The sequence below is a fragment of the Streptomyces sp. NPDC002776 genome (assembly GCF_053592195.1).
Genome location: NZ_JBSFVG010000002.1, coordinates 225,006 through 336,844, shown reverse-complemented (window position 1 = coordinate 336,844; position 111,839 = coordinate 225,006). Strand labels below are relative to the sequence as shown.

Below are 111,839 nucleotides of genomic sequence, written 5' to 3'. Positions count from 1 at the left end.
TCGCCGCGGCGGAGTCCGGCGAGCTCGCGGTGCGCCCCGGTGAGGACCCCTGGACCCCCGAGGAGGTCGAGGAGGCGCGCACCGAGCTGCTGTCCGAGGGGGAGCGGCTCAGGAACGAGCTCACCGCCTCCGAGCAGGCGCTCGCCGGGCTGATGCGGGACTCGGGGGACGGCGCCGGCGACGACCAGGCCGACACCGGCACGAAGAACATCACGCGGGAGCAGCAGCTGGCGCTCGCCGCCAACGCGCGGGAGATGCTCACCCAGACCGAGCGCGCCCTGGAGCGGCTGGACTCGGGCACCTACGGTCTGTGCGAGAACTGCGGCAAGGCGATCGGCAAGGCCCGTATGCAGGCCTTCCCGCGCGCGACGCTGTGCGTGGAGTGCAAGCAGAAGCAGGAACGCCGGTACTGAGGGCCCGGTCGGGCGTGCCGTACCCTCGTCCTCAGTCAGGTACCTAAGGTTGAGGGACTCACGTGGCAGAGGCGGAGCGCATCATCGGTACGCCGGAATCCCCGGACGGGGCTGAGGCCGAGCCGGAGCAGTCATCCGGTGCTCAGGGGCAGGACGGCGGCGCAGCGCGGTCCCGGGGCAAGCGGCGGATCGCCGTGCTGTTCGCGGTGGCCTCGTTCGCGTACGCCCTCGACCTGATCAGCAAGATGATCGTGGTGGCGAAGCTGGAGCACCACGAGCCCGTCGAGATCATCGGGGACTGGCTGAGGTTCGAGGCGATCCGCAACGCCGGCGCGGCGTTCGGCTTCGGCGAGGCCTTCACCGTGATCTTCACGGTGATCGCGGCGGCCGTGATCGTGGTGATCGCCCGGCTCGCCCGCAAGCTCTACAGCCTGCCCTGGGCCATCGCGCTGGGCCTGCTGCTGGGCGGGGCGCTGGGCAATCTCACCGACCGGATCTTCCGTTCGCCGGGTGTCTTCGAGGGCGCGGTCGTGGACTTCATCGCGCCCAAGCACTTCGCCGTGTTCAACCTCGCGGACTCGGCGATCGTGTGCGGCGGGGTCCTGATCGTGCTGCTGTCCTTCAAGGGCCTCGACCCGGACGGCACCGTCCACAAGGACTGAGCGCGCGGTCGGGACTGTCTCACCCGTCCGGCATACTCGACGGGTGAGCACGATTCCCGAGATCCGTACCCTGCCCGTGCCGGACGGCCTGGAGGGCGAGCGCGTCGACGCCGCCATCTCCCGCATGTTCGGCTTCTCCCGTACCAAGGCCGCGGAGCTCGCCGCGGCGGGCAAGGTGCTCGTCGACGGCACGGTGGTCGGCAAGTCCGAGCGCGTGAGCGGCGGCGCCTGGCTGGAGGTCGAGATGCCACAGGCGCCCGCGCCGGTGCAGGTGGTGGCCGAGCCGGTCGAGGGCATGGAGATCGTGCACGACGACGATGACGTGGTCGTGATCGTCAAGCCGGTGGGCGTCGCCGCGCACCCGTCACCGGGCTGGACCGGGCCGACCGTGATCGGCGGTCTCGCCGCCGCCGGGTACCGGATCTCGACGTCCGGCGCCGCCGAGCGGCAGGGCATCGTGCACCGGCTCGACGTCGGCACGTCGGGCCTGATGGTCGTCGCCAAGTCCGAGTACGCGTACACCTCGCTCAAGCGCCAGTTCAAGGAGCGCACGGTCGACAAGCGCTACCACACGCTGGTCCAGGGCCACCCCGACCCGACCAGCGGCACCATCGACGCGCCCATCGGCCGGCACCCCAACCACGACTACAAGTGGGCGGTCACGGCCGACGGCAAGGCGTCCGTCACGCACTACGACCTCATCGAGGCGTTCCGCGCGGCCTCCCTGCTCGATGTGAAGCTGGAGACCGGCCGCACCCACCAGATCCGCGTCCACATGGCCGCCCACCGGCACCCCTGCGTCGGCGACCTCACCTACGGCGCCGACCCGACCCTCGCCAAGCGCCTGGGGCTGACCCGGCAGTGGCTGCACGCCGTCCGGCTCGGCTTCGAGCACCCCGGGGACGGGCAGTGGGCGGAGTTCTCCTGCGAGTACCCTGACGACCTTCAGCAGGCATTGGACAAGGTGCGCGAGGAGACCTACGCATGACCCCCGAGCCCTACGTCGTGCGGGTCGCCTCCGAGGCCGCCGACCGTGAGGCGTGCTTCGCGGTGCGCCGGGAGGTCTTCGTCGGCGAGCAAGGGGTGCCCGAGGAGGTGGAGTACGACGCCTACGACGCCGTAGCGGTGCATGTGCTGGCCGTGCGGGCGGACGGGCTGCCGCTCGGGGCCGGACGCCTGCTGTACGGCGAGGCCGCCGCGGCGAAGGTCGGCGACGACCTGTCCGTGGGCTCGCTCGGACGGCTCGCGGTGACCAAGGCGGCGCGCGGGCTGGGCGTCGGTGCGGCGCTGGTGCGGGGCATCGAGGACGCGGCACGCGCGCGGGGGCTCCGGGCGGTGGACCTGCACGCGCAGACCCAGGCGCTGGGGTTCTACGAGCGGCTGGGGTACGAGGCGTACGGGCCCGAGTTCGCCGACGCGGGGATCGCGCACCGGGCGATGCGGCGCGCGGTGTAGGTCACCGGCCCGAAGGCGCTGGTGGGGGCGGGGGCGTGGCAGGCTGGGGGTCTGCCCTGTGGACACCGACCTCGCCGGAGCGCTGACCGTGGATCAGTTGGCCCTGTTGTTCGTGCTGCTGCTCGGGGCCGTGGTGAGTGTCCCGGTGGGGGAGCGGCTGGGCCTGCCGGCGCCGGTGCTGATGACCTTGCTCGGGATCGTGCTGGCGCTGCTGGAGTTCGTGCCCAATGTCGAGGTGCCGCCCGACCTGATCCTGCCGTTGCTGCTGCCGCCGCTGCTGTATGCCGCGGTGCGGCGGACCTCCTGGCGGCAGTTCGCCGCCAATGTGCGGCCGATCTTCCTGCTGGCCGTGGCGCTGGTGTTCGTGACGACCGTATGCGTGGCCGCCGTGGCCGGCGCGATCATTCCCGGGCTGCCCGTCGCCGCCGCCGTCGCGCTCGGCGCGCTGGTCGCGCCGCCCGATCCCGTCGCCGCCACCGCGGTGGCGAGCCGGCTCGGGCTGCCGCGCCGGCTGGTGTCCATCCTGGAGGGCGAGGGGCTCTTCAACGACGTCACCGCGATCGTGCTCTACCACGTGGCCATCGCGGCCGTCGTCAGCGGCGCGTTCTCGTTCTGGGAGGCCGGGCTCGACCTGGTGCTCTCCGCCGTGGTCGCGCTGATCGTCGGGCTCGTCCTGGGCTGGGGCGCGAACCGGCTGCTGGACCTCCTCGGGGACGCGACCCTGCAGATCGGACTGTCGCTGCTGGTGCCGTACGCCGCCTACGTGATGGCGGAGGAACTGCACGGGTCCGGGGTGCTGGCCGTGCTCACCGCCGCGCTGTTCCTCGCCGAGTACGCCACCGACGCGGACGACGTGATGACCCGGCTCGCGGGGCACACCTTCTGGGACGTCGTCGACACCCTCGTCACGGGCGTGGCCTTCGGGCTGATCGGCCTCGAACTGCACAACGCTCTGCGCACGGCCTCCGGGCGCTGGGGCGAGCTGCTGGGGTGGGCGGGGGCCGTCGTGGCCGTGGTCGTCCTGGTACGACTGCTGTGGCTGCTGCCGGCCACCTGGCTGACGAAACGGCTGCACGCCCGGCGGGACCACGACGAGGACATCCCGACGAGCTGGCGGGAGACCGTGGTCATGTGGTGGTCGGGGATGCGGGGAGTGGCGTCGGTGGCGCTGGCGCTGGCGATCCCGCTGAAGGTGGAGGACGGGTCCGCGTTTCCCCACCGGGACGAGATCGTGTTCATCGCGTTCGGGGTGATCATGGGCACCCTGGTGCTGCAGGGGCTGACCCTGCCGTGGCTGGTGCGGCGGCTCGGGGTGCGGGCGGACACGGCACGCGAGAAGGAGTTCGAGAAGGCGCTGGCCGTGCGGGCGGCGAAGGCGGCGAAGCGCAGGCTCCGGGAGATCGAGTCGGTGGAGGAACTGCCGGAGGAACTGTCCGAGCAGATGCTGCGGCGGGCCTACGACATCGGCGTGCGGATCAGTCCGGACATGGGCGAGGAGGAACGGCGGGAGGCCCACGAGCAGCGGGTGCGGCGCCTGAAGCGGGTGCGCCGGATCCAGGGGGAGATGCTGAGCGCCGCCAGGCACGAGGTGCTGGCGGCGCGGAGCGAGCCGGGGGCGGATCCCGAGGTGGTGGACCGGGTGCTGCGGCATCTGGATGTACGCAGCCTGCGCTGACCCGCCCCCGGCGGTGCCTCAGCGGCCCGTCCGGGGCGGTTCGTGGACACGCCGGGCCCGGTGACCGTCCGTCGAGCGGGTCGGGAAGGGCAGGCCCGGCGGGAGTGCGGCGTCCGCCGTGTTGACCCGGGGGAGGGCGTGCGGGTAGGCCGTGGTCAGCCACTTGATCATCTGTTCGCGGACCGTGACCCGTACCGTCCAGATGTCGTCCGCGTCCTTCGCCGTCACCAGCGCCCGCACCTGGATGGTGCTCGGGGTGCTGTCCGTCACCGTCAGGTCGCAGGCCCGTCCGTCCCACGCGGGGCACGCGCGCAGGATGTCGCGGAGCTTCTCGCGCATCAGCTCCACCGGCGCCGAGTGGTCCAGGTGCCAGTAGACGATGCCGGTCATCTGGGCGCCGCCCCGGGACCAGTTCTCGAAGGGCTTGGAGGTGAAGTAGGAGACGGGCATCGTGATGCGGCGCTCGTCCCAGGTGCGGACGGTGAGGAAGGTCAGGGTGATCTCGTCGACCGTGCCCCACTCGTCGTCCACCACCACCGTGTCCCCGATGCGCACCATGTCACCGAAGGCGATCTGGAACCCGGCGAACATGTTGCTCAGCGTCGACTGGGCGGCCACGCCCGCGACGATGCCGAGGATGCCCGCCGAGGCCAGCAGGGAGGCGCCGGCCGCGCGCATCGCGGGGAAGGTCAGGAGCATCGCGGCCACCGCGACCACGCCGACGATCGCCGCCACCACGCGTGTGATGAGCGTCACCTGGGTCCGGACCCGCCGGACCCGGGCCGCATCGCGATGCACGCGGGCGTACCGGGTGTACGTCGTCTCGACGATCGCCGCCGCGATCCGGATCACCAGCCACGCCGCCGAGCCGATCAGCACCAGCGCCAGCACCCGGCCGATCCCGGTCCGGTGCTCCTGGAGCACCTGCGCCGAGTCGAAGGCCCCTCTCAGCAGTGCCGTGCACAGCACCAGCTGGTAGGGGATGCGACCCCGGCGCAGCAGGCCCCACAGGGGCGTCTCGGGGTGCCGGTGGTCGGCCTTGCACAGCAGCCGGTCGGTGGCCCACCCGATGAGCAGGGTGAGCAGGACCGAGCCGCCGATGACGATCAGTGGGCGGAGTACGTTCTCCATGCCATCGAACGTAACCGGATCACAGGGGTGCTGAACCTGCGGTCCGGTGAGACGCCGCACACGGCGCTGTCGTACCCGGCTGGCACCATGGCCTCATGAACATCATGCTCTTTCACTCGACGTTCGGTCCGCGCCCCGCGGTGGGCCGGGCCGCGGACCGGCTGCGCGAGGCCGGGCACGAGGTGTGGACGCCGGACCTCTTCGGGGGCCGTACGTTCGATGCGGTGGAGGAGGCCATGGCGTTCCAGGACGAGATCGGCAAGGACGAACTGCTCAAGCGGGCCGTGCTGGCGGCCGCCCCCTATTCGGAGCGGGGCCTGGTCTACGCCGGGTTCTCGCTCGGCGCCTCCATCGCGCAGACCCTCGCCCTCGGCGACGACAAGGCGCGCGGCCTGCTGCTCCTGCACGGCACTTCCGACATCGCGGCGAACGCCTCGGTGGACGAGCTGCCGGTGCAGCTGCATGTCGCCGAGCCGGACCCGTTCGAGACCGACGACTGGCTGAGCGCCTGGTACCTCCAGATGGGCAGAGCCGGCGCCGACGTGGAGATCTACCGGTACGCCGGGGCCGGTCACCTCTACACCGATGCCGACCTGCCGGACTACGACGCCGAGGCCGCCGAGGCCACCTGGCGGGTGGCGCTCGGCTTCCTCGAGGGCCTTCAGTAGGATCGCCGGCCGCCCAGTCCTTAGACGGGGTCGTACGTCCGCTCGACCTTCTGCGTGCCGCTGCGCGTGCGGTACGAGCGGGCCCAGGACGCCGTCGCGTCGGCCCTGGTGCGGTCGGACAGGACGTAGTAGTCCATCTGCGCGCGGGCGGCGGTGAGGTCCAGGACGCCGAAGCCGTGGCGGTCGGTGTCGACCCAGTGGACATGCCGGTTGGCGGCCCGGATGAGCGGCGCGGCGAGCGCGGAGACCGTGCCCTCGGGGGCCTTCACGATGTCGTCGAGGTTGTCGGAGGTCACCGAGGTGACCACGAACTCCGTGGCGGCCGAGGCGGACAGCGGGTACGTACCGGCGTTCACCGGCACGTCGTTGGCCCAGGCCATGTGGATGTCGCCGGTGAGGAACACCGTGTTGCGGATGGCGTTCGAGCGCAGATGGGCCAGGAGTTCACGGCGGTCGTCCGTGTAGCCGTCCCACTGGTCGGTGTTGAGGGCGAGGCCCTCCTTCGGCAGTCCGAGCAGCTCGGCGAGCGGCTTGAGGAGTTCCGCGGAGAGCGAGCCGATGGCGAACGGCGCGACCATCACCGAGTTGCCGACCAGGCGCCAGGTGGTGTCGGAGGACTTCAGGCCCGCCTTCAGCCAGTCGAGCTGGGCGCGTCCGGTGAGGGTGCGCTCCGGGTCGTCGACCGAGCCGTTGCCGAGGGCCGCCTGCTGCGAGCGGAAGGAGCGCAGGTCCAGCAGCGAGAGGTCGGCGAGCTTGCCGAAGCGCAGTCGGCGGTAGGTGGTGCCGGCGATGGCCGGGCGGACCGGCATCCACTCGAAGTAGGCCTGCTTGGCGGCGTCCCGGCGGGCGGCATAGCTGCCCTCGGCGCCCTCGGTGTGGTTCTCGGCGCCGCCGGACCAGGCGTCGTTGGCGATCTCGTGGTCGTCCCAGATCGCCACGCACGGCGCGGCAGCGTGCAGGGCCTGGAGGTCGGGGTCGGTCTTGTAACGCCCGTGCCGGGTGCGGTAGTCGGCGAGCGTGAGGATCTCGTGCGCGGGCGCGTGCGGCCGTACGACGGTGTCTCGGGTGCCGTACTCGCCGGTGCCGTACTCGTAGATGTAGTCGCCGAGGTGCAGCCAGGCGTCCAGGTCGCCGCGGGCCGCGAGATGGCGGTACGCCGAGAAGTGGCCGGCCTCCCAGTTGGCGCAGGAGACCACGCCGAAGCGGAGGTTGGGCACGGCCGCGTCCGCCGCCGGCGCGGTGCGGGTACGCGCCGCCGGGGAATCGGTGCCGCCCGCGGAGAAGCGGAACCAGTAGTCGGTGGCGGGGGAGAGGCCGCGGATGTCCGCCTTGACCGTGTGGTCGGAGGCCGCCGTGGCGGTGGTGGACCCCTTGGCGACGATCTGCGTGAACGCCTTGTCCGTGGCGACGGTCCAGCTGACCTCGGTGTCCGGGCCGAGCCCGGAACCGGGTATCGCCTCGGGCGTGGGGGTCACACGGGTCCACAGCAGGACGCCATCGGGCAGCGGGTCGCCGGAGGCCACGCCGTGCAGGAAGGCGGGGGTGTCGGCGGCGGCGCGCGCGGGTATCGCGGCGGCGAGCGGGCCGGCCAGAACAGCGGTGGCCGCCGCGGCCTTGACGACCGTACGGCGGCGCGGGGCAAGGGTGTTGAGCGACTCGGGTGATCTGTATCGACTGGTCACGAGCGATCAGGTTACTGACCGGTATGCACGAGAGCGGGCGAACTCGTAAAAGTTCGCCCGCTCTTCGTCTCGTGGTAGGCGGGTTCAGGCCTTGAGCGCCGCGTCCACCAGCGTGGTGAACTCCTCCACCGTCATCGGGGGGTTGCCCTGGTCCGTGGTGAGGCTCTTGCCGTCCATCACGAGGCTCGGGGTGCCGGTGACGTCGTCCTTGTTGGTGTCGAAGGTCTTGGACATGGCGAGCGCCCAGGCGTCGTAGGTGCCGTTGGTCACGGCGTTCCGGAACGTGGTGTTGTCCTTCAAGGCGTCGACGGAGTCGGCGATCTCGATGAGGTAGTCGTCGTCCTTGAACTTGTCGTCCGACTCCTCGGGGTGCCACTTCGCCGAGTACAGCGCCGCCTTGTACTGCAGGAACGCCTCGTCGCTGACGTTCAGCGCGGCGCCGAGGGCGCTCATCGCGTTCTTGGAGCCCTCGCCGTTGCTGCCGACCTTGCCGTCGCCGAGCTGGTCGCCGTCGAGGAAGGTGCCGCCGACGAACTGGATCTTGTACTTGCCGTCCTCGACGTCCTTCTCGACGGTCGGGCCGACCGTCTGCTCGAAGGAGGCGCAGACCGGGCAGCGCGGGTCCTCGTAGACCTTCAGGGTCTTCTCGGCGCTGTCCTTGCCGATGACGACGGTGGTGCCGTCGGTGCCGGTGGTGTTGGCCGGGGCGACGACCTTCTCGTCCCGCACGGCCTCCCAGTGGCCGGGCTTGTTGGACTGGACGACCGCGTAGCCGATGCCGCCGGCCACCGCCAGCACACCGACGACCGAACAGGCCACCACGACCTGCCGCTTGACCTTGGCCCGCTTGGCCGCACGCTCGCGCTCGATACGCAGCCGCTCGCGTGCCGCCGACTTCGAGGCCTGGCTGTTCCGCTTGCTCATAGGGGTTCTCTCCATGGGAAGCGCACACATCGGGTGTGCGGGATACAGGGGTGGACTGCTGGTGCTCAGGCGACAGCGGCCGAGCACGGCGGTCCACGCCGTCCCAGGGAGTGCACGAGGATCCGCTCACGGGCGGAGGGGGTACGGCGGACGAAGCGCGGGAGCCGGCGCGGCGACCGGGGCGGCCGTACCGTCACGGCGGCGACCGCCAGCAGCAGCGGCCGGAAGGTGGTGGCCGCGACCGCCCGCAGCAGCTGGGCCAGCGCTCGCTCGCCGCGGCGCAGCCAGGCGGCGGCCAGCAGGCCGACCGCCAGATGCGCGCCGAGCAGCAGCCAGGCGGTGCCCGGGTCGGCGTGGGCGAGCAGCGTGGCGAGCCGGTCGGTGCCGGCCTTCTCGCCCACCGCGGTCAGCGCGGTGCCGACCCGGGTGCCGTCACCGCACAGCACGTCCAGGCCGACCGAGCGCAACGGGCCGGTGACGGGGCCGCCCGCGGCGCCGTAACAGGCGTGCTGGCCGGTGGTGAAGACGGTGTCGGCGGCCAGTTCCAGGGGGATCAGCAGGGCGGCGATCCGGCCGAAGCCGCGCTCGCGTCCGGCCAGTGCGTAGGCGACGGCGAACACGGTGGCGGCGACCAGGGCCACCGTGTTCAGCGGCAGCGGGACCCCGGACAGCAGCACGTGCGACGCGGTGCTGAGCGTCACGACGAGTGCCGTGAACAGCGCCGCGCGGAGCGCTCGTAGCGGGGTCCCGGATATGTCCATAGCGCGCAAGAGTCTGGCACGTGGGGCCGTAAGGGATCCCTAAAGGATTCCTGTGAGGCCTCGCGTCACAGGCCCGGAATGCGGCCGTTGCGGAAGAGGTCCACGAAGGTCTGGTGGTCGGCACGCGCGCGTGCGCCGTACTCGTGCGCGAAGCTCACCAGCAGGTCGCTGAAGCCGTCCTCGTCGGCCGCGATGGCCGCGTCGATGGCCCGCTCGGTGGAGAACGGCACCAGGGACTCGCCGGAGGTGTCGTCCGCCGCCGCGTGCATCGCCGCCGTCGCCCGGCCGAGGTCGGCGACGACCGCCGCGATCTCCTCCGGGTCGTCTATGTCGCCCCAGTCCAGGTCCACCGCGTACGGCGAGACCTCCGCGACCAGCTGGCCCGAGCCGTCCAGCTCGGTCCAGCCCAGCCACGGGTCGGCGTGCGCCTGGAGCGCGCGCTGGGAGATCACCGTGCGGTGGCCCTCGTGCTGGAAGTAGTCACGGATCGCCGGGTCGGTGATGTGCCGGGAGACGGCCGGGGTCTGGGCCTGCTTGATGTAGATCACGACATCGTTCTCCAGGGCGTCGCTGTTGCCCTCCAGGAGGATGTTGTACGACGGCAGACCGGCCGATCCGATGCCGATGCCGCGCCGCCCGACGACGTCCTTCACGCGGTAGGAGTCCGGGCGGGCCAGGGAGGACTCCGGCAGCGTCTCCAGGTAGCCGTCGAAGGCGGCCAGCACCTTGTAGCGGGTGGCGGCGTCCAGCTCGACGGAGCCGCCGCCCGCGGCGAAGCGGCGCTCGAAGTCCCGGATCTCGGTCATCGAGTCCAGCAGCCCGAACCGGGTCAGCGCGCGGGCGTCGCGCAGCGCGTCCAGCAGCGGCCCCTCGGCGGTGTCCAGGGTGAACGGCGGCACCTCGTCGCTCTTGGCGCCCGTCGCCAGTGCGTGGATCCGCTCGCGGTACGCGCCCGCGTACACCTCGACCAGGTCGGTGATCTGCTCGTCGCTGAGCGCCTTGGCGTACCCGATGAGCGCCACGGAGGCGGCGAAGCGCTTGAGGTCCCAGGTGAAGGGGCCGACGTAGGCCTCGTCGAAGTCGTTGACGTTGAAGATCAGGCGGCCGGTGGAGTCCATGTACGTGCCGAAGTTCTCCGCGTGCAGGTCGCCGTGGATCCACACGCGCGAGGTGCGCTCGTCCAGGAACGGCCCACTGAGTATTTTCCCACCGCCCCGCCCGGCGTTCTCCGCGTCGAGGTCGTGGTAGAAGAGGCACGCCGTGCCCCGGTAGAACGCGAACGCGGAGGCCGCCATCTTGCGGAACTTCACACGGAACGCGGCCGGGTCGGCGGCCAGGAGCTCGCCGAACGCGGTGTCGAAGACGGCGAGGATCTCCTCGCCGCGCTCGTCGCTGAGCTTCGGGACCGACATCGCTGGGTGCCTCCTGGTGCGGTGCTTGGACGACAGCGTCTCTGTCGTGTCCAACGCACGACCGTACGTCGGAGTGCCCGCGGAGTGTCGGTGCCGCGGCATAGACTTCGACGCTGACCCCAGAACTGTCCGCCAGCCTGTCGCCGAGTGTTTCCCCTGGAGGGCCCACCGTGTCAAAGCCGCCGTTCACGCACCTGCACGTCCACACCCAGTACTCGCTGCTGGACGGTGCCGCGCGGCTGAAGGACATGTTCAACGCGTGCAATGAGATGGGCATGACCCATATCGCCATGTCCGACCACGGCAACCTCCACGGCGCGTACGACTTCTTCCACTCCGCGAAGAAGGCCGGGGTCACCCCGATCATCGGGATCGAGGCGTACGTCGCCCCCGAGTCCCGGCGCAACAAGCGCAAGATCCAGTGGGGCCAGCCGCACCAGAAGCGGGACGACGTCTCCGGTTCGGGCGGTTACACCCACAAGACGATCTGGGCGGCGAACGCCACCGGCCTGCACAACCTCTTCCGCCTCTCCTCGGACGCGTACGCCGAGGGCTGGCTGCAGAAGTGGCCCCGGATGGACAAGGAGACCATCTCCCAGTGGTCCGAGGGGCTCATCGCCTCCACCGGCTGCCCCTCCGGCGAGCTGCAGACCCGGCTGCGCCTGGGCCAGTTCGACGAGGCACTGAAGGCCGCCTCCGAGTACCAGGACATCTTCGGCAAGGACCGCTACTTCCTGGAGCTGATGGACCACGGCATCGAGATCGAGCGCCGGGTGCGGGACGGCCTGCTGGAGATCGGCAAGAAGCTCGGCATCCCGCCCCTGGTGACGAACGACTCGCACTACACGTACGCGCACGAGGCCGCTGCGCACGACGCGCTGCTGTGCATCCAGACCGGCAAGAACCTCTCCGACCCCGACCGCTTCAGGTTCGACGGCACCGGCTACTACCTGAAGTCGACGGAGGAGATGTACGCCATCGACTCCTCGGACGCCTGGCAGGAGGGCTGCCGCAACACCCTCCTGGTCGCGGAGCAGGTCGACACCACGGGCATGTTCGAGGCCAAGAACCTCATGCCGAAGTTCGACATCCCCGAGGGCTACACCGAGGTCACCTGGTTCAAGGAGGAGGTCCGCCGCGGCATGGAGCGCCGCTTCCCCGGCGGCATCCCCGAGGACCGGCAGAAGCAGGTCGAGTACGAGATGGACGTCATCATCCAGATGGGGTTCCCGGGCTACTTCCTCGTCGTCGCCGACTTCATCATGTGGGCCAAGAGCCAGGGCATCGCGGTCGGTCCGGGCCGAGGCTCCGCGGCCGGCTCGATCGTCGCGTACGCGCTGGGCATCACGGACCTCGACCCGATCCCGCACGGACTGATCTTCGAGCGGTTCCTGAACCCCGAGCGCGTCTCCATGCCCGACGTCGACATCGACTTCGACGAGCGCAGGCGCGTCGAGGTGATCAGGTACGTGACCGAGAAGTACGGCGCCGACAAGGTCGCCATGATCGGCACCTACGGCAAGATCAAGGCGAAGAACGCCATCAAGGACTCCGCGCGCGTGCTGGGATACCCGTACGCCATGGGCGACCGCCTCACCAAGGCGATGCCCGCCGACGTCCTCGGCAAGGGCATCGACCTCGACGGCATCACCAACCCCTCGCACCCGCGCTACAGCGAGGCCGGCGAGATCCGCGCGATGTACGAGAACGAGCCGGACGTCAAGAAGGTCATCGACACCGCCAAGGGCGTCGAGGGCCTGGTCCGGCAGATGGGCGTGCACGCCGCCGGCGTCATCATGTCCAGCGAGCCGATCGTGGACCACGCCCCGATCTGGGTGCGGCACACCGACGGCGTGACCATCACGCAGTGGGACTACCCGCAGTGCGAGTCGCTCGGCCTGCTGAAGATGGACTTCCTCGGCCTGCGCAACCTGACGATCATGGACGACGCCGTCAAGATGGTGAAGTCCAACAAGGGCATCGAACTCGACCTGCTGGCCCTCCCGCTCGACGATCCGACGACCTTCGAGCTGCTCCAGCGCGGTGAGACCCTCGGTGTCTTCCAGTTCGACGGCGGCCCCATGCGCTCGCTGCTGCGCCTGATGAAGCCCGACAACTTCGAGGACATCTCCGCCGTCTCGGCGCTCTACCGTCCCGGCCCGATGGGCATGGACTCGCACACGAACTACGCGCTGCGCAAGAACAAGCTCCAGGAGATCACTCCGATCCACAAGGAGCTGGAGGAGCCCCTGGAAGAGGTCCTGGCCGTCACCTACGGCCTGATCGTCTACCAGGAGCAGGTGCAGAAGGCCGCGCAGATCATCGCAGGGTACTCGCTCGGCGAGGCCGACATCCTGCGCCGCGTGATGGGCAAGAAGAAGCCCGACGAGCTGGCGAAGAACTTCACCATCTTCCAGGCCGGCGCCCGCAAGAACGGCTACAGCGACGAGGCCATCCAGGCCCTGTGGGACGTGCTGGTCCCGTTCGCCGGCTACGCCTTCAACAAGGCCCACTCGGCCGCGTACGGACTGGTCTCGTACTGGACCGCCTACCTGAAGGCCAACCACCCCGCCGAGTACATGGCCGCCCTGCTGACCTCGGTCAAGGACGACAAGGACAAGTCGGCGATCTATCTCAACGAGTGCCGCCGCATGGGCATCAAGGTGCTCCCGCCGAACGTCAACGAGTCGGTGCACAACTTCGCCGCCCAGGGCGACGACGTGATCCTCTTCGGCCTGGAGGCCGTGCGGAACGTCGGCACGAACGTCGTCGACTCGATCATCAGGAGCCGCAAGGCCAAGGGCAAGTACGCCTCCTTCCCCGACTACCTCGACAAGGTCGAGGCGGTGGCCTGCAACAAGCGCACCACCGAGTCGCTGATCAAGGCGGGTGCCTTCGACACCCTGGGCCACACCCGCAAGGGCCTGACCGCGCAGTACGAGCCGATGATCGACAATGTGGTCGCGGTCAAGCGCAAGGAGGCCGAGGGCCAGTTCGACCTCTTCGGCGGCATGGGCGAGGAGGAGAGCAGCGAGCCCGGCTTCGGCCTCGACGTCGAGTTCTCCACCGACGAGTGGGACAAGACGTATCTGCTCGCCCAGGAGCGGGAGATGCTGGGTCTGTACGTCTCCGACCACCCGCTCTTCGGCCTGGAGCACGTGCTGTCGGACAAGGCCGACGCGGGCATCGCCCAGCTCACCGGAGGGGAGCACGGGGACGGCGCGGTCGTCACCATCGGCGGCATCATCTCGGGCCTCCAGCGCAAGATGACCAAGCAGGGCAATGCCTGGGCCATCGCCACCGTCGAGGACCTGGCCGGTTCCATCGAATGCATGTTCTTCCCGGCCACCTACCAGCTGGTGTCGACCCAGCTCGTCGAGGACGCGGTGGTGTTCGTCAAGGGCCGCCTGGACAAGCGCGAGGACGTCCCGCGGCTGGTCGCGATGGAGCTGCAGGTCCCCGACCTGTCGAACGCCGGTACCAACGCGCCCGTGATCCTCACCATCCCGGCCACCCGGGTCACCCCGCCGATGGTCAGCCGCCTCGGCGAGATCCTCAGCCACCACCGGGGCGACAGCGAGGTCCGGATCAAGCTCCAGGGCCCGACCAAGACGACCGTGCTGCGCCTGGACCGGCACCGGGTCAAGCCCGACCCGGCGCTCTTCGGCGACCTGAAGGTGCTGCTCGGACCGTCCTGCCTGGCCGGCTGAGCCGAGACGTGCGAGAGGGGCGCATCCGCGTGTCGGGTGCGCCCCTCGTCATGTGCCTGGGCTTCGACGGCCCGTTATGAAGATGTCAGTTGTGACCGAACCTCTTGCGCTTGTCCTTGCGCGCGACCTCGCCGGGCGTCATCGGGGACATCCGCGGCTCGGCCGTCGTCTCCGTCGAGGAGTGCGGGGCCTGCTGCTGTCCGCGCTCGGTCTGCGGCTGCTTTCGGTCACGGTTCTTGTTCTTGGCCATGGTGATGCCTCCTGTGGGGATGTAGGGGCCAGGGCCGCGACCAGATTCACATAGCCCGACAAAGAACGCATGTCGGACAATTACCGGCTGTGACGGCGCTCGTTCGAGCAGGGCACTCCGAAACGCCACGCCGAAGATCGAGTCCCGGCCGTTAACCTTCGCGCGGTCGGGCAGACTCGAAGGAAGCCCGAAGCAAACCTCCCGGAAAGAGGGTGGATCGCGTGGACCGCTGCATCGTCCTGGTGGACGCCGGGTATCTGCTGGGGGCCGCCGCCTCTCTTCTCGCCGGAGAGCCCTCCCGGTCCCGGATCACCGTCGATCACACCGCCCTCATCCAGGGCCTGCGAGAACGGGCGGAATCGGACACCGAACGCCCCCTGCTGCGCATCTACTGGTTCGACGGCGCCCCCGACCGCGTCCCGCAGCCCGAACACCGCAGGCTGCGCGTGATGCCCCGGGTGACCGTGCGGCTCGGTGCCCTGACCCGCAGCGACGGACGCTGGGCCCAGAAGGGCGTGGACGCCGCCATGCACGCCGAGCTGACCGAACTCGCCCGCAACCGGGCCTGTTCCGACGTGGTGCTGGTGACCGGGGACGGCGATCTGCTGCCGGGCATGATGGCCGCCAAGGAACACGGCGTGGCCGTCCACCTGTGGGCCGTGCAGGCCGCCGACGGCGACTACAACCAGTCCGAGGACCTGGTCGCCGAGGCCGACGAGCGGCGCGTCCTGGACCGCACCTGGATCACCAAGGCCGTCCGCGCCAAGGAGCTCGGCGGGATCTGCGCGCCGCCGCCGGCACCGCGGCCCGAGATCGCCGCGATCCTCTCCGCGCCGCTGCCCGACTCCGCGCTCGCCCCGTCCGAGCGGCCCGCCGAGGAGCGCGAGCACCCGACGCCGGCCGTGAGGGAGAACGGCGCGCAGGAGCGGGTCCCGGCGCCGAAGGGCGTGCCCACGCCGAAGGACCTGGCCGCCCTGCGCGCCCCGGGCGTGCAGCCCCCCGCGCAGCCCGCCGGGGCGACCCTGCGGTGGTCCTCCGACAAGGGGTGGGTGGACCGCCCCGGCATCGCGGCCGAGCCGCCCGAGGTCGCCTCCATGCCGACGCTGGCCCAGGTGACCACGGCGGAGCAGCGGTGGGCCGACCGCGAGGAGGACATCACCACCGTCGGCGGCGACCCCTACGAGGTCGGACAGGTGTTCGCGCGGCGTTGGATGGGGCGGCTGGGCGACCAGAGCCATCTTCAGAAACTCTCCGGGATGTACCCGCGGATCCCGCACCGCATCGACGGGGAGCTGCTGCGGTACGCGGCCCGGTTCGGGCTGCTGGCCCACAAGGACGACCAGATCGACGAGCACGACCGGTACGCGATCCGGGCCGGGTTCTGGCGGGAGATCGACGTGCGGACGGCGGCCGAACACGCGTCCGCGGGGGAGTGAAACGGCACATACGCCGCCCCAAGGACGGGCCCGGCGGCCCGACCCCGTAGTCTCATCCCTTGTGAGTAAGCGCGCGGCACCGGCACTTCGGCCCTGTGGTGATGTCGTGTGTGCTGTGCGCGGACTGACCAAGACCTATCCCGCGGTACGGGGCCGGCGGGGCACCCCGGCCACCCCCGAGGTGCGCGCCACCGACGATGTACGGCTGGACATCCGGCGCGGTGAGATCTTCGGCCTGCTCGGGCCGAACGGCGCCGGCAAGACCACCCTCGTACGGCAGCTCACCGGGCTGATGCGGCCCGATCGCGGCAGTGTGGAGATCCTCGGGCACGACATCGTGCGGCACCCGGAACGGGCCGCGCGGATCCTCGCCTACCTCGGGCAGGAGTCGACCGCCCTGGACGAGCTCACCGTCTCCCTCGCCGCCGAGACCACCGGACGGCTGCGCGGCCTGGACGTGCGCGTGGCGCGGGCCGAGCGGGACGCCGTACTGGAGGAACTGGGCCTGACCGAGCTCGCCGGGCGGCCGTTGAAGAAGCTGTCGGGCGGTCAGCGCAGGCTCGCCTGCTTCGCCGCCGCCCTCGTGGGCGCGCGGCCGTTGCTCGTGCTCGACGAGCCGACCACCGGGATGGACCCGGTGGCGCGGCGGGCGGTCTGGTCCGCCGTCGACCGGCGGCGGGCCGAGCACGGGACGACCGTGCTGCTGGTCACCCACAACGTCATCGAGGCCGAGACCGTGCTCGACCGGGTCGCCGTCCTCGACCGGGGCCGGGTGATCGCCTGCGACACCCCCACCGGACTCAAGGAGCAGGTCGCCGGGGAGGTCCGGGTCGACCTGGTGTGGCGGGACGCTGCGCCGCTGCACGTTCCCGAGGTCGCCGCGCTCCAGGACCGGGTCGTCGAGTCGGGCCGCCGCTGGACACTGCGGCTCGCCCCCGACGAGGCACGCGCGGTCGTCGCCACCGTCACCGGCGGGGCCGCCTTCTCCGCCCTCGACGACTTCACCCTCGCCACGCCCAGCCTGGAGGACGTCTACCTGGCGCTGGGCGGAGCCGCGCGGCAGGGGCTGGTGAAGGCTTGAGCGCGACTGGGGCAGCGGTGAGTACGACTGATGAGAGCCTGAGCAGGACGACCGTCGCATCCGTACGGAACGGAACCACCGCCGGAGCGAAGAGGAGCAGCGCCACGTGAGTGTCGTACCCGCCGAGGTTCTGCCGGCCGGCGCGCCCGCCGCGGACCAGACGCCTGCTACGGAACCGGCCGAGCTCGGGCCGCGGGCCCGGCTGTGGCCGTCGCTGTGCGCCGTGTACCGGGCCCAGCTGTCCCGCGCGCGGGTCGCGCGGATCCCGCTGCTGTTCGTGGCGACCTTCCAGTCCGTCGGGATCATGATCCTGATGCGCGGGGTCGTGGACGGCGGGGACGAGGCGCGGGCCGTGGTGGCCGGGTCGTCGGTGCTGGTCGTCGCCTTCGTCGCGCTGAACCTGCTCGCCCAGTACTTCGGGCAGTTGCGGGCCAGCGGGGGCCTCGACCACTACGCGACGCTGCCGGTGCCGCCGGCGGCGGTGGTGCTCGGGGCCGCGGGGGCGTACGCCTCCTTCACCGTGCCCGGGACCGTGGTCACCGCCGTCTTCGGGTGCGTGCTGTTCGGTCTGCCGCTCGCTCATCTGTGGGTGCTGATCGCGGTGATCCCGCTGGCCGGTGCCGCGCTCGCGGGGCTCGGGGCCGCGCTGGGACTGCTGGCACCCCGGCCGGAACTGGCGACCGTACTGGGCCAGTTGGGCATGTCCGCCGCGCTGCTGCTGGGGGTGCTGCCCGCCGAGCGGATGCCCGAGGCGGTGCGGTTCGCCCGGGATCTGCTGCCGTCGACCTATGGCGTCGAGGCCTTCGCCCGAACCTTCGGGGAGAGCCCCGACTGGGCCTACGTGCTCGGGGACCTCGCGGTGTGCGCGGGGGTGGGTGTGGTGTCGCTGGCCGCCGCTACCTGGGCGTACCGCCGGGCGGCCGTCCGGTGACGCGGCGCCCGGACGGGCCTGGCACGATGTCAGGGTGACCGCACCGCTGACTCCACCACCTCCGCCGCGTGACCACTCCGCCGACAGTGCGTGGCAGCAGCCGCCCGCGCCCGGCGCCGGACACGGGGCCTACCCGTACGGTCCGCCTCCCTCGTACGGCGACGACGGGCCCGGCATGCGGACCGAGCTGCGGGAGGCCGCCGTGGTCACGGTGGGCGTGGCGGTGGCCGGGGTGCTGCTCGGTCTGCTGTGGTGGTGGCTGGCGCCCCGGGTGCCGCTGGTGGGAGACGTGGTCGACGGCGGCTGGGTCGTCTACCTCAAGGACACCGAGGGGGAGCAGGCGGTGGGCGTCGACGGGACGTTCACGCTGCTGGCGCTCGCGTTCGGTGCGGTGAGCGCGCTCGGGGTGTTCCTGGTCCGGCGGCGCGGGGGCGTGCCGCTGGTGGTCGCGCTGGCCCTCGGCGGGCTGCTCGGGTCGCTGCTGGCGTGGCGGCTGGGGGTGTGGCTCGGGCCCGCGCAGGATGTCATCGCCCATGCGGAGGACGTGGGCAAGGGGAAGACCTTCTCGGCGCCGCTGGAGCTCGATGCCAAGGGGGCGCTGCTGGTGTGGTCCGTGGCGGGGCTCGTGGTGCATCTGGGGCTGACGGGGTTGTTCGGGCCGCGCGATCCGGATCCGTACGAGCAGCGGCAGCAGCCCGAGGACGGGTACAAGGACGGGTACGGGGCGCCGCAGGCGTAGCTTCCCGCCCCCGCCGCCCCACTCGCCGGCGCGCGCCCCTACGCGGGGCGCCTGCCGTGGTTCGCCCGGCCCTTCTTCATGCGCCATTTGCGTTTCCGCGTCTTCTTCGACATGTCCCCTCTGCTTAACCGAGCGGAGGACGTCCGTCGAGGGGTCAAACGCGCCCGATGGGGGCCAGGGTCGCTTCCGTCAGGGCGGCCAGGTCGGTGGGGGAGAGCTCGATCTCCAGGCCCCTGCGGCCCGCCGAGACGCAGATCGTGGCGTGCCCGCTCGCCGACGCGTCCAGGACCGTCGGCAGCCTCCGGCGCTGGCCCAGCGGGGAGATGCCGCCCCTCACGTAGCCCGTCGTGCGTTCGGCGAGGGTCGGGTCGGCCATGGCCGCCTTCTTGCCGCCCACCGCCGCGGCCAGCGCCTTCAGGTCCAGCTGGCCCGCCACCGGGACCACCGCCACGGTCAGCTTGCCGTCCACCTCGGCCACCAGGGTCTTGAAGACCCGGTCGGGGGAGACGCCCATGGCCTCGGCCGCCTCCTCGCCGTAGGACGGGTGGGCGGGGTCGTGCTCGTAGGCGTGGGTCGTGAAGGTCACGCCTGCCGCGGTCAGGGCCACCGTCGCCGGGGTGCCCCCCGACTGTCGCTTCTTCGCCATCGCTCGCCTCAGTTCGGACTCGTCGGCGCACGCGTCAGGTCCGCCGCCGGCAGTGACGGCAGGCTACGGATGATCGAGGTCTCCGCGCGAAGGAGTTTCAGCTCGTCCCGCAGCCGGGAGGCGGTGTCGGGGGCCTGGAGCAGCCGCTGCTTGGTGGGGGTGTCCAGCATCATCGCCGCCGCCACGAGGTAGGACACCACCGACGGTTCGTCCGGCAGGTCCGCCCCTGTGGACAGGGAGCGTTCGCGGGCTCCCGCCAGGCGCTTCTGGTACTGGCGGAAGGCGCGCAGCACCCCCTCGGCCAGGGCGCCCGCCTCCTCGCCCTGGTCCTCCGGCAGTTCCTGAAGCTCCGCCGTCAGGAACGGGCCCGACGTGTCCACCGACACCAGCCGCACCCGCGTCGTACCGGTCGCCAGCACCTCGAAGGTGCCGTCCGCCCGCTCCCGGATCGTCGCCGCGTCGGCCACGCAGGCCGTGGAGTGGAAGGACTTGATCGGGTCGGCGCCGAAGCCCGCCGCGGGCCCGCGCTGGGGCACCGCGGTGGGGTCGGGCATGCCGGGCGCGGTCGGCGCCACCTCATGGCCGTCGCGGATCGCCACCACGGCGAACCGGCGCGGTTCCTCGTCGGGGGTCTTCAGCAGATCGCGCATCATGGCGCGATAGCGCTCCTCGAAGACGTTCAAGGGCAGCACCAACCCCGGGAACAGCACCGAGTTCAGGGGGAAGAGCGGGAGCCGGACGGTGGTCACGACGCAAGAGCCTAATGGTCGCCGGAGGGGTTGCGTCCGGGGTGCCCGGTGATCGGACGGCCGGAGGGGTCCCGCAGCTCGTCCCGCACCCGCAGACAGTGGCCCAGCGGATCGTCGCAGAAGCGGTCCCAGGGGAAGGACGTGGCGTACGGGCCGGTGAGCCGCACCTGCTCCAGGGCGTCCGCGATCCGGTCCAGTCGCACCAGGACGTAGGTCAGCAGATTGCGCGTCTCCGCGGGCCAGGGGTCCGCCGCGGGAAGAAGCGCCGAGAGGCCGATCGCCCGGTCCGCCGCCGCGTCCAGCTGGACCCGCGGCACCTCGGGACCGCAGCCGTCGGCGAGATACGCGAACACCGCCCGTACCGGCAGCGCCTGCACCAGGGAGTCCGGCGGGGCGTCCTGCGCGGCACGGTCGGCGAAGTCCAGGCACTCGCGGTGCGAGCCGTGCCAGGAGGACGCCAGATAGCGCAGGGCCGCCACATGGCAGCCGTAGTGGTGCGGGGCGCGGCGCATCGCCGCCTCCCACAGCTCCTCGACGTACCGCGGCCCGGCCTGCGCGCCGCGGGCATGGTCCAGGGCGATCCGCCAGGGCACCGGGTCCCGGTCGTCGCCGTGCGCCGCGGCCGTGACCAGCGGGCTGACCTCGCGCAGCAGCTCGGCCCGGGCCGGCGACCGCCAGGCGCGGTCCACCCTCAGCTGGGCGTCGACGACAAGGCTGTCGGGGTCGTGCGGGGCCGCCGCGCGCCAGGCCCGGAACCAGTCGGGGCGGGCGTGGGCGAAGGCGGCGAGCCGGGCCGTGTACCGGTCCCGGTGCTCCCACTCGCCGGCCACGCGGGTGGCGGCGAGCAGCGCGGCGGCCGGTTCGTGGTCGCCCTGCGCGGCGGCGACCAGCGCGGGACCCAGCCGGGCGTCGGGCACGTCCAGCAGCACCTCGTCGTCGGCGCGGACGGCGACGGGGAGGGGGGTCCTTGTCATCCGCGGCCCGCGGATGAACGGCAGCAGCAGAGCCATGGTGTCGACCATTGAAAAGCCGCAGGTCGAAACGGCGCCAGAGGCTCCGGGCAACTCCCGGAAAGTTGTACGGCGCTGGGTCAAGGGCGGGTAAAAAGCTTCAGCTCCGCCTCAGCGTCCGGCTCGCCCCCGCCGCGACCGTCGTCGCCAGGATCCAGCCCAGCAGCACCATCACCGCCGCCAGCCACTGCCAGCCGCCCTTGAGCTGCCAGAAGCCGACCTGGCCCAGGTCGATGACCGGCAGCAGCAGGTCCAGGGCGAACAGCGTCGGGTTCCACTCCGGGTGCTCCCCGCGCTTGATCGGCGGATGCCCGCCCCGCGCGAAGGCCACCGAGCCCGCCGCCCACAGCATCGCCATCCACACCGCCGCCCGGCCCGGCCGGTACCCGTAGGCGACCGTCCAGTCCTGCGCGTACCCCCACAGCTTGGCGGCGATCGGCAGGCTCTCGCGGCGCCGGCGCTGCTTGGCCAGGAGCACCTCGCGCGCGTCCTCGTCCTCACCACCGGCCCGCAGCACCGAGGCGAGCCGCTCGTACGGCTCCGGGTTGTACTCGGCGGTCGCCGCGGCCACCCAGCCGAGCCGTTCGTCGAGCGGGAACGGCCCGCGCGGCACCAGGTTCTCGTAGCAGAAGCCGCCCATGTGCAGCCGGCCGGGGCCCGGCCAGGCGTCCGCGCGATCCATCAGGTTGACGATCCGCGCGCCCGACAGCACGACCGTGCCGCGCGCCGGATGCTCCCCGAGGAAGCGCAGCTCCGGAGTCTGTATCCGGCGCAGCGACAGCTCCTGCTCGTCGGTGAAGGTGAACCGGGCCCGCTCCATGTCGACCGCGTCCCCGAACCGCCCGTCGTCCAGCCGCACCCCGCCCTGGCACTCGAACCGCTGGATCCGGGTCCCGCGGGCCGGGGTCATGCCGCTGAGCAGCGGGTTCCCCAGGCCCGCCGGGGTCAGGTACAGGGAGCGCTCCACGGTCAGCTGGGGGGCGTTCAGCGCCAGCCGCGTGTACGGGTTGACCAGCCGCGCCCCGCGCAGGCTCAGCGACACCCCGATCTTCGCGCTGCGCAGGCTCATCTCGCCGTGCGACTCCAGTAGCTCCGCCTGGAGGTCCTGCCCGACGGACATGCCGTCCCCGGCGATCGAACGGCCGCTGCGGTCGCGGTACACGATGGCCTGGTTGAGCAGCAGGTCGGTGCCTATCCGGGCGTCGGTGAGCCGGATGCCGTTGTGGAAGCGGCAGCGCGGCAGATGCAGATCACCCTCGGTGTGCACCCGGGCCGCCTCCAGGCGCGGCACCGAGCAGTCCACCAGCCGCACGGTCGTGAACCGGGCCTCCGGTAACAGCACGTCCCGCTCGAAACGGCAGCCGCGCATCTCGACGTAGGGCACCACCGTGCCGCCCGCCAGGTCCAGGCTGCCGTCGATCCGCACGCCGACCAGCTTCAGGGACGACACCCGGCCGGCCAGCGCGGGCGGCCCGTCCAGCAGCAGCCAGCACACGATCCGGGCCCGCACGGCCCGCTCGGGCCCCCACGGATGCCCGCCGTGCGGATCGTCGACGACGGTGTCGCCGCTGCTCAGGTCGTACACGCTGCCGTTGCGGAAGGCCTGCCACATCCCGGCCTCGGCGGCGGTCAGATCGTCCGGCGGCTCTCCGTCGCGCAGGCCGGCCCCGTCGGTCACAGCTGTTCCTTCCTCCCCGGCTACTCATGGGTTTCGTACAACCGTTCATGCCCGCTGAGTGACGGACTGAACACAGAACGTGAAGGTGATCTCGCTCTCCGTGGGCACTTCTGTATCAGCCATTGATACGTGCGGACAGGGCCCGAGCGCGGTCTGAGAGAATTGACGTCGTGATCTCCCGAATCGATCTGCGCGGCGACGCCCTTCCCGAGGGCCCCGCACTGCGCGACCTGCTGCCCCGAGCCGACTTCGACGTTCAGGCCGCCCTGGAGAAGGTGCGTCCGATCTGCGAGGCCGTGCATCATCGTGGCGACGCGGCGCTGATCGATTTCGCGGAGAAGTTCGACGGGGTCCGGCTCGACCAGGTGCGGGTTCCGGCCGCGGCCCTCGGCAAGGCGCTCGAAGAACTCGACCCCGCCGTCCGCGCGGCCCTGGAGGAGTCCATCCGCCGCGCCCGTCTCGTCCACCGCGCGCAGCGCCGTACGACGCACACCACGCAGGTCGTGCCCGGCGGCCGGGTGACCGAGAAGTGGGTGCCGGTCGACCGCGTCGGGCTGTACGCGCCGGGCGGGCGGTCGGTGTACCCGTCCTCCGTGATCATGAACGTCGTACCGGCCCAGGAGGCCGGCGTCGAGTCGATCGCGCTCGCCTCCCCGGCTCAGGCGGAGTTCGGCGGCCTGCCGCACCCGACGATCCTCGCCGCCTGCGCGCTGCTCGGCGTCGACGAGGTGTACGCCGCCGGCGGCGCCACGGCCGTCGCGATGTTCGCCTACGGCACCGAGTCCTGCCCGCCCGCCCCCATGGTCACCGGCCCCGGCAACATCTGGGTCGCCGCCGCCAAGCGCTACTTCACCGGCAAGATCGGCATCGACGCCGAGGCCGGCCCGACCGAGATCGCGGTCCTCGCCGACGCCACCGCCGACCCGGTGCACGTCGCCTCCGACCTGATCAGCCAGGCCGAGCACGACCCGCTGGCCGCCGCGGTCCTGGTCACCGACTCGGTGGAGCTGGCGGACGCGGTGGAGAAGGAGCTGGAGCCGCAGGTCGCGGCCACCAAGCACATCGACGACCGGATCGTCCCGGCGCTCAAGGGCAAGCAGTCCGCGATCGTCCTCGTCGACGGGATCGAGGAGGGCCTCCGGGTCGTCGACGCCTACGGCGCCGAGCACCTGGAGATCCAGACGGCCGACGCGGCCGCCGTGGCCGACCGGGTGCGCAACGCCGGCGCGATCTTCATCGGCCCCTGGGCACCCGTCTCGCTCGGCGACTACGCCGCCGGGTCCAACCACGTCCTGCCGACCGGCGGCTGCGCCTGCCACTCCTCGGGCCTGTCGGTCCAGTCCTTCCTGCGCGGCATCCACATCGTCGACTACACGAAGGACGCGCTGGCGGAGGTGGCGCATCACGTGGTCACGCTGGCGGAGGCGGAGGATCTGCCGGCGCACGGCGCGGCGATCAAGGCACGGTTCGGGTGGAAGGTTCCTGAGGGCAAGTGACTGGCATCGACGATCTCCCCGTACGGGACGAGCTGCGCGGCAAGTCCCCCTACGGCGCGCCCCAGCTGGACGTGCCGGTACGGCTGAACACCAACGAGAACCCCTACCCGCTGCCCGAGGCGCTGGTCGAGCGGATCGCCGAGCGGGTGCGCGACGCGGCCCGGAACCTCAACCGCTACCCCGACCGGGACGCCGTGGAGCTGCGCACCCAGCTCGCCGCGTACCTGAGCGACACCTCCGGCCACCAGGTCTCCCTCGCCAACGTCTGGGCCGCCAACGGCTCCAACGAGGTCATCCAGCAGCTGCTGCAGACCTTCGGCGGGCCCGGCCGTACCGCCCTCGGCTTCGAGCCCTCGTACTCGATGCACGGGCTCATCGCGCGCGGCACCGGCACCGGCTGGATCTCCGGGCCGCGCAACGCCGACTTCACCATCGACCTCGCCGCCGCCGAGCGGGCCGTCGCCGAGCACCGGCCGGACGTCGTCTTCATCACCAGCCCCAACAACCCCACCGGCAACGCCGTCCCGGCCGAGACGGTCCTCGCCCTGTACGAGGCCGCCCAGGCGGCCAAGCCGTCGATCGTGGTGGTCGACGAGGCGTACATCGAGTTCAGCCACGGCGACTCGCTGCTGCCGCTGATCGAGGGGCGGCCGCATCTGGTCGTCTCGCGGACCATGTCGAAGGCGTTCGGCGCGGCCGGCCTGCGCCTCGGCTACCTCGCCGCGCACCCGGCCGTCGTCGACGCCGTCCAGCTGGTCCGGCTGCCCTACCACCTGTCGGCCGTCACCCAGGCGACCGCCCTGGCCGCCCTGGAGCACACCGACACCCTGCTCGGCTACGTCGAGCAGCTGAAGGCCGAGCGGGACCGGCTGGTCGCCGAGCTGCGGGCCCTGGGCTTCGCGGTGGTGGAGTCCGACGCGAACTTCGTGCAGTTCGGACTCTTCGAGGACTCCCACACCGCCTGGCAGCAGATCCTCGACCGGGGTGTGCTGGTCCGCGACAACGGCATCCCCGGCTGGCTGCGGGTGTCCGCGGGAACCCCCGCCGAAAACGACGCGTTCCTCGACGCGGTACGTGAACTGAAGAAGGAGCAGAGCGCATGAACCGCGTGGGACGCGTGGAGCGAGTCACCAAGGAGACCTCGGTGCTCGTCGAGATCGATCTCGACGGCAGCGGCAAGGTGGACGTGTCGACAGGCGTCGGCTTCTACGACCACATGCTCGACCAGCTCGGCCGGCACGGTCTGTTCGACCTGACCGTGAAGACCGAGGGCGATCTGCACATCGACTCGCACCACACCATCGAGGACACCGCCCTCGCCCTGGGCGCCGCCTTCAAGAAGGCCCTCGGCGACAAGGTGGGCATCTACCGCTTCGGCAACTGCACGGTCCCGCTGGACGAGTCCCTCGCCCAGGTCACCGTCGACCTCTCCGGCCGCCCCTACCTCGTGCACACCGAGCCCGAGAAGATGGCGCCGATGATCGGCGAGTACGACACCACGATGACCCGGCACATCCTGGAGTCCTTCGTCGCCCAGGCGCAGATCGCGCTGCACGTGCACGTGCCCTACGGGCGCAACGCTCACCACATCGTGGAGTGCCAGTTCAAGGCGCTGGCCCGGGCCCTGAGGTACGCCTCCGAGCGCGACCCGCGCGCGGCCGGCATCCTCCCCTCCACGAAGGGCGCGCTGTGAACGGCCTGTCCACCGTCCTGATCGTCGTCGGCCTCTTCCTGGTCGGCGGGATCATCTCCTTCGTCAAGCAGGGGATGCCGAAGAACCTGGTCGTGCTGCTCTCCATCGGCGCCGCGATGTGTCTGGTCGCCGGTGTCATGAGGCTGGAGGTGTGGAGTTGAGCGCTTCTTCGAAGAAGGTCGTCGTCTTCGACTACGGCTTCGGCAACGTCCGTTCCGCCGAGCGCGCCCTCGCCCGGACCGGCGCCCAGGTCGAGATAACCCGCGACTTCGACAAGGCCATGAACGCCGACGGGCTGCTGGTGCCCGGCGTCGGCGCCTTCGCCGCCTGCATGACGGGCCTGCGCGAAGCGCGCGGTGACTGGATCGTCGACCGCCGGCTGTCCGGCGGGCGCCCGGTGCTCGGCATCTGCGTCGGGATGCAGATCCTGTTCGCGCGGGGCATCGAGCACGGCGTGGAGAGCGAGGGGCTCGACGAGTGGCCCGGCTCGGTCGAGCCGCTGCAGGCCGACATCGTGCCCCACATGGGCTGGAACACCGTGGACGCCCCGGCCGACTCCGAGCTGTTCGCCGGCCTGGACGCGGACGCCCGCTTCTACTTCGTGCACTCCTACGCCGTCCACGACTGGACCCTGGAGACGCACAACGCCTCGATGACGGCCCCCAAGGTCACCTGGTCGACGCACGGCAAGCCGTTCGTGGCCGCCGTGGAGAACGGCACCCTGTGGGCCACGCAGTTCCACCCCGAGAAGTCCGGCGACGCCGGAGCGCAGCTGCTGAACAACTGGATCGGAACCCTCTGATGTCTGCCAAGCCCTCAGGAAAGCTCGAACTCCTCCCGGCCGTCGACGTCCGTGACGGCCAGGCGGTCCGCCTGGTGCACGGCGAGTCCGGCACGGAGACCTCCTACGGCTCCCCGCTGGAGGCCGCCCTCGCCTGGCAGCGCTCCGGCGCCGAGTGGCTGCACCTGGTCGACCTGGACGCCGCCTTCGGTACCGGCGACAACCGGGACCTGATCGCCGAGGTCGCCAAGGCGATGGACATCAAGGTCGAGCTGTCCGGCGGCATCCGCGACGACGACACGCTCGCCGCCGCCCTGGCCACCGGCTGCACCCGCGTGAACCTCGGCACGGCCGCGCTGGAGACCCCGGAGTGGGTCGCCAAGGTCATCGCCGAGCACGGCGACAAGATCGCGGTCGGTCTGGACGTCCGCGGCACCACGCTGCGCGGCCGCGGCTGGACCCGCGACGGCGGCGACCTCTACGAGACGCTGGAGCGCCTCAACACGGAGGGCTGCGCCCGTTACGTCGTCACCGACATCGCCAAGGACGGCACCCTCCAGGGCCCGAACCTGGAGCTGCTGAAGAACGTCTGCGCGGCGACGGACCGCCCGGTCGTGGCCTCCGGCGGCGTGTCGTCCCTGGACGACCTGCGCGCCATCGCCGAACTGGTACCCCTCGGTGTCGAGGGCGCCATCGTCGGGAAGGCGCTGTACGCGAAGGCGTTCACCCTGGAAGAGGCCTTGGAGGCTGTGTCGTCATGACGTCCGATGCCGTACGGCGGGTGCAGAGCGGAAGTCCCTGGGAAGAGTCCTTCGGTTTTGCCCGCGCCGTGGCGGCGGGGGACCTGGTGCTGGTGTCGGGCACCACGTCCTTCAAGGGCGATGTGCTGTACGGCGAGGGCGACCCGTACGAACAGGCCAAGGCGGCCTTCACCAGCGCGATCGAGGCGATCGGCGAGTTCGGGCTCGGGGTGGAGTCGGTGATCCGCACGCGGATGTACCTGACCCACGCGCGGGACGTGGACGCCGTGGGCCGGGCCCACCAGGAGTTCTTCGACGCGGTGCGGCCGGTGTCGACGCTGCTCGTGGTGGAGGGCTTCGTGGACTCGCGCATCCTGGTCGAAGTGGAAATAGAAGCATTCAGAGGACATTAGAGGAGCCGGTTTCATGACCCTGGCGGTCCGAGTCATCCCCTGCCTGGACGTGGACAACGGCCGGGTCGTCAAGGGCGTGAACTTCCAGAACCTGCGCGACGCGGGCGACCCCGTCGAGATGGCGAAGGTGTACGACGCCGAGGGCGCCGACGAGCTGACGTTCCTGGACATCACCGCGTCGTCCGGCAACCGCGAGACCACCTACGACGTGGTGCGCCGCACCGCCGAGCAGGTCTTCATCCCGCTGACCGTCGGCGGCGGGGTGCGCACCGCCGAGGACGTCGACAAGCTGCTGCGTGCGGGCGCGGACAAGGTGGGCGTGAACACCGCGGCCATCGCCCGCCCGGACCTGATCCGCGAGATCGCCGAGCGGTTCGGCCGCCAGGTGCTGGTCCTGTCGGTGGACGCCCGCCGTACACCGTCCGGCGGCTTCGAGGTCACCACCCACGGCGGCCGCAAGGGCACCGGCATTGACGCCGTGGAGTGGGCGCACCGGGCCGCGGAGCTGGGCGCGGGGGAGATCCTGCTCAACTCGATGGACGCGGACGGCACGAAGGACGGCTACGACATCGAGATGATCGAGTCGGTCCGGGGGCACGTCTCGATCCCGGTGATCGCCTCCGGCGGCGCCGGAAAGCTCGACGACTTCGCCCCGGCGATCGAGGCGGGCGCGGACGCGGTCCTCGCGGCGTCGGTCTTCCACTTCGGCGACCTGCGCATCGGCGAGGTGAAGCAGGCACTGAGGAAGGCGGGGCATCCCGTCCGGTAGGCGTGGGGCAGGGCCCCGGTCGTCTCTGGCGGCCGGGGCTTTCTCCTGGGCGGACCGTGGCCCCTCGGGCCCTCAGAGCCCCAGCTGTTTACCCTCGTGGAGTTTGGTGATGGCTGCCTTTTCGCCCTCCAGTTCCACTTCGGCGACGTTCAGGCGGCCGTAGAGGAAGAGCAGGAGCTCCGAGGGCTGGCCCGTCGCCGTCACCACGGGGGTGCCGCGCTGGGCCACCGCCGTCTGGCCGTCGGGGCGGCGCAGGACCAGGCCGGTGGGCGTGGAGCGGCCCAGGAGGCGGGCGGTCCGCTCCAGCCGGGACCACAGAGCGTCCTGGAAGACCGGGTCGAGCTCGCGGGGCGTCCAGCCGGGGCGGGCCCGGCGGACGTCCTCGGTGTGGACGTAGAACTCCACCGTGCTCGACATCTCCTCGACCTGCTTCAGCGAGAACGGGGAGAAGCGGGGCGGGCCGGTCCGGATCAGCTGGATCAGTTCCTCGTACGGCTTGTCCGTGAACTCCGCCATCACCCGGTCCAGCCGGGCGGCGAGCGGTTTGATCAGGATGCCGCCGGCGGCGTCGGGGCGGCGTTCGCGCACCACGACGTGCGCGGCGAGATCGCGGGTGGTCCAGCCCTCGCACAGGGTCGGGGCCTCGGGGCCCTCGGCCTCCAGGAGGTCGGCCAGCAGAAGTCGTTCACGCTTGGCGAAAGTCGACATGCCGTCAGCCTACGACTGCCCTCCGGGTCCGGACAGTGGACAGGGCGCCGTCACTGTCGGTGTGGCGCGGCACAATGGCACCCATGACCAGCATGCCCCGCCAGCCCAGCCGGCTGGACCCCGAGATCGCCGCGCGCCTCAAGCGCAGCGCCGACGGGCTCCTCCCCGCCATCGCCCAGCAGTACGACACCGGTGAAGTGCTCATGCTCGGCTGGATGGACGACGAGGCGCTGCATCGCACCCTGACCACCGGCCGCTGCACCTACTGGTCGCGCAGCCGCCAGGAGTACTGGGTCAAGGGCGACACCTCCGGCCACTTCCAGTGGGTGAAGTCCGTCGCCCTCGACTGCGACGCCGACACCGTCCTCGTCCGGGTCGACCAGGTCGGCGCCGCCTGCCACACCGGCGCGCGCACCTGCTTCGACACGGACGTCCTGCTCAAGGATTCCGGCGCACCGGCCGGCGATCAGTAAGGTCACCGGCCATGGACCTCGAGACCTTCCGCAAGCTCGCCACCGACCGGCGCGTCATCCCGGTCACGCGCAAGCTCCTCGCCGACGGCGACACCCCGGTCGCGCTCTACCGCAAGCTCGCCGCCGAGCGCCCCGGCACCTTCCTGCTGGAGTCCGCGGAGAACGGCCGCTCCTGGTCCCGCTACTCCTTCGTGGGCGTCCGCTCGGCGGCCACCCTCACCGAGCGGGACGGCCAGGCGCACTGGCAGGGCGTCCCGCCCGTCGGCGTCCCCACGGACGGCGACCCGCTCGCCGCCCTGCGCGCCACCATCGAGGCCCTGCACACCCCGCACCAGGAGGGCATGCCGCCCTTCACCGGCGGCATGGTCGGCTATCTCGGCTACGACATCGTGCGCCGCCTGGAGAAGATCGGCCCCGGCGACCGCGACGACCTGCGGCTGCCCGAGCTGACCATGCTCCTCACCAGCGATCTCGCCGTCATGGACCACTGGGAGGGCTCGGTCCTGCTGATCGCCAACGCGATCAACCACAACGACCTCGACACCGGCGTGGACGAGGCCCACGCGGACGCGGTCGCCCGGCTGGACGCCATGGAGGCGGACCTGTCCCGCGCGGTCGCCCAGCCCCCGGCCGTCCTGCCGCCCTCCGAACTCCCCGAGTACACCGCCCTGTGGGGCGGCGCGGACTTCCGGGCGGCTGTCGAGGACGTCAAGGAGCGCATCCGCGCCGGCGAGGCCTTCCAGGTCGTCCCCTCCCAGCGCTTCGAGACGCCCTGCACGGCGAGCGCGCTGGACGTCTACCGGGTGCTCAGGGCGACCAACCCGTCGCCGTACATGTACCTGTTCCGCTTCGACGGCTTCGACGTCGTCGGCTCCTCCCCGGAGGCGCTGGTCAAGGTCGAGGACGGGCGGGCCATGGTCCACCCCATCGCCGGCACCCGGTGGCGCGGGGCCACCCCGCAGGAGGACCAGGCCCTCGCCGACGACCTGCTCGCCGACCCCAAGGAGCGCGCCGAGCACCTGATGCTCGTCGACCTCGGCCGCAACGACCTCGGACGGGTCTGCGAGCCCGGTTCGGTGGAGGTCGTCGACTTCATGTCCATCGAGCGCTACTCCCACGTGATGCACATCGTCTCCACGGTCACCGGACGGGTGGCGCCGGGCCGCACCGCCTTCGACGTCCTGACGGCCTGCTTCCCCGCGGGCACCCTCTCCGGTGCCCCCAAGCCACGCGCGATGCAGATCATCGACGAACTCGAGCCGTCCCGGCGCGGCCTGTACGGCGGGTGCGTCGGCTACCTCGACTTCGCGGGCGACTCCGACACCGCCATCGCCATCCGCACGGCCCTGCTGCGCGACGGCACCGCCTACGTCCAGGCGGGCGCCGGAATCGTCGCCGACTCCGACCCGGTCGCCGAGGACACCGAGTGCCGCAACAAGGCGGCGGCGGTCCTGCGCGCGGTGCACACGGCGAACCGACTCGGGAAATAGGGCGCTTCTCATAGAGCCCCGGGTGACGGTTCGCCCGGGGTTCAGGCGATAGTGGAGTACGTGACTGCCGTTCCTCACCCCCGTTCCGAAGCCCCGGGCCCCGCCAGGGCCGGCCGGCTCAGCCTCGCCGGAGCCCTGCTGGCCGGCGCGCTGGGCGCGGCCGTGGTGCTGCTGTCCACCCGCCAGCGCTGGTCGGAGGGGACCGCCACGGTGGCCGGCGGCGACTTCCCGCTCACCGCCAGTGGCAGCGACGTCACGGGCGTACCCGCGTCGCTCGCCATAGTGGGCCTCGCCGCGCTGGTCGCCGTCTTCGCCGTCCGTCGGCTCGGCCGGGTCTTCGTCGCGGGGCTGCTCGCGCTGTCCGGCGCGGGGACCATCGCCGCGTCGCTGATCGGCGCGGGCGACAGTTCCGCACTGGACGAGCAGGCCGCGCAGACGACCGGCGACACCGCCGCGACCGTGGCCGCGCTCAGCCACACCGCCTGGCCGTACGTGGCGGCCGTCGGCGGCGCGCTGCTGCTGATCGCCGGACTGCTGGCCCTGCGGTACGCGCCCCTGTGGCCCGCGATGTCGAGCCGCTACGAGCGCTCCGGCGCCCCCCGGCCCCGCAAGGCACCCACCGTGGACCCCGACCGGCCCGAGGACCTGTGGAAGGCACTCGACCGCGGCGAGGACCCGACCGGGGCCTGAGCACCGACGCGCGAGAGCGACCCCCGATCACCTCACCCGTGCGCATGCGGGACAATGACGGTGAGCGTCCGGCTCAGAGACTTACACACAGCAACGAGGAGCAAGTCATGGCGGGCAGCAGCCACGGTCACACCCCGGCCGCCTGGACCGGTGTCACAATCGCCTTCATCGGTTTCTGCGTCGCGGGCGCCTTCATGGTGCTGGCCAGCCCGGCGGGCTTCTGGGCGGGCATGGGCATCGTCGTCCTCGGTGGCATCGTCGGCTGGATCATGAAGATCGTCGGTCTCGGCGCGCCGAAGGAAGCGGGCAAGCCGCACTTCGAGAAGCGCGAGACGGCAAGCGTCGAGGGCTGACCCGCACGACGTACCCGAGGGGCGGCCCTGGAGCCGCCCCTCACGCGTTGCGGGGGCACAATGCGAGGCGTGAACACCGACAGCCGGAGGGTGACGCGCCGAGGCGCCGCGGCGCGGCTCGCCGTACCCGGCGGCGTACTGGCCGCCGTCGTGACAGCTTTCGCCTACGTCGCCACCGTGGACCCGCACGAGCCCGGCCACTACCCGGCCTGCCCCCTGCTCCAGCTGACCGGCCTGTACTGCCCCGGCTGCGGCGGACTGCGCAGCGCCCACGCCTTCGTGCACGGCGACCTCGCGGCGGCGCTGCAGAACAACGCGGCGGCGGTACTGGGCTATCTGGCCTTCGCCGTGCTGTGGACCGTCTGGGTGGTCCGCGCGGCGCGCGGACGGCCCCTGCGGCTCGATCCCGGCCCGGCGCTCCTGTGGACGCTGGGCGCGTTGCTGCTGGTCTTCACCGTTGTCCGGAACCTGCCCTTCGGTGGCTGGCTGCACCCTTGATCAACTGATGAACGTCCAGGTAGTGGGATCGGCGTCAACCGGATGCTGGGCCTACGCCTTCCTCCGGATACCATCGCAGTGACCACCCGTTTTTCGTCATCGCATCGGGAAGGGGGCCGCTCGCGTGAGTGTGCTCGACGAGATCATCGACGGAGTCCGTGCCGACCTCGCGGAGCGGCAGGCGCGCGTCAGCCTCGACGAGCTCAAGGAGCGCGCCGCGAAGGCTCCCGCTGCCAAGGACGGGGTCGCCGCGCTCAGGGGCGACGGCGTCAAGGTGATCTGCGAGGTCAAGCGGTCCAGCCCCTCCAAGGGCGCGCTGGCCGCGATCGCCGACCCGGCCGGACTCGCCGCGGACTACGAGGCGGGCGGCGCGGCCGTCATCTCCGTACTGACCGAGGAGCGGCGCTTCGGCGGCTCGCTGGCCGACCTGGAGGCCGTCCGCGCCCGCGTCGACATCCCGGTCCTGCGCAAGGACTTCATCGTCACGTCGTACCAGCTGTGGGAGGCCCGGGCCTACGGCGCCGACCTCGCGCTGCTCATCGTCGCCGCTCTCGACCAGCCGGCCCTGGAGTCGCTGATCGAGCGCGCGGAGTCCATCGGCCTGACCCCGCTGGTCGAGGTGCACGACGAGGACGAGGTCGAGCGGGCCGTGGACGCGGGCGCCAAGATCATCGGTGTCAACGCCCGCAACCTGAAGACCCTCGAGGTCGACCGCGGCACCTTCGAGCGCATCGCGCCCGAGATCCCGTCCACCCTCGTCAAGGTGGCCGAGTCCGGCGTACGCGGCCCGCACGACCTCATCGCCTACGCCAACGCCGGCGCCGACGCGGTCCTGGTCGGCGAGTCCCTGGTCACCGGCCGCGACCCCAAGTCCGCGGTGGCCGACCTGGTGGCGGCGGGCGAGCACCCCGCCCTGCGCCACGGGCGCGGCTGATCCTTCGATAGGCTTGGCGGCGATGACGCTCCTGATGACTTTGTCGGCCACGGACCGCTACGCCCGCCTGGCGCGCGGCTGTCGGCCCCGTGGCTGCCGTGCGCCCGCACGCAGGGTGCACGGCCGCAGGGTGCGGTACGTCATCGGAGATGAGCCGGGCCAGGTCAATGGCATGCGATGGCACAAGCGCCCCGTCAGGGGCGCGGGACAGTTCTGAATATGCGGCTCCGCCGCGCGGGCGCGACCAGCCACAACGGTCTCGCAGCCGTCTGACGATCCCCCGCCCCACGGCGAACAGTGTTCTTTCATCGGCACTCACCGTGAGGTAGACGCATGCCCAGCGAGTTCTTCATCCCCGACCCCCAGGGTCAAGTTCCCAGCACCGAAGGCTACTTCGGCGCATTCGGCGGCAAGTTCATCCCCGAGGCCCTGGTCGCCGCCGTGGACGAGGTCGCCGTCGAGTACGACAAGGCCAAGCACGACTCCGAGTTCGCCCGTGAACTGGACGACCTGCTCGTCCACTACACGGGCCGCCCGTCGGCGCTCACCGAAGTCCCCCGTTTCGCGGAACACGCGGGCGGCGCCCGGGTCTTCCTCAAGCGCGAGGACCTCAACCACACCGGCTCGCACAAGATCAACAACGTGCTCGGCCAGGCCCTGCTCACCCGGCGCATGGGCAAGACCCGGGTGATCGCCGAGACCGGCGCCGGTCAGCACGGTGTCGCCACGGCCACGGCCTGCGCCCTGTTCGGCCTCGACTGCACCATCTACATGGGCGAGATCGACACCCAGCGCCAGGCCCTCAACGTGGCCCGCATGCGCATGCTCGGCGCCGAGGTCATCGCCGTGAAGTCCGGCAGCCGCACGCTGAAGGACGCGATCAACGAGGCGTTCCGCGACTGGGTCGCCAATGTCGACCACACCCACTACCTCTTCGGTACGGTCGCGGGCCCGCACCCCTTCCCGGCGATGGTCCGCGACTTCCACCGGGTCATCGGCGTGGAGGCCCGCCGTCAGATCCTGGAGCGCGCCGGACGCCTGCCCGACGCGGCCGTCGCCTGCGTCGGCGGCGGCTCCAACGCCATCGGCCTCTTCCACGCCTTCATCCCGGACGAGGGCGTCCGCCTGATCGGGTGCGAGCCCGCCGGGCACGGCGTCGAGACCGGCGAGCACGCGGCCACCCTGACCGCGGGCGAGCCCGGCATCCTGCACGGTTCGCGGTCCTACGTCCTCCAGGACGACGAGGGCCAGATCACCGAGCCGTACTCGATCTCGGCCGGCCTGGACTACCCGGGCGTCGGCCCGGAGCACTCCTACCTGCGCGACAGCGGCCGTGGCGAGTACCGCGCGATCACCGACGACGCGGCCATGCAGGCGCTGCGTCTGCTGTCGCGGACCGAGGGCATCATCCCCGCGATCGAGAGCGCCCACGCGCTGGCCGGCGCCCTGGAGGTCGGCCGGGAGCTGGGCAAGGACGGGCTGATCGTGGTCAACCTGTCCGGCCGCGGCGACAAGGACATGGACACGGCCGCCCGCTATTTCGGCCTGTACGACACCGACGCCGAGGTCGCGGCGAACGCCGCCGACACCGCCGAGATCGAGGGGGACGCCAAGTGAGCGGGAACATCCAACTGCTGGCCGACACCCTCGCCGCCGCCAAGGCGGAGGGACGCGCGGCGCTCATCGCCTACCTCCCGGCCGGATTCCCGAGCGTGGACGGCGGCATCGAGGCGATCAAGGCCGTCTTCGACGGCGGCGCGGACATCGTCGAGGTCGGTCTGCCGCACAGCGACCCCGTCCTCGACGGTCCGGTCATCCAGACCGCCGACGACATCGCCCTGCGCGGCGGGGTGAGGATCGCCGACGTCATGCGCACGGTCCGCGAGGCCCACGAGGCGACCGGGAAGCCGGTGCTCGTGATGACGTACTGGAACCCGATCGACCGCTACGGCGTCGAGCGGTTCACCGCCGAGCTCGCGGAGGCGGGCGGCGCCGGGTGCATCCTGCCCGACCTGCCGGTGCAGGAGTCGGCGCTGTGGCGGGAGCACGCCGAGAAGCACGGGCTCGCCACGGTCTTCGTGGTCGCGCCCAGCAGCAAGGACGAGCGGCTGGCGCGGATCACCGCGGCGGGCAGCGGCTTCGTCTACGCCGCCTCGCTGATGGGCGTCACCGGTACCCGTGAGTCGGTCGGCGCGCAGGCGCAGGACCTGGTCGAGCGGACCCGGGCCACCGGGACCGGGCTGCCGGTCTGTGTCGGGCTCGGCGTCTCCAACGCTGTCCAGGCGGCCGAGGTCGCCGGCTTCGCCGACGGCGTGATCGTCGGCTCGGCCTTCGTGAAGCGGATGCTGGACGCGCCGGACCACGCGACCGGTATCGAGGGCGTCCGCGCGCTCGCCGGGGACCTGGCCAAGGGCGTGCGCGGACAAGGGTGACGACTCACCGCCAGGCGGGACATGTCGTACAGGTCACTCGAACGGGTGGACCTGGGGCCGGGGAGGCGCTGGGCGCCTCCCCGGTTCGTTTCCGGGGTGTGAGCGAGAAGAACCGTGAGGGAAAGCGCACCGCCCGGGAGAAGCTGGCGGTCGAGCGAGAGAAGCAGAAGTCCGCGGAGAAGCGCCGCCGCGCGCTGATCGTCGGCGTGAGCGTCGTCTGCGTGCTGGGGCTCGCGGCGGTGATCGGAGTGATCGCCGCCAATGCCGGGAAGGACGACGGCAGCGACTCCGCGGGTCCCGTCGTCGCGCCCTCGGGCGCGCAGGGCGAGGACGGCCTGGCGCTCCCGGTCGGCAAGGACAGCGCCCCGTCGACCCTCGTCGTCTGGGAGGACTTCCGCTGCCCGGCCTGCAAGTCCTTCGAGGACACCTACCGCTCGACGATCCATGAGCTGACCGACGCGGGCCAGCTCAAGGTGGAGTACCACCTCGCGACGATCATCGACGGCAATATGGGCGGCACCGGCTCCCGCAACTCCGCCAACGCCGCGGCCTGCTCCCAGGACGTCGGCAAGTTCGCCGACTACCACGACGTGCTCTACCAGAACCAGCCCCCCGAGACCGACGACGCCTTCGCGGAGAACGACAAGCTGTTCGAGCTGGCCGCGAAGGTCGACGGGCTCGACACACCCGCCTTCCGCACCTGCGTGGAGAAGGGCACTCACAACAGCTGGGTCGCGAAGTCCAACGAGGCCTTCCGCAGCGGCGGCTTCACCGGCACGCCGACCGTCCTGCTCGATGGCAAGAACATCTACCAGGACCAGTCGATGACGCCCCAGAAGCTGAAGGAGCGGGTGCAGGAGGCGGCCAAGGGATGAGGCGCCCGGGCCCGCCTGTTATGCAGCCGTAGCCGGGCTGCCCGACGCGGTTGCGGTCCGGCAGGGTAGCGTCGACCCTGCCATGGAACTTGCCTACATTCCCAGCCCGTCGCGCGGTGTGATCCATCTCGGCCCCATTCCGCTGCGAGGCTACGCGTTCTGCATCATCATCGGCGTCTTCGTCGCCGTCTGGCTCGGCAACAAGCGGTGGATCGCCCGCGGCGGCCGGGCCGGCACGGTGGCCGACATCGCGGTGTGGGCCGTCCCCTTCGGCCTGGTCGGCGGGCGCATCTACCACGTGATCACGGACTACCAGCTGTACTTCAGCGAGGGCCGTGACTGGGTGGACGCCTTCAAGATCTGGGAGGGCGGCCTCGGCATCTGGGGCGCCATCGCCTTCGGCGGTCTGGGCGCCTGGATCGGCTGCCGGCGCCGGGGCATCCCGATGCCCGCCTACGCCGACGCCGTCGCCCCCGGCATCGCCCTCGCGCAGGCCATCGGCCGTTGGGGCAACTGGTTCAACCAGGAGCTGTACGGCAAGGCCACCGATCTGCCGTGGGCCGTGGAGATCACGTCGTCCTCGGACGGGCGGGTGCCCGGGACGTACCACCCGACCTTCCTGTACGAGTCGCTGTGGTGCATCGGTGTCGCGCTGCTGGTCATCTGGGCGGACCGGAAGTTCACGCTGGGCCACGGACGGGCGTTCGCGCTGTACGTCGCGGCGTACTGCGCGGGCCGCTTCTGGATCGAGTACATGCGCGTCGACGAGGCGCACGAGATCCTGGGCCTGCGGCTGAACAACTGGACCGCGCTGGTGGTGTTCCTGCTGGCGGTGCTGTACATCGTGCTGTCGGCCAGGAAGCGCCCCGGCCGGGAAGCCGTGGTGGAGCCGGGTGCGGCCGACCCCGGCGCTCCGGCCGACGAGGACGGGGACGAGCGCGAGGGCGAGAAGGCTGACGCCGACTCCTCCTCCGGTGTGCAGGACGAGGCCAACGACGAGGCCGGGTCGGCGAAGAAGAGCTGACCGGTCGGTCGTACGACCGTGCAGGGCGCCCGGAGTGTTCCGGGCGCCCTTCGTCGTGTCAGCCGCGGCGGGCCGCGAGGGACAGGGTGCGGTGGGCCGCCGTCACCACCGCCGCGTCGATGAAGCCGCCGTCCGGGAGCGCCTGGGCGCCCGGGTGGGCCGAGGCCGCCTTGACGACGGCTTCCGCGCGGGCCAGTTCCTCCTCCGTGGGGAGGTAGGCCCGCTCGATCACCGGGAGTTGGCGGGGGTGGATGGCCGCCCGGCCCAGGAAGCCCAGGGCGCGGCCGTGGGCGCAGGTGGCCGCCAGGCCCGCCAGGTCCCGGGTGTCGGGATGGACCGACTGGGGCGGCGGGGGCAGGGCCGCCGCTCGTGCCGCGACGACCACTCGGGAGCGGGACCAGTCGAGGCCCGCGTCGGTGCGTACACCCAGGTCGGCTCCGAGGTCCGTCTCGCCCAGGGCGATGCCGTGCAGTGCAGGGTGGGAGCATGCGATGGCGTAGGCGTGTTCGACGCCGAGGGCCGATTCCAGGAGGGCGTACAGGGGGTGCGGGGTGGACCGTGCCACGCGGCGGATCTGCTCGGGCGAGGTGATCTTGGGCAGCCGCAGGGCGGCGACGCCGGGGAGGTGGGCCAGCGCCGCCAGGTCCGCTGCCGCCAGCGGGCCGTCCAGGGCGTTCACCCTGACGTGCACCGGGAGCGGCTGGGGGTCGGCCAGGAACTCGGCCGTGGCGGCTCGGGCGTACTCCTTGCGCTCGGGTGCCACGGCGTCCTCCAGGTCGACGACCACGACGTCCGCGCCGGCCCGCAGGGCCTTGGCCACGATGTGCGGGCGGTCGCCGGGGGCGTAGAGCCAGGTCAGGGGCGTGGTCATACGGCGCCCTCGGTGCGCAGGGCCGCGACCTCGGCCGCGGTCAGGCCCAGCTCGGCAAGGACCTCGTCCGTGTCGGCGCCGTGCGGGCGGCCGGTCCAGCGGATCGCGCCGGGGGTGCCGGAGAGCCGGAAGAGGACGTTCTGCATGCGCAGCGGGCCGAAGTCGGGGTCGTCGACCGTGGTGACGGTGTCGAGGGCCTGGTACTGCGGGTCGGTCATGACCTCCCGTACGTCCTGGATGGGCGCCACCGCCGCCTCCGCCTTCTCGAAGGCGGCGACGACCTCGTCCCGGGTGCGCTCGGCGATCCAGCCGCCGACCGCCCGGTCCAGGATGTCCGCGTGGCGGGCCCGGTCGGCGCCCGTGGCGAACCACGGCTCGTCGATGAGTTCGGGCCGGCCCACCAGGCGCATCACCCGTTCCGCCACCGACTGCGCCGAGGTGGAGACGGCGACCCAACTGCCGTCCGCCGTGCGGTAGGTGTTGCGCGGGGCGTTGTTCGCGGAGCGGTTGCCGGTGCGCTGCTGGACGTAGCCGAGCTGGTCGTACCAGGTGGGCTGGGGGCCGAGGACCGACAGCATCGGCTCGATCAGCGCGAGGTCGACGACCTGGCCCTCGCCGGTGCGCTCGCGGGCGGCGAGGGCGGTGAGCACGGCGAACGCCGTCGCCAGGCCCGCGATCGAGTCGGCGAGGCCGAAGGGCGGGAGCACCGGGGGCGCGTCCGGTTCGCCGGTGAGCGCGGCGAAACCGCTCATCGCCTCGGCGAGGGTGCCGAAACCCGGGCGGTGGGCGTACGGGCCGAACTGGCCGAAGCCGGTGACGCGGGTGAGGACCAGACGGGGGTTGACGGCCGAGAGTTCCGGCCAGCCCAGGTCCCACTTCTCCAGGGTGCCGGGACGGAAGTTCTCGATGATCACGTCCGTGGTGGCGGCCAGGCGCAGCAGTGTGGCGCGGCCACCCGGCGTCGACAGGTCGAGGGTGATGGTGCGCTTGTTGCGGCCGAGATGCTTCCACCACAGGCCGATGCCGTCCTTGGCCGGGCCGTGGCCGCGGGACGGGTCGGGCTTGGTGGGGTGCTCGACCTTGATGACCTCCGCGCCGAAGTCACCCAGCGCCGTGGCGGCGAGCGGCCCGGCGAAGAGGGTGGCGAGGTCCAGGACGCGCAGTCCGTGCAGCGGTGGCCGGCTCATGACGTGTACTGCGCGTCGATCTCGGGGCGGTGGGGCATCGACTCCGATGCCCCGGGCCGCTGCACCGACAGCGCCGACGCGGCGGCCGCCCACGCCAGCGCGTCCGGCATCGGGCGTCCCTCGGCGAGCGCCACCGCGAGGGCGCCGGCGAAGGTGTCGCCGGCGCCGGTGGTGTCCACGGCGGTGACCTCGGGGGCGGGGACCGTGAGCGGTTCGGCGCCGCGGGCCGCGTACAGGCAGCCCGCCGCGCCCAGGGTGACGACGACCTCCGGGACCTCCTCGAGCAGGGCCAGGGCCGCCGAGCGCGGGTCGGTGCGGCCGGTGAGGGTGGCGACCTCGTGCTCGTTGGGCAGCAGCAGGTCGGTGGCGTTGAGGAGGTCGACGGGCAGCGGCTGGGCGGGAGCCGGGGTGAGGATCGTCCGGACGCCGTGGGCGCGGGCCGCGAGCGCGCCCGCGAGGACGGCGGCCAGCGGGATCTCCAGCTGGAGCAGGAGCGCGTCGGCGGAGGCGATGAGTTCCTCGTCGCCGGGGGTGAGGTGGTCCACGGTGCCGTTGGCGGCGGGGATCACCACGATCGCGTTGCCGCCGTCGTCGTCGACGACGATGTGGGCGGTGCCCGAGTCGCCCTCCGTGGTGCGCAGACGGCCGGTGTCGACGCCGGCTCGCTCCAGGGTGGAGCGCAGCCGGGTGCCGAAGGAGTCGTTGCCGACCGCGCCGATCATCGAGACGGTGGCGCCCGCGCGGGCCGCGGCGACGGCCTGGTTGGCGCCCTTGCCGCCGGGGATCGTGCGGAACTCGCGGCCGGTGACCGTCTCGCCGCGCTGGGGTGCCTTCTCGACGAAGGCGACGAGGTCCATGTTCGTGCTGCCGAGGACGACGATATGGCTCATGGGCGGAGTGCCTCCCGGTGGGTGAGCTGGGCCAGGGTGTCGAAGCCGATGCCGTGGAAGTCGCCGACGGAGGTGGACAGCCGGTTCTTGAGCGGGGCCGTCCAGTGGTCGGGGAGGGCGGCGGGGTCTCCTGCCAGCAGCCCGGCGATGCTGCCGGCCGTGGCGCCGTTGGAGTCGGTGTCCCAGCCGCCGGACACGGCACGCGAGACGGAGCCGGTGAAGTCGCCGTCGGCGTGGGTGAGGGCGGCGGCGATCAGGGCGGTGTTGGGGACGGCGTGGACCCAGTGGGACGCGGCGTGGACGGCGTGGAGTTCGTCCACGACCGTGTCGAAGTCCGTGTACCGCTGGGCGAGTTGTACGGCGTGCCGGATCGCGCGGGCGAGGCGGGAGGCCGGGGGGACGACCGTGAGGCCGGTGGCGAGGCAGGTGTGGACGGTCTCGGTGCCGGTGGCCGCGCGGGCGATGGTGGCCGCGATGAACATCGCCGCGTAGACGCCGTTGGCGGTGTGCGTGAGGGTGGCGTCCCGGTGCGCCTGTTCCGCGGCCGCGGCGGGGTCTGCCGGGTTGGTCCAGCCGTGCAGGTCGGCGCGGATCAGGGCGCCGATCCATTCGCGGAAGGGGTTGCGGTGGTGGGCGGTGCGTGGGGGTTCCAGGCCGGTGAGGAGGTTGCGGTAGGCGATGCGTTCGGCGGTGAAGGTGCGGCCGGCGGGGAGTTCGTCCAGCCAGAGCGCGGCCACGTCGGTGGTGGTGAAGGCTCTTCCGTGGCGTTGGAGGAGGAGCAGGTTCAGGAGGGGGTAGTTGAGGTCGTCGTCCTCGGGCATGCCGTCGATGTTCTCGGCGAGGGAGGTCGGTGCCGAGCGGCGGTTCCAGGGGTGGGCGGTGAGGAGGTCCTGGGGGACGCCCTTTGCCGTGAAGTAGGTGGTGGGGGGCCAGTTGCCGGTGGACTGGGCGAGGGCGCGGATGGCTTCGAGGGGGAGTTTCTCGACGGGTTTGCCCAGGAGGCAGCCGACTGCCCTGCCCAGCCAGGCGGCTTCCAGGGCCGGGACGGGGGCGGCGGCCTGAGCTGCTGGAGCGGTCGGCCAGGAGGGGCAGGCGGCTTTGATCCTCGGGAGGTCCGTGGGTTCCTGGTCCGTCAAGGTGCTCGGCAGGTCCGCCAGTTCGTCCAGCAGGTCCTCTGCCAGGAGGCGGAGGTAGCGGGATGCCGGTTCGGGGGACGCGCCCGACCGCTGCGGGGCTTCCAGGCCGCCCGCCGCCTTCCAGCGGGCCGCGATTCTCGCGGGTTCCCTGCCGTCCTGCGCCGCCTGGCGCAGCTCGTGGCCGATCAGGTCCTCCGGCTGGACCCAGGTCAGGCGGAGCATGTCGGGACTCCGAGCCGGGAGAGCGCCTGTTCGTGGGCGCGGCGGCGGCGTACGTCCTGGGCGAAGACCTCCCGGGTCACCTCGGCCAGGACACGGGCCGGCTCCCACAGGTCCAGGCGGCTGGCGTCGGCCACCTGCTTCGACCAGTCCTCGGGGACCGGGTGGCCCAGGGCGCCGCACACGGCGCCCGCCATGGTGGCGATGGAGTCGCAGTCCCGGCCGTAGTTGACCGAGCCCAGGACCGCCCGGCGGTAGTCGCCCGAGGAGAGCAGCACCATGCCCAGGGCGATGGGCAGTTCCTCGATCGCGTGCAGCCGGGACGGGCGGCGGGCGCCGAGGGACGGGGAGCGGTAGTCGGCGCCCACCGTGTCGTAGGGGGCGACCGCCTGGCGCAGGGGCGTCAGTGCCGACTCGAACTCGCTGTGCCGCGAGGCCACTTCGCAGACCTTCTCGATGGCCTCGCGCGTGCCGTCCTTCGCCAGGGACAGGCAGGTGGCGACGACCGACTCGGGGGTGGCCCCGGGGGCGCAGGCCGCCGCCACCGCCGCCGCGAGGACTCCCGCCGCCTCGCGGCCGTACGACGACTGGTGGGCGCCCGCGATGTCGAGGGCCTCGGCGTAGGCGGCGGCCGGGTTGGCCGCGTTGACCAGGCCGACCGGGGCCATGTACATCGCGGCGCCGCAGTTCACGATGTTGCCGGTGCCGGCCTCCCGGGGGTCGGCGTGGCCGTAGTGGAGGCGGGTGACCAGCCATTTCTCGGCGAGGAAGAGGCGTTGGAGGGGGAGTGCCTCGGCCTCCAGTTCCGGGATCCAGCGCGGGTTGGTCATCAGCTCCGGGACCAGGTGGTCGGCGACGGCGTAGGCGTCGAGGTGGTCGCGGACCGTGGCGTAGACCCTGATCAGGGCGTGGGTGAGCAAGGTGTCGTCGGTGACGTGGCCGTCGCCCTTGTGGTACGGCGCGAGGGGGCGGGCCGTGCGCCAGGCGTCGCCGTTCCAGGGGCCGACGATGCCGTGCACCCGGCCGCCGTGGCGTTCGAGGATCTGATCGGGGGAGTAGCCCTCGACCGGGCCGCCCAGGGCGTCGCCGACGGCGGCTCCGACGAGCGCTCCGGTGATCCGGTCGTCCAGGCTCGCCTCGTGGGTGTTTTCTGGTGCTTTGGACTTCATGTGCCGCATCATCCTCCTGCCCCGGCCGGTTGCGCGGCTTCGAGGAGTTCGGCGAGTTCCACGAGGTCGGTGCCGGTCAGGCGGGGGAGGGCGCAGCCGGAGAGGGTGCGGCAGGCGTCGCGCCAGGAGGCGGGGATCGCGGCGCCGCCGCCGAGGGCGCCGGTGAGGGCGCCGACGAGGGCGGGGGCGGAGTCGGCGACCCGGGACAGACAGGCGGCGGCGGGGACCGCCTCGGCGATCCGGCCCTGGGCGGCGGTGGCCAGGGCGAGCGCCACGGGGACGGTCTCCGCGGCGGCGATGCCGTAGCTGTAGACGTGGTCGACGATCTGGTGCTCCAGCTGGGGGATGAGGGCGAAGGCGCTGTCGGTGTCCCGGGCGAGGGCGAGGGCGTGCCGGGCGTTGCGGCCGATCTCGGTCCCGGCCGGAAGTTCCGCGAGTGCGGCGGTGACGCAGGCGTCGGTGCCGGCGCCGGACAGGGCCAGGGCGAGGGCCGCGGCCATGGCGCGGGCACCGTGGACGCCGTCGCCGTCCTGGGTGTAGCGGGCGTCGAACTCGGCGAGTTCCGCGGCGAGTCGGGGGTCGCCGGGGTGGGCCACCGCGAGGACGCAGGCGCGGATGCAGGCGGCGTCGTCGAAGAAGTGGGGGTTGTCGTGGCCGGTGGCGGGCGGGCGCAGGCCGGTGGCGAGGTTGCCGAGTCCCGCGCGGACGGAGATGCGGGCGCGCAGCGGGAGGACCGCGGACTCGATCTCGGGGGCGCGGTCCGCCGCCGCGGCCACCTCACTGGCCACGGCGTTCCAGGTGAGGTCGATGGCCGCGCGCATACGGCGGTGGCGGCTGAGGTCGCCGAGGGCGGCGTCGTCGCCGGCGCGCAGGACGGCTTCCGCGGCGAAGGCGGCCCATTCCGCGTCGTCGGAGGGGCCCAGCCGCAGGGGTTCGGAGGGCTGGTTGAGGGCGATGGGGACGGGGAGGGTGGTGGTGGCGTTCTGTTCGGCGAAGGTGTCGAGTTCGCGGGTGAGGCGGCGGGTCCACTCCGGCATGCGGACGGCTCGGTGCCGGGCGGCGGGCCAGCCGGCGGCGTCGCCCGCGGCCAGGCCGAGCAGGAGGCCCTCGGTCCGGCGGGGGCCTGTCACCTCCGCCGTGGCCACCCGCCCCATCCCCAGGGGCGCGGTCCCTTCGAGCCCGCCCGGGGGCTCCGTCCCCGGCACCCCCGATGGCCCTGCGAAGGCCTCGTCCTCGAACGCCGGACGGGCTGGGTTGAGCATCATTTCGGTACCTCCGACAACAGATCCGCCACATCCAGTACGTGGTGGCCGCGCATCGCCGGCAGGCAGCTGCCGCGGGCCGGGCCGATCGCCGCCGCCCACTCCGCCGGGATCGCCGCGGCGCCCTGCGTCGCCCCCGCCAGCGCGCCCGCCACCGCCGCGGTCGTGTCCGCGTCGCGGCCCATGTTCACCGCCGTCAGGACGGAGTGGACGAAGTCGCCGTCCGCCGCCGCGTAGGCGCCGAAGGCCAGCGCCACCGCCTCCGGGGCCAGGTCGGTCCAGGGGTAGCCGCCGATGACCACCGCGGAACGGACCGCCCGTTCGCCCCGGTGGGCCACCGCCACCGCCCGGCGCAGTGAGCGGGCCGTCCAGGAGTCGTCGGGGACCACCGCGAGCGCCGATGCCACCACCGCGATCGTGGGGGCGCCCGCCATCGCCGCCGCCACGCCCGCCGCCACCGCCTGGCCGCCGTAGATGCCCTCCCCGTCGTGGCTCACCGACCCGTCGATGGCCACCAGGCGGGCCGCCTCGGCCGGGCGGCCCGCGGCGAAGACGCCGAAGGGCGCCGCGCGCATCGCCAGCCCGTCGCTCCAGGCGTGCCGGTGCTGGGCGGAGATGGGGGCCGCGAGGCCGCGGCGCAGGTTCTCCAGGGTGCCGCGTTCACTGAAGCCGGCGCCGCGGAACTGCCCCTCCTCGCGGTCCGCGATCAGTTCGTGCCACGCCGCGTCCACGTGCGCGGGCGTGAGCGCCGAACCGTGGCGGGCCAGCAGCAGGCCGGAGAAGAGCGCGTACTCCGTGTCGTCGGTGCCCGCGGGGGTGTCGGTGACGTAGCCCGTGATGCGGCCCCAGCGGGCCCGGATCTCCGACGGCTTCATGTTCTCCGCGGGGGCGCCCAGCGCGTCGCCCACCGCCAGGCCCAGGAGCGCGCCGCGCGCCCGGTCGCGGAGTTCGGCGGCGTCCCCCGGCGCCGGAACCGAGGGGATGCAGGCGATCGATGCCATACGCGGCCTCTCCTCCGGGGGCGTCCGCACAGGGCGCGGAGCCACTTGGCGGATGTGTCCCACGGGAGGGGGCCGGGAGAGCCTTCCGGGTCCCAGCGTCACCCGGTCGACATCTGTGCGGGCTATCTATCGAATGAGCGCGAAACTGCAAAGCCGCAGGTTAGATCAGCCTTTCCTTGCTGGCGGCAAGGGAATGAACAGCGTAGATTTGGGATTGTCGAAGAATGGAACTTGTCCAAACTTAGCCTTTCCTAAGCTCCAGGGGGATTGCTCGCATGGCCATCATCGAGACCGAGGCGGCGCTGCACGAGGCGCACCGGGACAACCACACGCACCGCGATGTGAACGGCGGCTGGCTGCGCCCCGCCGTCTTCGGTGCCATGGACGGACTCGTCTCCAACCTCGCTCTGATGACCGGCGTCGCCGGCGGTCAGGTCAGCCATCAGACGGTGGTGCTGACCGGGCTCGCCGGCCTGGCCGCCGGTGCCTTCTCCATGGCCGCAGGCGAGTACACCTCCGTCGCCTCGCAGCGCGAGCTGGTCGAGGCCGAGCTGGACGTCGAGCGGCGCGAGCTGCGCAAGCATCCGCAGGACGAGGAGGCCGAGCTGGCCGCGCTGTACCGGGCCCGCGGGGTGGACGCCGAGCTGGCCCGGGAGGTCGCCCGGCAGCTCTCCCGCGACCCCGAGCAGGCCCTGGAGATACACGCCCGTGAGGAGCTCGGGATCGATCCGGGCGACCTGCCCTCGCCCGGCGTCGCGGCCGTGTCGTCCTTCGGCGCCTTCGCGCTGGGCGCCCTGCTGCCCGTACTGCCGTATCTGCTGGGGGCGACCGCGCTGTGGCCCGCCGTGCTGCTGGCCCTCTTCGGGCTCTTCGCCTGCGGTGCCGTGGTGGCCAAGGTGACGGCGCGGACCTGGTGGTACAGCGGTGTGCGGCAGCTCGCCCTGGGTGGTGCGGCGGCCGGTGTGACGTACGCCCTGGGCAGTCTGTTCGGAACGGCCGTAGGATAGCGCGACTGGTACTTATGCGAGGGGTCGCATAAGTACCCGTTACTCGCTGGTTTCGAACGCTTAACCACCGGGCATGACCCGTAAGCGCTGTGGGCAATGGTGCCTGCCGCGCACCTGTGCGAGGTGGGCGACGACGCTCTCCTCGCCGCCGCCCGACGGACACCGATCTGATCGATCTTGTCCCTGTCGGTCCCCATCACTTCCGGCCGCTGATCGCGGCCCTGCCGTCACCCCCGCGGCGTCCCGCATGCTGGAACGGAGTATCCGGTTCCCGAGAATCGCTCCATCATGTAACCTGCACGAAATTTTGATCTCAGCGCGTATCTCGGCGCGGATCATCCGCAGAGGGCCAACGTCGTCCCTCGGCACCAGCCACATGCCACTGACGACGACGGGAGAGCCGATGCGTACGCCGCGCCAGCCGTCCCAGCATTCCGCGAATGGCCAGAACTGGTCCTTCATGGATGCTCGCCCTGCTGCGCAGGGTATGTACGACCCCCGCAACGAGCACGACGCCTGTGGCGTCGGCTTCGTGGCCACCCTCACCGGCGAGGCGAGCCATGCGCTGGTCGAGCAGGCGCTCACCGTTCTGCGCAACCTGGAGCACCGCGGTGCCACCGGCTCCGAGCCCGACTCGGGTGACGGCGCGGGCATCCTGTCCCAGGTCCCGGACGCCTTCTTCCGCGAGGTGGCCGGCTTCGAGCTGCCCGCGGCCGGTGCGTACGCCGTCGGTATCGCCTTCCTGCCGGTGGACGGCATCGAGGACGCCGTCTCACGGATCGAGACGATCGCCGCCGAGGAGGACCTCACCGTCCTGGGCTGGCGCGAGGTTCCCGTCGCGCCCGACCTGCTCGGCGCCACCGCCCGTTCCACGATGCCCGCCTTCCGGCAGATCTTCGTCGGCGACGGCGTCGCCCAGGGCATCGACCTCGACCGCAAGGCCTTCCTGCTGCGCAAGCGCGCCGAGCGCGAGGCCGGCGTCTACTTCCCGTCGCTGTCCGCCCGCACGATCGTCTACAAGGGCATGCTGACCACCGGCCAGCTGGAGCCCTTCTTCCCGGACCTGTCCGACCGCCGCTTCGCCTCCGCGATCGCGCTCGTGCACTCCCGGTTCTCCACGAACACCTTCCCGTCGTGGCCGCTCGCCCACCCGTACCGCTTCGTCGCGCACAACGGCGAGATCAACACCGTCAAGGGCAACCGCAACTGGATGCGGGCCCGTGAGTCGCAGCTCGTCTCCGAACTGTTCGGCGAGGGCGAGCTCGACCGCGTCTTCCCGGTCTGCACGCCCGACGCCTCCGACTCCGCCTCCTTCGACGAGGTGCTCGAACTCCTGCACCTGGGCGGCCGTTCGCTGCCGCACTCGGTGCTGATGATGATCCCGGAGGCGTGGGAGAACCACGACTCCATGGACCCGGCCCGGCGCGCCTTCTACCAGTTCCACTCCACGATGATGGAGCCCTGGGACGGCCCGGCCTGTGTCACCTTCACCGACGGCAGCCAGGTCGGCGCGGTGCTGGACCGCAACGGTCTGCGCCCCGGCCGCTACTGGGTCACCGACGAGGGCCTGGTCGTCCTCGGCTCCGAGGTCGGCGTCCTGGACATCGACCCCGCGAAGGTCGTCCGCAAGGGCCGCCTCCAGCCCGGCAAGATGTTCCTCGTCGACACCGTCGAGCACCGCATCATCGAGGACGACGAGATCAAGGCCCAGCTCGCCGCGGAGAAGCCGTACGCGGAATGGCTGGAAGCCGGCGAGATCGAGCTGTCCGACCTGCCCGAGCGTGAGCACATCGTGCACACCCACGCCTCGGTCACCCGCCGCCAGCAGACCTTCGGTTACACCGAGGAGGAGCTGCGGATCATCCTGGCGCCGATGGCCAAGGCCGCCGCCGAGCCGATCGGCTCGATGGGCACCGACTCGCCGATCGCCGCGCTGAGCGACCGCCCGCGGCTGCTCTTCGACTACTTCACCCAGCTGTTCGCGCAGGTCACCAACCCGCCGCTGGACGCCATCCGCGAGGAGCTGGTGACCTCGCTGCGCTCCTCGCTGGGCCCGGCCGGCAACCTGCTGGAGCCGACGGCCGCCTCCTGTCGCACCGTCACCCTGCCGTTCCCGGTGATCGACAACGACGAGCTGGCCAAGCTCATCCACATCAACGCCGACGGCGACATGCCCGGCTTCAAGGCCGCGACCCTCTCCGGCCTGTACCGGGTCTCCGGCGGCGGCGACGCCCTCGCCGCGCGCATCGAGGAGATCTGCGCCGAGGCCGACGCGGCCATCGAGAACGGCGCCCGCCTGATCGTCCTGTCGGACCGCCACTCCGACGCCGAGCACGCGCCGATCCCCTCGCTGCTGCTCACCGCGGCCGTCCACCACCACCTCATCCGCACCAAGCAGCGCACCCAGGTGGGCCTGCTGGTCGAGGCCGGTGACGTCCGCGAGGTCCACCACGTCGCCCTGCTCATCGGCTTCGGCGCCGCCGCGGTCAACCCGTACCTGGCCATGGAGTCGGTGGAGGACCTGGTCCGCGCCGGCACCTTCCTGCCCGGCATGGAGCCCGAGCAGGCCATCCGCAACCTGATCTACGCCCTGGGCAAGGGCGTGCTGAAGGTCATGTCGAAGATGGGCATCTCCACCGTCGCCTCCTACCGCGGCGCCCAGGTCTTCGAGGCCGTCGGTCTCGACCAGGCCTTCGTGGAGAAGTACTTCAACGGCACCGCCACCAAGATCGGCGGCGTCGGCATCGACGTCATCGCCAAGGAGGTCGCCGCCCGGCACGCCAAGGCGTACCCCGCCTCGGGCATCGCCCCGGCGCACCGCGCGCTGGACATCGGCGGCGAGTACCAGTGGCGCCGGGAGGGCGAGCCGCACCTGTTCGACCCGGAGACGGTCTTCCGCCTCCAGCACTCGACTCGCACCGCGCGCTACGACATCTTCAAGAAGTACACCGACCGCGTGAACGAGCAGTCCGAGCGCCTGATGACGCTGCGCGGCCTGTTCGGCTTCAAGTCGGACCGTCAGCCGATCTCCGTCGACGAGGTCGAGCCGGTCTCCGAGATCGTCAAGCGGTTCTCCACGGGCGCCATGTCGTACGGCTCCATCTCCAAGGAGGCGCACGAGACCCTCGCCATCGCCATGAACCAGCTGGGCGGCAAGTCCAACACCGGTGAGGGCGGCGAGGACGCGGACCGGCTGTACGACCCGGCGCGCCGGTCCAGCATCAAGCAGGTCGCCTCCGGCCGCTTCGGTGTGACCTCCGAGTACCTGGTCAACGCCGACGACATCCAGATCAAGATGGCCCAGGGTGCCAAGCCCGGCGAGGGCGGCCAGCTGCCCGGCCACAAGGTCTACCCGTGGGTCGCGAAGACGCGTCACTCGACGCCGGGCGTGGGGCTCATCTCCCCGCCGCCGCACCACGACATCTACTCCATCGAGGACCTGGCCCAGCTGATCCACGACCTGAAGAACGCGAACCCGCAGGCGCGGATCCACGTGAAGCTGGTCTCCGAGGTCGGCGTCGGCACGGTCGCCGCGGGTGTGTCCAAGGCGCACGCGGACGTCGTGCTGATCTCCGGCCACGACGGCGGCACCGGCGCCTCGCCGCTGACGTCGCTGAAGCACGCCGGTGGCCCCTGGGAGCTGGGCCTCGCCGAGACCCAGCAGACCCTGCTGCTCAACGGTCTGCGCGACCGCATCGTCGTGCAGACCGACGGCCAGCTGAAGACCGGCCGTGACGTCGTCATCGCCGCGCTGCTCGGCGCCGAGGAGTTCGGGTTCGCGACCGCGCCGCTCGTCGTCTCCGGTTGCGTCATGATGCGCGTCTGCCACCTGGACACCTGCCCGGTCGGCATCGCCACCCAGAACCCGACCCTGCGCGACCGGTTCTCCGGCAAGGCCGAGTACGTCGTGAACTTCTTCCGGTTCATCGCCGAAGAGGTCCGCGAGATCCTCGCCGAGCTGGGTTTCCGCTCCATCGAGGAGGCCGTCGGCCACGCCGAGGCGCTCGACGTGAGCCGCGCCGTCGACCACTGGAAGGCGCAGGGCCTGGACCTGTCCCCGCTGTTCTACGTGCCGGCACTGCCCGAGGGCACCCCGCTGCACCAGGTCATCGAGCAGGACCACGGCCTGGAGAAGGCGCTCGACAACGAGCTGATCAAGCTCGCCGCCGATGCCCTCGCCGCGGACTCCGCCACCGACGCCCAGCCGGTGCGCGCCCAGGTCGCCATCCGCAACATCAACCGCACGGTCGGCACCATGCTCGGCCACGAGGTGACCAAGAAGTTCGGTGGCGCGGGCCTGCCCGACGACACCATCGACATCACCTTCACCGGCTCGGCCGGCCAGTCCTTCGGCGCCTTCCTCCCGCGCGGTGTCACGCTGCGCCTGGAGGGCGACGCCAACGACTACGTCGGCAAGGGCCTCTCGGGCGGCCGGGTGATCGTCCGTCCCGACCGGGGCGCCGACCACCTCGCCGAGTTCTCCACGATCGCGGGCAACACCATCGCGTACGGCGCGACCGGCGGCGAGCTGTTCCTGCGCGGCCGGACCGGTGAGCGGTTCTGCGTCCGCAACTCCGGCGCGACCGTCGTCTCCGAGGGCGTGGGCGACCACGGCTGCGAGTACATGACCGGCGGTCACGCGGTGGTGCTCGGCGAGACGGGCCGCAACTTCGCGGCCGGCATGTCGGGCGGTGTCGCCTACGTCATCGACCTCGACCGCGACAACGTCAACGTCGGCAACCTCGACGCGATCGAGGCGCTGTCGGACGACGACCGGCAGTGGCTGCACGACGTGGTGCGCCGCCACGCCGAGGAGACCGCCTCGACGGTCGCCGAGAAGCTGCTCGCCGACTGGGACACGTCCGTGCAGCGCTTCAGCAAGATCATCCCCAGCACGTACAAGGCAGTGCTCGCCGCCAAGGACGCCGCCGAGCGAGCCGGTCTCTCCGAGACCGAGATCACCGAGAAGATGATGGAGGCGGCGACCAATGGCTGATCCCAAGGGCTTTCTCAACCACGGCCGCGAGGTCGCCACGTCCCGCCCGGTCGAGGAGCGGCTGCGGGACTGGAACGAGGTCTACGTCCCCGGCTCCCTGCTGCCGATCATCAGCAAGCAGGCCAGCCGCTGCATGGACTGCGGCATCCCGTTCTGCCACAACGGCTGTCCGCTCGGGAACCTGATCCCGGAGTGGAACGACTACGCCTACCGCGAGGACTGGTCGGCTGCGCAGGAGCGGCTGCACGCGACCAACAACTTCCCCGAGTTCACCGGCCGGCTCTGCCCGGCGCCCTGCGAGTCGGCGTGTGTGCTCGGCATCAACCAGCCGGCCGTCACCATCAAGAACGTCGAGGTCTCGATCATCGACAAGGCGTGGGAGACCGGTGACGTCGCCGCGCAGGCCCCCGAGCGCCTGTCCGGCAAGACGGTCGCGGTCATCGGCTCGGGCCCGGCGGGCCTGGCCGCCGCCCAGCAGCTCACGCGGGCCGGTCACACCGTCGCCGTCTACGAGCGCGCGGACCGGATCGGCGGACTCCTGCGGTACGGCATCCCCGAGTTCAAGATGGAGAAGCGGCACATCAACCGCCGTATCGAGCAGATGCGCGCGGAGGGCACCCGGTTCCGTACCGGCATCGAGATCGGCCGCGACCTCAAGGCGACCGACCTGAAGAAGCGGTACGACGCCGTCGTCATCGCCGCCGGTGCCACCACCGCCCGCGATCTGCCCGTCCCCGGCCGGGAGCTGAAGGGCATCCACCAGGCCATGGAGTACCTGCCGCTGGCCAACAAGGTGCAGGAGGGCGACTACGTCACCACGCCGATCTCGGCGGAGGGCAAGCACGTCGTCGTCATCGGCGGCGGTGACACCGGCGCCGACTGCGTGGGCACCGCCCACCGCCAGCGCGCGGCCTCGGTGACGCAGCTGGAGATCATGCCCCGCCCGAACGACGAGCGGGACGCCGTCTCCCAGCCGTGGCCGACCTTCCCGCTGCTGTACAAGGTCACCTCCGCGCACGAGGAGGGCGGCGAGCGGGTCTACTCCGTCTCCACCACCCACTTCGAGGGCGACGAGGACGGCAACGTGCAGTGGCTGCACCTCACCGAGGTGGAGTTCATCGACGGCAGGCTGACCCCGAAGCCGGGCACCGAGCGGAAGATCCCCGCCCAGCTGGTCACCCTCGCCATGGGCTTCACCGGCACCGACCGGGAGAACGGCCTGGTGGAGCAGTTCGCCCTGGAGCTCGACGAGCGCGGCAACATCGCCCGCGACGCCGACTTCCAGACGAACGTGCCGGGTGTGTTCGTCGCCGGTGACGCGGGCCGCGGCCAGTCGCTGATCGTGTGGGCCATCGCCGAGGGCCGCTCCGCCGCCCGTGGCGTGGACCGCTTCCTGACCGGCGCCAGCGACCTGCCGGCCCCGATCCGCCCGACCGACCGGGCCCTGATGGTCTGACGGTCCGTCGAGGACCGTTCGAGAAACGTCCCGTACAAAGGCGTACGGAACACAGACGGCGCCTGCCCTTTGTCCCCGACCGGACGACGGGGCAGGCGCCGCCGCCTTTCTCAGGACACCTGGTACCGGTCCCCGTACATGCGCCACTCCAGGGGGGTCCGCAGCTCCATGTTGCCGTCGTGGAGCCACTCCCGCTGGGCCGTGTCGATCCGGCTGGTGTCGGCGGTGGACTTCTTGCGCTGCATCGCCTGCTTGCGGATGTCCAGGAAGATGTCGAGGTACGCCTTCTCCGAGCCGCCCCTCGACGGCAGCTTCGCCTCGTTCAGGGCGCGTTCGCGCAGGCCGTAGAAGCCGTTGGGGCTCGGGTCCGGGCCGTGCAGGACCATCGCGTCGTAGTAGACGAACTGCCCCAGCGTGCCCAGGCCGTCGAGCTTGGCGAGGCGGACCGCTGGGTTGAAGTAGACGCGGTCGCGCTCCTGGTCCTGGGCGGTGCGGAAGGCCGGCTTCTTCGACTCCGCCTTCCAGGCCGTCGGGAAGCCCGGGTCCAGGCCCTCGTGCGAGTCGGTGCCGTCCACCTCGCGCAGGGCGGGCAGGTAGCGGGCCAGGCCGTTGTCCGGGTGCGCCCCGGTGTACCGCTCGACGAGGGCGAGCAGGTCGTGGGTGCCGGTGCAGAAGCCGATGATGCCGGCCGTGTAGCCGCATCCGTCGCCGTTGTCCTCGACGCTGCCGTAGCCCAGGCGCCAGTTCAGGCTGGAGAACTCGGCCGTCGCCGCGATCTGCAGGGCCAGCTCCTTCTTCGCCGGGGCGGCGAGGCCCGGCGGCAGGCTCGCGAGCATCTTCTCGTCCGCGGCGCGCTCGGTCTCGGCCCGCTCCTTGGCCTCCTCGCGGGCCAGCTGGGCGGCCGAGACCGGCGGCTTCGCCGGGCTCTGCGCGGAGTCGGTGGGCATCAGGAAGTACGCCGCCGCCGTGAGCGCGACGGGCACGGCCGCGAACGCCAGGATTCCGGTGCGTCTCACTTCAGTCCTCCCCCTGTGCGCGACGGCGACAGCAGGTCGTGACGCTGGACTGGGGTTTCAAGCCGGCTCCTCGAAAGGCAATGGGACGGTGGGTGAGCCGGTGGGGACGGCGGCGTACAAAATAACCAACAGGTGTGGATGCCGGGAGAGGCGGGTCAAGTGTGACGTAATCTCGGCAGCCGGTCGGTCGAGTCAAGGGGGAAGCCGATGGCGGCGATCAGTCTCAGCAAGGTGGAGGAGACCGCGCCCGCGCTGGTCAGCCTGTACAAGAGCGCCGGGGTGTCGCTGGCCAAGCACGGTCTGGACGGGCTGCGGGCCGCGGTCTACCTGGTGGTCGACTACTCCGGTTCCATGAAGCCGTACTACAAGGACGGCAGTGTGCAGGCGCTCGCCGACCGGGTGCTCGGGCTCTCCGCGCACCTCGACGACGACGGCCGGGTGCCGGTGGTGTTCTTCTCCACCGACGTCGACGCCCAGACCGAGATCGCCCTCGCCGATCACCAGGGGCGGATCGAGCGGATCGTGGCCGGGCTCGGGCACATGGGCAAGACCAGCTACCACCTCGCCATGGACGCCGTGATCGACCACTACCTGGACAGCGGCTCGCGGGAGCCCGCCCTGGTGGTCTTCCAGACCGACGGCGGCCCGATCAACAAGCTCGCCGCGGAACGGTATCTGTGCAAGGCGGCCCGGCTGCCGCTGTTCTGGCAGTTCATCGGCTTCGGGGACCCCTCCAGCCGGCAGTTCGAGTATCTGCGCAAGCTCGACGAGCTGTCCGTGCCGGACAAGCGGGCCGTCGACAACGCCGGCTTCTTCCACGCCGGGCAGGATCCGCGCAAGGTCTCCGACGCCGACCTGTACGACCGCCTGGTGGGGGAGTTCCCGAAGTGGCTGGTGGCGGCGCGGGCCCAGGGGATCGTCCCGCCGCGCGCCTGAACCGACGCCGGGGCGCCCAGGCGGCCCGGGATCCACGGGGAGGTCACCGGCGGCGGGCACCCCCACCCAGGACTGCGGCCCGGCACTCGTCCGGGCCGCCCCAGGCGGTGCGCAGGGCGCGGGCCTTGGTCAGCCAGAGCGACAGGTCGCACTCCGCGGTGTAGCCGATCGCGCCGTGCAGCTGGAGGGCGGTACGGGCGGTGGCGTACGCCGCCTCGCAGGCGGTGACCTTGGCGGCGGCGATGTCCTCGGGGGTGCGGGTGAGGGCGGCGCCGAGGACGAGGGGGCGGGCGAACTCCAGGGCGATCTTCGCGTCGGCCAGCCGGTGCTTGACGGCCTGGAACGAGCCGATGGGGGACCCGAACTGGCTGCGCCGCTCGACGTGGGTGACCGTCCGGGCGAGGAGGGCCAGGCCGACGCCGAGGGCCTGGGCGGCGGTGAGGAGACGGGCCAGGGCCAGTGCGCGTCCGGCGGCCGGGGTGGCGGTGAGGAGTTCGCCCGCGGCCAGGGCGGTGAGGCGGCGGGCGGGGTCGATCGACGGGCGGACCGGGCCGTGGCCGGGGCAGCGGAACAGGCCGTCGGGGGTGAGCAGGAGCCGCAGGTCCGCCACGTCCCCGTCCAGGGCCCACGGGCCCCCGCAGGCCACCGTCGCCATGATCTCCCCGGAGACGAGCCGCTCGGGCTCCGAGAGCAGCGCGGCGGCCGTGACGGTCTCGACGAGCGGGCCGGGCACAGCGTGCCGGCCCAGCTCCACGAAGGCGAGGGCGAGCTCGACCGGGCGCAGACCGAAGCCGTCCTGTTCCGGCGGCACGGCGAGTGCGAACACCCCGGCCCCGGCGATACGGCCCCACAGCGCCCGCCCGCGCGCGTGCTCGCCCCGGCTCCAGTCCCGTACGACGGCCGCAGTGTCCGCCGCGCCCAGCATCGCGTCCAGGGAGGAGGTGAACGCCCGCTGCTCGGCGTCGGGCAGAAAGCGCATCAGCGGCGTCCCTTCGGCAGGCCCAGCAGGCGTTCGGCGATGATGTCCCGCTGTATCTCGTTCGTCCCGGCGTAGATCGGTCCCGCGAGGGCGAAGACATAGCGCTCGGCCCACTCCGTGTCCGCCAGCTCGCCCTCCTCGCCCAGGAGATCGAGCGCCGTCTCGTGCAGGGCGATGTCGTACTCCGACCAGAACACCTTGTTCAGGCTGGACTCGGGGCCGGTCCGCTCGCCGTCGAGGCAGCGGGAGGCGGCCGCGTAGGTGAAGAGCTGGTAGGCGCGGGCGCCGATGAGGGCGTCGGCGACGCCTCTTCTCGCGGTCTCCGGTTCGCCTCGCGCCCGCCACAGACGGTGGAGGCGCTCCGCGCTCGCGAGGAACCGCCCCGGCGAACGCAGCTTCAGCCCCCGTTCGTCGCTCGCCGTGGACATCGCGATCCGCCAGCCCTGCCCCGGCTCGCCGATCACGTCCTCGTCCGGCACGAACACCTCGTCCAGGAACAGCTCGGCGAAGGCCGGTCTGCCGTCCAGCCGGCGGATCGGGCGGACCGTGACACCGGGCGCGCGCAGGCCGAACATCAGGTAGGTCAGCCCCTGATGGGGTTTCGGTGCCTTTGGATCGCTGCGGAACAGGCCGAACGCGCGGTCCGCGAAGGCCGCCCGGGACGACCAGGTCTTCTGGCCGGACAGCAGCCAGCCGCCCGCCACGCGCGTGGCCCTCGACCGCAGGGACGCCAGATCCGAGCCCGCCTCCGGCTCCGACCACGCCTGCGCCCAGACCACCTTGCCGGACGCCATCGGCGGCAGCACCCGCGCCCGCTGCTCCGCCGTACCGAAGTCGAAGAGCGTCGGCGCGAGCAGGCTGATGCCGTTCTGCGTCACCCGGCCCGGCGCGCCGGACGCGTAGTACTCCTCCTCGAACAGCAGCCACTGGACGAGGGAGGCGCCCCGGCCGCCGTACTCCGCGGGCCAGTCGACCACCGACCAGCGGGCCCCGGCCAGTTCGGCCTCCCAGGCGCGATGCGCCGCGAAGCCCTCCTCGGTCTCCAGGGACGGCAGCGGCTCGGCCGGCACCCGCGCGCGCAGCCAGGCCCGGGCCTCCGCGCGCAGAGCGGTCTCCTCCTCGGTGAACGCGAGATCCATCGGCCGCCACTCCTTCCCTAACAAGTGTTTGGTAGGTTAGCGTGCCCCTATGACAGGCGTCGAGAGCCCGGCGTACGTCCCCGGGCACGGGCTGCTGACGGGCCGTACCGCCGTCGTCACGGCGGCCGCGGGCGCGGGCATCGGCGCGGCGACCGCGCGCCGGTTCCTGGAGGAGGGGGCGCGGGTGCTCCTCAGCGACGCGCACGTCCGGCGGCTGACGGAGCACGAGGCCCGGCTGGGGCGGGAGTTCCCGGGGGCGGTGACGGCCGTCGCCTGTGATGTCACCGACGAGACCCAGGTGACGGCCCTGTTCGACACCGCCGTCCAGGAGCACGGGCGGCTGGACGTGGTGGTCAACAACGCCGGGCTCGGCGGGACGTCGGCCCTCGTCGACATGACCGACGAGCAGTGGTCGCGGGTCCTCGACGTCACCCTCGGCGGCACCTTCCGCTGCGTCCGGGCCGCCCTGCGCCGGATGCGGGAGACCGGCGGGGTGATCGTCAACAACGCCTCCGTGCTGGGCTGGCGCGCGCAGGCCGGGCAGGCGCACTACGCCGCCGCGAAGGCCGGCGTCATGGCGCTGACCCGGTGCGCCGCGCTGGAGGCGGCCGCCTACGGGGTGCGCGTCAACGCCGTCGCCCCGAGTCTCGCCATGCATCCGCACCTGGCCAAGGTGACCTCGCCGGAACTGCTGGCGGAGCTCACCGCGCGCGAGGCCTTCGGGCGGTACGCCGAACCCTGGGAGGTGGCCAACGCGATCGTCTTCCTGGCGTCCGGCTACTCCTCGTACCTGACCGGAGAGGTCGTCTCCGTCAGCAGCCAGCACGCCTAGGACGAGAATGGATCCGTGCCGACCAAGAAGAAGCCCCAGGTGACCGCCGCCGCACCCGCCCGGCGCCGTGAACTCCTCGACACCGCCGCCGAGGTCTTCGCCGAGCAGGGCTACAACGCCACCACCGTACGCAAGATCGCGGACCACGCGGGCATGCTCGCGGGCAGCCTCTACTACCACTTCGACTCCAAGGAGTCGATGCTGGAGGAGATCCTGCGCACCTTCCTCGACGAGCTGTGGGACGGCTATGAGACCGTTCTCGGCGCTGATCTGGGGCCGCGGGAGACCCTCGAAGCGCTGGTCACCGAGTCGTTCCGGGAGATCGACCGGCACCGCGCCGCCGTCGCGATCTACCAGAAGGAGAGCAGGCAGCTGGTGGCGCAGGAGCGGTTCGCGTTCCTCGCCGAGTCCCAGCGCCGGTTCGAGAAGGCGTGGCTGTCCACGCTGGAGCGCGGGGTCGCGGCCGAGGTGTTCCGGGCCGACCTCGACGTCCGGCTCACCTACCGGTTCGTGCGGGACACGGTGTGGGTCGCCGCGTCCTGGTACCGGCCCGGCGGACACCACAGCCCGGAGGAGATCGCCCGGCAGTACCTGTCGATGGTGCTGGACGGGATCGCCGTACGCACGTAACCCGTTGGGAAGTCCGGGAAGTCTGGGGAGTCGTCATGGCCGAGGCATACATCGTCGAAGCGGTCCGTACGCCCGTGGGGCGGCGCGGGGGAGGGCTCGGCCGGGTGCATCCGGCCGACCTCGGGGCGCGGGTGCTGACGGAACTGGTGGCGCGTACGGGCGTCGATCCGGCGGCCGTCGAGGATGTCGTCTTCGGATGCCTGGACGCCGTGGGGCCGCAGGCCGGGGACATCGCGCGGACCTGCTGGCTGGCGGCCGGGCTGCCCGAGGAGGTGCCCGGGGTGACCGTCGACCGGCAGTGCGGATCCTCCCAGCAGGCCGTGCACTTCGCCGCCCAGGCCGTGCTCTCCGGCACCCAGGAGCTGGTCGTGGCCGGCGGGGTGCAGAACATGTCGATGATCCCTATCGCGTACGCCACCCGGCAGGCCGCCGAGCCGCTCGGGCTGACCCAGGGCCCCTTCGCGGGCAGCGAGGGCTGGCAGGCGCGGTACGGCTCGAAGCCGGTGAACCAGTTCGCCGGCGCCGAGATGATCGCCGCGAAGTGGGGCATCAGCCGGCGCACCCAGGAGGAGTTCGCGCTGCGCTCCCACGAGCGGGCGGTGCGGGCGATCGACGAGGGGCGCTTCGACCGGGAACTGGTGGCCTACGGCGATGTCGTGGCCGACGAGGGGCCGCGCCGGGACACCTCGCTGGAGAAGATGGCCGCGCTGCGGCCGGTCCTGGACGGCGGCACGATCACCGCCGCCTGCTCCTCGCAGGTCTCCGACGGCGCGGCGGCCCTGCTGCTCGCCTCCGAGCGGGCGGTGCGCGAGCACGGGCTCACGCCCCGCGCGCGCGTGCACCATCTCTCGGTGCGCGGCGAGGACCCCATCCGGATGCTCACGGCGCCCATACCGGCCACCGCGCACGCCCTGAAGAAGACCGGCCTGACCATCGACGCGATCGACCTCGTCGAGATCAACGAGGCGTTCGCGCCGGTCGTCCTGGCCTGGCTGAAGGAGACCGGCGCGGACCCCGACCGGGTCAACGTCAACGGCGGCGCCATCGCCCTAGGCCACCCCCTGGGCGCCACGGGCGCCCGCCTGATGACCACCCTCCTCCACGAACTGGAGCGCACCGGTGGCCGGTTCGGCCTCCAGACCATGTGCGAGGGCGGGGGCCAGGCGAACGTGACGGTCATCGAGCGGCTGTGACCCGCCTCATGGTGTGCGCCGCCTCCGTCATGATGCGGTCCACCAGTTCCGCGCACGAGGGCAGGTCGTCGATGACTCCGGTGACCTGGCCCGACGCCATCACCCCGAGGTCCGTGCGGCCGTCCACCATCGATGCCCTGAGCAGCATCGGCGTGTTCGCGGCGAGCAGCACCTGGCTCCAGGTCAGGTCCTTGCCCCGCTTCAGGGCGCGCCCGTCCTGGATCATCCGGCGCCAGGACAGCCCCGACAGCCGCCGGAACCCCGCGGCCCGCCGTACGGCCTGGAACAGGGCCCTGGCCCGGCCGGAGCGCTCCAGCGACTCGACGAGGTCGGTACGGAGCATGCGGTGCGGCAGGCCGTCGACGGCCGTGGTGACGGTGACGTCCCGGACCGTCGCCGCCAGATACCGCGCCTTCACCGCGTCCGGGACCGTCGAGTCGGAGGTCAGCAGGAAGCGCGTGCCCATGGCGACGCCCGCCGCGCCGTAGGCCAGCGCGGCGACCAGGCCCCGCCCGTCGAAGAACCCGCCCGCCGCCACCACCGGGATCCGCACCGCATCCACCACCTGCGGCAACAGCACCGTCGTGGCCACCTCGCCGGTGTGCCCGCCGCCCTCGCCGCCCTGCACGATCACCGCGTCCGCGCCCCAGCCCGCGACCTTCTCGGCATGCCGTCGCGCGCCGACGGTCGGGATCACCAGCACGCCCGCCTCCTTCAGCCCGGCGATCAGCCCGGGGGAGGGGGCGAGGGCGAAGGAGGCGACCCGGACGCCCTCGTCGATGATCACCTGGACGCGGTCGGCGGCGTCCGAGGCGTCCGCGCGCAGATTGACGCCGAAGGGCGCGTCCGTACGGGACTTGACCTCGCGGACGGCCTCGCGCAGCCGGTCGACGCTCATCGTGGCGGAGGCCAGGATCCCGAGCGCGCCCGCCTCGGCGGTGGCGGAGACCAGCCGGGGCCCGGCCACCCATCCCATCCCGGTCTGCACGAGCGGATGCCGGACCCCGACGAGCCGGGTGAGCGCGGTCTCCATCAGCGGTCCACCTCCCGCGCGCGGGTGTCCTCCGGGTCGATCTCCTCGCGGATCAGCCGCAGTTCGCCGGGAGACGGATCACGGGTGTACGGCACCTCGTCCGGGACCGTCAGCGTGAAGCCGGTCGCCTCCCGGACCTCCTCGACGGTGACGCCGGGGTGCAGCGAGGCCAGCCGCATCGAGTGGTCGGGGGTGGCGAAGTCGAAGACGCCGAGGTCGGAGACGACCCGCGGGACGCGGTGGTGGCGGGCGCCGGCGGCACGGTCGTAGCCCACTCCGCACACCATGTCGACGCGCTCGACGAAGACCCGCCGCGAATGGCGCGGGATCCAGTAACTGGTGGGGTTGTTCAGCGTGTTGACCGGCGCTCCGCGCACCCCGAGGAGCTGCCGCGCGGGCCTGGCCCAGTCCCCGATGCAGGAGATGTTCTGGTTGCCGAACCGGTCGATCTGGCTCGCGCCCATCATCACGTGCCGCCGCCCCCCGGTGACCTGGGCGAGGTGCTGTCGGTACGGCAGCCAGCCCTCGACGGTGCCGTCCGGGCGGACGAGCATCGCCTCGCCGTCGGTGAGCAGCAGGTCCGGGGAGAACGTCAGCCGGGCGAGACGGGCGCCTACTGAGGGGATCAGGCCCATGGGGCTCGCCAGGATCTCACCCGCCCCGCGCCAGGCCTCGGCGCAGGCGATGACGCAGTACTCGGCCCGGGTGGCGGTCATGCCGTCCTCCCCTCCTCTAGGTACCGCTCGGCGAACTCCGGCCAGGGCGTGGTCGCGTACTCCCGCTGTACGGCCTCGTCGCGGCCGTAGTCGGGGGCGCAGGAGGTGAAGTGGGCGCCGCCGGGGGCCTCGATCACGCCGGTGACGGTGTGCCGTGCGATCAGCAGGGTCTGGGGCGCGGCCTCCTTCGTCAGCTCGGCGGTGTCGACGATCCGCTCGCAGGAGACGTACGCGGTGTCCGCCGCCGTGCAGAAGAGGTCGTCGAAGTACGGGTCGGGGCCCAGGTACTGGCCGTTGCCCCACCGGTCGGCGCGGTTGACGTGGACGAGGGCGGCGTCGAGCCGCAGCGCGGGCATGGCGACGAAGGTCTCGCCGTCCTCGTACGGCGAAGTCACCGTGCGCAGACCCGGGTTGACCCGCATGACGTCCGAGCCGAGTCCGGCGCGCACCGGGAGGAAGGGCATCCGGTGGGCGGCGGCGCGCAGGCCCCACAGGAACATCGCCTCGTCGACCTCGGTGAGTTCGAGGGTGCCGTGTTCGCGGGCGGCGCGGTAGTGGGGTTCGAGGGGGATGGAGTCGAGGGTGACGAAGGGGGCGACGAGCCTGCGGACGCGTCCGGCGGCGGCGAGCATGCCGACGTCGGGGCCGCCGCAGGAGACGATCGTGAGAGCGGTGATCTCGGTGCGGAGCAGTGCTCTGACCAGGGCCATCGGTTTGCGGCGGGAGCCCCAGCCGCCGATGCCGAGGGTCATGCCGTCGGACAGCCGGGAGACGGCCTCGTCGGCGGTCATGGTCTTGTCGGCCGGTGTCCTGTCGGTCAGTGGCCTGTCGGTCATGCGGGCGCCTCCCCGAAGGTGTCCCGGATCCGGTCCCCGACGCCGCTCACGCTCGCCTCGTAGGTGAAGCCCTGCTCGAAGCGGTAGCTGCGGCGGACGTCGACGGGGTCGATGCCGTTGAGGGCCGCTTTGGCGAGACGGAGCAGCTCGCCGTCCTTGGCGGCGATGTCCCCGGCCAACTCCAGGGCCGCGCAGAGGAGTTCGGTGCGGGGGACCACCCGCCACACTGAGCCGTGGGCGTGCAGCTCGGTCGCGGTGGCCGTGCGGGAGGTGAAGTACAGCGCCCGCATGAGGTGTTGGGGCACGAGCCGGGCCAGATGGGTGGCGGCGCCCAGCGCGCCCCGGTCCAGTTCGGGGAGGCCGAAGGTGGCGTCCTCGCTCGCGACGATCACGTCCGCGTTGCCGGCCAGACCGATGCCGCCACCGAGACAGAAGCCCTGCACCGCCGCCACCACGGGGACCTCGCACTCGTACACGGCCGAAAAGGCCTCGTAGCAGCCGCGGTTGGCGCCGATGAGCGCGGTCCGGCCGTGGGCCTGGATCTCCTTGATGTCCACGCCCGCGTTGAAGCCCCGCCCCGCGGCGGCCAGTACCACGCACCGCACCTGCGGGTCGCGGCCCGCCGTGCGGACGGCGTCGGCGAGAGCCAACCAGCCGGTCGCCGGGAGGGCGTTGACGGGCGGGTGGTCGACCGTGACGACGCGGATCCCCTTTTCCGGGGACGAGGTGGAGACACTCATGGGCGCATCAGCTACCTTCCACCTAACGTTTGTTAGGTGGAAGGTAGCAGCGGATGGAGCTGAACGGGAAGCTCGCCGTCGTGACGGGCGGTACGCGCGGCGTCGGCGCCGGGATCGCCCGGGCCTTCGTGGCGGCGGGGGCGGAGGTGGTCGCGGCCGCGCGCCGGGCGCCGGAAGTGCCGTGTGAGGGAGTGGAGTTCAGGCCCTTGGACGTACGGGACCCCGCATCGGTGCGTCGGTTCTTCGACGGGCTGCCCCGGCTCGACGTCCTGGTGAACAACGCGGGCGGCACCCCGTACCGGCTGCTGACCGAGGCGGACGCGGAGCGGCACGCGCGCGTGCTGGAGCTGAACCTGACCGCCCCGCTGACGGTCTCGCTCGCCGCGTACGGCCTGCTGCGGAGGGCCCGCGGGAGCGTGGTGATGATCGGCAGCGTCAGCGGCGGGCGGCCCTCGCCGGGTTCGGCGGCGTACGGAGCGGCCAAGGCGGGCCTGGAGAGCCTGGCCCGCTCGATGGCGGTGGAGTGGGCGCCGGAGGTCCGGGTCAACACGCTGGTGGTCGGGATGGTCCGCACCGAACTGACGCATCTGCACTACGGCGGTGCGCGGGGCGTCGCGGCGGTGTCGAGGACGGTCCCGCTGGGCCGGCTGGCCGAGCCGGCGGACGTGGGCGCGGCGGCGGTCTTCCTCGCCTCGGACGCGGCGGCGTATGTCACCGGGGCGGCGCTGCAGGTGCATGGGGGTGGGGAGCGGCCGGGTTTTCTGGATGCGGCGATGAGGGGGCACGGTGCTGATGGCGGTGCGGGGGACTGTCGAGAGGGAGGCGTGGGATGAGCGGAGAGTGCGGATCGTTGCCGTCGGCGCGGGCAACTGCCCGCAAGGGGCGCTGAGATGGCCGGACTCTGCGACGGGCGGGTCGTCGTCGTCACCGGCGCCGGGCGGGGCCTCGGCCGGGCCCACGCGCTCGCCTTCGCGGCGGAGGGGGCGCGGGTGGTCGTCAACGACCTCGGCGTCGGCCTCGACGGCACACCGGATCCCGAGGGCCCGGCGGGGCGGGTCGTCGAGGAGATCCGCTCGGCGGGCGGCGAGGCGGTGGCGCACGGCGGCGACATAGCGACGACGGAAGGGGCCGCCTCGCTGATCCGGACGGCCCTGGACACGTACGGCCGCCTGGACACCCTGGTCAACAACGCCGGGTTCCTGCGGGACCGGATGCTGGTGAACCTCGGCGAGGAGGAGTGGGACGCGGTGGTGCGCGTCCACCTCAAGGGCCACTTCCTGCCGCTGAGACACGCGGCGGCGCACTGGCGGGCGGAGGCCAAGGCGGGGCGCACTCCGACGGCGAGGATCGTCAACACCAGCAGCGGGGCGGGTCTGTCGGGGTCCGTGGGGCAGGGCAACTACAGCGCGGCGAAGGCCGGGATCCTGGCGCTCACGCTGGTGGCGGCCGCCGAACTCGGCCGCTACGGCGTCCAGGTCAACGCCATCGCCCCGGCCGCCCGCACGAGGATGACGGAACGCACCTTCGCCGACACCATGGCGGCCCCCGCATCGGGCTTCGACGCGATGGCCCCGGAGAACGTCTCCCCCCTCGTCGTCTGGCTCGGCTCGGCCGCGAGCGCGGGAGTGACAGGTCGCGTCTTCGAGGCGGAGGCCGGCCGCATCACGGTGATGGAGGGCTGGCGGAGAGGCCCGACCGCGGACAAGGGGGCCCGCTGGGACGCACGGGAGGCGGGGGAGGCGGCGGTGAAACTACTGGGGGAGGCGGAGCCGCCGGGGGCGGTGTACGGGGGGTAGGGCGGCCCCGCGGCCAACCGGCGATTGGTCGCCACGGTTCCGCGGCCGACCGGCCACCACCCATGAGGGACCCGCAGCCGACCGGCGATCGGGCACCACGGACCCGCGGCCAAACCGCGACCGGTCACGATGGGCCGCAGCCAAACGGCCACTGGCCTCCACGGGCCCGCGGCCACCGACCACCGTCCAGGAGGGCCCGCGTCCGACCGGGCCACGGCTACCACGGCCCCGCGACCGACCGGCGAAGGGCCTCCACGGCCCCGCGACCGACCAGCCACCGGTCACGACAGGCCCGCAGTCGACCCCCAGCCGCCACCACGAACCCCGCCGATCCCCCAGCCGCCGGCCGAGCCCTACGTATCGCACTCCAGCACCGTCCGGCACAGCCCGCACCGTGCCCGCACCCGCCCCCGCACCGGTACCCGGATCCGCTGGTGGCACGTCGGGCAGGGGAAGGACACCCGCAGGCCGCCGCCGTCCGGAGTGAAGGTGTACGGCGTGCCCGGCGCCGGTTCGCCGCCCCCGTGCCGCCGGTCGCGGGCGTACCGGCGCCGCCCCGCCCAGCCCGCCGCCGTCAGCGGGGGCTGCTGCTCGTCGCGGCGGGCCTCCGCCATGCCCTTGCCGTACGCCGTGTACGCCTGCGGACTGGTGAACCACACCGAGGGATCCTCCCCGAAGACCAGCGCCCGCTTGGCCAGGACATAGCCGAACTCCTCCGGCGTCAGATACCCCAGCTTCTGCGACGACGCCCCGTCCTCCCGGTACGCGTCCAGCAGCAGCCACCCCGCGCCCAGGTACGTCGTCGCGGTGTCCGTGAGGATCTCGTTGTCCCGTGTACCGGGGAACGACAGATGTAGCCGGTGCAGATACACATGCATGATCTCGTGGGCCAGCGCCGCCCCGATGTCCCGCCGATGCGTCCGGAACCGGTCGTTCAGCTCCACGAAGTACTCGGGCCCCGCGGCGAGTTCGACGTTCGCCGCATGCGTCATCTCGCGGAAGCTCACGATGATCCGGGCGTCCGGCAGCCGGTAGTGCCGCACCAGTTCGCGGGCCACCCGCTGGGTGCCCAGATAGAGGTCGTCGGTGTCGCAGAACGCCACGTCCGCCGGGGCCACACTGCTCGCGAACGTCTGGACGGTGTCGTACGACAACCGCTTGTACAGCGCGGTGATCGCCGCCCGCACCGTCTGAAGGTGTGGGTAGCCGTGCTCGACCGGTCCGCCGTTCGCCACGTCCGAACCCCCAAGACGCCTGAACCCGATTCCACTCTACGGGGAGGTGAGGGATATTTCCCCGCTCGGGTTCCCTTCCCGGTACGTGAGATCCGTCCTTGTCATGCCCCCTCCTTGATCTTCATACTGCGGGCCGCCCAACCCCCCACGAAAGGACATGCGTTGACCCATAACATGCCCACGAGAAGCGGCGGCCTGACGCTGGTCAAGCGAGCCGTGGCGCTCGGTGCCGTGACCCTCGCCGTCGCCTCCCTGCAGCCCCTGAGCACCGCCCAGGCCGCGGACACCCGCGTCGTAGGAGGAACGCCCGCGGCGCAGAACGAGTTCCCCTTCATGGTCCACCTCTCGATGGGCTGCGGCGGGGCGCTCTACAAGAAGGACATCGTCCTGACCGCCGCCCACTGCATGGACGGCTCCGGCAACAACAACCGCATCACCGTCACCGCCGGTGTCAGCGACCTCAACTCCTCCTCGGCCATCAAGGTCAAGTCGACCAAGGTCAAGGTGGCCCCGGGCTACGACGGCACCGGCAAGGACTGGGCGCTGATCAAGCTCGCCAAGCCGATCGACAAGCCCACGCTGAAGATCGCCACCACCGACCGCTACAACCGCGGCATGTTCACGATCGCCGGCTGGGGCGACACCCAGGAAGGCGCGGGCACCGGCACCACCAAGATGCAGAAGGCCACGGTGCCGTTCGTCGCCGACCGCGTGTGCAAGCGCCACTACGGCAACCGGCTGGTCGCGAAGGAGGAGCTCTGCGCCGGCTGGACGCGCGGCAGCGTCGACACCTGCCAGGGCGACTCCGGCGGCCCGATGTTCCGCAAGGACGACGCCGGCAAGTGGATCCAGGTCGGCATCGTCAGCTGGGGCGACGGCTGCGCCCGCGCCGGGGTGCCCGGCGTCTACACCCAGGTGAACACGTTCGCCGCCGACATAGCCCGGGCCGCGTCGGCCCTGTAGGGACGCGGCCACGAGCACGGCGTGAGCCGCGCGCCCTCACCGTCAGGGAGGGCGCGCGGCTCACACGCCCCGCAGGGCGGGCGCCTGCGCCGACGCGCTCTCGAACTCCAGCACCCGCACCTCGTTCTCCCCCTCGCGCAGCACGGGACCCGGCACGAACAGCGCCTCCTGCGGTCCCGCCGACCAGTACCGGCCGAGGTTGCAGCCGTTCACCCACACGAACCCCCGGGTCCAGCCCGGCAGTTCCAGCAGCGCGTCCCCGGCACCCCGGACGGTCACCGTGCCCCGGTACAGCCCCGGCGCCCCCGTCCCGTCGAGCTCCCGGAACGGCACGGCCGACACCTCGTCCAGGTCGTCGAGCCGCAGCCCACGCGCGCGTACGTCGTGCAGATACTGCCGCTCGTGCAGGATCCCCCCGGTGATCCCCTTGGCCTCCCCGCAGCGCGGCCCGTAGTTGACCCGCCCCAGCGACTCCACCCACAGCTCCACGCGCGCGTGCCCGCCGACCGGCTCCGGGAGCCGTTCGTCCTCCTCGGTGAGGACCCCGGCCCGCTGCCCGTCGACGTACACCACCGCGATGTCCCGCAGCCCGCGCGCGATCAGCGGATACGGCTGCCGCGGCCCCGGCACGCGCACCTCGTAGCGCACCAGCCCCCGGTCCACGTCCAGTTCCTCGAACGTCGGCGGGACGGGTCCGGACACCTCCGCACCGCCCCGCGCCTCCAGTACGGCGTCCAGGGGCGCCCAGCCGGTCAGGCGGGCCCCCGCCGCGGCGGCGAGCCGGGCGGGCGGGGGAGGGGGCTCGGGGAGCGGGCCCTCGGCGTACTCGGCGAGGACCTCGCGGAAGGCCCAGAACTTGGCCGTGGGCCGCCCGGCCTCGTCGATCGGGGCGTCGTAGTTGTAGCTCGTCACGTCCGGCTCCAGCGGCCCGTCGTGCAGCTCGCCGCCGCCCCGGTTGGCGCCCGCCCAGCCCGCGAAGCTGGTGCCGCCGTGCGCCATGTACAGGTTGACCGAGGCCCCGCACTCCAGGATCTCCCGCAGCACCGAGGCTGCGTCCCGCGGATCCCGGACGACGTGCTCGGCGCCCCAGTGGTCGAACCAGCCGCACCAGAACTCCATGCACATCAGCGGACCCTCCGGCCGGTGCCGGCGCAGGGCCTGGAACGCCTCCCGCGCGTGGGAGCCGAAGTTCACCGTGGCCAGGACGCCCGGCACCGAGCCCCCGCTCAGCATGTGGTCCTCCGGGCCGTCCGAGGTGAACAGCGGGACCGTCACCCCCTGCCCGCGCAGCAGCTCGGCCAGCCACGCCGGATAGGCGGCGTCCGAGCCGTAGCTGCCGTACTCGTTCTCCACCTGCACCATGATCACCGGGCCGCCGCGGTCCACCTGGCGGGTCACGACCTCGGGCAGCAGCCGCCCGAACCAGTCCCGCACCGGACGCAGGAAACGCTCGTCACGCGTGCGTGCGTGACCGGGCACCCAGTGCGGCAGCCCGCCGTTCTCCCACTCGGCGCAGATGTACGGGCCCGGCCGCACGATCGCCCACAGCCCCGCCTCCCGGGCCGCGTCCAGGAAGCGGCCGAGCGCGGCCACGTCCCGGAACTCGCCGGGCCGAGGCTCGTGCAGGTTCCAGGGCACGTACGTCTCGACGCAGTTGAGGCCCATCGCCCGCAGCATCGCCAGCCGGTGGCCCCACTGCTCCTCGTGCACCCGGAAGTAGTGCAGCGCGCCGGACAGCAGCCGCACCGGTCGCCCGTCCAGCAGAAAATCGGTGTCCCCCACCGCGAAGTCGTTCATGCCGCCACCCTCACCCCTGGCGGCGACCGGATCCATGGACAAAGATCGGCGCTGGTTGGACGGAAGAGAACGCGGGAGAGCACGATGTACCACACCTGGATGCGTTTCTTCACGCCCGGCCCCGTCCATCACCGCCTCGGACTGGTCTGCCTCGGCGTCGGCCTCCAGTACGGCGCCCTGCCCACCGTCGGCCCGCGCACCCTGGACCACCATGTCGCCGTCGTCATCAGCGCCGGCCGCGGCTGGTACGAGGGCGCCGACGGCCGCCGTACCACCGTCACCGCGCCCGCGCTGCTGTGGCTCACCCCCGGCGTCCCGCACCACTACGGCCCCGACCCCGCCACCGGCTGGGACGAGGGGTTCGTCGACTTCACCGGGCCCGCGACCGCCACGTACACCGAACTCGGCTGCATCGAACCGGACCGCCCGGTGGTGCCCCTCGCGGACGCCGCGGGCCCGCGCGGGGTCATCGCCCGGATCGCGCGTGCCGCCCGCCGCGACAACCCGCTGCTGGAGGTCGAGACCGCGGCCGCCGTCCACGAGCTCCTCGTCGCCCTGCGCCGCGCCCGCGCCGACCTCGCCCCCGACGGCGACCAGGTCCTCCGGGCGCTCGCCCGGGACGCCTGCACCCCGATGACGGTCGCCGGGCACGCCGCCCGGCACGGCATGACCCTGACCGAACTGCGCGCCGCCGTCCGCCGCGGCGCCGGATGCAGCCCCAAGGACTATCTGCTCGGCATCCGCCTGGGCCGCGCCAAGGAACTCCTCGCCGCCACCGACCTGCCCGTCGCGGCCGTCGCCCGGCGCGTCGGATACGACGATCCGGCCTATTTCTCCCGGCTGTTCACCCGCCGCGTCGGCATGCCCCCCGTCCGCTTCCGCGCCCAGCAGGGCCGTACCGTCCCCGGCGGCTGGAGCGACCGGGTTCCGGATCCGGACGATCCACCCATGATCGAAGGGCCCGGGGCTTTGTAGGGTGGTCGCCCATGACCACCAGCAACACCGGAACCGGTGACGTCGACCCCGCCGTCCGCGCGGAGCTCGCCCGCCTGCGCGACAGCATCGACAACATCGACGCGGCCGTCGTCCACATGCTCGCCGAGCGCTTCAAGTGCACCCAGCAGGTCGGCCATCTCAAGGCCGCCCACCAGCTGCCGCCCGCCGACCCGGCCCGCGAGGCCCGGCAGATCGCCCGGCTGCGCACGCTCGCCGAGAACGCCAAGCTCGACCCGGCCTTCGCCGAGAAGTTCCTGACCTTCATCATCGCCGAGGTGATCAGGCACCACGAGAACATCGCCGGGACCACCGAGAACACCGTCGACAGCGCTGCGCCGACGGCGAACTGACCCTCTCCCCGGGCGACGGGGAGGTGACAGGGCCGCCCGCACGGGGCATGCTGCGCTGTGCACTCGTTGTCAGTCGGCGGGCACGCCCCGTCAGCGTCATGGACACACGCTGGTGGTCCCATGCGGGAGGGACGTCGGACCATGCCGTCGGATGCCAAGATCCTCATCGTCGACGACCATGAGGACACGCTGTACGCGCTGGAGAGCGCCCTGGCCCCGCTGGGCTACCAGCTCAGCCGCGCCACCTCCGGCGACGACGCGCTCAAACAGGTGCTGCGCGGGCAGATCGGGCTGCTCCTGCTGGACGTGCGCATGCCCGGCGTCAGCGGCCTGGACGTGGTGCGCTATCTGCGCCGCCTCGAACAGACACAGCACATTCCGGTCATATTATTGACGGGCTTCGGCCCGGACCAGGAACTGACGTCGATCGCCTTCGGACTGGGCGTCGCCGACCTGGTGATGAAACCCATCGACCCCTGGGCGTTACGCACCAAGGTCCGCTACCTCTACGACGCCTACCGCCGCCACCGCGCCCTGGAGCAGGAGGTCCGCGAACTGCGCGCGCTGGTCAAGGACCAGGCCGACACCGGCGCACCCGTCCTGCCCCACCCCGACTCCCGGGTCCCGCCGCAGCGTGACGTCTCCGGCGCCCGACCGGCGCAGGACCGGACATAGGCCGCGTACCGATCCGCCTCTGTGCCTTGCCGATGGCATCAGGCAGCATGGCCTGCATGTCCGTACTGACGCGCGACGAAGCGCAGACCCGTGCCCAGCTCCTCGACGTCCGCCGCTACACCATCGAACTCGATCTGACCACGGGCGACGAGACCTTCGACTCCGTCACCGTCATCGGCTTCGCCACGCGCGCCGATGCGGACACCTTCGTCGAGGTCAAGCCCGCGGAACTGCGCTCGGTCACGCTCGACGGACAGCCGCTGGACCCGCAGCCCCTGGACGGCAACCGGCTGCCCCTGAAGCACCTCACCGCCGGAGAGCACGAACTGCGCGTCGAGGCCGCCATGCGCTACTCCCGCACCGGCGAGGGCATGCACCGCTTCACCGACCCCACCGACGGCGAGACCTACGTCTACACCCAGCTGTTCATGGACGACGTGCAGCGCGTCTTCGCCGCCTTCGACCAGCCCGACCTCAAGTCCGTCTTCGAGCTCTCTGTCAAGGCCCCCGAGGGCTGGACCGTCCTCGCCAACGGCCGCACCGAGCACACCGACGGCGTCTGGCGGGCCGCGCCGACCCCGCTGATCTCCACCTACCTCGTCGCCGTCGCCGCCGGACCCTGGCACTCGGTCACCACCGAGCACCGCGGACTGCCCTTCGGCCTCCACTGCCGCCGCTCGCTCGCCCCCCACCTCGACGCGGACGCCGACGAACTCCTCGACATCACCAAGCAGTGCTACGACCGCTACCACGAGAAGTTCACCGAGCCCTACCCCTTCGACTCCTACGACCAGGCGTTCGTCCCCGAGTTCAACGCCGGCGCCATGGAGAACCCGGGCCTGGTCACCTTCCGCGACGAGTTCGTCTACCGCTCCGCCGTCACCGACACCGAGCGCCAGACCCGCGCCATGGTCATCGCCCACGAGATGGCCCACATGTGGTTCGGCGACCTCGTCACCCTGCGCTGGTGGGACGACATCTGGCTGAACGAGTCCTTCGCCGAGTACATGGGCTACCAGACCCTCACCGAGGCGACCCGTTTCACCGACACCTGGACCGACTTCGGAGTCGTCCGCAAGGGCTGGGGCTACGACGCCGACCAGCGCCCCTCCACCCACCCCGTCGCCCCCGAGGCCGTCGACGACACCGCCTCCGCACTGCTCAACTTCGACGGCATCTCCTACGCCAAGGGCGCCTCCGCACTGCGCCAGCTGGTCGCCTGGCTCGGCGAGAAGGACTTCCTCGCCGGGATCAACACCCACTTCGAACGGCACAAGTTCGCCAACGCCACCCTCGCCGACCTCATCGACTCCCTCGCCGCCCACACCGACCGCGACGTGCACGCCTGGGCCGACGCCTGGCTGCGCACCAGCGGCGTCGACACCCTCACCCCGCGCGTGACGCCCGCCACCGACGGCACCTGCACCGTGCAGGTCGAGCACACCGGCAGCCGCCCGCACCACATCGCCGTCGGCCTCTACGACCTCGACGTAGCCGACGAAGGCCGCCGCCTGCTGCTGCGCGAACGCCTCGACCTCGACATCCCGCAGAGCGAGCCGCGGCCCATCGGCAAGCGCCCCACGCTCCTGCTGCTCAACGACGGCGACCTCTCCTACGCCAAGGTCCGCTTCGACCCCGACTCCTTCGAAGGCGTCCGCACGGCCCTGTCCGGGCTGCCCGAGCCGCTGACCCGCGCGGTCGTCTGGAACGCCCTCAGGGACGCCGTCCGCGACGGTGAACTCCCGGCCGCCGCCTACCTGGAGACCGCCCGCACCCACCTCCCGCACGAGACCGACCTCGCCCTCGCCCAGGGCGTCCTCGGCTTCGCCTCCGTCCAGGTCGCCGACCGCTACCTCGCCCCCGAGGAACGCCCCGCTGCCCTGGCCTCCCTCGCCTCCCTGTGCCGCGACCTCATCCGCCGCACCGAGGACGGCGACCACCCCGGCCTGCGCCTGATCGCCGTACGCCACTACATCGACGTCACCGCGCACCCCGAGCCCATCGCGGCCTGGCTCGCCGACGGCACCGTGCCCGGCGGCCCCGAACTCGACCCCGAACTGCGCTGGCGCATCCTGTCCCGGCTCGCCGTCCTCGGCGCCGCCGACGAGAACGCCATCGCCGCCGAGCTGGAGCGCGACCCGAGCGCCACCGGCCAGGAGGGCGCCGCCCGCTGCCGCGCGGCCCTGCCCGACGCGCAAGCCAAGGCACGCGCGTGGGACGCCATGTTCGCCACCGACGACCTCTCCAACTACCTGTTCACCGCCACCGCCCAGGGCTTCTGGCAGCCCGAACAGGCCGATCTGGTCCGGGAGTACGTGCCGCGCTACTACCGGGACGCGGTCGCCGTCGCCGCCCGCCGCGGCCCCGCCATCGCCGACGTCGTCGGCCGCTGGGCGTTTCCCGTGTACGCCGTGGACGGGGAGACGCTGAGCCTGGGCGAGGCCTGTCTGCGCGAGGCGGACCCGATCCCGGCGCTGCGCCGCAAGCTGGTGGATCAACTGGACGACCTGGCCAGGGCGTTGCGGGTGCGGCAGAGCTAGCGGCCCACGGGCGGGTCCGGCTCCGGCACGTCTTCCCGGCCCGGAAGTACCCCCTTTCGGGTTCCGAACCCCGGGCTTTTCGGACACGTCGCCGCAGGGGCGTACAAGCTGGTCCCCATGAGCATGCCGCCCCTCGCCTCCGGACCCGAAGGCCCGCCCGCCCTCGGCCCGTTGCTCGACACCGTCCTCGACGCGCTGCGGGACGGCACCCGGGCCCGCGGCGGCCCGCTGCCCACGGGCGGCCCGGAGGCGGTGGCGTCCCGGGTCCGGGAGGCCGTGGGCGACCCGCTCCCGGAGGAGGGCGACCCGGGGGCCCTGTACGCCCTGGTGCGGGCGGTGGCGGAAGGCTCGGCCGACCCGGCGCACCCGCTGTGCGCGGCCCACCTGCACTGCCCGCCCCTGGCGGTGGCCACCGCGGCCGACCTGGCCGCGAGCGCCCTCAACCCGTCCCTGGACTCCTGGGACCAGGCCCCGGCGGCATCCGCGCTGGAAGCCCTGGTGACCAGGGCACTCGCCGCACTGGTCGGGGGCCCGGGCGGCGCCCCCGCAGACGCCCTGGTCACCACCGGCGGCACCGAGTCCAACCAGCTCGCCCTCCTCCTCGCCCGCGAAGCGCGCCGCGGAATCCGGCTGGTCCACGGCGCCAACGCCCACCACTCCCTCCCGCGCGCCGCCTGGCTGCTCGGCCTCCCCGAACCCGTCGTCGTCCCCGCCCCCGCCGGCACCCTCGACCCCGCCGCCCTGGACGAGACCCTCGCCCGCCTCCCGGGACCGCACCTCGTGGCCGCCACCGCGGGCACCACCGACGCCGGCCTCATCGACCCCCTCCCCGAGATCACCGCCCTGTGCGCCCGCCACCACGCCCGCCTCCACATCGACGCGGCCTACGGCGGCGGACTGCTGTTCAGTGACCGGCACCGGCACAAGCTGCGCGGCCTGGACGCCGCCGACACCGTCACCCTCGATCTGCACAAGCTCGGCTGGCAGCCGGTCGCCGCCGGACTCCTCACCGTCCGCGCCCCGCACGACCTCACCGCCCTGCACCAGCACGCCGACTACCTCAACGCCGACGACGACACCGAGGCCGGTCTCCCCGACCTCCTCGCCCGCTCCCCGCGCACCACGCGCCGCCCCGACATCCTGAAGATCGCGGTCACCCTCAAGACCCTCGGCCGCACCGGACTGGGCCGACTGGTCGACCAAGTCTGCGACAGAGCAACCGAGTTCGCGGACCTCGTCGAACGGCACCCCGGCTTCCAGCTCTACGGACGCCCCACCCTCAGCACGGTCGCCTTCCGGCCCCGCACCGCCCCCGACGACACCGTCGCCGCCCTACGCCGCGACCTCCTCACCGACGGCCGCGCGGTCATCGGCCGGGCCCGCCTCGACGGCCGGCTGTGGCTGAAGGTCACCCTCCTCAACCCCCGCACCAGCCAAGGCGACCTGGCCGCCCTGCTGAACCTCGTGGAAGGAATCACCCCCCGATGAGCCCCACCTCCGACACACCCCGCGACCTGGTCGGCATCGGCATCGGCCCGTTCAACCTCTCCCTCGCCGCCCTCGCCCACCCGCTCGCCGAACTCGACGCCGTCTTCTACGAACAGCGCCCCGCCTTCACCTGGCACCCCGGCCTGCTCATCGAGGGCGCCACCATCCAGGTCCCCTTCCTCGCCGACCTGGTGACCCTCGTCGACCCCGCCAGTCCCTGGACCTTCCTCAACTACCTCAAGAGCCGCGACCGGCTCTTCCCCTTCTACTTCGCCGAGCGCTTCCACATCCAGCGCGCCGAGTACGACGCCTACTGCCGCTGGGTGTCGCAGAACCTGCCCGCCCTGCACTTCGGCCACCAGGTCGACGCCGTCCGCTTCAACCCCGAACGGGACGTGTTCGAGGTCGACTTCACCCAGCTCGACGCCGACGGCGAGGCCGAGGCACTGGGCCGCACGTACACCCGGAACATCGTCCTCGGCATCGGCACCGAGCCGTACGTCCCCGACCCGCTCAAACCCCTCGTCGACGCCCCCGGCGTGCCCGTCCACCACGCCGCCGACTACCTCGACCACCGCGCGGAACTGCTCGCCGCCGAACACATCACCGTGGTCGGCTCCGGCCAGTCCGGCGCCGAGATCTTCCTCGACCTGCTGCGCGCCCGCCCCGCGGGCCGCGAGCGGCTGCACTGGATCGGCCGCAGCGCGGCCTTCGCCCCCATGGAGTACTCCAAGCTCGGCCTGGAGCACTTCACGCCCGACTACACCCGCTACTTCCACGCGCTCGGCGAACCCGCCCGCGACCGGCTCCTCACCTCGCAATGGCAGCTCCACCGGGGCATCGACGCCGGCACCCTCGCCGCCATCCACGACGAGCTCTACCGCCGCACGCTGGACGGCGGCTGGCCCGACACCGTGCTCACCCCGGGCGTGCGGGTGCGCACCGCGGGCCGGATCGCCACCACCAAGATCGAACTGCACCTGGAACACACCGAGCAGCACACCCGCGACCGCCTCACCACCGACGCCGTCGTCCTCGCCACCGGCTACCGCGAACGCCCCCTCGACCGCATCCTCGCCGGACTCGACCCCTACCTGCGCCGCGACAGCCGCGAACGCCCGCGCGTGGACCAGCAGTTCCGGCTCGTGCTCGACCCCTCCGTCACCGGCTCCGGCTGCAACATCTACGTCCAGAACGCCGAACGCCACACCCACGGCGTCGGCACCCCCGACCTCGGCCTCGCCGCCTGGCGCAGCGCGACCGTCCTCAACTCCCTGACCGGCAAAGAGCCCTACCCCCTGCCCGGCCGCACCGCCTTCACCACCTTCGGCCTGGACACACAGCAGCCCCAGATCCCCTCCGCACGCCGACAGCAGGCACTGACGCCGCTGCGGGACGGGATCTGAGGCCGCATCACACCAGGATCAGAACACCGGCGTGCCGTCCCGCGTGAGCCTCCAGTCCACCGACGCGAAGTCCTTCGGGTCCAGCACCCCCTTCGCCGTCACCCACTCGGCGATCCGGGTGCGGATCTCCGTCGACTCCGACCACAGCTCCGGCGCCGAGGCCACATGCGGGAACGCGCCGCCGCCATTGGCCCGGTAGTTGTTCACCGCGAACACGAACCGCTGCGCGTCGTCCAGCGCCGCACCGCCGTAGGTCAGGTTCCTGATCCGCGACCCGGCCGGCTGGGCGATGTCGATGTCGTACGACAGCCCCGACACGTAGTCGTAGTTGTAGTCCGGGCGGTTGTTCGCGTTGGTCAGCTTGTCGACCTCCACGGCCGCACCCGCCGCCGTCCGCACGAAGTACTCCGCCGAGTACTCCAGGTACGCCTTGAGCTGCGCGCCCGTCATCACCTTGGCGACCAGCGTGTTGTCGTACACGTACAGGCTCGACAGGTCCCGGATGGTCACCTGGCCCGCCGGGATCGCCGAGGTGCGGGAGAACGGCGACGCCTGCGCGAGCACCGGCAGCGAGGCGTGCTCGGTGCCCGCCAGCGCGGCCCTGACCACGTCCTCCTGCACCTTGGTGATCAGGTCGATGATCGGGGCGTCCCGGTAGCGGGCGTCCACCGTGGTCAGCGTCTCGGTGGCGGTGCCGACGACCTGATTGACGTATGCCACCACCTTGTCGTGCTCGTCGTCGAGCAGCCGGGTGATCTCCGGGTCGTCGGCGACCGTCCGGGAGTCCCGCACGCTCGCCGCGACCGACTCGACCGTCCAGCGGCCCTTGTCGAGGACCAGCTCGATGTCGAACAGCGACAGCCGCTGCGCGTAGCACAGCGGCTCCGACAGGATCACCGTCCTGCCGGTCTGCTCGTTCGTCACCTTCAACTCGACGATCTCCGTGTGCGCGTGACCCACCAGGATCGCGTCGATGCCCGGCACCTTCTGGGCGACCAGCGCGGCCGAGTTCTCGATGTACGGCAGCTGGTCACCGTAGGACGAGGTGCCCGAGGAGCCGGAGTGCGCCGAGACGACCACCACGTCCGCGCCCATCGAGCGCAGCTTCGGCACCCACTTCGCCGCCTGCTCCTCCAGACCGGGGAAGGTCATCCGGCCCTGCACATAAGCCTTGTCCCAGATCGCGATGCCCGGGTTGGTCAGCCCCAGCACCGCCACCTTGACCGGCGGGGCGCCCTTCACCCGGAACGTCTTCATGAAGTACGGCGGGAAGGCCGGCTTGAGCGTCTTGGCGTCCAGCGCGTTGGCGCCGAGCAGCGGAAAGTCGCACTGCTCCTCGAACTTGCGCAGCGTCTCGATGCCATAGTTGAACTCGTGGTTGCCCAGCGCCACCGCGTCGTACCCGATCGCGTTCATCGCCTGCGCCATCGGGTGCACCGGACCGCCCTCGGCGGTGATCGGCTCGACCTTGGCGTAGTAGTACGTCAGCGGGGTGCCCTGGATGGTGTCGCCGGCGTCCAGCAGCAGCGTGTTGCGGCGGCCCTTCTCCGCACGCACCTGCTCCACCAGGGTGGCGATCCGGGCCAGGCCCTTCGCGTTGCCCTTGGCGTCGGTGTATTCCGCGTCCTTGAAGTAGTCCCAGTTGAAGATGTTGCCGTGCAGATCGGTCGTGCCCATCACCGTCAGCGCGTACCGCTTGGCGGGCCGGGGCCCCTTCCTCTCCTCGGCGGCCCCGGCCGCGGGCGCCGCCGCACCGGCCAGCGCGACCCCCGCTCCGGTCACGGCCGACTTCTTCAGGAACTTCCGACGGTTCAGGGGCATGTCTCGGTTCTCCTCGTGGTCCATGACGCGCGTAGATCCCGGGCGTGAAAGCGGACCGACGCGCGTAGATTCTGTCCCGGACATGGCGATCCACAACAGGTCCGCGAGATTGCGATCTGATGACCCGGGCTGTGAGGCAGCTGTCCGCACCCGGCCAAGCGGTGACACAGTGGGGCGTATGACCACCCCCACCGCCCTGCCCTACGGCACCCCCGACGCCCCCCGCATCGCCGTACGCGGCGAAGCCCACCTCGAAGTCGACCCCGAGATCGGCCGGATCGGCATCACCGTCGCCTCCCGGGGCCGGGACCGCCGCACCGCCCTGGAGGACCTCACCCGCCGCAACGCCACCGCCCTGGACCTGGTCAAGTCCTACGGCGACGCGGTGGAACGGCTGGAGAGCGGCGCCTTCTCCGTCCGGCCCGAGCTGACCAAGCACGGCCGCGGCGAACGCGTCCGCACCTACCACGGCACCGTCCATCTCACCGCCGAACTCACCGACTTCACCGCGCTGGGAGAACTCGCCACCCGCCTCGCCGACCTCGAACTCACCCGCGTCGACGGCCCCTGGTGGGACCTGCGCCCCGACTCACCCGCCCACCGCCGGGCCCGCGAACAGGCCGTCCGCGAGGCGGTCCAACGGGCCCGCGAATACGCCGAGGCGCTCGGCACCTCACTCGCGGCACTGGTGGAACTCGCCGACATCGGCGCCGAGGACGGCGGACCCCGCCCGATGGCCGCCGCCGGACGAATGCGGTCCATGGCCTTCGCGGAGGCCGCCGAGGACACCGTGGCCGCCCTCGACCTGGAACCCCAGCGCCAGCACGTCCACGCCGAGGTCAACGCCCGGTTCACCATGCGACCGCCGGCGCTGTGAGCAATTCCCGGGAATTCGCTCATCAGAGCGCCCCGTCGCACAATTCAACACTTGTCAATAGCCCTTCACGAAAAGGTTGTTGAGTAGTCATGCGGGACCAATTCGCTACCCGTCGGTAAGCAATAGGCTCGAAACATGCGCCGAGCGAAGATCGTTTGTACTCTGGGGCCCGCCACCGACTCGTACGACCAGATCAAGGAACTGGTCGAGGCCGGAATGGACGTCGCCCGCTTCAACCTCAGCCACGGCGGATACGCCGAACACGAGGAGCGCTACCACCGCGTACGCAAGGCCTCCGACGAGACCGGCCGCAGCGTCGGCCTGCTCGCCGACCTTCAAGGCCCGAAGATCCGCCTCGGCCGCTTCACCGAAGGACCCGTACTCCTTGAACGCGGCGACACCTTCACCATCACCGTGGAAGCCGGCGCCCAGGGCGACCGCGAACACTGCGGCACCACCTACACCGGCCTGGCCGCCGACGTCACCCCCGGCGAACGCATCCTCGTCGACGACGGCAAGGTCTGCCTGGAGGTCACCGCCGTCGACGGCCCCCGCGTCCGCACCACGGTGATCGAAGGCGGCATGGTCTCCGACAACAAAGGCCTCAACCTGCCCGGCGTCGCCGTCTCCGTCCCCGCACTCTCCGAGAAGGACGAGGCCGACCTCCGCTGGGCGCTGCGCACCGGCTTCGACGTCATCGCCCTGTCCTTCGTCCGCTCCGGCCGCGACATCGAGGACGTCCACCGCATCATGGACGAGGAGGGCCGCCGCCTCCCCGTCATCGCCAAGGTCGAGAAGCCGCAGGCCGTCGAAGCCATCGACGACATCGTCGCCGCCTTCGACGGCATCATGGTCGCCCGCGGCGACCTCGGCGTCGAAATGCCCCTCGAACAGGTCCCGATCGTCCAGAAGCGCGCCATCAAACTGGCCAAGCGCAACGCCAAGCCGGTCATCGTCGCCACCCAGATGCTCGACTCGATGATCGACAACTCCCGCCCGACCCGCGCGGAAGCCTCCGACGTGGCCAACGCCGTCATCGACGGCACGGACGCCGTGATGCTCTCCGGCGAGACGAGCGTCGGCAAATACCCCATCGGAACCGTCCGCACCATGGCGAAGATCGTCGAAGCGGCCGAGGAAGACCTCCTCGCCAAGGGCCTGCCGCCACTGACGGACCGCAACAAGCCCCGCACCCAGGGCGGAGCGGTCGCCCGCGCGGCAGCCGAGATGGGCGACTTCCTCGGCGCCAAGTACCTCGTCGCCTTCACCCAGTCCGGCGACACCGCCCGCCGCCTCAGCCGCTACCGCTCCCCGATCCCGCTGCTCGCCTTCACCCCGGAACAGGCCACGCGCTCGCAGCTGAACCTGACGTGGGGCGTGGAGACCTTCCTCGGCCCCCACGTCGAATCCACCGACGCGATGGTCGAGCAGGTGGACGAGCTGCTCCTGAAGTACGGACGCTGCCAGAAGGGCGACACGGTCGTCATCACGGCGGGCTCGCCCCCCGGGGTCTCAGGCTCCACGAACCTGGTCCGCGTCCACCACATCGGCGAGGACGACAGCCCCAAGTAGCGCCGCTGTTCAGTGCTTGGGCCCTACGTGGGTGTCCATGAGAGCTACGGAAGCCTTGCGGGCGACCGAGATGTTGTACGGGTTGCCGTGACGGGTGCAGTGAGTCCACTCGACGCCGAGCTTGTCCAGGGTGTCCGTGCAGAGCTGACGGATGTCGTCGGACACGTTGGTGAAGAAGTACCGCGGATACTCATAGCGCTTGCGCTCGCCACCGACCATCCGGGTCGTCCAGTTGGTGATACGGCAGCCGTCGGAGTGGACGAGCCCACGGACGAGTGGCCAGGGGTGGGCGTCGACGATCTCCTGTTGCCAGGGTTCGAGGATGATGCGGCGTTCGTGCTTCCTGCCGGGGCCGTGCTGAGGGAAGAGGCAGTGGAGGTGCTTCGAGTAGACCTTCACGTTCCGGCAGCCGGTTCTGCGGACGCGGCAGACGGAGTTGTCCGGGAATACCGCGCGCATGGCTCGCTCGCACTCGTCCATGAGGCCTGTCCATGACTCAGCGCAGGTGATCATGAGATTCGGGACGCGGTGCTCGGAGTAGTGGCTGATGTGGCCGTCGCCGAGGTACAGGCCGAGTAGGTAGCTGTATGCCTCTTGGTCGAGGTCCCGTCCGTCGCAGCGCGGGCACTTGGGGTCGTGCTTCCCGGGACACTCGCCGTGTTTGGCTCGGTCCATGTGCTTCCAGTAGCCCACGGTTCCCAGTGGGACGTTGAAGCGTCGCGCGACGTCTGCGTTTTTCATGCCGGTGCGCAACAGCGTGACCGCCCTTTGCCGCACATCAGTCCCGTGAAAGTTCATGCGGCCACTTTGTGCCACTCATAGTGACCATGTGCAGCAAAAAGCGGATGTTCACGAGAACGTGAGCATTCGCTTGGGTCTGAGGTGCCGGGTGCGGGATTCGAACCCGCAAGCCCTCTCAGGCAGAGGTGTTTGAGACCTCCGTGTATACCGTTCCACCAACCCGGCTGGTAGCTGGCTGCCCGGGAAGTGTACCGGGTCATCATGCGCGCTCGCAGCTAGGTAGGCTCTAGGGGCAGCCCCCAGCCTGCCGAAACAAGGAGCGCCCCCGTGACCGCCCCCGAGTCGCCCCAGCCCGTAGACGCGCCCGACGACGACAAGTCGCACGTGCCTCCGCTGACGACCCGTGTCGTCATTGCCGAGGACGAGGCGCTGATTCGGCTCGATCTCAAAGAGATGCTCGAGGAAGAGGGGTATTCCGTCGTCGGTGAGGCGGGCGACGGGGAGCAGGCCGTCGAGCTGGCCCGGGAGCACAAGCCCGATCTCGTGATCCTCGACGTGAAGATGCCCAAGCTCGACGGGATCTCCGCCGCGGAGAAGATCGCCGAGGAGAGCATCGCCCCGGTGCTGATGCTCACCGCGTTCTCGCAGCGCGACCTCGTCGAGCGGGCGCGGGACGCCGGGGCGATGGCGTATCTGGTGAAGCCGTTCAGCAAGAGTGATGTCGTACCGGCGATCGAGATGGCCGTGTCGCGGTTCACCGAGTTGAAGGAGCTGGAGAAGGAGGTCGCGGACCTCACCCAGCGGCTGGAGACGCGCAAGCTGGTGGACCGGGCGAAGTCGGTGCTGCAGACGGAGTACGGGCTGAGCGAGCCCGCCGCGTTCCGGTGGATCCAGAAGACGTCGATGGACCGGCGGATGTCGATGCAGCAGGTCGCGGAGGCCGTCATCCAGGACGCCGAGGAGAAGAAGGCGGCCAAGGGCTAGTCCGGGAAGCGTGTACGACGAAGGCCCGCACCCTCCGCCGAGGGTGCGGGCCTTCCGTCGTAGGGGATCAGTCCTCGCCGAGGTAGGCCTTGCGGACCGACTCGTCGTGGAGGAGGTCCTGGCCGGTGCCGGACAGGACGATGTTGCCGACCTCCATGACGTGACCCTGGTCGGCGAGCGAGAGCGCCGCCTGGGCGTTCTGCTCGACCAGCAGGATCGTGGTGCCCTGGGACTTCAGCTCGGCGATCGTCGCCATGATCTTCTGCATCATGATCGGCGACAGGCCCATGGAGGGCTCGTCGAGCATCAGCAGCTTCGGCTGGGACATCAGGGCGCGGCCCATCGCCAGCATCTGCTGCTCACCGCCGGAGAGGGTGCCCGCGGCCTGCTTGCGACGTTCGCCGAGGATCGGGAAGAGGTCGTAGGCGCGCTGGATGTCCTTCTCGATGCCCGGCTTGTCATTGCGCAGGAAGGCGCCGAGGCGGAGGTTGTCCTCGATGGTCATGCGGGGGAAGATGTGCCGCCCCTCGGGGGAGTGGGCGAGTCCCAGCGAGACGATCTGGTGGGCGGGGTACTTCTTCAGCGACTTGCCGTTGAACTTGATCTGGCCGCCGACCGGCTTGAGAAGGCCGGAGAGGGTGCGCAGGGTGGTGGTCTTGCCGGCGCCGTTGGTGCCGATGAGGGTGACGACCTGGCCTGCGTCGACGGTGAAGGAGATGCCCTTGACGGCTTCGATCTTGCCGTAGGCGACCCGGAGGTCTTCTACTTCGAGGAGTGCGGTCATCGGTCGTTCTCCTTGCCGGGCGCGGCCTCCGTCGTGGTGTCGGCCTGTGTCTCTGCGGCCTCGACTTCGGCGGCCTCGTCGGCGCCGGGGGCGCTTTCGAAGGGTTCGCCGAGGTATGCGGCGACCACGCGTTCGTCGCCCTGGACGGTGGCGCTGTCGCCTTCGACGAGCTTTTCGCCCTGGACGAGGACGGCGACGCGGTCGCAGAGGTTGAAGATGAACCGCATGTCGTGCTCGATGACGAGGACGGCGATGCCCTTGTCGCGGATGGCGAAGACGAGTTCCTCGGTGGCCCGGGTCTCCTGGGGGTTCATGCCGGCGGTGGGCTCGTCGAGGAGGAGCAGGCTCGGTTCGCTGGCGAGCGCTCGGGCGATTTCGAGCTTGCGCTGTTCGCCGTAGGGCAGGTTGCGGGCGAGGTGCTCGGACTTGGCGGCGAGGCCGACGAACTCCAGGAGTTCCATGGCGCGGGCGCGGGAGGCGGCTTCGGCCTTGTGGAAGCCGGGGCCGCGCAGCAGGGCGGACCAGAGGCCTTCCTTGGTGCGGGTGTGGCGGCCGACGAGGACGTTCTCCAGAACGGTCATGTTGGCGAAGAGCCGGATGTTCTGGAAGGTCCGGGCGATGCCGGCGGCGGTGACCTTGAAGGACTTGGGCGGCAGGACGGTGCCCCGGTGGCGGACCTCTCCCTCGGTGGGGATGTAGAGGCCGGTGAGGCAGTTGAAGAAGGTGGTCTTGCCGGCGCCGTTGGGGCCGATGAGCCCGACGATCTCGCCGCTGTTGACGGTGAGGTCGACGTTGCGTACGGCGGTGAGGCCGCCGAAGCGCATCGTGACGCCGCGTGCGTCGAGGACGGGGGTGCCGGGGGTGGCGGCGTCCGGGGTGTTCTGGGTGGTGGTGTCGGTAGTCATGGTGGTCAGGCCCCTGCCTTGCTGAGGACTGTGGGCGGTTCCGCGTCTTCGTGGAATTCGAGCTGGCGGCGCCGGTTGGGGATGAGGCCTTCCGGTCGGAAGCGCATCAGCAGCACGAGTGCGACGCCGAAGGCGAAGAGCTGGTAGTCGCCGAGGAACTGGAGCTTGGCGGGGATGAGGTAGAGCAGGGCGGCGCCGACGAGGGGGCCGCTGATGGTGCCCATGCCGCCGAGGACCACGGCTGCCAGGAGGAAGGCGGAGTTGGGCGGGACCACGTGGGCGAACTGGTACTGCTCGGGGGTCACGGTGTAGGTGACGTGGGCCTGGACGGTGCCGGCGAGTCCGGCGAGGGTCGCGCCGAGGGCGAAGGCGATGAGTTTGACGCGGAAGCCGTTGATGCCCATGGCTTCGGCGGCGGTCTCGTCCTCGCGGATGGCGACCCAGGCGCGGCCGATGCGGGAGTCGGCGCTGCGGCGGAAGACCACGACGACGATGAGGGTGATCAGCAGCATCAGCAGGAAGTAGTTGGAGAACCGGCCGATGGTGACGCCGAGCATGTTGTGTTCGGCGCCGAAGTCGAAGCCGAGGATGTTGAGGTTGGGTACGGAGGAGATGCCGTTGGAGCCGTTGGTGATGTCGGGTCCGGAGGTGCCGTCGGTGTTGAGGACGGTGATGCGGAAGATCTCTCCGAAGCCGAGGGTGACGATGGCGAGGTAGTCGCCGCGCAGCCGCAGGGTGGGGGCGCCGATGATGACGCCGAAGACCATGGCGACGGCGGCGCCGAGGATGGCGGAGAGCCAGAACGGCAGGTGGAGGTCGAACGGCGAGGAGGGGGAGCCGGAGACCATGGCCGCGGTGTAGGCGCCGACGCCGAGGAAGGCGACGTATCCGAGGTCGAGGAGGCCGGCGAGGCCGACGACGATGTTCAGGCCCAGGGCGACGGTGGCGAAGATGAGGATGTAGACGCCGATGGTGGCGTACCGGTCGTCGGACTGGGTGAAGGGGAAGGCGGCTGCCGCGACGAACGCGCCGATCATCGTCACGTTGCGGTGTTTGGCGGTGATCGCGGTGATCCGGCTCATGAGTCCGGCCTTGGCGCCGGCGGCGAAGCCGAAGCCCGCGGTGATCAGGAAGCCGATGAAGAGTTCGTCGTATTCGGTGCCGATGCCGTAGGTGAAGACGGTCAGGCCGACGGCGAGGGCCGCGACGATGACGAGGATCTCGGCGTAGGCGGGCAGGGCGCGGGCCTGGGCCTTGACGGGGCCGGTGGCGACGGAGGCCCGCAGGATGCCGAGGTTGTGCCGGGTGTTGTGCCGGACGTGTTCCCAGGCGGTGTCGTCGGGGTCGACGGGGTCGGGCGCGGGCCGCTCGAAGGGCAGGGCGAGGGCGCCGAGGAGGGCCGTGAGGGTGGCCGCGGCCGCCACGTAGCCGCCGGGTTCGAGGTTGACGACGCCGCCGAGCTTGGTGCTGATGGCGATGACGGTGTACCAGGCGGTGACGAAGGCGCCGAGCGCGGCGAGCTTGATGGCGCTGTCGGCGCCGGCCGGGATGAGCCAGCGCAGGCCCTTGATGCCGTAGGAGGCGAGGCCGAAGAGGGCGGTGAGGGCGCCGCCGATGAGGACGAGGACCTGGAGGCCGCCCGGGTAGCCGTAGACGGTGAGGTCGCCGGGGAACTCGTCGGTCCAGGTCCAGGCGAGGAGGGTGGAGAGGATGGTGAGGACGCCGCCGCCGGTGGCGAGGGCACGTCCGATGTGCGGCGGGATGCCGACCAGGCCGGTGGGGGTGCCGGTGGTGGGGGTCCCGGCGCTTTCGGGTGCGGTGGTCTGTGTGGTCATCGGTGTCACGCCCTGTCCGCGACGCGCTCGCCGAGCAGGCCCTGTGGCCTGAACAGCAGTACGAGGATGAGGAGTACGAAGGCCCAGACGTCGGCCCAGGACTGGCTGCCGAACTTGTCCATGCCGGGGATGTCGGCGATGTAGGCGGTGGACAAGGATTCGGCGATGCCGAGGACGAGGCCGCCGAGCATGGCTCCGTAGATGTTGCCGATGCCGCCGAGGACGGCCGCGGTGAAGGCCTTGAGGCCGAGGATGAAGCCCATGCGGAAGTCGATCTGGCCGTACTTGAGGCCGTAGGCGACTCCGCCGACCGCGGCGAAGATGGCGCCGAGGGCGAAGGCGACCACGATGATGCGGTCGGTGTTGACGCCCATGAGCTTGGCCGTGTCGGGGTCCTGGGCGGTGGCCTGCATGCCGCGTCCGGTGCGGGTCTTCATGACGAAGTAGCCGAGGATCGCCATGCTGATGGGGGCGGCGAGGAGCAGGAAGATGTCACCGGTCTGGATGGTGACGCTGCCGATCTCGAAGGGTCCGCCCTCGATCTGCGGGAACTTGATCGGGGAGTCGGCCTCGGGGTACCAGGCCCAGACCGCCTGCTGGAGGGCGAGGGAGAGGCCGATGGCGGTGATCAAGGGGGCGAGTCGGGGGGCGCCCCGCAGGGGGCGGTAGGCGAATCGTTCCGCTCCCACGGCGACGGTGGTGGCGACGAGCATGGCGCCGATCAGCATCAGGGGCAGCGCGATGGCCATGGAGGTGCCGTCGGGCAGGATGTAGAGATAGACCGTGATGGCGCCGAACGCCCCGGTCATGAAGATCTCGCCGTGGGCGAAGTTGATGAGCTGGACAATGCCGTAGACCATCGTGTAGCCAATGGCGACCAGCCCGTACATGGATCCCAGTAGCAGGCCGTTGACCAGCTGCTGCGGCAGTTCGTTCACCGCATGTCCTCCGAGACTTCGGATGTCGAGTGGATGGGGCCGTATGTGAGTCCGCGCGGGGCGCCTGTAATGCGGCGCCCCGCGCGGCTCAAGGGGTTGGTGCGGTGGGTCAGCCGGTGTAGGTGCCGGACTTGACGGCCTTCCACTCGCCGTTCTCGACGGCGTAGACCGTGAGCTGCTTGTTGGTCGTGTCGCCGAACTCGTCGAAGGCGACCTTGCCGGTGACGCCGTCGAAGCTGACGTTCTGGACGGCGGCGGTGACCTTGGCGCGCGCGTCGTCCGGCAGCTTGCCGTCGTTGTCCTCGACGACCTTCTTCACGGCCTCGATGATCGACCAGGTGGCGTCGTAGGAGTAGCCGCCGTAGGCCGCGAAGTCCTCCTTGTAGCCCGCCGCCTTGTAGTCGGCGACGAACTTCTTGGCGGAGTCCAGCTCCTCCAGCGGGGCGCCCACGGAGGTGGCGAGGTCGCCGGCGCTGTCGTTGCCGGCCAGCTCGATGAAGGTCGGGTCGAAGATGCCGTCGCCGCCGACCAGCGGGACCTTGACGCCCGCGGCCTTGATCTGCTTGCTGAGCGGGCCGGCCTGCGGGTACTCGCCGCCGTAGTAGACGACATCGGCACCGGACTTCTTCACCTTGGTGGCGACCGCGGAGAAGTCCTTGGTGTCGGGGTTGATGTGCTCGGTGCCGACGATCTTGCCGCCGAGCTTCTTGAACTCGTCGGTGAAGGTGGCGGCGAGACCGGCGCCGTAGGTCTTCTTGTCGTCGATGACGAAGACCTTGGTCTTCTTGCTGTCGTTGTAGACGTACTGCGCGGCGAACGGACCCTGGATGGCGTCCGTGGTCGAGGTGCGGAAGTACGACTTGTAGGTGCGGACCTTGTTGGTCTGCCAGTCGGCGCCCTGGGTGAGGCCGGGGCCGGTGTTGGCCGGGGAGACCTGGACCATCTTGGCGTCTTCGAAGACCTTCTGCATGGACTCCGCGACCGAGGAGTTCAGCGGGCCGACAGCGCCGATGACGTTTTTGTCGGCGACGAACGTGGCGGCGTTCTGCTGGCCGGAGGAGGGCTGCGCCTGGTCGTCGAGGGCCTTTATCTCGAAGGTGACGCCGTCGACGTAGTTGTCCTTGTTGGCCGTCTTGGCGGCGAGGTCGGCGGAGTTCTTGATGCCGAGACCGAGCGCGGAGAGGTCACCGGTCAGCGGGGCGTCCACACCGATGATGACCTTGGTGCCGCCGCCGCCGGAGTCCGAGCCGCCGTCGTCGTCGCGCGAGCCACAGGCGGTGAGGGTGAGTGCTCCTGCCGCCAGCGCGGCGGTGATGGCGATGAGCGAACGTTGACGCACGATCAGTCCTTTCCCTGGCGCGGCCCTTCCCTCTGGAAGCGGCCGAGTCGAGCGCTGGGCCGAAGTGACATTCCGACGGCGCGGTGACTGGGCGTGACTCTAGGCGTGTGAGGGGAACGTGGAGGAGTACCTGGCGAATGCTGTGACGCTCTTGTTATGACACGACGTAATGCAGAGCGGTACTGAGTGGGTAGATCTGCAGGATTCCGTACGGTTCGCCCTGTCCGCATTCTGAGAAGTTGCAGGCCCGGCAGACGTTGTTCAGGCGTCTCAAGGGTTTTGGTAGTGACAACTATTTGATGCCGCAGGCTACCTGTTGGGCGTGCGAGAGATCCCGTGCGTAGCGTGAGCCCAGGATGAAACTGTGCATCTGTATTGCGCGTGTATTACGTAGAGTTACGTCCAGAAAAGGCAGTCCGGCGTTCCCGGGTATTTTTCCGCAATCCGTCGCCCGCAAGGTGATCGTGACCTTGCGGGATGATCCCGCCTCGGTCCGGAAGGGCGGTCGCGGGGAGGCGGTCACGGAGAGCCCGGCATAGGGCTGACTGATCGCGGTCACGGTGACGGGCGGGCCGGACAGCACGCTCAGTGCGACGTCGAAGCGGAAACCGGCGGCCTCGTCGGGGTCGCGGGAGGCCGTCCTGCTCAGGTACCGGATGTCGACGACCTGGGAGGGGTACGGCGGGGCGGCGGCAGGGGGCGGCTGCGGGCGGGTGGCGTACAGGTAACCGCCGCCCGCTAGGAGGGCGGCCGCTGTCCCGGCCGCGACAGCGGCGCGGCGGTGCCGGCCGAGCAGGCGTCGCAGTGGCGCCGTCCGTCCGTGTGGTGGTGTGAACTCCGGTGCAGGGAACGGCTCTTGTACGTGGGTGCCCTCGCCCGGCTCGACCGGGCCGACGCCGCTCACTGCCACGGCCCGTTGCTCGGGCCGCCGTTGCGGTACCAGCGCACGCAACCCTCGTGGGCGCGGCGGTCGATGAGCGCGTCGGCCGCCCGCTCACCGCGGCGCGCCTTCTCGGCCCGGGCGGCGTCCACGACGTCCCGCAGGACTTCGTACTGTCCGTTCGACAGCCCCATCGACTGGTAGTCACCGTAGGTGTCGCCGTCCAGGACCTCCCGGGACCAATGGGCGACGAGCCGGGTGCACAGCTCCTCGGGCGGTGTGGTCCGCGGGGACGGCGAGGTGCCCGCGGGGCCGTCCGCCGGCGTCCGCGAGCCCGTGTCCGCGCATCCGGTGATCGCACCGGCGGCCAGGAGTGCCGTCAGGAGTGGCGTCAGAAGTGCCGGCCGGAGTGCCGATTCCGCCCTGCGGGTCCGTCCCATCGTCATGCCCCGACGCTAGGCGCGCCGGGCCCTGTTGGGCCAGAGCGGCGGCCGGAGCGGCGGGGCAGGGGATCCCGGCTCAGGCGGTGGTGCCACCGCCGAAGCGCTCCGCGTCACTGCGCGTCACATCCCGCAGCAGGCAGGTCAGCCGGGCCGTGCACACGCGCTTGCCTTGCTCGTCGGTTATCACGATCTCGTACGTCGCGGTGGAGCGGCCCCGGTGCACCGGTGTGGCGACACCCGTGACCAGGCCCGAGCGTGCCCCGCGGTGATGCGTGCAGTTCAGGTCCACGCCCACGGCTATCTTCGAGGACCCTCCGTGCAGCATCGATCCCACGGAGCCCAGCGTCTCCGCCAGCACCGCGGACGCACCGCCGTGCAGCAGGCCGTACGGCTGGGTGTTGCCCTCCACCGGCATCGTGCCGATCACCCGGTCCGCCGACGCCTCCAGGATCTGCACGCCCATCCGCGTCCCCAGGTGCCCCGCCGAGAACAGCGCCGGCAGATCCACCCCGAGCGCGGCGTACTCGTCGATGACCTCCTGCGGGAACTTCACCTGCTGCTGCTCGCCCATGGGTGGCACTCCGTTCGTCGTCGGTACTGAGCAAACGCTCAGTCGGCCGCCGATTGTTCCAGACGCACCACGACGGACTTGCTCGCCGGGGTGTTGCTGGTGTCCGCCGTGGCATCCAGCGGCACCAGCACATTGGTCTCGGGGTAGTACGCCGCCGCACACCCCCGGGCCGTCGGATAGAGCACCACCCGGAACCCGGGAGCGCGCCGCTCGACCCCGTCCCGCCACTCGCCGACGAGATCGACGTACGCCCCGTCCGCCACGCCGAGCGCGCGGGCGTCCTCGGGGTTCACCAGCACCACCCGCCGCCCGTTTTTGATTCCCCGATAGCGGTCGTCGAGCCCGTAGATCGTGGTGTTGTACTGGTCGTGCGACCGCAGCGTCTGCAGCAGCAGCCGCCCCTCGGGCAGCTCCGGATACTCCACCGGCGCCGCGGTGAAGTTGGCCTTGCCGGTCGCCGTCGGGAACCGCCGCTCGTCGCGCGGCGCGTGCGGCAGGGCGAACCCGCCAGGACGCGCCACGCGCGCGTTGAAGTCCTGGAACCCCGGGATCACCCGCGCGATCCGGTCCCGGATCGTGGCGTAGTCCTTCTCGAACTCCTCCCACGGCACCCGGCTGTCCGGCCCGAGCACCCGCCGCGCCAGCCTGCAGACGATCGCCGGCTCCGACAGCAGCCGCGTGCTCGCCGGTTCCAGCCGCCCGCGCGAGGCGTGCACCATGCCCATGGAGTCCTCGACGGTCACGAACTGCTCGCCGCTGCCCTGCAGATCACGCTCGGTACGCCCCAGCGTCGGCAGGATCAGCGCCCGCGCACCGGTGACCGCGTGCGAGCGGTTCAGCTTGGTCGACACATGCACCGTCAGCCGCGCCCGCCGCATCGCCGCCTCGGTCACCTCCGTGTCGGGCGAGGCGGAGACGAAGTTGCCGCCCATCGCGAAGAAGACCTTCGCCTTGTCGTCCCGCATCGCGCGGATGGCCTGGACGACGTCATAGCCGTGCTCCCGCGGCGGCGCGAACCCGAACTCCCTCTCCAGCGCGTCCAGGAAGGCCGGCGCGGGCCGCTCGAAGATGCCCATGGTGCGGTCGCCCTGCACATTGGAGTGCCCGCGCACCGGGCACACGCCCGCGCCCGGGCGCCCGATGTTGCCGCGCAGCAGAAGGAAGTTGACCACCTCGCGGATGGTCGGCACGGCGTGCTTGTGCTGGGTCAGGCCCATCGCCCAGCACACGATCGTCCGCTCGGAGGCGAGGACCATGGCCAGGGCCCGCTCGATCTCCTCCCGGGACAAACCGGTCGCGGTGAGCGTCTCGTCCCAGTCGGCGTCCCGCGCGGCGGCCGCTAAGTCCTCGTAACCGTGCGTGTGCGCGCGGACGAACTCCTCGTCGACGGCCCCCTCGGTCTGCAGGATCAGCTTGTTCAGCAGCCGGAACAGCGCCTGGTCGCCGCCGATGCGGATCTGCAGGAACAGATCGGTGAGGGCGGCACCCTTGAGCATGCCCTGCGGGGTCTGCGGGTTCTTGAACCGCTCCAGTCCGGCCTCGGGCAGCGGGTTGACGCTGATCACCTTGGCGCCGTTCGCCTTGGCCTTCTCCAGCGCGGAGAGCATCCGGGGGTGGTTCGTGCCGGGGTTCTGCCCGGCCACGATGATCAGGTCGGCGCGGTGGAGGTCCTCCAGCAGGACGCTGCCCTTGCCGATGCCGATGGTCTCGATCAGCGCGGAGCCCGACGACTCGTGGCACATGTTCGAGCAGTCCGGCAGGTTGTTGGTGCCGAACTCGCGGGCGAAGAGCTGATAGAGGAACGCCGCCTCGTTGCTGGTCCGCCCGGAGGTGTAGAAGAGCGCCTCGTCCGGGGAGGCGAGTGCCGTCAGCTCCTCGGCGACGATGTCGAAGGCGCGCTCCCAGGTGACCGGCTCGTAGTGGCTGCCGCCCTCGGGGAGGTACATGGGGTGGGTCAGCCGCCCTTGCTGGCCCAGCCAGTAGCCGCTGCGGGTCGCCAGGTCGGCGACGGAGTGCGCGGCGAAGAACTCCGGGGTCACCCGGCGCAGGGTGGCTTCCTCGGCGACGGCCTTCGCGCCGTTCTCGCAGAACTCCGCGGTGTGCCGGTGCTCCGGCTCCGGCCAGGCGCAGCCGGGGCAGTCGAAGCCGTCCTTCTGGTTGACCCGCAGCAAGGTCAGCGCGGTCCGCTTGACGCCCATCTGCTGCTGGGCCATGCGCAGGGTGTGCCCGATGGCGGGCAGCCCCGCCGCGGCGTGCTGCGGCTCGGCGACCTGCGGCGCGTCCTGCACCGGATCACCCTTGGGCGGCTTCGTCGCCATCGCACGCTCTCCTTATGACTGCGTGTGTGAGGTACGTCTCCGATCCTCGCACGTGTCAGTGACAACGCCCGTGCCCGGGATCGCCGCCGGTCGCGGGCAATGGTTGCGGGAACCGCCCGGCGCCGGCTGATCCGGCCGTGGGCTCCGACTGTCAGTGCGGCGTGGCAGGATCGGGGACGTGGCAGAGACAGCATCGAAGAAGACCGAAACGAACCCCGGCGGCAGCCGTCCGCGGCTGATGCTCATGGACGGGCATTCCCTGGCCTACCGCGCGTTCTTCGCGCTGCCCGCGGAGAACTTCACCACCGCGACGGGCCAGCCGACGAACGCCATCTACGGCTTCGCGTCGATGCTGGCGAACACGCTGCGCGACGAGGCGCCCACGCACTTCGCGGTCGCCTTCGACGTGTCCCGCAAGACATGGCGCTCGGAGGAGTTCACCGAGTACAAGGCGAACCGCTCCAAGACCCCCGACGAGTTCAAGGGCCAGGTCGAGCTGATCGGCGAGCTGCTGGACGCGATGCACGTCTCGCGCTTCGCGGTCGACGGCTTCGAGGCCGACGACGTGATCGCCACCCTCGCCACCCAGGCCGAGGCCGCGGGCTTCGAGGTGCTGATCGTCACCGGCGACCGGGACTCCTTCCAGCTGGTCAGCGAGCACACGACCGTGCTGTACCCGACCAAGGGCGTCTCCGAGCTGACCCGGTTCACCCCGGAGAAGGTCTTCGAGAAGTACGGGTTGACGCCCGCGCAGTACCCCGACTTCGCGGCCCTGCGCGGCGACCCGTCCGACAACCTGCCGGGCATCCCGGGCGTCGGGGAGAAGACCGCCGCGAAGTGGATCAACCAGTTCGGCTCGTTCGCGGAGCTGGTCGAGCGGGTCGACGAGGTGAAGGGCAAGGCGGGCCAGAACCTCCGCGACCACCTGGAGGCGGTCAAGCTCAACCGCCGGCTGACCGAGATGGTGTGCACGGTCGAGCTGCCGAAGACGGTCGCCGACCTGGAGCGGACCGCGTACGACCGCAAGGCCGTCGCGATGATCCTCGACACCCTGGAGATCCGTAACCCCTCCCTGCGGGAGCGGCTGCTGGCGGTCGACCCGGGCGCCGAGGCGGCCGAGGAGACCCCGGTCGTCGCGGACGGCGTGGAGCTGGACGGCAAGGTGCTCGGCACCGGCGAGCTGGCCCCGTGGCTGGCCGAGCACGGCACCGCGCCCCTCGGTGTCGCCACCGTCGACACCTGGGCGCTCGGCACCGGCTCGGTGGCCGAGGTCGCGCTGGCCACGGCCGGCGGTCCGGCGGCCTGGTTCGACCCGTCCGAGCTGGACGAGACCGACGAGAACGCGTTCCTGGCCTGGCTGGCCGACGCCGCCCGCCCCAAGGTCCTGCACAACGCCAAGGGCGTGATGCGTGTCTTCGCCGAGCACGGCTGGACCGTGGACGGCGTCACCATGGACACCGCCCTCGCCGCCTACCTGGTCAAGCCGGGCCGGCGCTCCTTCGACCTGGACGCGCTGTCCCTGGAGTACCTCCACCGCGAGCTGGCCCCCGCCGCCACGGCCGACGGCCAGCTCGCCTTCGGCGCGGACGACGGCGCCGAGGCCGAGGCGCTCATGATCCAGGCCCGCGCGGTCATCGACCTGGGCGGCGCCTTCGAGGGCCGGCTCCAGGAGGTCGGCGCCGCCGATCTGCTGCGCGACATGGAGCTGCCCACCTCGGCGCTGCTGGCCCGGATGGAGCGGCACGGCATCGCCGCGGACCGGGCCCACCTGGAAGCGATGGAACAGATGTTCGCGGGCGCCGTGCAGCAGGCGGTGAAGGAGGCGCACGCGGCCGCCGGGCACGAGTTCAACCTCGGCTCGCCCAAGCAGCTCCAGGAGGTCCTCTTCGGCGAGCTGGGCCTGCCGAAGACGAAGAAGACCAAGACCGGCTACACCACCGACGCCGACGCCCTGGCCTGGCTCGCCACGCAGACGGACAACGAACTCCCGGTGATCATGCTCCGCCACCGTGAGCAGGCGAAGCTGCGGGTCACCGTCGAGGGCCTGATCAAGACGATCGCGGCGGACGGCCGGATCCACACCACTTTCAACCAGACGGTCGCCGCGACCGGCCGGCTCTCCTCGACGGACCCCAACCTCCAGAACATCCCGGTCCGCACCGACGAGGGCCGCGCGATCCGCCGGGGCTTCGTGGTCGGCGAGGGCTTCGAGTCCCTGATGACGGCCGACTACAGCCAGATCGAGCTGCGAGTGATGGCCCACCTGTCCGCCGACGAGGGCCTGATCGAGGCGTTCACCTCGGGGGAGGACCTGCACACCACGGCCGCCTCCCAGGTCTTCGCCGTCGAGCCCGGCGCGGTGGACGCCGAGATGCGCCGCAAGATCAAGGCGATGTCCTACGGCCTGGCGTACGGCCTGTCGGCCTTCGGTCTCTCCCAGCAGCTGAACATCGAGGCGGGCGAGGCCCGTGCCCTGATGGACGCCTACTTCGAGCGCTTCGGCGGCGTACGGGACTATCTGCGCCGAGCCGTCGACGAGGCGAGGGCGACGGGTTACACGGCGACCCTCTTCGGCCGCCGCCGCTACCTCCCCGACCTCAACAGTGACAACCGCCAGCGCCGCGAGGCGGCCGAGCGCATGGCCCTCAACGCCCCCATCCAGGGCACGGCGGCCGACATCGTCAAGATCGCCATGCTCAAGGTCGACGAGGCGCTGCGCGAGGCCGGCCTGAAGTCCCGCATGCTCCTCCAGGTCCACGACGAAATCGTCCTGGAGATCGCCCCCGGCGAGCGGGACCGGGCGGAGGCCCTGGTCCGCGAGCAGATGTCCACCGCGGTCCGCCTGGACGTCCCCCTGGGCGTCTCGGTAGGCGCGGGCCAGGACTGGGAATCAGCAGCACATTAAAACTCCGCAAGGGGAGCGCCCCGGAAGGGGCGCGGGGAACTGCGCGACAAGCCACAGATGACCCGCGCCCCGAACAAACAGCAACCAGGCAGACGCGAGGCGACATCACCCACGTGGCCCCCGCAAAGACGCCACCGCCCAACCCCGCCCGTCAGGATGCGGGCATGGGCATACGCACACCCCTGCTCCACCGCCGGACGGCACACGCGCCGACGGCCAGCACCCCGCGCATCCCCACCGGCTTCACCGCGACGCTGCTCCTGTGGGCGGAGCTCATCACCCTCCTCCGCCTCCCCCGGTACCGGCCCCGACCGGCACCGGGGCCGGGCGCCACACCCTGACCGCGACGGCGTACACCAGCACCCCCACCACCAGTCCCGCGCCCGCCCCGAAGCACACCGTCGGAATCAGCTCCCAGGGCTTCGCGCGCGACCCCCAGTACGACCACCAGCGCACCGCCCGCTGCACCGCGAACACCACCCCGCAGCCGGCCGGCAGAGCCCCGGCGAGCCACCGGTCCCGCGAGGACAGCACCGGCACCCCGGCCGGCAGCACCCCCGCCGGAATCCGCCGCAGCGCCACGGCGAGGAACCCCACGATGACGGCCGCCGCCACCGCCGAACCGCCGTACTGGAGATACCAGTACAGAGGGGACCCGGCGAACTCCTCGCCGAGGACGGGGAACAGTCGCATCCCCCAGCAGTCGAGGTGCGTGAACGCGTCCCAGACGACATGGGTGAGCGCGCCGAGGACCGCGGAGACGTACCACCACCCCACCAGTTCCGGCCGCACGCGTGCGCGGGGCGCACCGCAGCGCAGCAGGGCGGCCACCCGGCCCTGCCGGGCCGGCGGCAGCAGGGCCACGAGTGGCTCACGGATGACCAGCCACAGCCCCACCAGCGCCCAGGAAATGGCCACATCCACCGTGAACACGCCCGCGAAGGAGTGCGTCACATCGCCGAACTCCATCGCCCCGGGCACCGCGCCGCCCGCGTAGTAGGTCAGATCGGGCCCGAACGACCCCGCCACCAGGACGGCCGGCACCAGCCGCCCCCGGCCCGTTCCGTCGGTGCGCACGGCGGGCAGCACGGCCGCCGCATGGCTGAGGGTGAACGGCACCGACGCTCCTCGCGTGGGACATGATCGACCCGCCCAGTATCACGCATGGACAACTGGTGAATACGGGACGCGAACGGGTGCCCGTGACGCGGAAGTTGTCGTAGGGTCACTTGGGCCGGTGCGCGGGGAGCGCGGCCGATCTACGGACAAAAACGGACGGATGCTCGGGGGCGGACAACCGAACGGCCCCGCGAGCGCAACCTCCAGGGCGGGTCGTTCGTCACAACAGGGCGACGGGACAGACAGAGACGGGCGCTCGGCGTCCGCAGGAGGGGTTCACTCTATGTCGGCGCAATTCGGCAGGAGGCTGTACAAAGGTGCGGCCACCGCCGCCGTGGCCGCATTGGCGGTCGCGGCGCTGTCCGGCTCCCAGGCTCCGGGTGTGACGGTCGACGAACAGGGGAGACGGACCACGTCCGACACCCAGCCGACCCCCGACGCGGCCGGCGGGAGCGCGACCGGCAACTCGCCGTACTACACGGACCTGCCGCCCCTGGACAGCCCCGAGCCGTCGCCGAGCGCGGGCGGCGGGGGGACGGGCTCCACGGACTCCGAGTCCGGGATACCCGCGACCGTGCTGGCCGCCTACCAGCAGGCCGCCGCCTCGCTGCGGGAGGCCAAGCCGGGCTGCAACCTGCCCTGGGAGCTGCTCGCCGCCATCGGGCACGTCGAGTCGGGCCATGCCCGCGGCGGCCGGGTGAACGCCGACGGGACCACCACCTCCCCGATCCTCGGCCCGCAGCTCAACGGCATCGGCTTCGCGAACATCAGCGACACCGACGACGGCGCCTACGACGGGGACAGCTCCTACGACCGTGCCGTGGGGCCGATGCAGTTCATCCCCTCGACCTGGGAGTGGGCGGGCCGCGACGGCAACGGCGACGGCAAGAAGGACCCCAACAACATCCACGACGCCGCGCTCGCCGCGGGCCACTACCTGTGCCGCTTCGGCTGGGACCTGTCCGACGGGGCCGACCTCAAGAGCGCGATCCTCAGCTACAACAACTCCACGGACTACCTGAACACCGTCCTGGCGTGGCTGGAGCACTACCGCAAGGGCGTCGACGCGATCCCCGACGGCACCGGCACCCTGCCCGAGGACCGCAGCGACGACCACGTTGGGGCCCAGGTGCGGCCGTCGCCCCCGGCCTCGCGGCCGCCGAGCACGCCGCCCACGACGCCCCCGGGGACGACTCCGCCGCCGTCCACGCCGCCGTCGACACCCCCGCCCACGAACCCGCCCACCAACCCGCCCACCACGCCGCCCACCACGCCTCCGGGGACCCCCACCGACACGGTGCACCACCTGGACGATGCCGGTACCGCCAAGCTGACCGCGATGGCGGGCGACGCCTTCGGCGAGAAGATCAGCACCCGGGCCGAGACCTCGGCCGGCAAGGGCGTCGGCAAGGTGCGGATCCGCTTCACCATCGTCGGCGACACCGACGCCGCCTTCACCGGCGGCGAGAAGTACGCCACCGCCCTCACCGACAGCAGCGGTACGGCCACGGCGCCCGCGCTCCAGGCGGGCGAGCAGATCGGCGAGTTCACCGTCCGGACGACCGTCGTGGGCCGCTCGGTCCCCGGGCTCGACTACACGGCCACGGTCACCGAACGCGCCGCCGACAGACTGGCCCGTACCGCCGAGACCGCGCTGACCTGCGCCCCGGGCGGCGAGTTCGCGGGCCAGGTGGAGATGAAGGCCACCTACAAGGGCGCCGTCGCGGACGGGGTCGCGGCCACCGCCACCCTGATCACGTCGGCGGACGACCCGACGGCGAACGACAAGGGCCCCTACTTCAAGGACGCCGCCGGCAACCCCGTCCGCTCCCTGGCCGGCCTCAAGACGGACACCGACGGCCTGCTGAGGCTGCCGAAGCTGTACGCCGACGACACCGCCGGCACCTTCCTGCTCCGCATCAGCACCGCGGGCGGCGCCACGCTGACGGTCGAACTGACCGTGGCGGCGGCCGAGTCGGCGTCGCCCACCCCGTCGGCGACCCCCAGCTCCAGCTCCAGCCCGAGCTCCAGCCCCAGCCCCAGCGCGTAAGGACGACCCCAGGCGGCGCCCCTCCGGAGCGGAGGGGCGCCGTCGTCGTGTGCGACGTGTTCTCATCTCGCCCGGCGGTTGCTACGGTGCCGGACCTGACGATGTATCAGCTCCGGCCCGTCGGGAGGCACCGTGCGCGCCCTGATCGCCGCCGCGACCGGCCTCGCCGTCGCACTCGCCCTGGTGTTCACGCTCACCGCGCTGGGCTCACCGACCGGCGAGACCTCCCCGGAGCCGCTGCTGACGACGGTGCCCGCACATCCGTAACCGCCCGGGAGGGAGGCCGAGATGCGCCGCAAGGCCAGTCTGCTGCTGCTCGCCTTCGCCGTGTTCTTCACCGCGCTGTCCCCGATGCTGCGCTGGTACGCCTTCCCGCGCCTGGCCAAGGTCCCCCCGAACCAGTACCAGGACATGGTCCTGGAGGCGAAGGACGCCACCCTCCTCGACTACGGGACCCTGAAGGCGCGGAAGGTCTCCAAGGTCACCATCGTGCAGACCCTCAAGGGCAACGTGGAAGCCGCCGAGCGGATCGAGCGGACGGCGGGCCGGGACGTGGTCGTCTGGGACGGCCTCTCCTACGTCCAGGGCCCCGACGGCGAGATGGTCTCCCGGATCCCCGAGCGCTACATCTTCGACGCCCACACCCAGGAACCCGTCCACGCCCCCGGCGAGATGGTCGACGGCGACCCCGTGCGCCGCGAGGGCATCGAGTTCAAGTGGCCCTTCCTCACGGAGAAGCGGTCCTACGAGTACTTCGACGCCCAGACCCGCACCTCCGCGCCCATCCACTACCGGGGCACCGAGGACTTCCGTGGCGTCGAGGTCTACTACTTCGAGCAGACCGTCCCGTGGACGGAGGTGCCGTACCCCAAGAAGATGCCCGTGGACGGCATCACCCCCGAGACCCTCGCCGGCACCGGCACCACCCGCTGGTACACCACCGTCCGCAAGTTCTGGGTCGAACCTCTCACCGGCGCCCCCGTCTACGGCGAGGAGATCCACAAGGAGGAGCTGCGCGGCGGCACCCTGCTCGGCGACCGCGACAAGGTCACGGCGTTCGCCGGCCATGTGAAGATGCGCGAGGACTACATCGACCACACCGTCGACCTGGTGAAGTCGAACCGCACCCTGATCCTGCTGCTCACCTCCTACCTCCCGTGGGGCTTCCTGGCCTTCGGCGTCCTCCTGCTCTCCCTCGCCCTCTACCTGGAGGTCCGAGGCCGCCGCCCCGGGGACCCGGCCCCCACCGGCGCCTCCCAGCTCGCCCTTCAGCTCCCGCCCGCCTGACGCCGGGCCCGGGCCGCCGTGTGCCGGGTCGGCTCGGCGGTCGCGGGATCCTCCGGCCACGGATGCTTCGGGTACCGCCCCCGCAGCTCCGCCCGCACTCCCTTGTATCCGTCCTTCCAGAAGGACGCGAGATCGGCCGTTACCGCCGCGGGGCGCCCCGCAGGGGACAGCAGGTGCACCAGCACCGGCACCCCCGCCACCGACGGCGACGCGTGCAGGCCGAACATCTCCTGGAGCTTCACGGCGAGAACGGGCTGTTCGGGGTTGGTGTAGTCGATCCGGATCCTGGACCCGCTCGGCACGGTGAGACGCTCGGGCGCCAGCTCCTCCAGGCGCGCCGCCGCACCCGAGGCCCACGGCAGCAGCCGGTTCAGACCCTCCCCGGCACTGATCCGTCCGAGATCGCTCCGCCGCCTCGCACGGCTCAGCTCCGGCTCCAGCCACTCCGCCACACGCGCGTGGAGAGCGTCGTCGGAGACATCGGGCCACGGGTCACCCACGTGCGTCCGCAGGAACGCCAGCCGCTGCCGCAGGACGACCGCCTCCGCCGACCACCGCAACAGGCCCAGCCCCTCCTGCCGCAGCCCCTCCAGCAGGGCATCGCGTACGAGGGCGGCGTCGGCGTTCCTGAGCGGGCGCACCGTCAGCTCGATCGCGCCCAGCCGCTCCACCCGGCGCGCCACGACGTCCCCGTCCGCCCAGCGGACCTCCTCGCCCTCCGCGTACAGGGGAGCGGCCGCCTGCCGGGCCGTCTCCTCGTCCACCACGGCGGCCAGCTGCACACGCGCGTGCCCCTTGCCCACCGGACGGTCCGCCACGGCGACCGCGAGCCAGGGTGCCCCACGCAGCGGCGAGCCCTCCCGCAGCTCCGCCCGGGTCCCGGAGGCCATGAGGACCGAACCACCCTCGACCCTGCCCACCCGCTCGGGAAACGCCAGCGCGGCCACCGCTCCGGCCAGCGCGTCGTCGCCTTCCCCGGCGACCGCCGCCCCGCCGGCGCTCCGCAGCCGCCGTACCTCCGCCCGCCACCGCCCGGCGTAGGCGTCACCGCCGCGCCGAGCGGCACGCAGAGCCGCCGCCAGGTCGTCGCCGTACTCCCGCGGCGGCTCCTCGGACAGCAGCGCCACCACCTCGGCCCCGGCGCCGGAGGTGTCCAGCAGCGCCCGCCCCAGCCGAGGGTGCAGGCCCAACCCCGCCAGCCGGGCTCCGCGTTCCGTGGCCCGCCCGTCGGCGTCCACCGCCCCGATCGCCGACAGCACCGAGCGCGCCGCCGCCATGGCCCCCGCCGGGGGCGGGTCCAGCAGGGCGAGGCCGGCCGCCGACGGATCTCCCCAGCACGCCGCCTGGAGCGCGAACGCCGTCAGGTCCGCCACCTTGATCCCGGGGGAGGGGAAGCGCGGCAGCCGCGTGTCCTCCGCCTCCGTCCAGCAGCGGTACACCGCCCCCGGCGCCTCCCGCCCGGCCCGGCCCGCCCGCTGCCGTCCCGCCGCCTGCGAGGCCCGTACCGTCGTCAGCGCGCTCAGCCCGCGCGCGTGGTCGACGCGCGGCTCCCGCGCGAGACCGGAGTCCACCACCACCCGGACTCCCGGAACCGTCAGCGAGGACTCGGCGACGGAGGTCGCCAGCACCACCCGGCGCCGGTCGCCGTCCGACAGCGCCGCGTCCTGCACCGCCGCCGGTGCGCGGCCGTGCACCTGGAGCACCTCCACCCCGCCCAGGTCGCCCAGCTGCCCGGCCACCCGCGCGATCTCGCCGACGCCGGGCAGGAAGCAGAGCACGTCCCCCTCCCGCTCGGCCAGCGCCCGCCGCACCACCGCCGCCACATGCGTCAGCAGCGCCGGGTCGACGCGCATGCCGTGCGGCGGCCGTACGGGACGCGCCGGCGGTGCCCACACCACCTCCACCGGGTACGAGACGCCCTCGGCCTCGATCACCGGGGCGCCGCCCAGCAGCCGGGCCCAGCCCTCCGCGTCCGTCGTCGCCGACGCGGCCACCAGCCGCAGCTCCGGCCGCAGCGCCTGCCGTACGTCCCACAGGAAGGCGGCCGTCGTGTCCGCGTCCAGATGCCGCTCGTGGCACTCGTCCAGGACCACGACGTCCACGCCCGCGAGCTCCGGGTCGCGCTGGACGCGCTGCAGCAGCACCCCCGTCGTGACGACCTCCACGCGTGCGTGCCGTCCGACGACGCGCTCCCCGCGCACGGTGTACCCGACGCTCTCGCCGGTCTTCTCGCCCAGCAGCCACGCCATCCGCCGGGCGGCGGCGCGGGCGGCGATCCGGCGCGGCTCCGCGACCACGACCCGGCGCGCCGGGCCCTCGCCGAGCAGCCCGGCCAGCGCCAGCGGGACCAGGGTCGTCTTGCCGGTACCGGGCGGGGCCACCAGCACCGCGGTGCCGTGCGCCTCCAGGGCGCCGGTCAGACCGGGCAGGGCACTGCGGACGGGAAGGGCGTCCAGGGCGTCGTAACGGATCACACGCTCAGTCTCTCCCCCAGCCTCCGGCCGGGGGCGCCCCCATCTCGCTTCGCTCGCAGACGAAGATCGCCGTCCCCGGGATCAGGTTGCCGCGCAGCGGGGACCAGCCGCCCCACTCCGCGGTGTTCCAGGCCGGCCACTCCGGCTCGACGAGGTCCACCAGGCGGAGGTCCGCGGCGACCACGTCGCGCACCCGGTCGCCGATCGTCCGGTGGTGCTCCACGTACACCGCCCGGCCGTCGTCGTCCTGCTCGACGTAGGGCGTGCGGTCGAAGTAGGAGGCGGCGACCGACAGGCCCTCCGGGCCCGGCTCGTCCGGGAACGCCCAGCGGAAGGGATGGGTGACCGAGAAGACGAACCGGCCGCCCGGCCGCAGCACCCGGCGCACCTCCCGCAGCACCAGCACCGGGTCGGCGACGAAGGGCAGCGCCCCGTACGCCGAGCACGCCAGGTCGAAGGTGCCGTCGGCGAAGGGGAGCGCGCCCGCGTCGGCGCAGACCAGGGGGAAGGAGCCGCCGATCCGCAGCGCGTGCTGGAGCTGGCGGTGGGAGAGGTCCAGGGCGACCGGGCGGGCGCCCTGCGCGGCCAGCCAGCGCGAGCACTGGGCGGCGCCGGCGCCGATCTCCAGGACGTCCTTGCCCTTCAGCTCCTCCGGCGGGCCGAGCAGCTCGGCCTCCACCTCGTCCAGGCCCTCCGGCCCCCAGACGAAGCGGTCGTCGCCGAGGAAGGTGCCGTGCTCGGTCTGGTACTCGTCGGCGTTGCGGTCCCACCAGCCCCGGTTGGCCCGGGAGCTCTCCGTGACCCCGGCGGCACGCCGGGTGGCCTCCGGCTCGGCTTCGGATCCGGGCGCGGCCTCGTTCGATACGGGCTCTTGGATGATCGGCTCCCTCGTCGTACTCTTCCGTCCAGCCCGTCGCGGAGGCCGTCACGAATGGGGCGCCATCCGGCGCGCGTGGCCTCCTGAGACAGGTTTTGTGCCGGGTATGCGGCGATCCGCCCCGGGTGTGCGCCTTCGCGCATTGACCCTGCCCGGCTGCCCCCGTATGCTACAAGTTGCGCTGCGGGCCTGCGCTCCTCAGACGTAGCAGGCTGCGCTCGCATCTGTTGTATGTCCCCTCGGTTGTCGAGGCGCCATCACCAGTTGGTTGGTGAGGCGCTTCCTTGGCTGTCCGGCTTCTTCAGAGCGAAACGGGCTCCCGGCGTAAGCAGTACCTACGACTCACCGTCCGTACCGGAGCCCTTTCCCACATGACGAGCAGCACCGAGACCACCTCTACCACTCCGCAGGTAGCGGTCAACGACATCGGTAACGAGGAAGCCTTCCTCGCCGCGATCGACGAGACGATCAAGTACTTCAACGACGGCGACATCGTCGACGGCGTCATCGTGAAGGTCGACCGGGACGAGGTCCTGCTCGACATCGGTTACAAGACCGAAGGTGTCATCCCGAGCCGCGAGCTCTCGATCAAGCACGACGTCGACCCCAATGAGGTCGTCGCCGTCGGTGACGAGATCGAAGCCCTTGTTCTCCAGAAGGAGGACAAGGAAGGCCGCCTGATCCTCTCGAAGAAGCGCGCCCAGTACGAGCGCGCCTGGGGCACCATCGAGAAGATCAAGGAAGAGGACGGCATCGTCACCGGCACCGTCATCGAGGTCGTCAAGGGTGGTCTCATCCTTGACATCGGCCTCCGTGGCTTCCTGCCGGCTTCCCTCGTCGAGATGCGCCGTGTCCGCGACCTCCAGCCCTACGTGGGCAAGGAGCTCGAGGCCAAGATCATCGAGCTGGACAAGAACCGCAACAACGTGGTCCTGTCCCGCCGCGCCTGGCTGGAGCAGACCCAGTCCGAGGTCCGTCAGACGTTCCTCACGACCCTGCAGAAGGGTCAGGTCCGTTCCGGCGTCGTCTCCTCGATCGTCAACTTCGGTGCCTTCGTGGACCTGGGTGGCGTCGACGGCCTGGTGCACGTCTCGGAGCTCTCCTGGAAGCACATCGACCACCCCTCCGAGGTTGTCGAGGTCGGCCAGGAAGTCACCGTCGAGGTCCTCGACGTGGACATGGACCGCGAGCGTGTCTCCCTGTCGCTGAAGGCGACCCAGGAAGACCCGTGGCAGCAGTTCGCCCGCACCCACCAGATCGGCCAGGTCGTGCCCGGCAAGGTCACGAAGCTGGTTCCGTTCGGTGCGTTCGTCCGCGTGGACGAGGGCATCGAGGGTCTGGTCCACATCTCCGAGCTGGCCGAGCGCCACGTGGAGATCCCGGAGCAGGTCGTCCAGGTCAACGACGAGATCTTCGTCAAGGTCATCGACATCGACCTCGAGCGTCGCCGCATCAGCCTCTCGCTGAAGCAGGCCAACGAGGCCTTCGGTGCCGACCCGGCCTCGGTCGAGTTCGACCCGACGCTGTACGGCATGGCCGCGTCGTACGACGACCAGGGCAACTACATCTACCCCGAGGGCTTCGACCCCGAGACCAACGACTGGCTCGAGGGCTACGAGACCCAGCGCGAGGCCTGGGAGCACCAGTACGCCGAGGCGCAGACCCGCTTCGAGCAGCACCAGCAGCAGGTCATCAAGTCCCGCGAGGCCGACGCCGCTGCCGCGGCCGAGGGCGGCGACACGGCGGGTGCGGCTCCGGCCGCGTCCGGCGGTGGCGGTGGCTCGTACTCCTCCGAGGGCCCGGACAACTCCGGTGCGCTGGCCTCGGACGAGGCGTTGGCCGCGCTTCGCGAGAAGCTCGCCGGTGGCCAGAGCTGAGCTGACGCTCACTGAGCAATAGCTCCTGGCTGAGGGACCGTACCTTTCGGGGTGCGGTCCCTCAGTGTTTTTGTCTGCCGTGTTGTGTCTGCGGTGTCGTATCTGCGGTGTTGTGTCTGCGGGCCGGTGGGGGGCTTGTCCTCATGATCGGGGGAATGCCGCCGCCGCCCTCCGCGTTGTTCCGTGTGAACACGAGGAGGAGCGGTCACTGTGCTTGATCCGCAGGGTTTGTACGCATGGGAGCCGAAGGGCCTGGCCGTCGTCGACATGGCGCTGGCGCAGGAGTCGGCGGGCCTTGTCATGCTCTACCACTTCGACGGATACATCGACGCGGGCGAGACCGGCGACCAGATCGTCGACCGGCTGCTCGACTCGCTGCCCCACCAACTCGTGGCCCGGTTCGACCACGACCGGCTCGTGGACTACCGCGCCCGCCGCCCGCTGCTGACGTTCAAGCGCGACCGCTGGAGCGACTACGAAGTGCCGGCCATCGAGGTACGGCTCGTCCAGGACGCCACCGGAGCGCCCTTCCTGCTGCTGTCGGGCCCCGAGCCGGACGTGGAGTGGGAGCGCTTCGCCGCCGCCGTCCAGCAGGTCGTGGAGCGGCTCGGTGTCCGGCTGTCCGTCAACTTCCACGGCATCCCCATGGGCGTCCCGCACACCCGCCCGGTCGGCCTCACCCCGCACGGCAACCGCACCGACCTCGTCCCGGGCCACCGCAGCCCCTTCGACGAGGCGCAGGTGCCGGGCAGCGCCGAGTCGCTGCTGGAGTACCGCCTGATGGAGGCGGGCCACGAGGTCCTCGGCGTCGCCGCGCACGTCCCGCACTACATCGCGCGCTCCCCGTACCCGGACGCGGCCCTGACCGTCCTGGAGTCCATCACGGCCGCGACCGGCCTGGTCCTCCCGGGCATCGCGCACGCCCTGCGCACCGAGGCCCACCGCACCCAGACCGAGATCGACCGCCAGATCCAGGAGGGCGACGAGGAACTGGTGGCCCTCGTCCAGGGCCTCGAGCACCAGTACGACGCGGCGGCGGGCGCCGAGACGCGGGGCAACATGCTCGCCGAGCCCGTGGACATCCCCTCGGCGGACGAGATCGGCCTGGAGTTCGAACGCTTCCTGGCGGAGCGCGAAGGCGACGGCTGACTCCTGCGCCTCAAGGCCCTTGGGCCCCAGGGCCTAAGCTCTGGGCATGTTGAAAGTTGGCCTGACCGGCGGCATCGGTGCCGGCAAGAGCGAGGTGTCACGGCTGCTCGTCGCGTGCGGCGCCGTACTGATCGACGCGGACCGCATCGCCCGGGAGGTCGTGGCGCCGGGCACGCCCGGGCTGGCCGCGGTCGTGGCCGCCTTCGGCGAGGAGGTGCTGGCCGAGGACAGCAGCCTGGACCGCCCCAAGCTGGGCTCCATCGTCTTCGCCGACCCCGACCGGCTCGCCGTACTGAACTCGATCGTGCACCCCCTGGTCGGCGCCCGCTCCCGCGAGCTGGAGCAGGCCGCCGCCGAGGACGCGGTCGTCGTCCATGACGTCCCGCTGCTGACGGAGAACGGCCTCGCGCCGCTGTACGACCTCGTGGTCGTCGTCGACGCCGCCCCCGAGACCCAGCTCGACCGGCTCGTCCGGCTGCGCGGGATGACGGAGGAGGACGCCCGTGCCCGGATGGCCGCCCAGGCGACGCGGGAGAAGCGCCGCGAGATCGCGGACATCGTCATCGACAACGACGTACCGCTCGAGGAGCTGCGGCAGCGGGTGCGGGAGGTCTGGGCCGAGCTGGAGCGCCGGGCGCACGCGTCCCGGGGGGCTCAGGAATAGCGGCCTGGCTCCGGGGCGTTGAAGCCCTTGAGTGAGGGAAGGACTCTGCCGTGCCCGAGACCAGCGGTTCGACCGGACGTACTCCGGAGACGCATGTCATCGACTTCCGCGCCGCCGAGCATCTGCTCGCCGCGCGGGACCCGCGGGGCGCGGTGAAGCTGCTCGACGGTGTCATCGCCGCGCACCCCGAGAACACCGCCGCCCGCCTGCTGCGCGCGCGGGCCTTCTTCGCCGCCGCGCAACTTCGGCCCGCCGAGCTGGAGTTCACCATCGTCCTGGAGCGCGAGCCGGACAACGCGTTCGCGCACTTCGCGCTCGCCCGCACCTATGAGCGGCAGGCCCGGCACGATCAGGCCAAGCGCCACTTCCGCCTGGCGGCCGCGCTGGACCCCAACCCGCAGTACCTCCGGGCGGCGCGGTTCGAGTCCTGAGCGTCAGCGGCCGGGCGGGTGGTACGGCGGCACGTCGGGGCCCGGCTGGTAGTGCGGGCCCTGGCGGATGTGCCGGACGACGAGGAACAGGTCCACGGCGACGACCAGGGCCAGGACCCCGCAGGCCACGGCCCAGCCGGTGCGGCCCGCCAGCGCGAAGGCGGCCGTACCGAACACCGCCCAGACCAGCCCCCACACACTCAGCCAGAACCGCGTGCGCAGCGCACTGCGCGCGGTCGTGGGTTCACTGCCCGTACGCATCGGGATCACCACTCCCTCCTTCGGAACGTACTCTTCGAAACGCCGATCACCAAGAGGGGGCCCTGCCATGCTGCCTGATGCCGACGATCTGCCCGAGATCCTGATCGACCTCGCCGTACCCCACGAGGACATCGGGGTCCTCGTCCGCATGCGCCGCAGAGTCACCGACGATCCCGAACTCAGACGGTTCCTGGAGGCGTCGGTCGAGGAGCTGGTCCGGGACCTGGGGACGATCGGGGCCAGGGTCGAGCTGCCCGAGCTGGACTGGCCCGCCGGCCCCCTGCAGCGCTGCTTCCCCGTGTACGTCTTCGTCGCGGCGCTGCCCCACACGCGCGCCTACCACCGCGAACGCGGTGTCCCCGCCGAGGTGACCCGGCGCACCCTCGCCGACCTCGGCCGGAACATGGCCGTGCACCGCCGGCGGTACGGCCGGGCGGGCCTCCAGGCGCCGAGGTGGCTCATCCACCACTTCCGCGGCGAGCTGTACCAGCTCGGGCGGCTGCAGTTCGAGCGGTCGCGCACCGGGCGGGCGCTCGCCGGGGCGGGGCCGGATCCGGACGCCCTGTGTCTCAACCTCCACATCCCCGACTTCCACGGCCCGCTGACCCCGGTGGCCTGCGACCGCTCGCTCGCGCTGGCCCGGGAGTTCTTCGCCCGGCACTTTCCCGAGGAGCGGTACCCGGCCGCGCAGTGCCACTCCTGGCTGCTGGATCGGCAGCTCAAGCGGTATCTGCCGGCCGACTCCAACATCGTGCGCTTCCAGGAGCGGTTCCGGATCGTCCGCGACGACCGGGAGGAGGCTGACACCGAGCCGGTGGGGTTCGTGTTCGGGGACCCGGATCTGCCCGTCGAGGGGCTGCCGCGGCGGACGGCGGTCGAGCGGGCGGTGGGGGACCATCTGCGGGCGGGCGGCCACTGGTACATCGGGCACGGCTGGTTCCCGCTGGAGGCGGCGACGTCCGCCGGACAGCGATGACTTTCGCGGCACACCGCGGTCTGTCCCTGTGACAGCGACAACGACGCCGTACACAGGAGAGCTTGATGTCCGAGACCGCCGCCACCGCCACCGCTCCCGTCATCGCCGAGTCCGCGACCGCCCGTGGCCGCCGGGCCCGGATCGCCCTGCGCGGGCTGCAGATCCTGCTCGCGCTGTTCTTCGCCGGCGCGAGCGCCCTGCCGAAGCTGATCGCGCACTCCACGGCGGTGGAGGCCTTCGCCGAGCTGGGCTGGGGCAACGCGGGCATGTACACCATCGGCGCGCTCGAACTCGCCGGAGCGGTCGCCCTGTTGGTCCCGGTGCTCCAGTCGGTGGCGGGGATCGCGCTGAGCGGGCTGATGGCCGGCGCGTTCGTGGTCCAGATGTCAGCCTTCGAGGGGGAGAACGCCGCCACGCCGCTCATCCTGATCATCCCGCTCGCCCTGATCGCCTGGGCGCGGCGCGGCCACAACGCGGAGCTGCTGCGGCTGGTGCGGCGGGCGTGATGCACGGCGTACGTGCGGCCGTGTTCGTCAGCGGGGGCCGGGGCGGCTGCTGCCCTTCTCCAGGGCGCGCAGCCGTTCCAGCTCGCGGCGGTCCCGCTTGGTGGGGCGGCCGGCGCCGCGGTCGCGGATCCCGGCCGGGGCGACGGCCTCGCGGGGCGGGGGCGGCGGGGACTTGTCGACGTAGCACTGGACCGCGACCGGGGCGCCGACCCGCTTGCGGATCAGGCGCTTGACGACGACGATCCGCTCCCGGCCCTCGTGCCGCAGCCGCACCTCGTCACCGACGCGCACCGCGTGCGCGGGCTTGACCCGGTCGCCGTTCACCCGCACATGGCCGCCCTTGCAGGCGGTGGCGCCCGCCGAACGCGTCTTGATCAGCCGTACCGCCCAGATCCAGCTGTCGATCCGCACGCTCTCGCCGGTCTGCGGTCCGGCCGCCTCGGCAGCCGCCACGGCGGCGGTCGTCGCATCCGCAGCCGGGGAGGTCGCGGCGTCCTTGTCCTCGTCACCCTCGGAAGCCATGGCACCGACCTTAGCCGCTGACCGGCAGGGCCGACCTGGCCTTTTCGGCGGGCTTACGGTGGAGCCATGGACGCCCTCGTGGAACTGGACCGGCGGGTCGCGGGCTGTCGGGCCTGTCCCCGGCTGGTCGCCTGGCGGGAGGAGGTGGCCCGGACCAAGCGGGCGGCCTTCGCCGACCAGACGTACTGGGGCCGCCCGGTGCCCGGATTCGGCCCGCCGGACGCCCGGCTGCTGATCGTCGGCCTCGCCCCCGCCGCGCACGGCGGGAACCGCACCGGCCGCATGTTCACCGGCGACCGCTCCGGGGACGTGCTCTATCAGGCGCTGTACGACGTGGGCCTCGCCTCGCAGCCCACCGCGGTCGCCGCCGACGACGGACTGGAGCTGTACGGCGCCCGGGTCACCTCGCCCGTGCACTGCGCCCCGCCCGCCAACAAGCCCACGCCCGGCGAGCGCGACGCCTGCCGGCCCTGGCTGGTGCGGGAGCTGGGGCTGCTGCGGCCGACGCTGCGGTCGGTGGTGGTGCTCGGCGCGTTCGGCTGGCAGGCGGCGCTGCCCGCGCTGGCGGCGGCGGGCTGGGCGATCCCGAGGCCCCGGCCCGCTTTCGGGCACGGGATGCGGGTGCCGCTCGACGGTCTCACCCTCTTCGGCTGCTTCCATGTCAGCCAGCGCAACACCTTCACCGGCCGGCTCACCCCGGAGATGCTGCGCCAGGTGCTGCGGAGCGCGGCTCAGGAGGCGGGGCTGTGAGCGCCGGAAGCCTGGCCCGGGGCTTCCAGACGTACCGTACGTCCGGCTCGTGTTCCTCGTTGTCGTGGCCGTCGGTGTGCTCGGTGGCGACGAAGCCGTGGCGTTCGTAGAAGCGGTGGGCGGGCTTGTTGATCTGGAAGGTCCAGAGGTTCAGACCGTGCGGGCTCCGCTCCTTGGCGAGCCGGACGAACCGGTCGCCGAGGCCGCGGCCGCGCCAGTCGGGGGCGAGGTAGAGCTGGGAGAGGAGCTCGCCGTGCAGGACCATGATCCCGACGATCGCGCTCCCGGCCTCGGCGACCCACGTCTCCTGCCGCGGGACGACGAACTCCCGGATCCAGTCGCGCACTTCGTCGTCCGAATGCGGCCGCACGACGGTCGGCAGCGCGGCGTCGAAGGAGCGCAGCCAGACGTCGGCCACGGCGCAGGCGTCGGCGGCGGTGGCCCTGCGCAGGGTGATCACCGGGCTTCCTCCGGTACGACGGCGGTGGCCGTGATCTCCACCAACTGCCCGGTGTAGCCGAGGCAGGCGACCCCGATGAGGGTGGACGAGTGCGGTCCGGCGCTGAGCCCCGACGCCTCGACGACCTCCCACACGGAGGAGAGCACGGAGGTCTCACTGCTGACGACGTACACGTCGGTCGACAGCACGTGCGTCAAGTCGCTTCCGACGGCCGCCAGTTGAGCCTCCAGGTTGTCGATCACCTGCTGGGCCTGCCGGACCGGGTCCCCCTCACCGACGATCTTCCCCTCGGCATCCAGCGGCACGGACCCGGCGAGGAAGGCGAGCCTGGTACCGGCCTCGACGACAGAGGCGTGGGAGTAGGTGGGGGGTGGGAAGAGGGCGGGGTTGGTGACGCGCTGGATCATGGCGGCTCCCGGGTGGTGCGGTGCGGAGTCTGGCGTGCGGCATGCGGACAACCCACCGATCCTCGGGCGCGGGGCCCGGCACCGCATCCGATTTTCCGGCGCTCCAGCGCCCCCACGCTCCGACGGATAACCATTCGACACCGGCGCCCGCCCCCGCGACCCTGTAGCCCAGCCATGTCACGCACCGTCCACCACGTCCCGGGCCGCCACCGCACCGGCCCGCCCTACTGGCCCCAGGGCATCG

The 111,839-nt window shown here is 71.6% G+C and carries 105 protein-coding genes and 1 tRNA gene (2 of these 106 cut by a window edge); 61 read left to right on the top strand and 45 right to left on the bottom strand.

Annotation, left to right across the window (positions count from 1 at the left end):
• From ACWD11_RS05695 to ACWD11_RS05675, 5 genes are all read left to right on the top strand, one after another.
• On the top strand, positions 1 to 413 hold the 3' end of the coding sequence (locus tag ACWD11_RS05695; RefSeq protein WP_451281462.1) for a histone H1-like repetitive region-containing protein. 1,384 nt of this gene lie to the left of the window's left edge; the window shows 413 of its 1,797 coding nt (coding positions 1,385-1,797); its start codon lies beyond the left edge, outside the window; its stop codon occupies positions 411 to 413.
• Positions 414 to 475: 62 nt separating this feature from the next.
• Positions 476 to 1,075, top strand: coding sequence for a signal peptidase II (gene lspA, locus ACWD11_RS05690; protein ID WP_451281460.1), 600 nt, complete (start codon positions 476 to 478; stop codon positions 1,073 to 1,075).
• 43 nt (positions 1,076 to 1,118) lie between these two features.
• Positions 1,119 to 2,063: an RluA family pseudouridine synthase gene (locus ACWD11_RS05685; protein WP_389418565.1), complete on the top strand. Its 945-nt coding sequence runs from the start codon at positions 1,119 to 1,121 to the stop codon at positions 2,061 to 2,063.
• The gene (locus ACWD11_RS05680) at positions 2,060 to 2,530 is read left to right on the top strand and encodes a GNAT family N-acetyltransferase (protein ID WP_389418566.1); all 471 of its coding nucleotides are present in this window, start codon (positions 2,060 to 2,062) and stop codon (positions 2,528 to 2,530) included. Before ACWD11_RS05685 ends, ACWD11_RS05680 begins: the two co-directional genes overlap by 4 nt.
• A gap of 88 nt (positions 2,531 to 2,618) precedes the next feature.
• Positions 2,619 to 4,205, top strand: coding sequence for a Na+/H+ antiporter (locus tag ACWD11_RS05675; protein ID WP_451281867.1), 1,587 nt, complete (start codon positions 2,619 to 2,621; stop codon positions 4,203 to 4,205).
• 18 nt (positions 4,206 to 4,223) lie between these two features.
• On the opposite strand, the gene ACWD11_RS05670 is transcribed toward ACWD11_RS05675, so the two are convergent.
• On the bottom strand, positions 4,224 to 5,336 hold the full coding sequence (locus ACWD11_RS05670; RefSeq protein WP_389418567.1) for a mechanosensitive ion channel family protein: 1,113 nt from the start codon (positions 5,334 to 5,336) through the stop codon (positions 4,224 to 4,226).
• 95 nt (positions 5,337 to 5,431) lie between these two features.
• Here ACWD11_RS05670 and ACWD11_RS05665 point away from each other — a divergent pair, with 95 nt between their 5' ends.
• Positions 5,432 to 6,004 carry a dienelactone hydrolase family protein gene (locus ACWD11_RS05665; protein ID WP_451281457.1) on the top strand — a complete coding sequence of 191 codons (573 nt, stop codon included), beginning with the start codon at positions 5,432 to 5,434 and terminating at the stop codon, positions 6,002 to 6,004.
• Between the two features lie 20 nt (positions 6,005 to 6,024).
• Here the strand turns inward: ACWD11_RS05665 and ACWD11_RS05660 are convergent, their stop codons facing one another.
• The 4 genes from ACWD11_RS05660 to ACWD11_RS05645 form a co-directional block, all read right to left on the bottom strand.
• The gene (locus ACWD11_RS05660; RefSeq protein WP_451281455.1) at positions 6,025 to 7,686 is read right to left on the bottom strand and encodes an alkaline phosphatase D family protein; all 1,662 of its coding nucleotides are present in this window, start codon (positions 7,684 to 7,686) and stop codon (positions 6,025 to 6,027) included.
• A gap of 84 nt (positions 7,687 to 7,770) precedes the next feature.
• Entirely contained in the window at positions 7,771 to 8,610 is an 840-nt protein-coding gene (locus tag ACWD11_RS05655; protein WP_389418570.1) for a thioredoxin domain-containing protein, read from the bottom strand.
• A gap of 65 nt (positions 8,611 to 8,675) precedes the next feature.
• Complete coding sequence (locus ACWD11_RS05650; RefSeq protein WP_451281453.1) at positions 8,676 to 9,371, bottom strand: hypothetical protein; 696 nt, start codon at positions 9,369 to 9,371, stop codon at positions 8,676 to 8,678.
• 65 nt (positions 9,372 to 9,436) lie between these two features.
• Positions 9,437 to 10,783, bottom strand: coding sequence for a DUF2252 domain-containing protein (locus tag ACWD11_RS05645; RefSeq protein WP_389418572.1), 1,347 nt, complete (start codon positions 10,781 to 10,783; stop codon positions 9,437 to 9,439).
• Between the two features lie 170 nt (positions 10,784 to 10,953).
• Between ACWD11_RS05645 and dnaE the strand changes: the two genes are divergently transcribed.
• The gene (dnaE, locus tag ACWD11_RS05640; protein WP_389418573.1) at positions 10,954 to 14,493 is read left to right on the top strand and encodes a DNA polymerase III subunit alpha; all 3,540 of its coding nucleotides are present in this window, start codon (positions 10,954 to 10,956) and stop codon (positions 14,491 to 14,493) included.
• Between the two features lie 85 nt (positions 14,494 to 14,578).
• Here dnaE and ACWD11_RS05635 read toward each other — a convergent pair whose 3' ends face one another.
• On the bottom strand, positions 14,579 to 14,743 hold the full coding sequence (locus ACWD11_RS05635) for a hypothetical protein (protein WP_389418574.1): 165 nt from the start codon (positions 14,741 to 14,743) through the stop codon (positions 14,579 to 14,581).
• A gap of 221 nt (positions 14,744 to 14,964) precedes the next feature.
• On the opposite strand from ACWD11_RS05635, the gene ACWD11_RS05630 reads away from it, so the two are divergent.
• The 4 genes from ACWD11_RS05630 (at position 14,965) to ACWD11_RS05615 (ending at position 18,930) form a co-directional block, all read left to right on the top strand.
• A complete protein-coding gene (locus tag ACWD11_RS05630) occupies positions 14,965 to 16,179 on the top strand; it encodes an NYN domain-containing protein (protein WP_389418575.1) in 1,215 nt (404 codons plus the stop codon).
• Positions 16,180 to 16,285: 106 nt separating this feature from the next.
• Positions 16,286 to 17,260 (top strand): ABC transporter ATP-binding protein, encoded by a 975-nt coding sequence (locus ACWD11_RS05625; protein ID WP_389418576.1) that lies wholly within the window; start codon positions 16,286 to 16,288, stop codon positions 17,258 to 17,260.
• A gap of 106 nt (positions 17,261 to 17,366) precedes the next feature.
• Positions 17,367 to 18,191 (top strand): ABC transporter permease, encoded by an 825-nt coding sequence (locus ACWD11_RS05620; RefSeq protein ID WP_389418577.1) that lies wholly within the window; start codon positions 17,367 to 17,369, stop codon positions 18,189 to 18,191.
• A 34-nt stretch (positions 18,192 to 18,225) separates the two neighbouring features.
• Positions 18,226 to 18,930 carry a hypothetical protein gene (locus ACWD11_RS05615; protein WP_451281449.1) on the top strand — a complete coding sequence of 235 codons (705 nt, stop codon included), beginning with the start codon at positions 18,226 to 18,228 and terminating at the stop codon, positions 18,928 to 18,930.
• 154 nt (positions 18,931 to 19,084) lie between these two features.
• Here the strand turns inward: ACWD11_RS05615 and ybaK are convergent, their stop codons facing one another.
• From ybaK to ACWD11_RS05595, 4 genes are all read right to left on the bottom strand, one after another.
• Positions 19,085 to 19,576: a Cys-tRNA(Pro) deacylase gene (gene ybaK / locus ACWD11_RS05610; RefSeq protein ID WP_389418579.1), complete on the bottom strand. Its 492-nt coding sequence runs from the start codon at positions 19,574 to 19,576 to the stop codon at positions 19,085 to 19,087.
• Positions 19,577 to 19,584: 8 nt separating this feature from the next.
• Positions 19,585 to 20,325, bottom strand: a complete 741-nt coding sequence (locus tag ACWD11_RS05605) for an LON peptidase substrate-binding domain-containing protein (RefSeq protein ID WP_389418580.1) — start codon at positions 20,323 to 20,325, stop codon at positions 19,585 to 19,587.
• A gap of 11 nt (positions 20,326 to 20,336) precedes the next feature.
• Complete coding sequence (locus ACWD11_RS05600) at positions 20,337 to 21,347, bottom strand: hypothetical protein (RefSeq protein WP_389418581.1); 1,011 nt, start codon at positions 21,345 to 21,347, stop codon at positions 20,337 to 20,339.
• An 88-nt stretch (positions 21,348 to 21,435) separates the two neighbouring features.
• Positions 21,436 to 23,013, bottom strand: a complete 1,578-nt coding sequence (locus ACWD11_RS05595; RefSeq protein ID WP_389418582.1) for an oxidoreductase — start codon at positions 23,011 to 23,013, stop codon at positions 21,436 to 21,438.
• Between the two features lie 170 nt (positions 23,014 to 23,183).
• Here ACWD11_RS05595 and hisD point away from each other — a divergent pair, with 170 nt between their 5' ends.
• The 8 genes from hisD to hisF are packed head-to-tail and all read left to right on the top strand — an operon-like array spanning position 23,184 to position 28,905.
• Positions 23,184 to 24,509, top strand: a complete 1,326-nt coding sequence (gene hisD / locus ACWD11_RS05590; protein WP_389418583.1) for a histidinol dehydrogenase — start codon at positions 23,184 to 23,186, stop codon at positions 24,507 to 24,509.
• A complete protein-coding gene (locus ACWD11_RS05585; RefSeq protein ID WP_389418584.1) occupies positions 24,506 to 25,612 on the top strand; it encodes a histidinol-phosphate transaminase in 1,107 nt (368 codons plus the stop codon). Before hisD ends, ACWD11_RS05585 begins: the two co-directional genes overlap by 4 nt.
• The gene (gene hisB, locus ACWD11_RS05580; RefSeq protein WP_250070406.1) at positions 25,609 to 26,202 is read left to right on the top strand and encodes an imidazoleglycerol-phosphate dehydratase HisB; all 594 of its coding nucleotides are present in this window, start codon (positions 25,609 to 25,611) and stop codon (positions 26,200 to 26,202) included. The genes ACWD11_RS05585 and hisB overlap by 4 nt, the downstream gene beginning before the upstream one ends.
• Positions 26,199 to 26,363, top strand: a complete 165-nt coding sequence (locus tag ACWD11_RS05575; protein WP_389418585.1) for a hypothetical protein — start codon at positions 26,199 to 26,201, stop codon at positions 26,361 to 26,363. The genes hisB and ACWD11_RS05575 overlap by 4 nt, the downstream gene beginning before the upstream one ends.
• Positions 26,360 to 27,004, top strand: coding sequence for an imidazole glycerol phosphate synthase subunit HisH (gene hisH / locus ACWD11_RS05570; RefSeq protein ID WP_389418586.1), 645 nt, complete (start codon positions 26,360 to 26,362; stop codon positions 27,002 to 27,004). The genes ACWD11_RS05575 and hisH overlap by 4 nt, the downstream gene beginning before the upstream one ends.
• The gene (priA, locus tag ACWD11_RS05565) at positions 27,004 to 27,744 is read left to right on the top strand and encodes a bifunctional 1-(5-phosphoribosyl)-5-((5-phosphoribosylamino)methylideneamino)imidazole-4-carboxamide isomerase/phosphoribosylanthranilate isomerase PriA (RefSeq protein ID WP_389418587.1); all 741 of its coding nucleotides are present in this window, start codon (positions 27,004 to 27,006) and stop codon (positions 27,742 to 27,744) included. The genes hisH and priA overlap by 1 nt, the downstream gene beginning before the upstream one ends.
• A complete protein-coding gene (locus ACWD11_RS05560; protein WP_389418588.1) occupies positions 27,741 to 28,136 on the top strand; it encodes a RidA family protein in 396 nt (131 codons plus the stop codon). The genes priA and ACWD11_RS05560 overlap by 4 nt, the downstream gene beginning before the upstream one ends.
• A 13-nt stretch (positions 28,137 to 28,149) precedes the next feature.
• On the top strand, positions 28,150 to 28,905 hold the full coding sequence (hisF, locus tag ACWD11_RS05555) for an imidazole glycerol phosphate synthase subunit HisF (protein ID WP_389418589.1): 756 nt from the start codon (positions 28,150 to 28,152) through the stop codon (positions 28,903 to 28,905).
• A gap of 72 nt (positions 28,906 to 28,977) precedes the next feature.
• On the opposite strand, the gene ACWD11_RS05550 is transcribed toward hisF, so the two are convergent.
• On the bottom strand, positions 28,978 to 29,613 hold the full coding sequence (locus ACWD11_RS05550; RefSeq protein WP_389418590.1) for a TIGR03085 family metal-binding protein: 636 nt from the start codon (positions 29,611 to 29,613) through the stop codon (positions 28,978 to 28,980).
• Between the two features lie 83 nt (positions 29,614 to 29,696).
• On the opposite strand from ACWD11_RS05550, the gene hisI reads away from it, so the two are divergent.
• The 11 genes from hisI to lgt all read left to right on the top strand — a co-directional run bounded on the left by hisI (position 29,697) and on the right by lgt (position 38,382).
• Positions 29,697 to 30,086, top strand: coding sequence for a phosphoribosyl-AMP cyclohydrolase (gene hisI, locus ACWD11_RS05545; protein WP_389418591.1), 390 nt, complete (start codon positions 29,697 to 29,699; stop codon positions 30,084 to 30,086).
• A gap of 11 nt (positions 30,087 to 30,097) precedes the next feature.
• Entirely contained in the window at positions 30,098 to 31,576 is a 1,479-nt protein-coding gene (locus ACWD11_RS05540; protein ID WP_389418592.1) for an anthranilate synthase component I, read from the top strand.
• 51 nt (positions 31,577 to 31,627) lie between these two features.
• The gene (locus tag ACWD11_RS05535) at positions 31,628 to 32,266 is read left to right on the top strand and encodes a TIGR02234 family membrane protein (protein ID WP_451281443.1); all 639 of its coding nucleotides are present in this window, start codon (positions 31,628 to 31,630) and stop codon (positions 32,264 to 32,266) included.
• A gap of 107 nt (positions 32,267 to 32,373) precedes the next feature.
• Entirely contained in the window at positions 32,374 to 32,619 is a 246-nt protein-coding gene (locus ACWD11_RS05530) for an HGxxPAAW family protein (protein ID WP_250070416.1), read from the top strand.
• A 60-nt stretch (positions 32,620 to 32,679) separates the two neighbouring features.
• On the top strand, positions 32,680 to 33,117 hold the full coding sequence (locus tag ACWD11_RS05525; protein WP_389418594.1) for a DUF2752 domain-containing protein: 438 nt from the start codon (positions 32,680 to 32,682) through the stop codon (positions 33,115 to 33,117).
• 124 nt (positions 33,118 to 33,241) lie between these two features.
• Complete coding sequence (gene trpC, locus ACWD11_RS05520; protein WP_451281441.1) at positions 33,242 to 34,051, top strand: indole-3-glycerol phosphate synthase TrpC; 810 nt, start codon at positions 33,242 to 33,244, stop codon at positions 34,049 to 34,051.
• Between the two features lie 22 nt (positions 34,052 to 34,073).
• Positions 34,074 to 34,268 (top strand): tryptophan biosynthesis modulator TrpM, encoded by a 195-nt coding sequence (gene trpM, locus ACWD11_RS05515; RefSeq protein ID WP_451281439.1) that lies wholly within the window; start codon positions 34,074 to 34,076, stop codon positions 34,266 to 34,268.
• A gap of 116 nt (positions 34,269 to 34,384) precedes the next feature.
• The gene (gene trpB, locus ACWD11_RS05510; protein WP_389418596.1) at positions 34,385 to 35,668 is read left to right on the top strand and encodes a tryptophan synthase subunit beta; all 1,284 of its coding nucleotides are present in this window, start codon (positions 34,385 to 34,387) and stop codon (positions 35,666 to 35,668) included.
• On the top strand, positions 35,665 to 36,483 hold the full coding sequence (gene trpA / locus ACWD11_RS05505; RefSeq protein WP_451281437.1) for a tryptophan synthase subunit alpha: 819 nt from the start codon (positions 35,665 to 35,667) through the stop codon (positions 36,481 to 36,483). Before trpB ends, trpA begins: the two co-directional genes overlap by 4 nt.
• A gap of 98 nt (positions 36,484 to 36,581) precedes the next feature.
• The gene (locus tag ACWD11_RS05500) at positions 36,582 to 37,358 is read left to right on the top strand and encodes a DsbA family protein (protein ID WP_389418598.1); all 777 of its coding nucleotides are present in this window, start codon (positions 36,582 to 36,584) and stop codon (positions 37,356 to 37,358) included.
• A gap of 82 nt (positions 37,359 to 37,440) precedes the next feature.
• Entirely contained in the window at positions 37,441 to 38,382 is a 942-nt protein-coding gene (gene lgt / locus ACWD11_RS05495) for a prolipoprotein diacylglyceryl transferase (protein WP_389418599.1), read from the top strand.
• 58 nt (positions 38,383 to 38,440) lie between these two features.
• On the opposite strand, the gene ACWD11_RS05490 is transcribed toward lgt, so the two are convergent.
• From ACWD11_RS05490 to ACWD11_RS05460, 7 genes are all read right to left on the bottom strand, one after another.
• Entirely contained in the window at positions 38,441 to 39,253 is an 813-nt protein-coding gene (locus ACWD11_RS05490) for an HpcH/HpaI aldolase/citrate lyase family protein (RefSeq protein ID WP_451281435.1), read from the bottom strand.
• Positions 39,250 to 40,440 carry a CaiB/BaiF CoA transferase family protein gene (locus ACWD11_RS05485; RefSeq protein WP_451281433.1) on the bottom strand — a complete coding sequence of 397 codons (1,191 nt, stop codon included), beginning with the start codon at positions 40,438 to 40,440 and terminating at the stop codon, positions 39,250 to 39,252. The genes ACWD11_RS05490 and ACWD11_RS05485 overlap by 4 nt, the downstream gene beginning before the upstream one ends.
• Positions 40,437 to 41,330, bottom strand: a complete 894-nt coding sequence (gene rbsK, locus ACWD11_RS05480) for a ribokinase (protein WP_451281432.1) — start codon at positions 41,328 to 41,330, stop codon at positions 40,437 to 40,439. The genes ACWD11_RS05485 and rbsK overlap by 4 nt, the downstream gene beginning before the upstream one ends.
• Positions 41,327 to 42,688, bottom strand: coding sequence for an ADP-ribosylglycohydrolase family protein (locus tag ACWD11_RS05475; protein ID WP_389418603.1), 1,362 nt, complete (start codon positions 42,686 to 42,688; stop codon positions 41,327 to 41,329). Before ACWD11_RS05475 ends, rbsK begins: the two co-directional genes overlap by 4 nt.
• Complete coding sequence (locus ACWD11_RS05470) at positions 42,676 to 43,854, bottom strand: ADP-ribosylglycohydrolase family protein (protein WP_451281431.1); 1,179 nt, start codon at positions 43,852 to 43,854, stop codon at positions 42,676 to 42,678. Before ACWD11_RS05470 ends, ACWD11_RS05475 begins: the two co-directional genes overlap by 13 nt.
• An 8-nt stretch (positions 43,855 to 43,862) precedes the next feature.
• Positions 43,863 to 45,008, bottom strand: coding sequence for an ADP-ribosylglycohydrolase family protein (locus ACWD11_RS05465; RefSeq protein WP_451281865.1), 1,146 nt, complete (start codon positions 45,006 to 45,008; stop codon positions 43,863 to 43,865).
• Between the two features lie 107 nt (positions 45,009 to 45,115).
• Positions 45,116 to 46,117 carry an ADP-ribosylglycohydrolase family protein gene (locus ACWD11_RS05460; protein ID WP_389418605.1) on the bottom strand — a complete coding sequence of 334 codons (1,002 nt, stop codon included), beginning with the start codon at positions 46,115 to 46,117 and terminating at the stop codon, positions 45,116 to 45,118.
• Positions 46,118 to 46,392: 275 nt separating this feature from the next.
• Here ACWD11_RS05460 and ACWD11_RS05455 point away from each other — a divergent pair, with 275 nt between their 5' ends.
• The 3 genes from ACWD11_RS05455 to ACWD11_RS05445 all read left to right on the top strand — a co-directional run bounded on the left by ACWD11_RS05455 (position 46,393) and on the right by ACWD11_RS05445 (position 53,576).
• Positions 46,393 to 47,124 carry a VIT1/CCC1 transporter family protein gene (locus ACWD11_RS05455; RefSeq protein WP_451281429.1) on the top strand — a complete coding sequence of 244 codons (732 nt, stop codon included), beginning with the start codon at positions 46,393 to 46,395 and terminating at the stop codon, positions 47,122 to 47,124.
• Between the two features lie 403 nt (positions 47,125 to 47,527).
• The gene (gene gltB, locus ACWD11_RS05450; RefSeq protein ID WP_451281427.1) at positions 47,528 to 52,120 is read left to right on the top strand and encodes a glutamate synthase large subunit; all 4,593 of its coding nucleotides are present in this window, start codon (positions 47,528 to 47,530) and stop codon (positions 52,118 to 52,120) included.
• The gene (locus ACWD11_RS05445) at positions 52,113 to 53,576 is read left to right on the top strand and encodes a glutamate synthase subunit beta (RefSeq protein WP_389418608.1); all 1,464 of its coding nucleotides are present in this window, start codon (positions 52,113 to 52,115) and stop codon (positions 53,574 to 53,576) included. Before gltB ends, ACWD11_RS05445 begins: the two co-directional genes overlap by 8 nt.
• Before the next feature lie 110 nt (positions 53,577 to 53,686).
• Here the strand turns inward: ACWD11_RS05445 and ACWD11_RS05440 are convergent, their stop codons facing one another.
• Positions 53,687 to 54,592 carry a chitosanase gene (locus ACWD11_RS05440; protein WP_451281425.1) on the bottom strand — a complete coding sequence of 302 codons (906 nt, stop codon included), beginning with the start codon at positions 54,590 to 54,592 and terminating at the stop codon, positions 53,687 to 53,689.
• Between the two features lie 207 nt (positions 54,593 to 54,799).
• Here ACWD11_RS05440 and ACWD11_RS05435 point away from each other — a divergent pair, with 207 nt between their 5' ends.
• Entirely contained in the window at positions 54,800 to 55,528 is a 729-nt protein-coding gene (locus ACWD11_RS05435) for a vWA domain-containing protein (protein ID WP_451281423.1), read from the top strand.
• A gap of 43 nt (positions 55,529 to 55,571) precedes the next feature.
• On the opposite strand, the gene ACWD11_RS05430 is transcribed toward ACWD11_RS05435, so the two are convergent.
• Positions 55,572 to 56,507 (bottom strand): acyl-CoA dehydrogenase family protein, encoded by a 936-nt coding sequence (locus tag ACWD11_RS05430; protein WP_451281421.1) that lies wholly within the window; start codon positions 56,505 to 56,507, stop codon positions 55,572 to 55,574.
• A complete protein-coding gene (locus ACWD11_RS05425; RefSeq protein ID WP_451281419.1) occupies positions 56,507 to 57,646 on the bottom strand; it encodes an acyl-CoA dehydrogenase family protein in 1,140 nt (379 codons plus the stop codon). Before ACWD11_RS05425 ends, ACWD11_RS05430 begins: the two co-directional genes overlap by 1 nt.
• A gap of 49 nt (positions 57,647 to 57,695) precedes the next feature.
• Here ACWD11_RS05425 and ACWD11_RS05420 point away from each other — a divergent pair, with 49 nt between their 5' ends.
• From ACWD11_RS05420 to ACWD11_RS05410, 3 genes are read left to right on the top strand one after another with little or no spacing between them, the layout of a single operon-like run.
• Complete coding sequence (locus tag ACWD11_RS05420) at positions 57,696 to 58,478, top strand: SDR family oxidoreductase (protein ID WP_451281417.1); 783 nt, start codon at positions 57,696 to 57,698, stop codon at positions 58,476 to 58,478.
• 15 nt (positions 58,479 to 58,493) lie between these two features.
• A complete protein-coding gene (locus ACWD11_RS05415) occupies positions 58,494 to 59,108 on the top strand; it encodes a TetR/AcrR family transcriptional regulator (protein ID WP_451281415.1) in 615 nt (204 codons plus the stop codon).
• Between the two features lie 35 nt (positions 59,109 to 59,143).
• A complete protein-coding gene (locus ACWD11_RS05410; protein ID WP_389418615.1) occupies positions 59,144 to 60,301 on the top strand; it encodes an acetyl-CoA C-acetyltransferase in 1,158 nt (385 codons plus the stop codon).
• On the opposite strand, the gene ACWD11_RS05405 is transcribed toward ACWD11_RS05410, so the two are convergent.
• From ACWD11_RS05405 to ACWD11_RS05390, 4 genes are read right to left on the bottom strand one after another with little or no spacing between them, the layout of a single operon-like run.
• On the bottom strand, positions 60,285 to 61,334 hold the full coding sequence (locus ACWD11_RS05405; protein WP_389418616.1) for an NAD(P)H-dependent flavin oxidoreductase: 1,050 nt from the start codon (positions 61,332 to 61,334) through the stop codon (positions 60,285 to 60,287). The genes ACWD11_RS05410 and ACWD11_RS05405 overlap by 17 nt on opposite strands.
• A complete protein-coding gene (locus ACWD11_RS05400) occupies positions 61,334 to 62,050 on the bottom strand; it encodes a CoA-transferase subunit beta (RefSeq protein WP_451281413.1) in 717 nt (238 codons plus the stop codon). The genes ACWD11_RS05405 and ACWD11_RS05400 overlap by 1 nt, the downstream gene beginning before the upstream one ends.
• Positions 62,047 to 62,886: a CoA transferase subunit A gene (locus ACWD11_RS05395; RefSeq protein ID WP_389418618.1), complete on the bottom strand. Its 840-nt coding sequence runs from the start codon at positions 62,884 to 62,886 to the stop codon at positions 62,047 to 62,049. The genes ACWD11_RS05400 and ACWD11_RS05395 overlap by 4 nt, the downstream gene beginning before the upstream one ends.
• A complete protein-coding gene (locus ACWD11_RS05390) occupies positions 62,883 to 63,626 on the bottom strand; it encodes an enoyl-CoA hydratase family protein (protein ID WP_389418619.1) in 744 nt (247 codons plus the stop codon). The genes ACWD11_RS05395 and ACWD11_RS05390 overlap by 4 nt, the downstream gene beginning before the upstream one ends.
• Before the next feature lie 53 nt (positions 63,627 to 63,679).
• On the opposite strand from ACWD11_RS05390, the gene ACWD11_RS05385 reads away from it, so the two are divergent.
• The gene (locus ACWD11_RS05385) at positions 63,680 to 64,459 is read left to right on the top strand and encodes an SDR family oxidoreductase (RefSeq protein ID WP_389418620.1); all 780 of its coding nucleotides are present in this window, start codon (positions 63,680 to 63,682) and stop codon (positions 64,457 to 64,459) included.
• 57 nt (positions 64,460 to 64,516) lie between these two features.
• Positions 64,517 to 65,422: an SDR family oxidoreductase gene (locus ACWD11_RS05380; protein WP_451281410.1), complete on the top strand. Its 906-nt coding sequence runs from the start codon at positions 64,517 to 64,519 to the stop codon at positions 65,420 to 65,422.
• A 353-nt stretch (positions 65,423 to 65,775) separates the two neighbouring features.
• On the opposite strand, the gene ACWD11_RS05375 is transcribed toward ACWD11_RS05380, so the two are convergent.
• Complete coding sequence (locus tag ACWD11_RS05375; RefSeq protein WP_451281408.1) at positions 65,776 to 66,657, bottom strand: hypothetical protein; 882 nt, start codon at positions 66,655 to 66,657, stop codon at positions 65,776 to 65,778.
• Positions 66,658 to 66,831: 174 nt separating this feature from the next.
• On the opposite strand from ACWD11_RS05375, the gene ACWD11_RS05370 reads away from it, so the two are divergent.
• Entirely contained in the window at positions 66,832 to 67,620 is a 789-nt protein-coding gene (locus ACWD11_RS05370) for a S1 family peptidase (RefSeq protein ID WP_389418623.1), read from the top strand.
• Positions 67,621 to 67,680: 60 nt separating this feature from the next.
• Here ACWD11_RS05370 and ACWD11_RS05365 read toward each other — a convergent pair whose 3' ends face one another.
• Positions 67,681 to 69,417, bottom strand: coding sequence for a glycoside hydrolase family 35 protein (locus ACWD11_RS05365; protein WP_451281406.1), 1,737 nt, complete (start codon positions 69,415 to 69,417; stop codon positions 67,681 to 67,683).
• A gap of 84 nt (positions 69,418 to 69,501) precedes the next feature.
• On the opposite strand from ACWD11_RS05365, the gene ACWD11_RS05360 reads away from it, so the two are divergent.
• The 6 genes from ACWD11_RS05360 (at position 69,502) to ACWD11_RS05335 (ending at position 76,872) form a co-directional block, all read left to right on the top strand.
• Positions 69,502 to 70,392, top strand: a complete 891-nt coding sequence (locus ACWD11_RS05360; protein WP_451281404.1) for a helix-turn-helix domain-containing protein — start codon at positions 69,502 to 69,504, stop codon at positions 70,390 to 70,392.
• Between the two features lie 11 nt (positions 70,393 to 70,403).
• Positions 70,404 to 70,763 carry a chorismate mutase gene (locus ACWD11_RS05355; protein WP_389418627.1) on the top strand — a complete coding sequence of 120 codons (360 nt, stop codon included), beginning with the start codon at positions 70,404 to 70,406 and terminating at the stop codon, positions 70,761 to 70,763.
• Between the two features lie 141 nt (positions 70,764 to 70,904).
• Complete coding sequence (locus ACWD11_RS05350) at positions 70,905 to 71,438, top strand: response regulator (protein ID WP_389418628.1); 534 nt, start codon at positions 70,905 to 70,907, stop codon at positions 71,436 to 71,438.
• A 56-nt stretch (positions 71,439 to 71,494) separates the two neighbouring features.
• The gene (gene pepN, locus ACWD11_RS05345; protein WP_451281401.1) at positions 71,495 to 73,978 is read left to right on the top strand and encodes an aminopeptidase N; all 2,484 of its coding nucleotides are present in this window, start codon (positions 71,495 to 71,497) and stop codon (positions 73,976 to 73,978) included.
• Between the two features lie 117 nt (positions 73,979 to 74,095).
• Positions 74,096 to 75,466, top strand: a complete 1,371-nt coding sequence (locus ACWD11_RS05340; protein ID WP_451281399.1) for a pyridoxal phosphate-dependent decarboxylase family protein — start codon at positions 74,096 to 74,098, stop codon at positions 75,464 to 75,466.
• A complete protein-coding gene (locus ACWD11_RS05335; protein WP_451281397.1) occupies positions 75,463 to 76,872 on the top strand; it encodes a lysine N(6)-hydroxylase/L-ornithine N(5)-oxygenase family protein in 1,410 nt (469 codons plus the stop codon). The genes ACWD11_RS05340 and ACWD11_RS05335 overlap by 4 nt, the downstream gene beginning before the upstream one ends.
• Before the next feature lie 18 nt (positions 76,873 to 76,890).
• Here the strand turns inward: ACWD11_RS05335 and ACWD11_RS05330 are convergent, their stop codons facing one another.
• A complete protein-coding gene (locus ACWD11_RS05330) occupies positions 76,891 to 78,693 on the bottom strand; it encodes a bifunctional metallophosphatase/5'-nucleotidase (protein WP_389418632.1) in 1,803 nt (600 codons plus the stop codon).
• 178 nt (positions 78,694 to 78,871) lie between these two features.
• On the opposite strand from ACWD11_RS05330, the gene ACWD11_RS05325 reads away from it, so the two are divergent.
• Both ACWD11_RS05325 and pyk read left to right on the top strand, forming a co-directional pair.
• Positions 78,872 to 79,570 carry an SIMPL domain-containing protein gene (locus tag ACWD11_RS05325; protein WP_389418633.1) on the top strand — a complete coding sequence of 233 codons (699 nt, stop codon included), beginning with the start codon at positions 78,872 to 78,874 and terminating at the stop codon, positions 79,568 to 79,570.
• 135 nt (positions 79,571 to 79,705) lie between these two features.
• The gene (pyk, locus tag ACWD11_RS05320) at positions 79,706 to 81,142 is read left to right on the top strand and encodes a pyruvate kinase (protein ID WP_389418634.1); all 1,437 of its coding nucleotides are present in this window, start codon (positions 79,706 to 79,708) and stop codon (positions 81,140 to 81,142) included.
• Between the two features lie 9 nt (positions 81,143 to 81,151).
• Here pyk and ACWD11_RS05315 read toward each other — a convergent pair whose 3' ends face one another.
• Together ACWD11_RS05315 and ACWD11_RS05310 are read right to left on the bottom strand one after the other, a co-directional pair.
• A complete protein-coding gene (locus ACWD11_RS05315) occupies positions 81,152 to 81,940 on the bottom strand; it encodes a helix-turn-helix domain-containing protein (RefSeq protein ID WP_451281394.1) in 789 nt (262 codons plus the stop codon).
• Positions 81,941 to 82,025: 85 nt separating this feature from the next.
• Positions 82,026 to 82,108: transfer RNA gene (locus ACWD11_RS05310), tRNA-Leu, on the bottom strand.
• Between the two features lie 102 nt (positions 82,109 to 82,210).
• Between ACWD11_RS05310 and ACWD11_RS05305 the strand changes: the two genes are divergently transcribed.
• A complete protein-coding gene (locus ACWD11_RS05305; protein WP_389418636.1) occupies positions 82,211 to 82,867 on the top strand; it encodes an ANTAR domain-containing response regulator in 657 nt (218 codons plus the stop codon).
• 67 nt (positions 82,868 to 82,934) lie between these two features.
• Here the strand turns inward: ACWD11_RS05305 and ACWD11_RS05300 are convergent, their stop codons facing one another.
• The 8 genes from ACWD11_RS05300 to ACWD11_RS05265 all read right to left on the bottom strand — a co-directional run bounded on the left by ACWD11_RS05300 (position 82,935) and on the right by ACWD11_RS05265 (position 92,880).
• Positions 82,935 to 83,651 (bottom strand): ABC transporter ATP-binding protein, encoded by a 717-nt coding sequence (locus ACWD11_RS05300; RefSeq protein WP_389418637.1) that lies wholly within the window; start codon positions 83,649 to 83,651, stop codon positions 82,935 to 82,937.
• On the bottom strand, positions 83,648 to 84,556 hold the full coding sequence (locus ACWD11_RS05295; RefSeq protein ID WP_389418638.1) for an ABC transporter ATP-binding protein: 909 nt from the start codon (positions 84,554 to 84,556) through the stop codon (positions 83,648 to 83,650). Before ACWD11_RS05295 ends, ACWD11_RS05300 begins: the two co-directional genes overlap by 4 nt.
• Before the next feature lie 5 nt (positions 84,557 to 84,561).
• Positions 84,562 to 86,391, bottom strand: coding sequence for a branched-chain amino acid ABC transporter permease (locus ACWD11_RS05290; RefSeq protein WP_451281391.1), 1,830 nt, complete (start codon positions 86,389 to 86,391; stop codon positions 84,562 to 84,564).
• A gap of 5 nt (positions 86,392 to 86,396) precedes the next feature.
• Positions 86,397 to 87,329, bottom strand: coding sequence for a branched-chain amino acid ABC transporter permease (locus tag ACWD11_RS05285; RefSeq protein WP_389418640.1), 933 nt, complete (start codon positions 87,327 to 87,329; stop codon positions 86,397 to 86,399).
• A 109-nt stretch (positions 87,330 to 87,438) separates the two neighbouring features.
• Complete coding sequence (locus ACWD11_RS05280; protein ID WP_389418642.1) at positions 87,439 to 88,668, bottom strand: branched-chain amino acid ABC transporter substrate-binding protein; 1,230 nt, start codon at positions 88,666 to 88,668, stop codon at positions 87,439 to 87,441.
• Between the two features lie 900 nt (positions 88,669 to 89,568).
• Entirely contained in the window at positions 89,569 to 89,994 is a 426-nt protein-coding gene (locus ACWD11_RS05275; RefSeq protein WP_389418643.1) for a hypothetical protein, read from the bottom strand.
• Between the two features lie 73 nt (positions 89,995 to 90,067).
• A complete protein-coding gene (locus ACWD11_RS05270; protein ID WP_451281389.1) occupies positions 90,068 to 90,562 on the bottom strand; it encodes a PaaI family thioesterase in 495 nt (164 codons plus the stop codon).
• 38 nt (positions 90,563 to 90,600) lie between these two features.
• On the bottom strand, positions 90,601 to 92,880 hold the full coding sequence (locus tag ACWD11_RS05265; RefSeq protein WP_451281387.1) for an FdhF/YdeP family oxidoreductase: 2,280 nt from the start codon (positions 92,878 to 92,880) through the stop codon (positions 90,601 to 90,603).
• Between the two features lie 178 nt (positions 92,881 to 93,058).
• Here ACWD11_RS05265 and polA point away from each other — a divergent pair, with 178 nt between their 5' ends.
• Complete coding sequence (polA, locus tag ACWD11_RS05260; protein ID WP_451281385.1) at positions 93,059 to 95,785, top strand: DNA polymerase I; 2,727 nt, start codon at positions 93,059 to 93,061, stop codon at positions 95,783 to 95,785.
• 276 nt (positions 95,786 to 96,061) lie between these two features.
• On the opposite strand, the gene ACWD11_RS05255 is transcribed toward polA, so the two are convergent.
• Positions 96,062 to 96,904, bottom strand: a complete 843-nt coding sequence (locus ACWD11_RS05255) for a DUF4184 family protein (RefSeq protein WP_451281383.1) — start codon at positions 96,902 to 96,904, stop codon at positions 96,062 to 96,064.
• A 283-nt stretch (positions 96,905 to 97,187) separates the two neighbouring features.
• Here ACWD11_RS05255 and ACWD11_RS05250 point away from each other — a divergent pair, with 283 nt between their 5' ends.
• From ACWD11_RS05250 to ACWD11_RS05240, 3 genes are all read left to right on the top strand, one after another.
• A complete protein-coding gene (locus tag ACWD11_RS05250; RefSeq protein WP_451281381.1) occupies positions 97,188 to 98,954 on the top strand; it encodes a lytic transglycosylase domain-containing protein in 1,767 nt (588 codons plus the stop codon).
• A 132-nt stretch (positions 98,955 to 99,086) separates the two neighbouring features.
• The gene (locus ACWD11_RS05245; protein WP_389418649.1) at positions 99,087 to 99,221 is read left to right on the top strand and encodes an SPW_0924 family protein; all 135 of its coding nucleotides are present in this window, start codon (positions 99,087 to 99,089) and stop codon (positions 99,219 to 99,221) included.
• A 21-nt stretch (positions 99,222 to 99,242) separates the two neighbouring features.
• Entirely contained in the window at positions 99,243 to 100,241 is a 999-nt protein-coding gene (locus tag ACWD11_RS05240) for a DUF3068 domain-containing protein (protein WP_451281379.1), read from the top strand.
• Here ACWD11_RS05240 and hrpB read toward each other — a convergent pair.
• Positions 100,223 to 102,715 carry an ATP-dependent helicase HrpB gene (hrpB, locus tag ACWD11_RS05235; protein WP_451281377.1) on the bottom strand — a complete coding sequence of 831 codons (2,493 nt, stop codon included), beginning with the start codon at positions 102,713 to 102,715 and terminating at the stop codon, positions 100,223 to 100,225. The genes ACWD11_RS05240 and hrpB overlap by 19 nt on opposite strands.
• A 4-nt stretch (positions 102,716 to 102,719) precedes the next feature.
• Positions 102,720 to 103,595, bottom strand: a complete 876-nt coding sequence (locus ACWD11_RS05230) for a class I SAM-dependent methyltransferase (RefSeq protein ID WP_451281863.1) — start codon at positions 103,593 to 103,595, stop codon at positions 102,720 to 102,722.
• A gap of 368 nt (positions 103,596 to 103,963) precedes the next feature.
• On the opposite strand from ACWD11_RS05230, the gene rpsA reads away from it, so the two are divergent.
• From rpsA to ACWD11_RS05210, 4 genes are all read left to right on the top strand, one after another.
• Entirely contained in the window at positions 103,964 to 105,469 is a 1,506-nt protein-coding gene (gene rpsA, locus ACWD11_RS05225) for a 30S ribosomal protein S1 (protein ID WP_250070474.1), read from the top strand.
• A gap of 210 nt (positions 105,470 to 105,679) precedes the next feature.
• Complete coding sequence (locus ACWD11_RS05220) at positions 105,680 to 106,618, top strand: PAC2 family protein (protein WP_389418652.1); 939 nt, start codon at positions 105,680 to 105,682, stop codon at positions 106,616 to 106,618.
• Between the two features lie 46 nt (positions 106,619 to 106,664).
• Positions 106,665 to 107,282 carry a dephospho-CoA kinase gene (coaE, locus tag ACWD11_RS05215; protein WP_389418653.1) on the top strand — a complete coding sequence of 206 codons (618 nt, stop codon included), beginning with the start codon at positions 106,665 to 106,667 and terminating at the stop codon, positions 107,280 to 107,282.
• 50 nt (positions 107,283 to 107,332) lie between these two features.
• Positions 107,333 to 107,713, top strand: coding sequence for a tetratricopeptide repeat protein (locus ACWD11_RS05210; protein WP_389418654.1), 381 nt, complete (start codon positions 107,333 to 107,335; stop codon positions 107,711 to 107,713).
• Between the two features lie 3 nt (positions 107,714 to 107,716).
• Here the strand turns inward: ACWD11_RS05210 and ACWD11_RS05205 are convergent, their stop codons facing one another.
• On the bottom strand, positions 107,717 to 107,974 hold the full coding sequence (locus tag ACWD11_RS05205) for a DUF6343 family protein (protein ID WP_389418655.1): 258 nt from the start codon (positions 107,972 to 107,974) through the stop codon (positions 107,717 to 107,719).
• Positions 107,975 to 108,041: 67 nt separating this feature from the next.
• Between ACWD11_RS05205 and ACWD11_RS05200 the strand changes: the two genes are divergently transcribed.
• Together ACWD11_RS05200 and ACWD11_RS05195 are read left to right on the top strand one after the other, a co-directional pair.
• A complete protein-coding gene (locus tag ACWD11_RS05200) occupies positions 108,042 to 108,950 on the top strand; it encodes an acyltransferase domain-containing protein (protein WP_451281374.1) in 909 nt (302 codons plus the stop codon).
• A gap of 65 nt (positions 108,951 to 109,015) precedes the next feature.
• A complete protein-coding gene (locus ACWD11_RS05195) occupies positions 109,016 to 109,456 on the top strand; it encodes a DoxX family protein (RefSeq protein WP_389418657.1) in 441 nt (146 codons plus the stop codon).
• Positions 109,457 to 109,483: 27 nt separating this feature from the next.
• Here ACWD11_RS05195 and ACWD11_RS05190 read toward each other — a convergent pair whose 3' ends face one another.
• The gene (locus ACWD11_RS05190; protein ID WP_389418658.1) at positions 109,484 to 109,978 is read right to left on the bottom strand and encodes an RNA-binding S4 domain-containing protein; all 495 of its coding nucleotides are present in this window, start codon (positions 109,976 to 109,978) and stop codon (positions 109,484 to 109,486) included.
• Between the two features lie 66 nt (positions 109,979 to 110,044).
• On the opposite strand from ACWD11_RS05190, the gene ACWD11_RS05185 reads away from it, so the two are divergent.
• A complete protein-coding gene (locus ACWD11_RS05185) occupies positions 110,045 to 110,728 on the top strand; it encodes a uracil-DNA glycosylase (protein WP_389418659.1) in 684 nt (227 codons plus the stop codon).
• Here the strand turns inward: ACWD11_RS05185 and ACWD11_RS05180 are convergent.
• Together ACWD11_RS05180 and ACWD11_RS05175 are read right to left on the bottom strand one after the other, a co-directional pair.
• Positions 110,670 to 111,188 carry a GNAT family N-acetyltransferase gene (locus ACWD11_RS05180; protein ID WP_389418660.1) on the bottom strand — a complete coding sequence of 173 codons (519 nt, stop codon included), beginning with the start codon at positions 111,186 to 111,188 and terminating at the stop codon, positions 110,670 to 110,672. The two genes, ACWD11_RS05185 and ACWD11_RS05180, sit on opposite strands and share 59 nt — an antisense overlap.
• Complete coding sequence (locus tag ACWD11_RS05175; protein WP_389418661.1) at positions 111,185 to 111,595, bottom strand: RidA family protein; 411 nt, start codon at positions 111,593 to 111,595, stop codon at positions 111,185 to 111,187. The genes ACWD11_RS05180 and ACWD11_RS05175 overlap by 4 nt, the downstream gene beginning before the upstream one ends.
• Before the next feature lie 174 nt (positions 111,596 to 111,769).
• On the opposite strand from ACWD11_RS05175, the gene ACWD11_RS05170 reads away from it, so the two are divergent.
• Positions 111,770 to 111,839 carry the start of a hypothetical protein gene (locus tag ACWD11_RS05170; RefSeq protein WP_389418662.1) on the top strand. The gene runs 314 nt beyond the window's last position, so only the first 70 of its 384 coding nucleotides appear in the window; it begins with the start codon at positions 111,770 to 111,772; its stop codon lies off the right edge, out of view.

What these genes read in the sequence shown, in the direction of transcription:
- hisI (WP_389418591.1), top strand. Translation starts at nt 29,697, where the DNA reads ATGACCAGCATGCCCCGCCAGCCCAGCCGGCTGGACCCCGAGATCGCC.
- ACWD11_RS05490 (WP_451281435.1), bottom strand. Translation starts at nt 39,253, where the DNA reads ATGACCACGCCCCTGACCTGGCTCTACGCCCCCGGCGACCGCCCGCAC.
- ACWD11_RS05265 (WP_451281387.1), bottom strand. Translation starts at nt 92,880, where the DNA reads ATGGCGACGAAGCCGCCCAAGGGTGATCCGGTGCAGGACGCGCCGCAG.
- ACWD11_RS05470 (WP_451281431.1), bottom strand. Translation starts at nt 43,854, where the DNA reads ATGAAGTCCAAAGCACCAGAAAACACCCACGAGGCGAGCCTGGACGAC.
- ACWD11_RS05270 (WP_451281389.1), bottom strand. Translation starts at nt 90,562, where the DNA reads ATGGGCGAGCAGCAGCAGGTGAAGTTCCCGCAGGAGGTCATCGACGAG.
- ACWD11_RS05295 (WP_389418638.1), bottom strand. Translation starts at nt 84,556, where the DNA reads ATGACTACCGACACCACCACCCAGAACACCCCGGACGCCGCCACCCCC.
- ACWD11_RS05300 (WP_389418637.1), bottom strand. Translation starts at nt 83,651, where the DNA reads ATGACCGCACTCCTCGAAGTAGAAGACCTCCGGGTCGCCTACGGCAAG.
- coaE (WP_389418653.1), top strand. Translation starts at nt 106,665, where the DNA reads ATGTTGAAAGTTGGCCTGACCGGCGGCATCGGTGCCGGCAAGAGCGAG.
- ACWD11_RS05275 (WP_389418643.1), bottom strand. Translation starts at nt 89,994, where the DNA reads ATGACGATGGGACGGACCCGCAGGGCGGAATCGGCACTCCGGCCGGCA.
- ACWD11_RS05485 (WP_451281433.1), bottom strand. Translation starts at nt 40,440, where the DNA reads ATGAGCCGGCCACCGCTGCACGGACTGCGCGTCCTGGACCTCGCCACC.
- ACWD11_RS05205 (WP_389418655.1), bottom strand. Translation starts at nt 107,974, where the DNA reads ATGCGTACGGGCAGTGAACCCACGACCGCGCGCAGTGCGCTGCGCACG.
- ACWD11_RS05540 (WP_389418592.1), top strand. Translation starts at nt 30,098, where the DNA reads ATGGACCTCGAGACCTTCCGCAAGCTCGCCACCGACCGGCGCGTCATC.
- ACWD11_RS05330 (WP_389418632.1), bottom strand. Translation starts at nt 78,693, where the DNA reads ATGCCCCTGAACCGTCGGAAGTTCCTGAAGAAGTCGGCCGTGACCGGA.
- ACWD11_RS05290 (WP_451281391.1), bottom strand. Translation starts at nt 86,391, where the DNA reads ATGACCACACAGACCACCGCACCCGAAAGCGCCGGGACCCCCACCACC.
- rpsA (WP_250070474.1), top strand. Translation starts at nt 103,964, where the DNA reads ATGACGAGCAGCACCGAGACCACCTCTACCACTCCGCAGGTAGCGGTC.
- ACWD11_RS05645 (WP_389418572.1), bottom strand. Translation starts at nt 10,783, where the DNA reads ATGTCGGTCCCGAAGCTCAGCGACGAGCGCGGCGAGGAGATCCTCGCC.
- ACWD11_RS05525 (WP_389418594.1), top strand. Translation starts at nt 32,680, where the DNA reads ATGCGAGGCGTGAACACCGACAGCCGGAGGGTGACGCGCCGAGGCGCC.
- ACWD11_RS05400 (WP_451281413.1), bottom strand. Translation starts at nt 62,050, where the DNA reads ATGACCGCCACCCGGGCCGAGTACTGCGTCATCGCCTGCGCCGAGGCC.
- hisB (WP_250070406.1), top strand. Translation starts at nt 25,609, where the DNA reads ATGAACCGCGTGGGACGCGTGGAGCGAGTCACCAAGGAGACCTCGGTG.
- ACWD11_RS05380 (WP_451281410.1), top strand. Translation starts at nt 64,517, where the DNA reads ATGGCCGGACTCTGCGACGGGCGGGTCGTCGTCGTCACCGGCGCCGGG.
- ACWD11_RS05455 (WP_451281429.1), top strand. Translation starts at nt 46,393, where the DNA reads ATGGCCATCATCGAGACCGAGGCGGCGCTGCACGAGGCGCACCGGGAC.
- ACWD11_RS05435 (WP_451281423.1), top strand. Translation starts at nt 54,800, where the DNA reads ATGGCGGCGATCAGTCTCAGCAAGGTGGAGGAGACCGCGCCCGCGCTG.
- ACWD11_RS05550 (WP_389418590.1), bottom strand. Translation starts at nt 29,613, where the DNA reads ATGTCGACTTTCGCCAAGCGTGAACGACTTCTGCTGGCCGACCTCCTG.
- ACWD11_RS05340 (WP_451281399.1), top strand. Translation starts at nt 74,096, where the DNA reads ATGAGCATGCCGCCCCTCGCCTCCGGACCCGAAGGCCCGCCCGCCCTC.
- ACWD11_RS05385 (WP_389418620.1), top strand. Translation starts at nt 63,680, where the DNA reads ATGGAGCTGAACGGGAAGCTCGCCGTCGTGACGGGCGGTACGCGCGGC.
- ACWD11_RS05665 (WP_451281457.1), top strand. Translation starts at nt 5,432, where the DNA reads ATGAACATCATGCTCTTTCACTCGACGTTCGGTCCGCGCCCCGCGGTG.
- ACWD11_RS05200 (WP_451281374.1), top strand. Translation starts at nt 108,042, where the DNA reads ATGCTGCCTGATGCCGACGATCTGCCCGAGATCCTGATCGACCTCGCC.
- ACWD11_RS05635 (WP_389418574.1), bottom strand. Translation starts at nt 14,743, where the DNA reads ATGGCCAAGAACAAGAACCGTGACCGAAAGCAGCCGCAGACCGAGCGC.
- ACWD11_RS05410 (WP_389418615.1), top strand. Translation starts at nt 59,144, where the DNA reads ATGGCCGAGGCATACATCGTCGAAGCGGTCCGTACGCCCGTGGGGCGG.
- ACWD11_RS05395 (WP_389418618.1), bottom strand. Translation starts at nt 62,886, where the DNA reads ATGACCGACAGGCCACTGACCGACAGGACACCGGCCGACAAGACCATG.
- ACWD11_RS05420 (WP_451281417.1), top strand. Translation starts at nt 57,696, where the DNA reads ATGACAGGCGTCGAGAGCCCGGCGTACGTCCCCGGGCACGGGCTGCTG.
- ACWD11_RS05390 (WP_389418619.1), bottom strand. Translation starts at nt 63,626, where the DNA reads ATGAGTGTCTCCACCTCGTCCCCGGAAAAGGGGATCCGCGTCGTCACG.
- ACWD11_RS05460 (WP_389418605.1), bottom strand. Translation starts at nt 46,117, where the DNA reads ATGGCATCGATCGCCTGCATCCCCTCGGTTCCGGCGCCGGGGGACGCC.
- ACWD11_RS05250 (WP_451281381.1), top strand. Translation starts at nt 97,188, where the DNA reads ATGTCGGCGCAATTCGGCAGGAGGCTGTACAAAGGTGCGGCCACCGCC.
- ACWD11_RS05530 (WP_250070416.1), top strand. Translation starts at nt 32,374, where the DNA reads ATGGCGGGCAGCAGCCACGGTCACACCCCGGCCGCCTGGACCGGTGTC.
- ACWD11_RS05325 (WP_389418633.1), top strand. Translation starts at nt 78,872, where the DNA reads ATGACCACCCCCACCGCCCTGCCCTACGGCACCCCCGACGCCCCCCGC.
- gltB (WP_451281427.1), top strand. Translation starts at nt 47,528, where the DNA reads ATGCGTACGCCGCGCCAGCCGTCCCAGCATTCCGCGAATGGCCAGAAC.
- ACWD11_RS05185 (WP_389418659.1), top strand. Translation starts at nt 110,045, where the DNA reads ATGGACGCCCTCGTGGAACTGGACCGGCGGGTCGCGGGCTGTCGGGCC.
- pepN (WP_451281401.1), top strand. Translation starts at nt 71,495, where the DNA reads ATGTCCGTACTGACGCGCGACGAAGCGCAGACCCGTGCCCAGCTCCTC.
- ACWD11_RS05680 (WP_389418566.1), top strand. Translation starts at nt 2,060, where the DNA reads ATGACCCCCGAGCCCTACGTCGTGCGGGTCGCCTCCGAGGCCGCCGAC.
- ACWD11_RS05175 (WP_389418661.1), bottom strand. Translation starts at nt 111,595, where the DNA reads ATGATCCAGCGCGTCACCAACCCCGCCCTCTTCCCACCCCCCACCTAC.
- ACWD11_RS05350 (WP_389418628.1), top strand. Translation starts at nt 70,905, where the DNA reads ATGCCGTCGGATGCCAAGATCCTCATCGTCGACGACCATGAGGACACG.
- ybaK (WP_389418579.1), bottom strand. Translation starts at nt 19,576, where the DNA reads ATGGCGAAGAAGCGACAGTCGGGGGGCACCCCGGCGACGGTGGCCCTG.
- ACWD11_RS05195 (WP_389418657.1), top strand. Translation starts at nt 109,016, where the DNA reads ATGTCCGAGACCGCCGCCACCGCCACCGCTCCCGTCATCGCCGAGTCC.
- ACWD11_RS05365 (WP_451281406.1), bottom strand. Translation starts at nt 69,417, where the DNA reads ATGAACGACTTCGCGGTGGGGGACACCGATTTTCTGCTGGACGGGCGA.
- ACWD11_RS05370 (WP_389418623.1), top strand. Translation starts at nt 66,832, where the DNA reads ATGCCCACGAGAAGCGGCGGCCTGACGCTGGTCAAGCGAGCCGTGGCG.
- hisF (WP_389418589.1), top strand. Translation starts at nt 28,150, where the DNA reads ATGACCCTGGCGGTCCGAGTCATCCCCTGCCTGGACGTGGACAACGGC.
- ACWD11_RS05560 (WP_389418588.1), top strand. Translation starts at nt 27,741, where the DNA reads ATGACGTCCGATGCCGTACGGCGGGTGCAGAGCGGAAGTCCCTGGGAA.
- ACWD11_RS05600 (WP_389418581.1), bottom strand. Translation starts at nt 21,347, where the DNA reads ATGGTCGACACCATGGCTCTGCTGCTGCCGTTCATCCGCGGGCCGCGG.
- lgt (WP_389418599.1), top strand. Translation starts at nt 37,441, where the DNA reads ATGGAACTTGCCTACATTCCCAGCCCGTCGCGCGGTGTGATCCATCTC.
- ACWD11_RS05360 (WP_451281404.1), top strand. Translation starts at nt 69,502, where the DNA reads ATGTACCACACCTGGATGCGTTTCTTCACGCCCGGCCCCGTCCATCAC.
- ACWD11_RS05355 (WP_389418627.1), top strand. Translation starts at nt 70,404, where the DNA reads ATGACCACCAGCAACACCGGAACCGGTGACGTCGACCCCGCCGTCCGC.
- priA (WP_389418587.1), top strand. Translation starts at nt 27,004, where the DNA reads ATGTCTGCCAAGCCCTCAGGAAAGCTCGAACTCCTCCCGGCCGTCGAC.
- ACWD11_RS05405 (WP_389418616.1), bottom strand. Translation starts at nt 61,334, where the DNA reads ATGGAGACCGCGCTCACCCGGCTCGTCGGGGTCCGGCATCCGCTCGTG.
- ACWD11_RS05240 (WP_451281379.1), top strand. Translation starts at nt 99,243, where the DNA reads ATGCGCCGCAAGGCCAGTCTGCTGCTGCTCGCCTTCGCCGTGTTCTTC.
- rbsK (WP_451281432.1), bottom strand. Translation starts at nt 41,330, where the DNA reads ATGAGCCATATCGTCGTCCTCGGCAGCACGAACATGGACCTCGTCGCC.
- ACWD11_RS05430 (WP_451281421.1), bottom strand. Translation starts at nt 56,507, where the DNA reads ATGCGCTTTCTGCCCGACGCCGAGCAGCGGGCGTTCACCTCCTCCCTG.
- ACWD11_RS05655 (WP_389418570.1), bottom strand. Translation starts at nt 8,610, where the DNA reads ATGAGCAAGCGGAACAGCCAGGCCTCGAAGTCGGCGGCACGCGAGCGG.
- ACWD11_RS05335 (WP_451281397.1), top strand. Translation starts at nt 75,463, where the DNA reads ATGAGCCCCACCTCCGACACACCCCGCGACCTGGTCGGCATCGGCATC.
- trpM (WP_451281439.1), top strand. Translation starts at nt 34,074, where the DNA reads ATGACGCTCCTGATGACTTTGTCGGCCACGGACCGCTACGCCCGCCTG.
- ACWD11_RS05425 (WP_451281419.1), bottom strand. Translation starts at nt 57,646, where the DNA reads ATGGATCTCGCGTTCACCGAGGAGGAGACCGCTCTGCGCGCGGAGGCC.
- ACWD11_RS05190 (WP_389418658.1), bottom strand. Translation starts at nt 109,978, where the DNA reads ATGGCTTCCGAGGGTGACGAGGACAAGGACGCCGCGACCTCCCCGGCT.
- ACWD11_RS05315 (WP_451281394.1), bottom strand. Translation starts at nt 81,940, where the DNA reads ATGAACTTTCACGGGACTGATGTGCGGCAAAGGGCGGTCACGCTGTTG.
- pyk (WP_389418634.1), top strand. Translation starts at nt 79,706, where the DNA reads ATGCGCCGAGCGAAGATCGTTTGTACTCTGGGGCCCGCCACCGACTCG.
- trpB (WP_389418596.1), top strand. Translation starts at nt 34,385, where the DNA reads ATGCCCAGCGAGTTCTTCATCCCCGACCCCCAGGGTCAAGTTCCCAGC.
- ACWD11_RS05465 (WP_451281865.1), bottom strand. Translation starts at nt 45,008, where the DNA reads ATGGGGCGGGTGGCCACGGCGGAGGTGACAGGCCCCCGCCGGACCGAG.
- ACWD11_RS05650 (WP_451281453.1), bottom strand. Translation starts at nt 9,371, where the DNA reads ATGGACATATCCGGGACCCCGCTACGAGCGCTCCGCGCGGCGCTGTTC.
- ACWD11_RS05670 (WP_389418567.1), bottom strand. Translation starts at nt 5,336, where the DNA reads ATGGAGAACGTACTCCGCCCACTGATCGTCATCGGCGGCTCGGTCCTG.
- ACWD11_RS05475 (WP_389418603.1), bottom strand. Translation starts at nt 42,688, where the DNA reads ATGCTCCGCCTGACCTGGGTCCAGCCGGAGGACCTGATCGGCCACGAG.
- ACWD11_RS05445 (WP_389418608.1), top strand. Translation starts at nt 52,113, where the DNA reads ATGGCTGATCCCAAGGGCTTTCTCAACCACGGCCGCGAGGTCGCCACG.